This is a genomic window from Tunicatimonas pelagia (assembly GCF_030506325.1).
In the GTDB taxonomy this organism is placed as follows: domain Bacteria; phylum Bacteroidota; class Bacteroidia; order Cytophagales; family Cyclobacteriaceae; genus Tunicatimonas; species Tunicatimonas pelagia.
In genome coordinates, this window is sequence record NZ_CP120683.1 from 5,365,164 (window position 1) to 5,480,506 (window position 115,343).

Below are 115,343 nucleotides of genomic sequence, written 5' to 3' on the forward strand. Positions count from 1 at the left end.
CACTGAATTGACTGCTGCGGATCAGTCAATACTAATGCTTCGTAGGATTGATCCAGCAGGGAAGCCAAATCCACATTCCAGCGATACGTGCGTTGGAACTGACCTAGCATTTTCCAGTCAGCCGATGAGAATGGCTGAGAGGAGAGGTTTTGCTGCCAAAGGTATACGTCAGCACAATGGATGGGAAATTGTTTGGATAAAGGTGACTTATTCATAATAACATCTAAAGTAAGAAAATAAGCTCAGCCAAGTTAATGACTGAGCGTAATTATTAAACAGGTTCACTGATTGACTGACGTAGTTGCTGAGCAGCGGAGACCATTGCCTCTAGTGCATGCTTCGTCTCGTTCCACCCGCGGGTCTTCAGTCCGCAGTCAGGGTTCACCCATAACTGGCTAGCTGGCAGTACTGCTTGGGCCTTTTCCAACAACTGCACAATCTCCGTCTCGGAAGGTACCCGAGGTGAGTGGATGTCGTACACCCCGGGTCCAATATCATTGGGATACTGAAAATCAGCAAAAGTGTCGAGTAACTCCATCTGCGACCGTGAGCACTCAATGGTAATTACGTCGGCATCCAAAGCTGCAATGCTCTCAATAATATCATTGAACTCCGAATAGCACATATGGGTATGAATCTGAGTTTCATCGCTCACACTACTGGTAGCCAAGCGGAATGTCTGCACTGCCCAGCGTAAATACTCACCCCAATCTGCTTGATGCAGTGGTAAGCCTTCCCGTAAGGCAGGTTCATCAACCTGAATTACCCGAATGCCTGCTTGCTCCAAGTCCGTTACCTCATCTCGGATGGCGAGGGCAATCTGAGTGCAGGTAGTAGCGCGGGGCTGGTCATCCCGCACGAACGACCACTGTAAAATGGTGACTGGCCCAGTGAGCATTCCCTTTACCAAACGTGGGGTGAGCGACTGGGCGTAGGTTGTCCACTCCACAGTCATCGGGGTAGGGCGCAATACATCGCCGTAGATAATGGGTGGCTTTACACAGCGGGAGCCGTAGCTCTGCACCCAACCTAACTCGGTAAAAGCAAAGCCCTCGAGCTGTTCGCCGAAGTGCTCTACCATATCGTTACGCTCAAATTCACCGTGAACCAGCACGTCTAAGCCCACATCTTCTTGCCAGCGAATAGCTCGCTCGGTTTCCTGATGAAGAAAGCTGAGATACTGCTCTTCTGTAATCTCATTTTTCTTAAACTTCGCCCGTTGCTGTCGTACTTCCTTCGTTTGCGGAAATGAACCAATAGTCGTAGTTGGAAACTGCGGTAAGTTGAGGCTTTGCTGCTGTACCTTACGGTGGGCAAAGGGAGACTGACGTTGGGCATCGGCTTCAGTAACTGTTGCCATTCGTTGCTGCACCTCAGTTCGGTGAACGAGTGGTGAGTCCCGTCGGGTTTGGATTGCCCGCTGGTTCTCCTGATACGCTGGCTGTTGGGTGCGATCCTCAATTTGCGCTAATTGACTCAGCGTAACTACCTCAGTAAGTTTTTGCTTAGCAAAGGCCAGCCAGGGGCGAATAGAGCTAATTTTTGAGGTACCGCTTTCCGAATTTAGATCAGCCGGCGCGTGTAGCAGGGAGCAGGAGGGAGCAATCATCACCCGCTCAGTGCCGATACGATTGGTTGTCTGCCGGATTGGTTGCAACGATTGTTCGTAATCGTTCTTCCAGATGTTACGCCCATCCACTACACCTAACGATAGGGTGGTTTTCTCCGGTAATTTTCCTGAATCAAGAATATCGTCGAGCTGGGACGGACAGCGAACCAGATCGAGGTGCAGCGTATGAACGGGTAGCGAAAGGGCGGTAGAAAGATTATCGCCGTAGCAGTCAAAGTAATTAGCCAGAATAATCTTCAACTGCGGAAATTTTTGCTGAAAACTTTGGTAAGCAACCTGCAACGCTTGTCGTTCCCGCTCGGATAAATTGTTAGCCAAACAAGGCTCATCCAACTGAACGTAAACTGCGCCCGCTTCCACTAGCGATTTAAGAATTTGATGGTACACTGGCAATAGCCGATCGAGGAGTTCTACTCGGTGAAAATCACCTTCTTTTTCTTTACCTAACCATAGGTAGGTTACTGGCCCGATGATAACAGGCTTAGTAACGATTCCCATTGCTTGCGCTTCGTTAAACTCGTCCAGAATTTTGGTAGAAGTTAACTGGAACGTCTGGTCTCGCTGAAATTCTGGGACAATAAAGTGATAGTTGGTATCAAACCACTTGGTCATTTCCATCGCCGTAATATCGAGGTCATCCCGTTGGTAGCCTCGTGCCATAGCAAAGTACAAGTCCAGATCAGTTATTTCTTCTCTACCCTGAAGAGGAGCGTAACGTTCGGGAACAGCCCCCACTGCTAGCGTCATATCCAGTACTTGGTCGTAGAACGAAAAGTCGTTACTGGGAATCAGGTCAATACCGGCTTCTTGCTGGAGTTGCCAATGCTGGTGCCGCAGGGTGCGGGCGGTGCTCTGAAGTTCGTCATTCGTAATTCTGCCCGCCCAGTATCGCTCACAGGCGCGTTTGAGTTGGCGGTGACTGCCCATACGTGGGTAGCCCAAATTGTGCGTTTTCATGCTAAAGCTTTTAAGAAATAAAACATTCATTAAAAGCTCCTTAGCTCAACTTCACCGGACTTTAGAAATATCGTGGAGAACAGCACCAACAGTGAGAAAAGGGCATACCTTTTCTGATCGGCAACCCGCCGTAGGAGTGGTTAGCTGATCTGACGACGCTTCGTGAACGCGAAAGCACGGTCAAATTCCCTTCCGGCACCAAGCCGGGAATGGGAACGATAGCGGCAGGTCTCCTGGCTGTATCCGACCCTGCTTCGCCTTCTCATCCACCTCAGGTGGGCAATGGCATTATGAAGCTTGGCATAACTATCTGCTCGTAGTTGGGCAGATCGGACTCACAGTTGCGCGTCAGCTCGCGATTTACACGCGATTCCCTATTATCCTTGCCTTTCGTTGAGGACCATTATCGTTTTGATAAAGAAATTAAGTAAAGAACTTATTAATCGTGAAGGTACAGGATAAAGTGCATAATAGAAAATAGAGTATACCCTTCGTAGGATTAAGATATATAGTATTTACGTAACTGCTTGTATGGTGCGCCGTCAGGAGCATAGATATCATAACCTGTGTTGGCGGTAATATTCTTTCAATCTTTGGTGGGCTACTTTGATATGGAAAGGTTTCATTAATCCCTCTTTTCTTTTTGTCCAACTCCTAATCTGCTCTGTTATCTTCTCAGTATCTTCTATTTTTTCTTGTTGAAAGATAAAATCAACAGTTGCAAGCAATTCTAACCCGTAGGGAGATTCAAATCCTTCAATTAGGCTTTGAACTTCATCTAACCTATAACTCTGCTCTGTTGTTAAGTTTGACTCATTGTAAGCTATCACCTATTAACTTAACCGATTCTTTCATTCCAATTTCAATGAACTCGATCTTAGATCGTCCCCTCCAATGTTTTTTTTAGGAAAATTCACAATATACTTTGGGCTTAAACACCCCGTATTGGTTATCAGCAAGTCACCGATATCAAATTTATTATCTTCACAAAGTTTTTTGTATATCTTAAAGTTCTGTGGGAATGCCTTTTTGAATGACAAAGCAAGGCCTTTACCCATTACACCTACGGTATTTACGGTATTGACTAAAGCCTCAACATCAGCTTGGATTATATCCCCATTCGTATAACGGATCATATCAATAGTAGAAATTAGGTTTTACAATAACACTACAGGTAAAGTTATACTCTGCAAATTTAGTTAAAGCTGTACGTTTTGCTGCTTCACTGTGAACTATAACTCCTATCAAAGCAGATAAGGGCAACTCTTTGAAAACAAGAAATTCTGCCTGTTTCCTTTTGAATTGCGTATAGCATTGGTGACCTTGCTCCGAAATAGAATGACACATAATCTGTAAAATTCCCTTTTGGTTCGATATTAATTTTCTTTGAACTCCTGCTGCCAATTAGAGTTGTATCACCAATTCCTATATAATTTGGATCGCAATAAGTATGATTAGGGCAAGTCAATTTACCCGATTCCAGAATGAAATTTAGATTATCTATGTGAGGGATTCTGTATAAATATATTCTATCGGGTCTTGCCATTTTGCGCTGTAGCTATTTATTACTACTGTCAATGTTTAGATAAAATCTATATACACCTTGTATCTGTTACATTAAACTTTATTCTGATAATTATTTACCCCGAGGTTCGTGACACCACGAACCTTAGAAGTTTATCGGAATATCCTCTATTGTTGGCACTAGCTACACTTTATACTTCTTCACCAGCGTAGCGTCGGGATCCATGCCTAGTCCGGGTTCGCTGGGGGCAGCGATGTGTCCGTCTTTGATGGGAAACGCCGTAAGGGCTGGGTTGAAATCACGGGCTTTGGCGGGGTAGGTTTCTAGAATCAGCGCATTCGAGATAGAAGCTACTGCATGAACGTTCATATGGGCAAAGCCGTGCGGGGCTACCGGAATATGGTAGGCTGAGCAAAGAGCAGCAATCTTGTGCATTTCGGTGAGTCCGCCCCCCTTAATGGTATCGATGTTAATAATATCGCAGGAGTGGTTTTCCACCAAGTCACGGGCACCCCAGCGAGTATATTCGTTCTCACCGGCTACTACCGGAATATCCAATTCTTTCCGTACCTCAGCATTCCCTCGCCAGTCGTCGGGGGCTACCGGCTCTTCAAACCAGTACAAGTCTAAATCCTCTACCATGCGTCCGTAGCGAATCGCTTCGTAAGCGGAAGCATAGCCGTTATTGGCATCGACCATTACGCGCGCACTATCGCCTAGGGCATTCACCACCGCGCGGGTACGTTCGGCATCGGCTTTCGCATCTAAGTAGCCAATCTTCATTTTCACTACTTTATATCCCTCGGCTACGTAGCCCTCCATTTCTTTTACCAATTCGGGAATGCCTTTTCCTTCGGCGTAATAGCCTCCCGCAGCGTACACCGGAATTTGCTCCCGAAACGTGCCCAGTACTTTGTGTACGGGTAACCCGAGTGCTTTGCCCACAATATCCCACACACAAAGATCAACACTACCAATAGCATGGATCTCTTTACCTTTAGCCACTGGCTTACGGTTGTGGAAGAACATATGATGCCATACCTGCTCGGTATTCATCAGGTTTAGTCCCTTAATTTTTTTAATGAAACTAAGCACATCTTTATCTGAGCCTTTGGTAACCGCGTAACCGGTAATGCCTTCGTTGGTTGTAATTTTCAAGAAGGTGGTAGACGGATAGCTACCTCCAGATTCTTTAATGGCGTTCCAGGTGCGCGGGGTTTTCTTATCAAATTTCAGTTTGATGATTTCGGCATCTTCTATCGTAATAAACCGGAGGGCATCTTGCACTGATGATTGTTGATGTGGTGCAGTAGGTTGTAGCCATCGTTCTCCCGCTACTAGCGGGGCGGAGGTCAGAGCAGTTATTCCGGCAGTGGCCGTTTTAATAAAGTTTCGTCTTGCTTTCATAAGGGGAAATTTACGAATAATTCGATTCTAGAAAAAAACAACACCTAATGCTTGTAGCCTTCACCTTTGGCTCCTACCTTCGTCAGTAAGTTGAGAAGCTGGATACCCCATATTGCCTTAAGTCTGTGTGCTCTGATGAGCCTAAACGTTCTGGCTATTCCCTTAACATATTTAGATTTTAAGCTACGGCAGGATTACTACGCTAACGTACTGTGTCAAAATCAGGATCAGCCTATTGCGGTTTGCGGCGGGCGCTGTTTTGTTGACAAACAGGTAGCTATGATGCAGGCCGAGGCTCCATCTTCCTCGGATGCTAATCTACCCGCGCCTACTTTAGAAATTGATTTATCGGTGTACGTAGTAGTTCAACTACTGCATCTTTCATCGGATCAGTATCTGTCCGAGTCTTCCATCCACTTGGATAGGTTCGTTTTCTTTTCTTCCGGTTATCCGGTATCTATTTTTCATCCACCCCAAGGATAGCCGATTCTTTTCTATCTACTTTCTTAGTGAGTCAAAATGGGTAATCGACTAATAATTGTTCTTTAGTCCGTATTGCTACGGGTATTTTGCGACGATTAGCATCCGTATGCTGAAACAATGCGCTCGGTAATAATAACTACAAGAGCTTGTCGCCTTACCTAGCTTTCGCCAGGAAGTAGTCTTCTTCTATTATCTATAACTCTATTCTTTGGTGAGTAACAGTCAATGGCCTTACTGATCTGCGACACATTATTCGTCAATAATCATAATCATTACCATGAAACGATATTCATTTTCTATACTTTGCTTGTTAGCTATTACTCTATTTACAGCTTGTCAAGACGACGACAACGCTACGCCATCTCCCAATGCCACTGGGGCACTCGCTATTAAATTTGATAACTACGTAGGTACGCAGCCTATGCAAATTGATCCGGAAGGTTCTACCGATTATCGCTACACTACCGGAGCTGGGCAGGAGTTTAACCTATCAACCTTTCGTTACTACATCAGCAATATCAAACTGGAAGGCCTGGATGGTGCTACGTTTGAAGACGAAATGAACGCCGGGGCGAGTGCCGACGAAGTGCGGGGCTACTACGAGGTGTCGGAAAGTGATCCAGATACCCACGTACTCGCCTTGGAAAATGTTCCTGCGGGCGATTACAATCAGGTTACTTTTATGGTAGGGGTTCCCGAAGAAGGGGTGCAAGACGGAGCCGCCGGAGGAGTGTTGGATCAGACTCGAGGTACTTTTTGGACGTGGAACTCTGGTTACATCCACCTGACCATAGAAGGATCCGCCAGTGCGGTACCGGAAGAAGGTAATGCTTTTGCCTTGCACATAGGCGGTTGGAAAGAGGTGGAAGAAGGCGACAATTTTGTGGATAACACCCGTACCGTAACTCTGAATTTTGGCGACGTGGCTACTGTGCGGGAAGATAGAAAGCCTGAAGTGCATATATTTTTCGATATGCTAGAAATACTGAATGGTGCCGCGGTAGACTTTACCCAAACGCATCAAGTGCATTCTCCGGTGAAAGCGATACCAATGGCAGATGAGATTCCGGGAGCATTTACCGTAGATCATGTGCATTAGCCAACCAAGTGCGTCATCGCGAACCCGACGACTTCTAAAGTGGACTTCTAGTTTCCATGATGATCGTCGGGGGAAGCGATCTCACGCTTCACTGGATTACGTTTGGTCAAAATTTTTCCTAGTAGCCGGACTACTACTTGCTGCCTGCCAGGCGGAAGGAGAGGAGGGCGTGATTGATGCCACCTATCGGTTTAAGAAGCCCGCGAACTTTCCCGAACCGACCTACACCTTTAAGAATAATCCGGTTACGCCGGAGGGCTTTCAGTTGGGCAAACGATTATTTTTTGATCCCATCCTGTCGCGTGATGGCTCGGTTTCGTGCAATAATTGTCATCAGCAAGGGTTAGCTTTTGCCGACGGACCGCAGCATCCGTTTAGTATAGGCATTGACGATCGGCTTGGTATCCGTAACGCGCCGCCGCTGGCGAACCTAGCGTTTAAGGAGGGATTTTTCTGGGACGGCGGAGTGACCCACTTGGATTTTGTGGCTAGCAACGCCATTGCAAATGAGCTGGAGATGGATGAGAGTTTAGCAAACGTAATAGATAAACTCAACCAACATGCTGAGTATCCGGCCTTGTTTAAGCAAGCGTTTGGGATTGACACTATCACTTCTCCGTTCATGCTTCACGCCTTCTCCCAGTTTATGGTGATGATGGTTTCGGCCAATTCTAAGTATGATAAATACGTTCGGAACGAAGGAGAAACGCTAACGGATACAGAGTTACAAGGAATGCGTTTGTTTGAAGAGAAGTGTGGGGCTTGCCACAGTGGCGAGCTGTTCTCCGACTTCAGTTTCCGCAACAATGGTATCAGCACTACCTTTAGTGATGAAGGCCGAGCCCGAATTACCGAGCACCCCGATGATGTAGGGAAGTTTCGCGTGCCTAGCCTTAGAAATATAGGCCGAACGGCACCCTATATGCACAATGCTCGGTTTAAAACGCTGGAGGAAGTGCTGGCGCATTATGCCAGCGGAGTACAGGAATCCCCTACGCTAGATCCGCTACTCAACGGTGAAACCCAACGTGGCATCCCGATGACCGGGGCAGAACAAACTCAAATTATCGCTTTTCTAGAAACACTTACCGATTACGAATTCATTGCCGATGAACGCTTTCGGAATACCCAATAACCCAATGGAAACAACTATTTTATACCGAATAAGCAGAATAAGAACGTCATTGCGAACGAAGCAATCTTACGGAGCGAAAGATTGCCACGGGTTTGCTTTCGCTCAGGGCATTGCCCAAACCTTCGCAATGACGGCGTTGGGTGGTTGGTGTTTTATAAAGACTGTATCAAAGCAGGGGTTATCTCTGCAACAAACCGTTCGGATAATTACCGGATTAGCCCTCTCGCTCTCTCTAGTAATTGCTACGACTACTCCCGCTTCAGCCTGCGATGTGTGCGGTTGCTCCCTGGGAAGTAACTACTTCGGTATTTTGCCTCAGTTTGATAAGCACTTTGTCGGGGTTCGCTGGCACTACAGTTCGTTCTTTGCCCAAATGAACCACACTAGCGAATTGCTGGAGCGGGAATACTCCGATGATTCGTACCACCAGCTTGAACTGTGGGGAAGGTTCTACCTCACCCCGCGGGTTCAGTTATTTGCTTCCGTACCCTATTCTGTCAACTTTATGCGAGGCAGTCATCAGACAATGACGGCTTCGGGTATTGGCGATATTTCGGTGCTGGTTAACTACACGCTGGTAAATACCGGGGAAGATGTCGGGAATCCGTGGCGGCATACGCTGCTAGCGGGCGGTGGGGTTAAATTACCTACCGGGGATTTTCGGCAAGAGGACAATGGTACACTAGTTAACCCTAACTTTCAGCTAGGCACGGGTAGTACTGATTTTGTGCTAAATGCTCTTTACACCGTGCGCTACCAGAACTACGGAATCAATCTGGGTGCCGCCCAACAATTTAATACTGAAAATCCTGAAGCGTACCAATTTGGTAATCAGTGGAGTGCTTCGGCTCAACTTTTCTACTGGCGACAGATGAAAAGCTGGTCGTTACTACCGAACGTAGGCATGTACTACGAAGCCGCCGAAATGCATACCGATGAAGGGTTCAAGCAACTGAACACCGGGGGTGAAGCTTGGTTTGCTCAGGCGGGGCTAGATGTTTACTACCAAGATATAGCGGTTGGATTTACCCTAAAGAATCCGGTTGCCCAAACTATGAATAGCGATGCGATTGCTGACATTGAAGCCCGCGAACGCTGGATGGTGAGCCTTATTTATAATTTTTAACACACACTCTATGCAATCCTCTTAACTACGGGGAGCACTTATGAAAGACTACATAATTATGATAAAAGTATTACTTGGATTGGCTTTTGCACTAATCACAACCCTACCTAGCCTTGCCCAGACTATTAGCGGACGGGTGATTACCCCAACGGGTGAGGGGCTAGGTAATGTTACCGTTACACTATTAAATACCAGCGGGGGCACCGTGACCGGCGCCGATGGTAGCTTTTCGCTATCCACTTCAATAGGTTCTTATCAGGTATCCGCCCGGCGGGTAGGCTACGCGCAGCAGATTAAATCGGTGGTAGTAGCTGATGGAGTTACTACACTGAACTTTACTTTGGTTGAGAGCACCCGATCACTAGATGAGGTAGTGGTAACCGCCCAGCGGCGAGAGGAACGCCTGTTGGAAGCTCCGCTGTCCGTCACTTCGTTAGATGCTGCAACAATAGAAGATACCCGAACCTGGGAGTTAGCTGACCTGAACGGGTTGATTCCTAATTACTTTTACGGGGAAATTGGGGTAGGTTTTCAGCAGGTGCAGAGCATCCGGGGTATCTCGGTCTTTAGCGAAAACCCCGCTGTGGCCACCTACGTAGACGGGGTGAATCAGCTAGATATTTTGGCCAATGGGTTTCAACTGGTGGATGTGGAGAGCATTGAGGTATTAAGAGGGCCGCAAGGAACACTATTCGGAAGAAATGCGATGGGCGGAGTGATTAATATTACCACCCGACAGCCAACCAATCAGACCGAGATATTCGCCGAAACCAGTATCGGGCACTTCGGTGGTTTAGATGAATTTAGCCTGTCGGATATCCGGCAGCAGCGTCACGCCATCGGTTTCAAAGCTCCGTTGGTTGAGGATCGATTATTTCTGGGAGTCACCGCGCTGTTTGAGGATAATGTCGGGTTCTTAACTAACGATACGACGGGTGCTATTGCTCCGCAGGAAGAAGCGCAGGGAGCTAGTGTGGGCGATCAGCTTTCGGCCTACGGCAATATCTTTCTAAAGTGGCTGCCTACGAAGCAATGGGATCTCACGCTCAATGTGAAGGGGCAGTTGGATGATTCAGATGCCAGCGGGTTCTTCATCTACCAGCGCACTGATAGCTTGGCGCGAGCCAATCCGAATGCTATTAACTTGGGCCGGGTGGGTGAGCACCGCCGGGATATTATCAATACCGCACTATCGGCCAACTATTACCACCCGAGTTTTACGCTTACATCCACCACCACATTTCAGCAAATTGGGCTACGCTACAATAATATTTACGATGCAAACTTTGGTATTAACTACGGTTCCTACGCCGATGAGCAAATTGGGGTGCGTTCTGATCCGCAACAGGTATTTACTCAAGAGGTGAAAGTCACTTCTCGTTCATCAGATCGTAGGCTTAGTTACACGGGTGGATTGTTCTTTTTTAGTCAAAATGCCTTTGAGCCTACCACGAATATTGCTTTGTTTTTCTCAGATGATCAAGCTGATATCTTTAAAAATGAAGGGCAGAACTTAGGGTTTGCAGCTTACGGACAGGCTTCGTACCGCCTCACCGAAGAACTAGAGTTCACCGCAGGTTTGCGTTATGATTACGAAAGGCGTGAGAATACGTTGAGTAACGCATCGTTCAGCGAAGGGCAAGAAACAACCACAATTCCCGACTCGACGTATCAGGCTACTTCCAGTGCCCTTTCGCCCAAGATAGCTCTCACCTACTTCGTGAATCAGCGTAATGCAATGTACCTGAGTTATACCCGGGGGTTTAGGCCCGGTGGAGTCAACTTTCAGAATGTACCCGGAGTAGATCTCACGTTTGATCCGGAGTATTCGGACAACGTGGAGGTAGGCTTCAAATCTTCCTTATCAGAGAACCGAGTGTTTATAGCAGCCACGGCTTACTACATCGGGTGGACTGACCTTCAATTTTTCAATCAGGTAGGGGCCAATCAGTCTTTCTTGGATAATGTGGGCGACGCTACCTCTTACGGACTGGAATTTGAGACCTCGCTGGTACCCATCAAAAATCTCCAGCTAGAAAGGAAACCGCCTAGTCAATGCGCCCCAAATCACATTGTTTACCGCAGCGCAGTACGTTATTCCTATCGCTGAGCAAACGGCTCTCACTCTCCGGGGCGAATACCGTCGGTTCGGAGAGACCTTTTCTGATCGGGAAAACCAACTGCCTATTGGTAATTACGGGCTGGTCAACACCCGTGTTGGTCTTTCCTTTCCGGGTAATGTTGATCTGACGTTCTGGATGCGTAATCTTACCGACAAGCGTTATATTGCGTACGCATCGCCGAGTACTGCCGCCAGTGCCTTCAATCCGGCTGGCAACCGAAACGCTTTGATTTCTCCACCCCGCACGTACGGGCTTACTTTATCTGTTAAATTTTAAACGTATGATACGACTTTCTTTTCTTGCCTTATTACTTTGTTTCGCCTGCCAGAACTCCGCACCTACGGAAGAACCATCGGCTGACTCTCTGACCGAAGTTATTTCTGCCGAAGATTCACTGCTGATAGCGAGACTGACAAAAGATTTCACGCCCGAGAATCATTTTGATATGATGAACGAGGTCTTTGGGGCATCGGACTACCAGGTTCAAACCATCGGCATTTTGGTATACGACGGAGTGAATGATCTGGATGTGATAGGCTCGCGCTACGTACTCGGACAAACCATGGGTGCTGTCACACAGCTTATCGCTACGGAGCCAGGTAACGTCCGTACGGTGATGGGCGTTGAGATTGTACCGGATGCGGTGATCGATTCGGTTGACCAACTCGATATTCTAGTGATCCCCGGTGGCTTTCAAGGAACTATTGAAGCGGCATACGATGAGGCATTGCACGACTGGATTCGGCAGATAGACCAACAAACCACTTTCACTGCTGCGGTATGCACCGGCGGGTGGATTCTAGGGGCGACGGGCCTACTTGAGGGAAAAAGAGCGACCACCAACTGGTACCGGGCCGAAGAGATGCTGGAGAAGTTTGGTGCTACTTTTACCGACGAACGGTTTACCCGCGACGGCAAGTATTGGACTTCAGCGGGCGTAACCGCCGGAATGGATATGTCGTTGGCGATAATGGAAGAGCTGTGGGGCGAACGCTACGCGCAAGCTGTGATGCTAGACATGGAGTACGACCCAGCTCCGCCGATTGAGGGCGGGACTCCTGACAAAACTGGCGCAGTAGTCTACCAGATGATGAAGGGGATGTACGATATGGGCGTGCAGCCACTAATGGACAGCTTAGAAAATGTGCCGAATTCATAATAAAATCAACACATAGCTGCTAAAGGCCTAACAGTTTTGCCACTATTCGCAATAAACTAAACCCTGGTTGGTGCTAATACAAATCAGCGTAAAATCTTTTAAAATTCCTTTAAACTTCAATTACTATGATTCAATCCTTTTTGATTATCTTCAGTGCCGTACTTTTGCTCAGTAGTTGTCAGCCATCGGCCTCAAGCGAAACTCCGCCGAACCTTACAGAGGCTCAAGAAATCTACGCCAAAGCCATAGAAGTACACGACGAAGTGATGCCCCGTATGGATGAAATTATGCAGCTACGGCAGGCAGTAGAAGCCCGAATAGATTCACTCAATCAGGTAGATTCTGCGGCTTACGCCGACACGGTGCAGTATATGCAATTTGTAGTCCGTAATCTACAATATGCCGATCAGGGTATGATGCAGTGGATGCGTAATGTAAAGAAGGTTCCCGGTCTGGAGGAGGTACAATCTGCATACCAAGACGAAATGTCGCTGGAGGTAGTAGATACCACGAATATTGTCCAAATACAACAAAGCCAGAAGACGGCTATTGAGCAGGTAAAGCAGCAGATGGAAAGCAGCATTGAGGAGGCAAGGTCATTATTGAATGAATGATAAGATGGTAGGTACGGAGACCGGAGACCGGAGACCGGAGACCGGAGACCGGAATTTCAAGACTGAAAGTTAGAGATCAAAATTAGGGTAGAAGTATATTTGGGCTGTATTCTATCAACCGATACTCGAGTGGATACGAAAGGTTAATGAGAGCAGCACATTTACTGCTTTGGTTTGCACCGGAGGCTGGATATTGGGGACTACCAGGCTGCTGGAAGGAAAAAAAGCCAACCATCAATTGGAGGCGGAAGCCCTGAAAAACAGATAATGTAGTATACTGGAAAGTATGTATACGGTGGGGCTTACCCCACTACGCGATAGCCTAGAGAGCGTAAGAAGCAGCCGTTAAAGCGAGTGTGCACAAAGTGAGGTGTTTATGTTGCGAAAATATGCTATCGGATTAATGCCTCACTCAGCAGAGAATCCCTTATCGGGATTGCGACCAAACTCACAAAAAAAGAATAAATGGCCGAATTAAACTAAGTGAGAGTAGGATAGTTAAAGAAATAGCAAGACGATTGCTACCTTTAGCAATCTCATAGAAAACTACGCATGGAAGAACTAGGCACTTATATTCAACCTTTTTTGATTGGCCTCGGAGTAGGGCTAATTCTACTACTGATTGTTTACATTGGCGAACGCTCCAAGCGTAGCACCCTCAAGAGTGAGATAAAAACGCTGAAGAATCATTTGCAGAACAAAATGGAGATTGAGGCCGAGGCTACTGAAAATCGTCGGAAAGAGCTAGAACGGTTAAAAAAAGAAAACGAGAACCTGCGTATCACCAATCAATCATTAGCCCAGAAGCCAGGTAGACGAGAGGTGATGAACATGCACGTTTACCAGAAAGCCATTGGTATCATGACTGAAAGTGCCCAAGGTTTTGCCCCTATGTGGCAGCGGGCTTTGCGCGAAGCCGAAGCCGAAGTAGAAAAATCCGATCAGGGTTCATCGTCTTTTATCAAAAAAATTATTCCCACCCAAATCTTCGGCGGCTCATCCGAAGCGAAAAAGCTAGATTCTGGCGACGACTACGAAGGCGAGCGTTCTTAGAGGCGTTCGGAGTCCCTACTTTACTGAGCAAACAAAAGAGGTGTAAGGCTGCTTATTATACTATTTGAAACTAAAGTGTAACAGGCAGGTGCTACTCATCATCTATAGCAATAGTAGCGATATGTGTCTGGGCTATTTTTTCTTATGCCATGGATCAGGAAAAAACTTCAGTAGCGGATAACCAAACTAGCACGAAAACTTCCAACACTGATGCTGGCGAAGAGCAAGCCAGTCAGCAAGATCAGCCCAAAGAAGGCGATCAGATACTAAAAGAGCAAATACAGATGGCACTTACTGAGTACCGTCGCCACAACAAATCTTTGTTCTTTTCTTCTTTCTCCGGTGGCTTAGAGGTTGGTTTCAGCTTGTTGTTAATGGGGCTGCTGTACACCATGTTTCATGGTCAGATGACGAAGGCCGGACTAGATTTTGCGCTGGCTTTTGCCTATCCTATTGGGTTTATATTCGTTATTTTGGGGCGTTCTGAGTTATTTACGGAGCACACCACGCTAGCGGTGCTTCCGGTCTTGAACGGCTCGGCTCGGATGCTGCGGCTGTTAGAATTGTGGGGGGTTATTCTGGCCGGAAATCTGGTAGGAGGCTATGTATTCGCTTTGTTGACTACGAAAATGGCTCCTGAAATGGGTATTATTTCTGTAGAGGCCTTTGAGCACTTAGCCGAAAAAATGCTAAAGTTTAGCTGGTGGATTACCTTAGGAAGTGCCATTTTTGCGGGCTGGCTAATGGGGCTTCTATCTTGGCTCAATAGCTCTTCTCAGGAAACTATCAGTCGGATATTTATGATTGTGCTGATTACCGCTACCATTGGTTTGGCAGGGCTGCATCATTCCATTGTAGGTTCCATTGAAGTATTCGCTGGATTTTTGGTTTCACCCAAAATTACTTTTGGCGACTATTTGTTCTTTCAACTGTGGGCTACACTAGGTAATATTATTGGCGGAACCGTATTTGTGGCGGTGATTAAGTACAGCCACCTAGGAGGAAAAACGTCTATTCATAGTCAGTAATTTCACCCAAAGAACTGATTTGCCTGATTAGCTAAATTACCTTACACCCAAGTCGTCGGGTTGCACGTTTCGGGCTTGCTCAAAAATATAGGGTTGCATGGTACGAAGTAAAGAATTTTACAACGCCAGTGGGTACAGATTAATAGTTTTTACCTGATTTTGCCGACGAATAGTAACCTCCAACTGTGTTTGGCGATTAAGCAAAGCCTGCACTTCGTGGCTGCTGCGACCACTGGCCGAAATGTTATTGATCTCCACAATCTCATCATCGGGAGTAAATCCGGCCTTATCCGCCGGAGAATCTTCAAAAACGTGGCGAATCACTACTTTTTCTTGTTGATTATCGGATTTCACTACCAAGCCTGAGTACGCCAGCGAGAATTCGTTAGCGAAAGACTCGTTAGGGTGCCAGTACGATTGCTTATGATGATAATCCAAAACGATATTAAAGCGTTTAAGCAAGGCGTTACCAATGTGCCCGATCCCGTCTTTAAACGCTTTTTTGTAGTAGCGCGACTGGTTTAGTCGAATAGGAATGTCCGACAGGCTGAACCAACCGAATTCAAACTCCTGAAGCCGTCCTGAAAAGTTTCGGTCAATAACCCCTGAAAAATTCATGGTATAAATTTGGTGTGTCCGGCCAATTTTCCGCGTAAGCTGATGTTCGTCTACAAACGGAGAGTAAAGCGTAACGAAAGAACCGGAGCCATTGTCCAGCTGAAATTTACCCGAAAGGGTTTCGCCATTGCTAAGCTGGAACGATCCAGCAATGTAAGGTCGTCCCCCAATTAGATCAAAAGTTTGCTGATGATAGTTCGGTGGGGGAGTGTACGTATGCGGGTCGTGCAGAATGATGACCGATTGATCGTAGTCAATTTCTACTGTGTATTCTTTTAGAATATCCTGACCAATAATTCCGTATACTTCAGTATCTAAGGCTTTGTGCAAGTGCCGCAAAGGCAGGTGTACCATCTTCACTCGCGATAGTGTCACCTCACCTACGCGAAGCTTATTGTAGTTGGAGTAGTAGACAAACTTAGGTCCGCGCTGGCTACGAACAGTAGAAAACCCATCGTGGGTAATATCCAGATGATTCGCCTCTTTTTCACTGATTACGGTGGCTGATGCCCCGGTATCAAAAATAAATCGGAGCGGCTTAGAGTCGTTTACCTGAATATTAATGAAGATGTGGTTGTTATGCAGCGTGAAGGGGATATGGCTCAGCACAGAGGCTAATGCCTTTGCGCCAGTCATCCAAAGAAGTGTCACCAGAAGGAGAACCCGGAAAACCGAAGCCATGTTGATAAATTAATTGCGTATTGGCAAGCTATTGCTCGAGGATTAACGAAATATACATAACTTGGTTAAACAAAAAAAACTCCAAACTTATGCGGAATAAGATGGATGTGACTTTTTCAGCCTTTCTGGCTCGGTAATGTCAATCACTTACTTTTGCGAACCTCAATCCAGGTATTCTTAAGTATGCCTAGATTTCACTGTGGTGCATTAAGCTTAATAAAAGTTCTTAGCCCTAATTTCTAATTGCTTTGCATGTGATCTTGGGAAAAGAATTCGCCAGCTAGCAAAACAACGTCTCCCAGGTTTTTGTGGTATGATAAACGAAATCGGTGCTTCCTATTCTTGTTAAATAGCAATTCGTCTGCACAGGACTGGCAAAGAGGGTGAGAATTAGATAAGTAACCTATCGGCATTACATCGAAGCTTTCTTCATTGGTGCAAAGAAAGCATTCCCACATTTCATTCATATTGAAACAGCTAGTTTGAATAATTCTTCGCTCACATTTTTGAAGTGAAGGTCACTACTTTAAGAACCAAGATAACACGTGAAATTTATAGTAAAAGGCTTTTCATCGAGGGGTAGCTAAATGTAGTTTCCGTTACACTCTTTTAAAAGAAAAACCCAAGTTCTTTTTTTAAGGATCTGGGTTTTTGTGGCTACAGTGCGACAAGCTATTCCACCACAACTCCGGTGATTTTTAGCTGTTGCCACTCTTCGTTGGCGGTGGTTTTAACGGCTACAGTTTTACTAAACGCTCCTAGCTTTGCGGCGTTGTAGGTGGCTTTTATGGTTCCTTCTGCACCGGGGGCAATAGGCTGCTGAGTATAGCTGGCTACGGTGCAGCCACATGAGCCTTTAGCCTCAGTAATCACTACCGGTTCAGCTGAATTATTGGTAAAAGTAAAAGAAACCGTCTTAGGCTGCTGATGCTTAATATCCCCAAAATTGTGAGAAATAGCACTCCAGGTAAGCAAGTTGGCCTCGGGAACCGGATTGGCAGCCAATGATAGTGCCGACTGGGCCTGTACGCTAAAAGCGCAGCAAACGCTTAAGATAAAAACGATCAACAGATTTTTCATAGCAATAAATGTTTACGTGAGAAAATTGATACGATTCAAAGGTAGGGAAGCTGGTAGAAAGGGGCTGTTAACAAAACCCTAAGATTTGTTAACGAAATGTTAATGTCGTTTTCAAATGCCGAAAAGTGCTTATTTTCGTAGCTATGAAGAATATTGCCATCCGCTGGGTAGTTGCTTTTGGAATCATTACGGTGCTCGGAATTGTGGCCGCTCAGTCGTTTTGGGTCATCAAAATCTGGAACGCCGAAGAGCGTAAGCTAAATCAGCAGGTTTACGTGGCTCTGAAAGAAGTAGCGGTTCAACTGGCCGATCACTACCAAAGTATGACCACTTCGGGACATCCGGTGAAGCAGATGACCGAAGACTACTACGTGGTAGAAATCAACGATGTGGTAGATGCTCGGGTATTGGAGCACTACCTAAAAACGGCTCTGGTAAAAGCCAACGTAATGGCTGATTTTGAGTACGCTATTTACGATTGCCGTAAAAACCAGATGGTTTGCGGAAACCGAGTAAGCATACTGAATGCGAACGTCAGCGAGCGTAGTAACTGGGGGATGCCGCTCTACAAAAAATATACTTACTACTTCGGAGTGTATTTTCCTAATAAGTCCAGCTACGTGTTTTCGGAGATGGATACTTGGTTTATGCTGTCGGCCGTGCTGCTGTTGGTTATTCTATTCTTTGGCTACACGCTTATGGTCATTCTACGGCAAAAGCGGTGGTCAGAGCTTCAGAAGGATTTTATCAATAACATGACCCACGAGTTTAAAACGCCCATTGCTACCATTAATGTGTCAGCCGATGTGCTGCAAACGCCCCGCATTTTAGAGCAACCTCAACGATTGCAGAACTACGCCCAGATTATTAAAGAACAAAGTTTGCGCCTTAATGGCCAAGTAGAAAAGGTGTTACAGGTAGCAAAATTAGAGCAACGAGCTCTATGCTTACACACCGAAACCTTAGATTTGGTGGGGGAACTAGACAAAATCTGCGTTGGGTTCCGGACCCACTACGAAGGGCAGGCAATTTTGAAGACACATTTTGAAAATAAACCGCTGGGTATTATTGCTGACCCTATGCACTTTTGTAGTGTTGTTCAAAATTTACTAGACAATGCGGTGAAGTATAGCGACAGTCTGGCCGAAGTTTTATTGCGAGCCGAGCAACGGGACAACGCCGTTCACGTTATTATTGAAGACCAAGGTAGGGGAATTCCTGCCGAGTATATTTCTAAAGTGTTCCACAAATTCGTCAGGGTTCCCACTGGTAATCAGCATGATGTGAAGGGGTTTGGATTGGGACTATACTACGTGGAGCGTATCTGCAAACTACATCATTGGAAAATAGGGATTCAGAGTGAACTAGGAAAAGGTACCCGGTTTACGATTGGTATTCCTCTGATTAATTGAAAACTAATGTAGGTAGGTACTAATAATGGATATGAACGCAAAAGCAACACTGCTCTACGTAGAAGATGATGATAGTCTGCGCTACGTAACCCAAGATAACCTCTCACTGGCCAATTATCAGGTGGTAGCGTGCGCCGACGGACAGGCTGCGCTAGAAGCGTTTCGCGACCAACCCATCGATTTGTGCATTATTGATGTAATGCTCCCCAAGATAGATGGACTCGCCGTTGCTCGTAAAATTCGTCAACTCAATAATCAGATTCCGATCTTATTTCTTTCGGCCAAATGTTTGAAGGAAGATCGGATAGCGGGACTTAAGTTAGGAGCCGATGACTACGTGACTAAACCGTTCAGTATTGAGGAGCTGGTGCTTAAAGTAGACATTTTTCTCCGCCGTAGTAAATTATCCCAACCAACTGTAACTCCTGCCAACAATCTGGCCACTATTGGCAGCTACCGCTTCAATGAGGCGCAGCAACAGCTAATCTATCAAGACGAAACCCGCGATCTCACGCATCGGGAGTCCGCTTTGCTGGGGTACTTGAATGCTCACGTTAATCAGGTGGTGAAGCGGGAAGATATTTTAGCCGCCATTTGGGGCGAAGATGATTACTTTGCGGGCCGTAGCCTCGATGTTTTCATTTCCCGTCTACGAAAGTACTTACAAAAAGATTCTACCATCTTAATTGAAAATATTCACGGAGTAGGCTTCCGGCTATTGGTAGCGGAATGATGATTGGTGAGTAATGATTAATGACTGATTTCATCATCATTCATTAGTCATTACTAATCAATCATTAAAAACTTAGCGGAGTAGGTAAGCCATCTAAACTCTGATTATTCTTCTTTTGCTGATAGTCCTGAATGCCATCTGCTCCTTTAGTCTCGGCCCAGTCAGTCAGCGTATCGCGGTTATGTTTGAATTCCATTACCGGAACCCCAAAGCCGCAGGAGGTTTGCGTCTGAGTAATATGGTTCACAATAATCTGCCGTGCTCCGGGCAGTTCATCGAAGTGAGGCATGAGTTGCTGCCAACGTTCGGTGCGGGGTAGTACCACCTCACCTTTCCCATAAATTCGGAATATTTTAGGCTTTTCGCCGAACGAGCACCACATAAATGTGACTCGTCCATTTTCGTGAATGTGCGCCGAAGTCTCGTTGCCGCTTCCGGTAATATCCAGGTAGGCCACGGTTTTTTCATCCAGTACACGAAAACTATCTAGCCCTTTGGGAGAAAGGTTGATATGCCCGTCGGCTTGCAACGGAGCTGTAGCCACAAAATACATGGGCTGCTGCTCAATCCAGGTAATTTGGTTTTCAGAGAGGTGAGTGGTAAAACTGGCCATGAATTAGCGTATTTATTGAAATTGAATAGGGTAAGATTACACAAATTTAGCAGAATTGTTAATTTTGGTTTCATCCAAGTGATTATGAACATATATATCCGCTTTATTGTAGGCTGGTTGCTTTTGGGACAGCTTGCTCATACAACTTTTGCTCAAACAACAGCTTTAGTAGAACCACAAATTGACCAGGTTTTTCAGACTTTCGCCCAGCAAGATGATTTTCAGGGAGCAGTACTGGTAGGATACCAAAATGAAGTTTTGTACGAAAAGGCGTTTGGGCTAGCTAATCGAGAGTGGGATATTGCCAATACAGTAGAGACTAAGTTTAATTTGGCCTCAATCAGTAAGCAGTTTACCGCCGCTATTATTCTGCAACTGGTGGAGGAGGGAGAGCTAAAGCTCAACCAAACCATCGCTGATTATTATCCGCAGTACCGCAAGGATGTAGGAAAACAAGTAACGCTGCACCAACTGCTAACCCACCAGTCAGGTATTCCTAATTATACCAGTTTACCATCGGTTTGGTCAGATTCGCTGTACCGCAAGTACAGCCGGGAGGAACTAGTGAATAAGTTTGCGAGTGGAGATTTAGAGTTCAAACCCGGTTCTCAGTATCAGTACAACAACTCGGGCTACCTTATTCTGAGCCGTATTATTGAGCAAGTAACGGCCAAACCCTTTGATAAAGTGTTTGAAGAAAGAATCGCCCAGCCCCTTGGGCTTCAGTATACCGGAACCGATGATCGCCAGAAAATCATTCCTCAGCGCGCCTCAGGTTATGCAAAAACATCGGGTGGGTACGAAAACGTGTACAGTATGTACATGCAAAACCTACAAGGTGCGGGAAATCTTTACGGTACCGTAGGCGATTTATTTCAGTGGGGGCAGACTTTGTTCGGTGAGAAACTATTATCCGCCAAAGCAGTAGATCGGATGACTCGACCCTACACCGATGTGAATCAGCAATGGATTCCCCCGTACGAGAACCGCTACGGCTACGGGCTGGGCATAGCGAAGATTCCCCTGCCGGATCAGAAGCCTACGGCAATGGCTTTTCACAGCGGGCATATTCGGGGCTTTAGCGGATTCTTCGCGTACTATCCGGCAGAAGAGTATACGGTCATCATTCTCAGCAATACCGGCGAAGTGAGTACGGCTCGGATGAACCTGATTAACCTGGAGGTAGCCCAGGTACTGAATAAAGTTCTTGCTCCGAATAATTCTTCGAAGGCTTCCCCGAAAGCTTCTACCAAACGTAAGTCCAAGAAGAAGCGATCAGTTGCTGCTAAGGATTTAGACCAGGAGCGTGACTTAGAAAAAGCAATGACTTTAGCTTGGGAAGCGGGTGGAGCTGAAGCAGCCCGACAACAGTACCATACTTTGCTGGAGCGTTTTCCGTATGACTATCCTGATACCCAAGCAATACTGAGCCGATTCTCGCAATCGCTGCTAAAAGAGAAAGATACGGAAGGAGCACTGGCCATAGCTGAACTCAACAGTCGGAGTAATCCGCACTGGCAAACGTTTACTGAGTTAGCCATTTTACAACAGCAAGCCGGTCAGAAAGACGTAGCAGCCCAGTACTATCAGAAAGCCATTAGTGTTAACCCCAATCGTACCGAAGAAGAGCAGCGAGCATTTCAGGCGGCACAAAAGGCGTTAAAAATTCTCCTGTAGCGTGCTGACTAACTACATTGTTCTGGCGCTCTATCTGGGCATACTATTGCTCATTGGAGTAGTAGCGGCTCGGCAGGTAAAAGATATTAAAGATTACTACGTAGGCGGTAAGCGACTTAGCTACTGGGTAGTGGCGTTCTCATCGCGGGCTACCGGTTCTTCGGCTTGGGTGCTACTGGGGTTATCGGGCATGGGGGCTATTTGGGGCGTTTTTGCCTACTGGGTAGTAGTGGGCACGGTGTCCGGCGTAGCCATCTCCTGGTTTGTAATGGGCAAACCCTTCAAACACTTAACCGATCGCTTCGACTCGATTACCATTCCTGACTATCTGGAGAGCCGCTTTCAGGCTACCTCACCTCGGATTAGGTTAGTAGCTGCTTTAGCCCTGACCTTTTTCGTTACTATCTACGTCAGTGCCCAGATTGATGCTACGGGCACCGCTTTTGAATCATTTCTAGATTGGAATTACTACACCGGAGCCGTGGTCGGGTTCATTATTGTAGTGCTATACATGTCGTTCGGAGGATTTATTGCCGTGGCTTGGTCGGATGTATTTCAGGGAGGGATCATGTTACTGGGACTAGTTTTGCTGCCTCTAGTTATGCTCACCCAAATATCGGGTAGTCTATCCCAAGAAATTCGGGCGGTAGATGCTGATCTGCTAAGTTTCTTGGGACCGGGTGGGTTTTCTGCATTAAATCTGGCTAAGATTATTGGGTTCGTTATGATTGGATTAGGGTTTCTGGGTTCTCCTCAACTGTTTGTCCGGTATATGTCTATCCGGCAAGAATCTGAAATTGACCGGGGCAAATGGGTTTCGGTGCTATTAACTTTTACCATGAATTTCTCGGCGGTAAGCTTAGGTATCTTGGGGCGAACGCTCTTCACCTCCGCCGGTGATGATCCTACTCAAGTTTTGGGCAATGGTGGACAGGAAGTCTTGCTCTACGCTGCCGGGCAGCTATTACCCGCCGTACTAAGTAGTTTCTACATTGCCGCCGTGCTGTCAGCCATCATGTCTACCATTGACTCACTTTTAGTAGTGGCCTCTAGTGCCGTTAGCCGGGATTTATACCAAAAAGTATATCATCCATCGCTTAGCGATAAAGAATTATCTGCTTTTTCTACGCGGGTCACGCTATTGCTATCCATTGTTTCGCTGGTATTAGCACTGGCGGTAGCCTACTTTTCACCGACCCGTACTATCTTTTGGTTCGTCATCTTTGGCTGGTCGGGTATTGCGGCTACTTTTTGTCCCATGATAATTTTGTCTTTGTTCTGGGATAAATACACCGAACCGGGAGCTCTAGCCTCAATGGTAACTGGTTTCTTAAGCGTTCCCTTCTTCAAATTTATACTTCCTCAGTGGGAAGCTGCTGCACCCTATCTGATAAATATGGCCGAATTGTTTCCTTCTTTTATATTATCACTTCTGGCAGGTTACATAGTAAGTAGTAAGAGACACTCACTACAAAGCAGTTAATTTATTACATTGCCAAAAAAAAATTTATATCATCATCCGTTAACACCTTGATTTTACTATTTCGGGTAAAAACCGCTGTCTAGGCTAATAGAAGGATGTAAAATTGTATTATTTAGAAAATACTGATTGTTTTTAAATTAAAAATATGCAAAATTTTGGAAAAATAATACATAAGTACTATTTTGCATATAAATAGTTAAAAATACAGTTCGTTATGGATAACCTATACTCTTTTCATAAATTATCGCTTGAAGAAAGAACGCAGTACGTACTAGGTAATGGACAACTCCTGTGTAGTCGGTACTTTGCCGGAAGAAAGGTGTTTCTCTACTACACTGGTCGATTTTTCGCTGAAATTTGGTTTGACACTCGCAAAAGCAAGGTCTCTAACATTATTCCGTTCACTACAACTAAGTGCCTGAAGCCTTATCTGGATCTTATTAATATTAATGACGCATTTGTATGCTAGCTCACCGTAAGGCAACCCTGACCATCGTAAAAAATATCTCCCTGATCTAGCATCTCTTTTATTACACTAGCTAACGTAACCTCGTCAATTTGCCCTAATGCCATTATGAGTTTCTCAGGTGGCTGGGGCGATTGATTTAATTGCTGAATAACGATTCCTCTGGTTTTTTCCTGTTCAGCGCGGGGAAGTTGTGTGGATTTCCCTTTTCTTCTTTGTAAACAGTGGTCACAAACTCCGCAGTCTACCGGATAATTTTCTCCAAAATAATCTAATAGTAACTGAGTGCGACAGCGTATGGGGTGCGTTACGTAGTGCGTAACCGCTTTCACCTTCGAGGCATACAGTTCTTTTTTTTCTTGAAGCTTGGCGGCTGAAAGCGGAAGCTGCCGAGCATCGTGTCGGGGAGTCATAAAAACTAACTGGGGCCGATCTTTGCGGGGTAGGTAGTTGATGATTTCCCGCTCGTGCAAGTTTTTCAACTTTATCATCACATTGTTGACGGACGTTTGTAATAGTTGAGCAAGCTGAGATTCAGAAACAGCAATATAATTAGCGTACAATTCACCGCCGTAAATGCGTAGCAAAGCGTTAACAATGGGTTCTAAAGCAGCATTGGCAATCCTGAATTTGTACAGTTCCTGATAATCTACCCGAAAGTGTAGGGTAGACGACTGAAAAAAGCTGTCGTTGAGTTGGAGTAGGCCTTCCTCGGCCAGCCTTTTTATTGAGTGAAATACTTCAATAGGGTTGAGACCATACGTTTCAGCAAAGTGAGTGAGATCGAAATCATAGCTGGAGAGCTGACTACTTCCAACCGCAACTTTTAAATAGTTCGCTATATTTTGATAAACTGCGCGAATGAAATCTACCGATGGAAAGGACGTCTCAATGCGCTTAGTCAAATTATCCAGATCATTTTGATCGTATAAAACTACCGCGTACGCTTTTCTTTCGTCCCGGCCAGCGCGACCGGCTTCTTGGTAGTAAGCCTCCAGCGTGTCGGGTAAGTCTAGATGTACTACCAAACGAACATCCGGTTTATCAATTCCCATACCGAAGGCATTGGTAGCCACAATTACCCGGGTTTTGTTTTGAATCCAGGCGTCTTGCTTATCGGCTCGTTCTTCGGCAGTAAGTCCGGCGTGGTAGTAGTCAGCCGAAATATTTTTACTCTGTAGTTTCTTAGCAATAATGCGGGTTCGCTTTCGGCTGCGGGCGTACACCACAGCGGTACCCGGAACCCCGGCTAGCGTTTTTAGCAGTCGTCGGTCTTTATCCTCTTCGTAGAAAGAAGAATAGGAAAGATTAGCCCGAGCGAAGCTTTTCTGAAATACCTTTTCATTCTGAAACTGAAGCTTACCCTGAATATCCTGCTTTACCGAGTCCGTAGCGGTGGCGGTAAGTGCAATTACATTTACGTCAGGGATTTCCGCTCTGAAATCAGCGATCTTCAAATAAGGCGGACGAAAATCGTATCCCCACTGCGAAATACAGTGTGCTTCGTCTACAGCAAGTAGGCTAATTTGCATTCGGCGCGCTCGTTCCAGAAAAAGATCGGTTTTAAGCCGTTCGGGAGAAACGTACAGGAATTTGATGTTGCCGAATACACAATTGTCAAGATGAAAGTCAATCTCCCGAGCACTCATACCAGAGTAGATTGCTACTGCCGGAATGTTTCTTTTCTTTAGCTGTTCCACCTGATCTTTCATCAGGGCAATCAGCGGGGAGATAACAACGCACACCCCTTCTCGCATTAGCGCCGGAACCTGAAAGCAAATACTCTTGCCGCCTCCGGTAGGTAACAAAGCCAATGTGTCGTGGCCCGCTAGTACCGCATCAATAATATCTTCCTGTAGCGGGCGAAAGGCCGGATAGCCCCAGTATTGCTGAAGAATGGCGTGGGCGGACATTTTATTTTATTGCTGATTGGCTAAATTGTTCAATTACTGAATGGTTTGGTTACTAAGGAAGGAAGTAGAAGGTTTGGGTTGTTGATTCTTATCATTTTCCTTCGGCTATATTTCTATCGCTCCGTGCAGATATTTTATTGCTTTACCACTGATGTTTACTCTTTCCAGCTCCTGATCTAATTCACAAAATAATGTTCCTCCCCGTTCTGATATTTGTAACGCCCGAAATTTGGTTTTCTTCAATCTCTCCGACCAAAACGGGATTAATGTGCAATGAGCAGAACCCGTGACCGGGTCTTCGAATACACTGGCCTGGGGAGTGAATAGCCTGGATACAAAATCGACATCTCTCGAGTGTCCTTTTGCGGTTACAATTATTCCTCCGGGGTCTATATTGATTTGGTTGAGTATTGAAGTGTCTGGCTTAATATTCCTGATATCGTCTTCACTATCATAAAGAAGCAGATAGTCGCGCGCTTTCCATACTTCTTTGGGTTTAAGGTTTAAACCATCTTTTATAATTTGAGGTAGTGCCGACTTTTTCGGCGGTCTTGCGGGAAAGTTAAGCTCAAATAAATCGTTAACTTTTCTTACATTCAGCACCCCGCTTTGTGTCTCAAAGATAATTTCATTTTCAGAATACCCACATTCTTCAAAGAGAACAAAGGCGGTGGCTAAAGTGGCGTGACCACATAGGTCTATTTCAAATTCGGGGGTAAACCACCTTAAGTGAAAGGTATTATTAGGGTGCTTGACGAAGAAGGCGGTCTCAGCAAGATTGTTCTCGGCGGCTATCTGTTGCAAAACCGTATCTTCGAGCCATTCATCCAGGGGGCAAACGGCTGCTGGGTTTCCGCCAAACAACTTATCAGTAAACGTATCAATCTGATAGATTTCAATTTTCATCGCTGTAAATACATACCCCTCGACTCGGGTAACGTATCGTTAAAGCCAAATTTTTTGTACAGAAAAGAAGCGTCTCCGTCGGCAATTAGGCTAACATAACAGGATTTAGGCAAGTTGCTTTCTATAAACCTGATAATATTTTCCATAATTAACTTTCCCAGGCCTTTTCCCTGAAATTCAGGAAGAACACAGATGTCTACCACTTGGCAGAAACATCCTCCATCACCAATAATCCTTCCCATACCAATTATTTTGCTGTTGGATTCTAACATGATAGCGTACAGCGAATTAGTAAGACCTACCTCAGCAGCTTCTTTGGTTTTAGCAGATAGTCCTGCGGAAACTCTCAGGTATCGATAAACCTCAACGGGAATCTGTTTTTCAATAATATTAACTTCCAAAATTTTACAGTTCTTTATTGCCCAATTGCTCAACCGTGCCCACGGACAGGCGGGTTGCTGAAGATATTAGGCGATAGTCAACAGGTTAAAAGATTAAGGTGTTAAAGTGTTCATGGGTTATGGTGTTAGCGTAGTTTGATGTACAATGTTGGAAATTGGTCATTGGTCATTAGATTACGAGCTTGGGATAGTTGGTTGCGAGAGAAATAAATTTTTACTTCCGTTTTCCGTTCTCCATTACTCACTATCCACTATCAATTAATCATCAGTCACTATTCATCACTCATTAATCATCAATCATTATTCACCGCTAACTGTTCATTTCACCGTAGATCCTCCCGAAATGGCTGAAGAAACCTGAAAGAAACCCAGGGGCAGTTCCTGCGGATTGGTGAGGTTTCTGATGGTAGAAGTAGGGTTGCGAGGCGGGCCGCTAAACAAACCACCGTCGTTAAAGAGCAGTTCTTGTAGCTGAGTATAATAATCGTACTGACCTGGGTTGAGACTGAACATTTCAATGCGTACCGAGTCGCCGAGTTCAAAGGCGTAGTTGGCCAACTGAAGGGTATCAATTTGTTCGGTAAGAAATTCGTCGCTCTGAATCAATAAATCTTCGCGAGCGTTGTACAGCGAATCATCTTCGTAAACTAAGAAGCGGTAATAATTAGTCCCTCGCTCCTTAGGGGTGCGTCCGCTAAAAAAGAAGTAGTAGCCATCGTCTAGAAAAAACAAGTCTTCCAGAAAACGGTAACTGAACGAGTCTACTTCGGCCACCGGAAGCACCGTGCCCCGGCCTTCGTAAACCTGCTCTTGGTAATTTACCGTAAGGGTGTAGGTATTTCCCGAGTCTATCGGAATTTCATCCGTGAAATAGAATCCTGCCGAATCTTCCTGTTCAATCAGTACGTAATCTTGTTCATTGGCTTGATCCCGAATAATTACTTGGGCATCAGATACTGGCACTGAGGCATTGGCATCGTAGTAATTCCCGGTGGTAGTAAGCCGCACCCGAGCATGGTTTCTTTCGGGAGCAAATTCCCAGTAGGTAAGGTTACCTTCAATCACTAACTTGGGATTCTCATTAGGCAGATCAAGAGTAATTTCTTCCTGACAAGCAATAAGGGCCAAAAGCGAGATAGCGGAAAATAGTGTAAATAGTCGCATACCGGCTAGAATTTAAAGTTGTAGGTAATTGACGGGATAAATCGGAATAAATACGTTTTTATTGAGCCAGGTCGCTGAGTAGTAATGGGTTCATCGTCCGCTCCTGGGTCAAACGAAACATCATCGTTGTATACATCTTCAAAAGTAATGACGAACGGGTTTTTGCGACCGTACACATTGTATACCGAAAAGCTCCAGTTGCTCTTCCAACGCCGTTCTTCATTATTCTTATTCTCAAGTACTACCGAAACATCGAACCGATGGTAATCGGGCATCCGAAAGGCATTTCGCTCACCTTCACCGTAGTACGGAACCGATAAGCCATTTAGTTGGTAACGGCCAGATGGAAAGGAAACGGCTGTTCCAGTGCTATAGACCCAGTTGCCTGATAAGGTAAGCCGAGGGTTGAGCTGATGAGAAAGTACCAGCGCAATATCATGAGTTCGGTCGTAGCGGGCGTTGTAGGGCTGACCTAAGTTAATTCCGTCAATTTGCTGACGAACGCGGGAGAGGGTATAGGCAATCCAGCCGGTAGTGCGGCCTACATCTTTCCGAAGCAGAAACTCAGCTCCGTAGGCCCAGCCTCTACCAACCGAAATTTCTGTTTCCAGATTCTCATTGAGTAGAATATCGGTTCCGGTCAGAAAATCGATAATATCGTGCATCCATTTATAGTAAACCTCCACCGAGGCTTCTATGGTATTTTGCCGTAGGTTTTGAAAATATCCCAGTGCTAACTGATCGCCCACCATCGGTGGAACGTAGGTGTCTGCTGGAATCCATCGGTCAATGGGCAAACCAGCGGTGGCGTTGGAGGCAATCTGCACGTACTGTCGCATTCGGTTATAAGAAAACTTCAGTGATTTTTCACTATCGAGCAAGTACCGCATTCCGAAGCGGGGTTCGGCACCGTGGTAACTTTCTATATTTTCCAATCGGTCGTACTGGGTTTCACCGCTGATCGTTTCGTCCGATAAAGGCTGGCCTTCCTCGTATTGCAGTACCGTGCCCGGGCCAATGTGCTGGAAATAAGAATAGCGTAATCCGTACTCCATCGATATACGCGGGCTTAGCTGATGGTTGTTTCCAATGTAAACGGCGTGCTCCAGGGCATATTTATTGTCTAGTATGAGTGGCACGAAGTTAAGACCCTCACCCTGAGGAATGATTCGGGCTGGTTCAAAATCGAAATGGGAAATGTGGTAGCCAAAGTCAATGGCCAGATTAGGAGAAGCAAAGAAGTTGCCATCAAATTTGGCACTGTATTCCTTCAAGCGCGATGTCCAGGTAAACTCCGCCGTCTCAGCATCAATATCGAAGCCGTAGTCAAAATTGCTGTACACTAGCGTGGTGTTGAAAAATACTTTATCTGATAACAAGTGGTTCCAGCGTAGGGTAGCCGTAGCGTTTCCCCAGTCTAAGCCAAACTGATCGGCAATACCGAATTTATCCCGGCCGAAGTAGCCTGATAAAAATAGCCGATTACGATCGTTCAGCGTGTAGTTCGCTTTAGCATTAAAATCGTAGAAATACAGAATATTGTCTCGTATATCTTCGTCGGGAGATAATCGCAGGAACAAATCAGCGTAGGTACGTCTTCCCGACAGAATAAAGGAAGATTGATCTTTTTTAATTGGCCCTTCTACGGTTAGTCGGCTAGAGATTAGCCCAATCCCTCCCGATACTCTAAACTTCTTACTGTTTCCTTCCTTCATTTGGATGTCCAAAATAGAAGATAATCGGCTACCAAAGCGAGCGGGAATTCCTCCTTTGTAGATCTCGATATTCTTAATGGCATCAGGGTTAAAAACTGAAAAGAAACCCAGAAAGTGGGAAGGGTTGTATACGGTGGCTCCGTCGAGCAGCACCAGGTTCTGATCGGCAGACCCGCCCCGCACAAATAATCCGGTGGTGCCTTCACCGGCACTGATTACGCCTGGCAGTAACTGCACAGTTTTAATAATATCTACCTCACCGAAAAGTGCGGGCAACCGCTGTACTTTTTCTATTTGTAACTTCTCCCGACTCATGGCTACATCTTGCACGTTGGCATCGGGCCGATCCGCCGAAACAATTACCTCCTGCAATTCTACCTCCCCCGAGGTTAGCTCTACGGATAACGTTTGATTCGCCTTAAGAGAAATAGTTTTTTCTACTGCCTGGTAGCCCAAGTAGGAGAACGTAAACGTGTAGTCGCCGGGAGCTAGCGTGAGCGAGTAAAAACCGTAAACATTTGTGGTGGTGCCGGTGCCCGACCGTTCTTTAATGGTAACGGTCGCTCCAATGAGATCTTCTCCGCTCGAGGCATCTCGTACGTAGCCGTTTAAGGTGAATGATGATTGACTAAAAGCAAAAAGCGGGAGAAGGACACCGATAGTGAGGAATCCGAAAAACAAGCGGGGCATTACTTCTTTGTGGGTTTCCAGATTTTAACGGCCTGAAAAAATATAAGTTCTACAAATGCGTGAGGAAAATAAATTTACGCTACTCTCAGTGGAGACGGATACACTGGTTCGTCGAGTGCAAAGCTTCGGTTTAGCTCAGCAAAGGTTTCTTGTTTGGCTTGCTGAAAAGCAGCTTCCCATAATTCATCGCGGAGCTGACCCTCTTGCTTGTATAGTAAGTACAATCCTTCCAACCGGGCTAGGGTGCCGGTCATCTGATGGTTGAGGCGAGATACAATTTCGTTTAATGCTAATTCGGGGCTTTGTGGTGAAGGCATAGTGAAGCTGTTAATTTTTTAGGAAGATATAGCATCTATCATATAAAAGGCTAACTAATTCGGTGAGTGGGAATTATTGCTCGGCTGAACGGCTTCTCTTAGCGACGAAATTATTCACTTATTTTTTATTTAAATAACCAACGCATGACCGCAGCAAAAGCAGGCGACACTGTACAAGTACATTATACCGGAACGCTTACTGATGGCACTGAATTTGACTCTTCCCGCAAGCGCAATGAGCCTCTTCAGTTTACCTTAGGAAAAGGCCAAATGATTGCCGGGTTTGAAAAAGCAGTAGATGGTATGAACGTGGGGGAGAGCAAACAAGTAAATATTCCGAGCCAGGAAGCTTACGGAGAAGTAAAGAAAGAGATGATTATGGAAGTTTCTAAAGGCGACTTCCCGCCTGATATTACTCCGGCAGTAGGTCAGCAACTGGCCGTGAACGCCCAAGGGCAGCAAGTACCTGTCACCATCACTGAGATAAAGGATGATAAGGTAGTACTAGATGCAAACCACCCTTTGGCAGGGAAGGATTTGCTATTTGATATTGAATTGGTGAAAATCACGTAAAATTCTACTAAGAATCTAAACTAAGTTCGGAAAAACTTGTATCATAGTAGTAGATGCAAGTTTTTCTTTTATAAAGATATAATAGTATTAGAGCTTTTTATAATAGTAAACCTTTCATTACATCCTCCGTATATCATAAAGATTTCTGAAAATATCGGTTTATGGATACCCGACAGATTACCTCCCTGCTTCATAATTTCTCGGATTCACTCAAGCACGAACACTCCCTACCTGAACTCGAGGACATCGTGACCAATGTGTGTCCCGTGTGCCCTACATCGATCGATGATTTTATCAGCGATCTTTCGGAAGCGGGGGAGCGGATGCAACTTGTGTTTATCTCTAACAGTATTGCCCAAGACAAGTTTCAGGATTTTGTCAAGGATGCTGACTTTCCAATTTTACTGTTTCAGCGCGAGAAGGGTGATGAGTCTGATAATTTTGAGCCAGTGTTTGTACGGCTCAACGAAAAGCTGGAGCACGTAGCGGCCCGGGTGACTGATGATGGTTCCCTTGAGCCTGTAGTGGTAAGTAGTCTATCCAGTAATCTGTATCTTGACGAAAACGATGAAGTAGTGTTCGTCACGGCTTTTCCGTTTCATAGCACCGTTGGAAAAAAAGAAGATAAGGAGAACCCCACTCCGGTGCAGCGGTTCATTAGACTGCTGGCGCCCGAGCGAAAAGACATCTTTTACGTTTATGTTTACGCCATAGCAGTAGGTATCATTAGCCTTTCCCTGCCGCTGGGAACCCAAGCAATTGTTGGGTTTATTGCCGGAGGAATGTGGTTTAATTCGGTGGTACTGCTCATTGCATTGGTAATTGTGGGTATACTGGTATCAGGGGTATTGCAGATTATGCAGATTTCTATGGTGGAGATTTTGCAACGTCGAGTTTTTGCCAAAACAGCTTTTGAGTTTGCCTACCGCATTCCCAAAATCAATGCTGAGGCCCTGTTTAAGTACCATACCCCCGAGCTGATTAACCGCTTTTTTGATATTCTGACCGTACAAAAAGGCCTTCCTAAGATACTGATTGACCTTTCAACGGCACTGTTACAAATTCTTTTCGGGTTAATTCTGCTGTCTTTCTATCATCCGTTTTTCGTTTTCTTTGCCTTGTTATTGGTGGCAATACTGGTCGCTATATTCTACTTCACCGGAGCCAAAGGGCTAGATTCGTCTATTATTGAATCGAAGTACAAATACAAAGTGGCGTATTGGCTAGAGGAATTAGGGCGCGCTCTATCTTCCTTCAAGGTAGCGGGCACCACTCGCTTGCCAATAAAGAAGGCCGATTATAATGTTAACCAATATCTCTTACACCGCAAGGTACACTTCGGCGTGCTGATTCGTCAGTTCTCTTTTATTGTTATGTTCAAAGTGCTTATTACGGCGGGCGTTTTGGTATTGGGTACAATTTTGGTAATTGACCGACAGATTACATTGGGGCAGTTTGTAGCTTCTGAACTGATTATTGTGCAGGTAATTGGGGCCGTAGAAAAGATTATTATTAACCTGGACACGGTTTACGATGTACTTACTGCAGTAGACAAAATCGGTAAAGTAACTGATAAGCCCTTGGAGAACCAAATGGGAGTGCGTTTGCCCAAAACGTACTTTGATAAAGGAATTGAGGTTGACATACAAAACCTGAATTACAACTACCCTGGCTACGATAAAAAGGTACTTAAAGAAATAAACCTAACAATGAAGCCGGGTGAACGTATCTGTATTACTGGGCACTCTGGCAGTGGTAAATCTACGTTGGTCAATATTATTGATGGCATTTACCCTTCTTATAAAGGAGTGGTAACGTACAACAATGTATCGCTTAGTGATATTGACGTGAATTTTCTTAGAGATCATATTGCCAAAAATGTGTCGCAGGAGGATATCTTTGATGGTACGGTGTTAGAAAATATTTTGCTTGGTAAGTCCAACGCTACTTACCAAACGGCGATTGAAGCGATTGAAGCAGTTGGTGCTACCGACGAAATCAATCAATTACCTGAAGGACTGCATACTCCGTTGGTGAGTGGTGGAAAAACTCTCTCTACCGGACTGGCTCACAAAATCACTCTGGCTCGCTGTATTGCTAAGAAACCGAAAGTTATTATCCTGAACGATTTCTTTTTCTTCTTCGAGCAATCAGTAAAAGAGCGTTTGATTCGTTACTTAACTGATGCTAAGCACAGCTGGACATTGATTACAGTATCTACTGATCCGGTTATTTTAACTAATTGTACCCGGGTAATTGTATTGAAAGAGGGAGCGATAGTTACCCAGGGTACTTACGACGAAGTGAGCAAAGACCCTCATTTTCAAGAAATTATTGACCACGATATTAGACCAATTACTTCTTAATTGAAAAATAATGAGAAAAGCGATTTTTCCTCAACCTGACCACCTATCCCAGCTGGAGTCTATGAATGTGCTCCAGTCGCCTCGGGCGGGACGCGTGCTGGCTAAGTGGCTGGGTGGGGTTGGTATATTTTTGTTTCTGGTGCTGTTTCTGCCCTGGCAGCAGAACATTAACGCTACTGGCGAGGTCACTGCACTTTCGCCGGAGAACCGTCCTCAGACAATTCAGAGTGCTATTCCGGGGCAGATTACCAACTGGCTGGTAAACGAAGGTGAATACGTACAAGAAGGGGATACGATTCTTACAATCCGGGATGTGAAAGATAAGTTCTTTGATCCTCAGCTTCTTCCTCGTTTACAAGAACAAATTGAGGCAAAGGTAGCCAGTATTGACGCTAAAGAACAAAAAGCTGAGGCGCTGGAACGCCAGATTGCGGCTTTGCGCGACGCACTACGGTTAAAGCTTAAACAAGCCAGAAATAAAGTAAGGCAGAGCGAATTGAAAGTTGTGAGTGATAGTACTGATTTTATAGCTGAAGGGGTAAATGCCAATATTGCCGATAATCAGTTTGAGCGACAGCAAGTGCTGTACGATGAGGGGCTAAAATCACTGACGGAACTACAGCAGAAGGAACAGAAAGCCCAGCAGGCTCAAGCAAAGCTGATCTCTAGTGAGAATAAGTTTTATGCTACGCAGAATGAGCTGTATAACGCCCAAATTGAGCTGAACTCAATTGAAGCTGATTATCTAGAGAAAATTAGTAAGGCCGAGTCAGACTTAAGCCTCACTCGAGCTGAACTAGCCGAAGCAGCGGGTAGCCTGATTAAGCAACGGAATGAATACGCCAATGTGGAAGAGCGATTAGATCGCTACTCTATCATCGCTCCTCAGGATGGCTTTGTGGTGAAAGCGTTGAAAACAGGAATTGGTGAGACGATTAAAGAAGGGGAGGGAGTAGTAACGGTAATGCCCCGCAACCCCGATAAAGCGGTAGAACTATACGTAAGACCGATGGATGTGCCACTATTAGAAACAGGACGGCACGTTCGCTTAGAGTTTGATGGTTGGCCAGCCCTACAGTTCTCCGGTTGGCCTAGCGTAGCCGTAGGAACATTTGGTGGCATCGTTAAAGTAATAGATTTTGTGGAAACCGATGACAAAGCAGGGAAATACCGTATCTTAGTTACTCCTGACCCCTCTAATGACGGCGATTGGCCCGAACAACTACGGTTAGGTTCAGGAGTAAAGGGTTTTGCCATGCTGAACGATGTGCCACTATGGTACGAACTGTGGCGACTGTACAACGGGTTCCCGCCAAGTTTGGAGGCAGAACCAGATATGAAGAATGCAGATGTAAAAACCGCCTCCAAATAAACACGAAAGCACTATGCAACTTTTGGTTTAAAACATGATACTCTTGCAAAAGTATTTCTGCCTAAGAAAATTTGGAACAGCACTACTACTGGTCATCAGCCTGATGCAGGCTCTCTATGGCCAAATGGATTCAACTTTAGCCTCGCAAGACTCGCTGGTTGTGAAAGACCAGACATTTACCATAGATGACTTTTTCGGTCATATTCTTACCCATCACCCTTTGGTGAGAAGAGCGAACCTATTTGATGATCTGGCTTTCCAAGATCTGCGTATGGCGCGAGGAATGCTAGACCCGATAGCACAATCTGACTTTGCTATCAAAGACTACAAAGGCACTCGTTACTATCAGACGTGGGACAGCCGTTTGAAGATACCTATGTGGTTTCCAATTGACCTGGAAGTGGGTTACGAGCGAAATAATGGTAATTTTCTAAATCCTGAGCAACAGAATACTGAAGATGGATTAGTTTACGCTGGATTCTCGATACCCATAGGACGGGGGTTGTTTATCGATCAACGTCGGGCAGCGATCCGCCAGGCTCGGCTGATGCAAGATTTAGCCGAAGCTGATCAGGTAAAAGAAATTAATAAACTCCTATTTGACGCCGCTAAATCTTACTGGGATTGGTACTACGCTTATCAAGAATACGAGATTATTAGCGAGATAGAAGATGCCGCTCTTTTACGCTACAACGGTGTAGTACGGCAGGTAATTAATGGCGATGTTGCTCCATTTGACTCGTTAAAAGCATTTATCAACTATCAGGAGCGGGATAACCAACGGCTGCAGGCGCAACTCGACCTAGAAAATGCTCGGTTAGCTGTATCGGTATTCCTCTGGGCAGGTACAGAAGAAGAAGAGACTAACGTGCTACCGCTGGAGTTGGCCGAAAATACTTGGCCCGTGCTGGGCGAAAGTGAAGCAGTTAACATTGAGGTATTGGCTGCGCTACAAGAGCTGGCAATGGAAGCTCACCCTGAGCTGCAAAAGATCACGGCCAAATTCCAGCAAACAGAAATTGACCGACGTTTGGCTCTAGAGTTTCTTAAACCTCAAATTGATCTGAAATATAATTTTTTGAGTGAAACCGTATCCGAGCTTAGGCCTTCTAATGGTAACGGAAATGGAAACGGCAACGACCAACCCTTTTTCTTTAATGACTACACGGCTGGCGTACAGTTTTACTTTCCTCTCTTTTTACGAAAGGAGCGGGGAAAGCTGGCTCAGACGAATATCAAGCTAGAGCAGTTGTATTTTGAGCAATCGTACCAACGACAGCTCATTGCCAACGGAGTGTTGACTACGTACAACACCTTAGAAAATCTAGCCGAAATCATCGACCAGCAGACGCGGATGGTCGATTACTACAGTCAATTACTGAATGGCGAACTTCGTAAATTTGAGTTTGGGGAAAGCTCTATATTTTTGATCAATACTCGGGAAACTGAATTACTAGATGCTCGGATTAAACTACTGAAGCTGCAAACCCAGCGGGAAAAGACCAATGCTGAACTGTACTACGAAGCGGGAGTGCCTAACCTTAGTCTGACAGCAACCGATACCGATGGGATCGAGTAAAAGTTTGTAGTGTTATAGTCAGGCGACTTTTTGAGTTTTAAATCCCGAATAAGCCTCATTTCTCATGAGCTCAGAGTGCTACAATACTCTTGGTTTTATTAACGCTTTCGTTGCCAATCTCAATAATAAAAAAATTTGACTTGTAGTCCGATAGATCAAGCTCTTTGCGTAAAAATCCTCGAATTCGTACGGCATCTTCGTATAAGAGATTACCGATAACATCGTAGACGCGAATCTTTAGATCCGTGCGAGGGCTACCCGAAATATTAATTTCAAACTTACCATCAGAAATAGATTCCAGTTTAAAATCAAATGATTGATTTAGTATGTTTCGGGAGTAGTTTAGCCGGTTTTCAATAGGTGTGGCAGGAGAAGAGAACAAGGAAGTATCAATACTTGGAACCAAAGTGTCGCGATGGGGTGCTATTTCTTGCCCAACCACCTCCACACTAAGCAGCATGCTTGCAAGTATTGCTACCCGGCTAAGGTAGGAACGTACAGTACGGTGGCCGAATGTATTAAGTAGTGTCAGCAAAATAGGTCATTCTTGATTTTGGTCTACCATTGAATACGTGTACCAAAAACGTTCCGAATACCCGTGAAGATATTCTTTTTCTACCAAAATTTTACGAATATTTTTTTCTGCTGGCATCGGCAGCTGCCGGATAGTCCCTGAGTACAGGTGAATAAAATGGATATAATCACCAGAAAGAAAGTAAGCTTCATCGTTAAGAAACTGAATCGGATGGTCAGAAGATAAAGGTCGTTGAGATAGAAAGTTACCGAAAAGATCAAAAATCAATAGCTGCTCATCAGTTTGAATATAGATTCTGTTTTGGTATTCCCGCAGTAGGTGCACCTGGTTTTCGGATGAAAAATACCACTGTAAAGATGCAGATAGCGTGTTTTCGGCGAGCTGCGGATTATATTTATTCAGAATCAGATCAGCAGAAATATACCATACTTGCTGGTCGGCACTAAGTGTGGCGTTACCCAGTGTAATTTCAGGAAGCGAAATAGTAGAAACCTCGCTAAGGTTCTGATCTAGTACGGTAAGCATTTGTTGAAAAGGGAAATAGGCTTGTATTCGGAGCGTTTGCCAGGGTAGTAAAAACGGGACTTCTAAATTACTAGGTTGGTGAACACGAAGAGTGTCACCCTGCCGATTATACTGCATAATTACTCCTTGTGCATTGGCAACATAAAGCCGATTATGCGGGGAGCTAGCTACTGATTCGGGCAAAGCAAGAGCAAAGCTGTCTTCAAGTTGCCACGACTGCGCCGATAAAGAGTAGGGGAATAGCCATAAGCTAACCTTGAAAAGTACGTAGCTCAAACGTTTTACCATTTAAAACCCCATAATGCGGTTGAGTAATCCATTCTCCTAGGTTATAATAACGGCTCTCTGGGTTCAATGGTATATCGAGCGGTAGGTGGCGATGGCCAAACACGTAGTAATCGTGGTGCGTATTTGCTTCAATCTCTCGGCAGTAATGGTAAATCCATTCGTGCTCCTTGCCCCGAAATAATTCATCTTTTTTCTCATTGCTCTTACGGCTGCTTCTTGACCAAGAGTTAGCGAAAGCAATACCTAAGTCGGGATGAATAAGGCTAAAAAGGACTTGGCCAATTTTAGCTGTAAAGATTTTTTTTAGGAATTTATACGTTCTATCACCCGGCCCCAATCCATCACCGTGCCCAATATGAAGATGCGTATTATTAACCTGTATCGAGATCGGCTGACGAACTACGGGTACACCAAGTTCGTGCTCAAAGTAATCAAACATCCACAAGTCATGATTACCAGTAAAAAGAACAACAAAAATTCCTCGTTCTAGTAGCTGAATTAGCTTGCTTTGAAGGTGTAAAAAGCCTTTAGGAACTACGTGCCGATATTCAAACCAAAAATCAAAAATATCGCCTAATAGAAATAAACCATGAGCATCAGAACGAATTGTCTCCAACCAACGCACAATGGTTTGCTCCCGCTGCTTACTTTGGCGAAAATTGGGGGCACCTAAATGAAAATCAGAAGCAAAGTATAACTTTTTTTCAGCAGGAAGTTGAATAGGGCTTAATAAGTCCGTACTGGAAATCATACGAGCAAAAGTAAGGAGAGCTAGGGCAATAAAAAAGGGCTGATGAACAGCCCTTTTTTCTATGTACTACTATTTTAAGACTAAGGATTTCCTTTCGCTTCAGCCGCCGTAGTCTCTTCCGAAGAAGCGGCTGCTTTCTCCGAAGATGCTACGTCAGGTGATGTGGCGTGGCCATTGGAGGATTTTATGTCTTCGTTCTCCTTCGAGTCGTCTTTTTTCTCTTCCTCCTGCGTATATTCTTGATAGGAGGTAGGTCGGGCAAACGGACGCTTTCCAATAAGGTTCTCCAAGTCGTTCTGGAAAAGAATCTCCTTATCTAATAGCTGTTTGGCTAAAGCCTCCAGTTGATCGCGCTTATCGATTAGCAGTTTCTTGGTGCGCTCGTACGCTCGTTCAATAAGTTGGCGCACTTCTTCGTCGATAGTTTGAGCGGTAGCTTCCGAGTATGGCTTGGTAAAATTATAGTCCGGTTGGCGGGAATCGTAGAAAGATACATTTCCTAGCTTCTCATTCATACCGTAAACGGTAACCATGCTGTACGCCATTTTAGTGATTCGCTCCAGGTCATTCTGAGCACCAGTAGATATCTTGCCAAAAACCACCTCTTCTGCTGCTCGTCCTCCCAATGCCATACACATTTGGTCGAGCATTTGCTCGGTACGATACAAGAATTGCTCTTTAGGCAGATACTGAGCGTAACCTAAAGCAGCTACTCCCCGGGGAACAATACTTACTTTCACCAAAGGGTCAGCGTGTTCTAAGAACCATCCGGCTACAGCATGGCCGGCTTCATGATAAGCTACAATCTCCTTTTCTTCCGGTGAGATAATCTTGTTCTTTTTCTCTAACCCACCAATCACCCGGTCAATGGCATCATGGAAGTCCTGCGTCTCAATAACCTTTTTATCTCTTCGCGCAGCAATTAGCGCAGCCTCGTTACAAATATTAGCAATTTCGGCACCTGCAAAACCAGGAGTTTGCGCCGCTAGCTTTTTAGGGTTGATATCTTTGGAGGTCTTGAGCGGTTTTAGGTGTACCTTAAAGATTGCCTCTCGTCCTACAATATCCGGTTTGTCAATAGATATTTGTCGATCAAATCGTCCGGGGCGTAACAAAGCAGAATCCAGTACATCAGGGCGGTTGGTGGCTGCTAGAATAATCACGCCTGAGTCGGTAGAGAAACCATCCATTTCGGCCAGCAGCGAGTTAAGGGTGTTTTCTCGCTCATCGTTAGAGCCGGGCATGGCTCCCTTTCCTCGGGCACGGCCTACGGCATCAATTTCATCAATAAAAATAATACAGGGAGCTTTTTCTTTGGCTTGCTTAAATAAATCGCGCACCCGGGCGGCACCCACCCCCACAAACATTTCTACAAAGTCAGAACCAGATAGTGAGAAGAAGGGAACGCCCGCTTCACCCGCTACTGCCTTGGCCAATAGAGTTTTACCAGTACCAGGAGTACCGATAAGCAATGCCCCTTTCGGGATTTTACCACCCAAGTTGGTGTACTTGGAGGGATTTTTTAGAAAATCTACAATCTCCCGAACTTCCTCCTTCGCTTCATCCAGACCAGCCACATTATCAAACGTGACATTTACCTTATTTTCCGCATCGAACAGTGCTGCCCGAGATTTTCCAATGTTAAATATTTGCCCACCGGGGCCACCTCCTCCGGCCATTCGCCGCATTAAGAACCAGAAACCAAACAGTAGTAAGAACAAAAATCCCCACTGGAACAGCCAGCCCACCACATCGGAGCGCTTTTCTACTTTGTAGCCAATTTGCTCATTTCTTGGCAAGTCTTCTTGCGCTTCATTAAAATCTTCTACAAATACCTCAGTATTAGCTATTTGCAAGCGATAATGCGGGCCTGACGTTAGAGGGAACGGGTTGCGCTCTTCCTGCTCATTACGATACTCAGGTTTTTGCAATGCTTCCTGACTCAATGTAATCTCTACTACATTTTGCTGATCAATAAGCACTACTTCCTTTACATCACCTTCGCTCAACATTTTATCAAAGCGACGCTGGGTAATTTCTATAGTAGAGTTACTTTTATTGAAGTACGTAACCCCCAGAATTAACGCTAGTAATGTTACGATAATCCATATCGGATAATTGGGCCGTTGCGGGGGCTTCGGCATCATTTTTTTCTTCTTAGAATCTGCCATCTATTTGTTAATCTCCTTATTCTGAATGAAATGCAATTTAGTTAAACTTAACTACGAACGCATACTTTTACTGCAAAGTTTTAAGCGATATGTTGGAATCTACGTGGGTAATTACCGCATCGCCCCAAAGTTCTTCTAATGCAAAAAACTCCCGGCGGTCGTGCGTGAAAATGTGGGCTACTACATTTACGTAGTCGAGCAGCATCCATTCCCGGTTTTCTTTGCCTTCTCGGTGCCAGGGATTCTCTCCCGTTCTTTCCTTTATTTCTTTTTCTATGGAGTCGGTAATTGCGTCCAGTTGCGTGTCAGAATTACCGGAGCAAATGACAAAGAAATCGGCTACTGCATTTTTTACTTTTCTCAAATCCAGTTTTACAATATCTTCGGCTTTCTTTTCCTGCATTCCGAATACCATTATGTCACTAAGTTCCTTAGAATTCATGCACGTATTGTTCGTTTAAGTGTTAGACGGGTAAAGTACTAAAATATTTGACCTTGAAATCATTTTCTTTTACAACGTCCCAACTGGGCAAACAGTTATTTTATTACGAAAGCTGCGACTCTACCAATAAAGTGGCTACGCAACTGGTTCAGCAAAACAAAGCCGAACACGGGGCGGTGATCTTTTCGGAGTTTCAGACCCAAGGGCGGGGGCAACAGCAAAAGAGCTGGGAGTCAGCCCCCGGCGACAATTTGACTTTCTCGTTAGTATTATTTCCCAATCTGGCAGTGAAGCACTTTTTTCGGTTAAATATACTGGTTTCGTTGGCCGTAGCCGAAGCCTTGAATAATTGGGTAAAAGACAAAATGAGGATCAAGTGGCCAAATGATATTTTTTATCACGATCAAAAGCTGGGAGGGATACTAATCCAAAATAATTTGCAGGGAACGTACGTAAAATCATCGGTAATTGGGATCGGACTCAATGTAAACCAACTTCATTTTAATCATCCGCGAGCTATTTCTCTAGCTAATATCCGCAATCAAATTATTCATCGAGAGAAGTTATTAAACGAAATTCTGGTGCGCTTAGAAAACTTTTTAGGGGAATTATCGACAAGTGACTTGACTAAATTAGCAAGAAAATACGATGCTAGCCTCTACGGAAAAGGTGAGAAAAGGAGGTTTGAAGATAACAAAGATCAGTTTGAGGGAGTAATAACCGGAGTGGATGAGCGCGGACGGTTAGTGATTGAAGTAGAAAACGAACCTCGCTACTACAATTTTCACGAGGTTCGCTATCACTGGGACTAAAAAAGAATATTAAGACATACTTCAAGTTCTAGGCTGAAGTCACTAATGGTTCTGCTACATCAATAATACGGCGGGCTTGAGCGTCCCACTCTATGCGCTGCCCGGTTTTGTAGGATAGGGTCGCCATGTGCGCGGATATTGCCTCTTCAAATCCCTCCTTTATTCCGCAGCTAGGTTGACCGCCATTGCGGATACAGCTAAGCCACTCCCGAATATGCAGGTACGTTGAATCCACTCGTTTGCCATCTCGATAGGTATACAGTAATCCTTTATCGGCGAAATATTTAGCAGTGGCTGAGGTAACCCCATCAACTCCTTCTCGCCCGGGAGTGTAGGCGTACAGTGGAACGTTGGGGTCAATGGTATCGTCCGCTAGCATCTCCTGGTAGCGAGTTGAGCGAGGATCAGCGTAAATGGTTAAACTATTACCCAGTTCCATTGTAGCATCATGGCCCATTAGTAGGGTAGGGCGACTGTGCTGATTGCCCAAAGAAGCCGAGTACAGGAAGGTCATGCCCTTTTCTTTACCGGGATCCTGCGTAGAACCAGTAGAATAATCCGGGTATTCCATATTCACCTGAAACACATCGGGCACTTCGCGTCCGTCGCGGTGGGTATACACTCCGCCGGAGGCTGTGACGTACTTCGGTATGCCCATTTCTAAAAGGCAGTTGATCCGGTCGTAATCGTGCGTGAGCAAGTCGCCGGATAATCCGGTACCGTAGGCCCACCACTTTCTCCATCGGAAGAAATGCTCTTTATTAAACGGAATGCTGGGGGCAGGCCCTAAAAATTGCTTCCAGTCGATGGTGGATGGACTAGCTGCTTCGTGAATGTTGTACTGCCAAGCCCCGTTATCAGAATTCCGATTGGTACACGCCTGGATGAGCGAAACATGGCCTAGCACATTTTTCCGAATAGCATCTTGAGCCGTTAAGAAACTTTGGGTTTGCCGGTGCTGGTGCCCTACCTGAAAAACAATGTCTGACTGGGTTACTGCATCGTAAAGATCGTAGGTCTCCTGAATTTTATGCGTCATACACTTTTCAACGTACACGTGCTTACCCGCTTGAGCAGCAGCAATAGCCATGGGAGCGTGCCAGTGGTCAGGAGTGGCAATAATAACGGCATCGATATCAGGACTGGCCAACATTTCTTGGTAAGTACGGTAACGCTTAGGTGTATTCTGATCGGTTTTTACCGTTTCCATTGCTTCTTCGGCTCGCACATCAAACAAGTCGCAAACCCCAGTGTACTGAATGTTTAAGCTTTCCTGTTCCAGAAAATCTTGTAAGCGGGTATCGTTACTATTTTTTTGAGCGGCTTCTTTCATGTTAGTAAGCCATTCGGCGGTGGCAAACCCAGAAGCTTTAACCAGTTGCTTACCTCGAATGCCAAATCCAATAATACCAACACGAATGGGAGTACCAGCCATAGAGCCGGTGGGCGGAGGAAGCGATGCTTTAATATCCAGTTCGTTCAGTATTTCTTCTTTCACACTTCGGTCGTAGCTCTGTTTGGCAGCGGCACTGGCCCAGAAAGCCCCAAGCACAGGTACGGTGGCCATTCCCTTAATAATATCGCGACGGGTAATACCGCTAGATTGATTGTTTGAGTTATCAGGTGTCATAAGATGATGGATTTGTAGTGATGGTTGAGTTACTAAGCCGCGACTTCTTCAGGCGACGACTGTCTTCTTCGCTGAGTGTAGCTTCGCATGAGTCGATCCAGACCGATAATATGGCTGGTAGGAAAAACGTAGAGCACCGCCATCGCAAATAGCTCAATAAGGTTTTTATTTACCCACAGATAGCTGCCTTCGCTGGGAAGCGCATACTCAGCACCAATAAACGGGGGGTGTGATAAGTAGTACAAACCTAGCAAAACCATTCCGCCGATAAGGGCTGCTTGGGTAAGAAAACCCACGAGTAAGCTTAGCCCGACTGCTACTAGTCCCCAGGTGTTGAGGAAATCTACCGCTGCCATAAGACTGGGGTTGGCTGCAATGGTCTCGAACATAGGAGCAAACCAACCTTGCGAATCGTTTAAGTAGCCTGCAGCCGACCAACTGGGACTATACAATTTGACTACTCCTTCGTACAAGAAGTGCCAACCAATTAAAACCCGTAAAATAACCAGTACATTGAGTTGCGGGGGCGAAAGCGAAGAGATAGCCGTTTTCATGATGGTAGTGATTAGTAGTAAAGATTCCCAAAAGTTCCGTATTCTACTACCTAAAAAAAATGATTTGAATCAGGTTATTGGTTGATTTATTGCCGAGAGTAAGCAATATGGTTTCTTCTTTCCAAGTTAATGTGCTAATTTTGCCCGCAAATTTAAAACATACGAGAAGCATGGTTGAAGAACAAAGAATCCGTTACAAAGTAAAAGACATTTCTCTGGCTGCCTGGGGAAGAAAAGAAATTCGCTTGGCTGAAGCTGAGATGCCGGGCCTAATGTCTATTCGGGAAGAATATGGACCACAACAACCGCTAAAAGGGGCGCGAATTGCGGGCTGCTTACATATGACTATCCAGACGGCAGTGCTGATTGAAACTTTGGTAGAACTGGGGGCGGAAGTGACTTGGTCGTCGTGTAATATTTTCTCTACGCAGGATCACGCCGCTGCCGCTATTGCTGAAGCAGGTATACCGGTGTTTGCCTGGAAAGGTATGACCGAAGAAGAATTTGATTGGTGTATTGAGCAAACCTTATTTTTTGGTGAAGACCGCCAGCCACTAAACATGATTCTGGATGATGGTGGGGATTTAACCAATATGGTGCTGGATCGCTATCCGGAAATGGTAGAAGGTATTCGGGGAATCTCGGAAGAAACTACCACCGGGGTACACCGCTTGTACGAGCGCATGAAGAAAGGAACCTTGCCTTTACCCGCAATCAACATTAACGATTCGGTTACTAAATCTAAATTTGATAATAAGTACGGCTGTAAAGAATCGTTAGTAGATGCTATCCGCCGGGCTACCGACCTGATGCTAGCCGGAAAAGTAGCGGTAGTAGCGGGTTACGGCGATGTGGGAAAAGGTTCAGCCCAATCGCTTCGCGGAGCAGGAGTGCGAGTAATCGTGACCGAGATTGATCCAATTTGTGCGCTACAGGCGGCGATGGACGGTTTTGAAGTAAAGAAAATGGATAATGCGATTCCTCGCGCTGATATTATTGTGACCGCTACCGGAAATAAAGATATTGTAGCCGCCCGTCATTTCAAGCAGATGAAAGATAAAGCCATCGTTTGTAATATCGGTCACTTTGATAACGAGATTGACGTAGCTTGGTTAAAAGAAAATGCCGAACGCGATGAGATTAAGCCTCAGGTAGATTTGTACCGAATGGCCAATGGCAACGAGATTATTCTGCTGGCCGAAGGCCGATTAGTCAACTTAGGAGTAGCTACCGGGCACCCGTCATTTGTAATGTCTAACTCATTTACCAACCAAGTACTGGCGCAGATTGAGTTGTGGAAGCATACTGATAAGTACGAAAATGCGGTGTATATGCTGCCTAAGCACTTAGACGAAAAGGTAGCGGAGCTGCATTTGGAAAAAATCGGAGTAGAACTGGATACGCTATCGGAAGAGCAAGCCGAATATATTGGCGTAACGGTGAAAGGGCCATTTAAGCCTGATTATTACCGCTACTAGGGTGATGAGTAATGAATAATGATTAATGATTAATGAGTGGTAATCATTCATTAGTCATCAATCATTACTCATTAAAACGTGAGTGTGGGCAGTAAGCCTTTTTTCTTCTCTTCAATCTTTTCGTGTACTGATAGGATTTCAATCTCAGTACGACGATTAATCTCTCTACCACCAAATTCGTCATCGTTAGAAACTAGCGGGCGGGTCTCACCAAATCCCTTAGCAACTACTTGGGCTTCGGTGGTTCCGTACTGAAGTAGGTAGCTAGCCACTGCCTTAGCGCGTTGTTCGGAAAGCTTCTGGTTATAATCTGCCTCGCCTACATTGTCGGTATGGCCATTGATCTGAATTTTCAGATTTGGATTTGCCTTTAATAGTTCGTGAACTCGATCAAGCTCCGAAATAGACTCCTGCTTGATAGACGCTTTACCCGTATCGAAAAAGATGTTTTTCAGAATAGTTACTGATCCTACTACTGCTTTATCTAGTTGAATGGCTCGTTTAATCTCTTTTCTGCCCTTTAATTGATCCGCCCCAAAGTTGGTGGAATAGAATAGGTAACCCTCCGCTTCTACAATAAGTCCGAAATTCTCCCCTTCCGGAATAGAAATTTTGAACTCTCCCGTAGAAGGATCGGAATATTGGCGATCAATAATGATATTTTTACGGTTATCAGATAAAATGAGCTCGGCAGCAACCGGGTTACCAGAACCAGCATCAGTCACTTTTCCAATAAAGTACGTAGTGTTTTTAACTGGGGCAGCCGCTACTGGTTTAGGTGCTGCCTTCTTCGGCTTCATGTTAATTACGTACAGGTCGTTTCCTCCCATGCCATCTTCTCGGGCAGTAGCATAATAACCAAGGGCGTTATCAGCTGAGGTAACGAAGTAGATATCATCTTGAGCCGTGTTGATGGGGTAGCCCATATTAATGGGAGTACTCCACTTGCCTTGGTATTTTCGGCTTTGAAAGATATCGTAGCCCCCCATTCCCATATGCCCCTTCGAGCTAAAAAACAAAGATTTTCCGGAAGGATGAATAAAAGGAGCATCTTCATCGGCTTCGGTATTAATTTTTGGCCCTAGGTTTTCGGGTGGCCCCCATTCACCCCGCCGATCTTTGCGAGATACATATAGATCAAACCCACCAAACCCGCCTGGGCGGTTGCTTGAGAAGTATAGCTCATCGCCCGCTTGGTTTACCGAAACTGATAATTCCCGATAGGGCGAATTGACGTATTGGCTTACCGGAAGAGGTACAGACCATTCTTTATTCTGATAAGTAGAGAAGTAAATGTCACCGTCACCTTCGTCCACGTAAATAAACAGCGTTTTCCCGTCGGGCGAAATAGCGGCTCCACATTCGTGGTAGTGGGTGTTAATGTTAGTACTAATTTTCTCGGGAATCAGCCAGTCGCCCTTATTTCTTCTAACAATGTAGATATCTTCGTAGTAGTTATCGTCATAGGCTTTTTTACCCCCCGTAGAACCCTCGCGGCGAGAAGTAAAGATTAAAGATTTACCATCGGAAGTAATCAGCGGGGCGTAATCTTGGTTGTCGGAGTTCAACTTCTTGAGATTACGAATTTCTACATTTTTAGGATTGTTCACATATTCTATCCCGATATTACACTGCCGAATGTGTCGATCGACAGTATAGGTATTTTCAGCATTTTTACGGTAGTAATGAAAATACTCTAATGCTTTCTCAAACTGGTGATTGTACTGGTAGGCTAGCCCCAGATGAAAAACCAGGGTAGAGGTTGAATCTTGCGTGTTTTCGTAGACTTCTTCCAGAAAAGGCATAGCCCGGTGCTTGTACCTGCTCTTCAGATAAGCCAATCCAATTTTATAGGTAATAGAAAGATCATCGGGGGTAATATCAGCCGCTTTTTTGTAATTAATGGCCGCTTCGTAGTAAAAACCATGCTCATAATACTTGTCCGCAGTTTTGAGTAATCGCTTAACCGACTGGGCCTGTGCCACCCCGCTGAGCGATAAGCTGATAAGGAAAATAAGTATAAGCCTGGGCATTACAAATAGCACTTCATTTATATTATACAATAATAAATAAATATATTAATATATAATATTGTTTGATTTCATATACAGACATAAGTAATATATCGGAGGGAATAGCGTTTTTCTGCGAGGGTAGTATCAGGCGATTTTGGGCTGAAAGTTACGTGCAGATTACGTGTTGCTATAAATCTCAGTACTAATGCTAACTTTTCTTTGGAAGATATCTGGGGATAGGGCTATTGGATGTACAGTTTACTCAATCCTGCCAAGTCTATATGTAACCGGAGTTTCCTTCGCTCAACTATTTTAATTGATACTGTTTTGCCTGTAAATAGTTCCTTAGTGCTTGGTTAGTTTCTTTTTGCTTAGTGCCTCGGTGAGTTTTAATGAGGACGATGCAAATCTTATCTAAGACTTCTTGCGGAAGAGAGTAAAGAATGGCATACTCAGCTCCCTGGCAATATAGTTTCAGGAGATTGATATAGTTGATAGAATTTTTTTCTAAAAACTGCGGCAACGTTGTAGACTGTACTTGTATTTGCTGCCCATTTCCTGGCTGACTAAAAATTGAGGCCATTGTAGTGGAACCATCCAATTTGCTAGTATGAAGAGTAATAGGAATATTATTGTCGCTAATGGCTTGTGGTTCAATATGCCAATTAAATGTAGGATACGTTTCCTTATATTTTTCAAGCATTTGAAAATTGAAGGACATGGGTTCAAAGGCGTAGCTGATAGCTTCAGGAAACTTATAAAACATGAACAATGAAAAGTAACCTACATTTGCGCCAATATCTACTATTGTTGGATTCTTAAGCGTGAGTAGATGTTCAGGTATGTTCTTAAAATAAATCTGATCAAAAAAGCACTCACGAAATGCCGATAGCATTTGACGCGGTACTCGTACGCTAAACTGGCCTTTCAACTGAAAATCAAAGGATGCTTGGTAACCAAACATCTTAAACCACAAATACTGAGGCCAGTTTTCAAAATGTGCAAAGAGATTACGATAACGCCGAATTTTATTCTTAGACATCATAAAGATAAGTAGGTTAGTAAGTCCGGTTTAGTAGATTACCGACTGCGAAGAAAGGTAGAAAGCGTGCTTTCTCCAACTCATACTTTTCCAAACATAATCTGAGAGTGGTGTAGCGTTTCTCTTGGGTTGCTACTGAAGTGCCGTAGGTCTACTTGCCAAAAATCTGCTGCATTTAGTAGTGATATAGCCTACTTTGTTTAGTTCGGTAAAAATTATTTACGATAGCAAGAGACTGATCTAACATGATAGAGTAGTTTCTCCTACCTTCAGTAACGTACCGAGAACTATAGCCTCTAGATTCTCTGCAACATATTACCCCTCCTAACGCAGTAATATATGAGTGGGCTACTCTGCTAAGGTTGTCGAGGAACCAGATTTTTAACGGTGGTCATTTCGGGAAAAATAGCGTAATTGTAAAAAAATTAGCAATAAAAGATATATGAGAGCCAAGCTTAAGCAGATTGTGAGTGATCCACGGTATATCACTGGACTATATGTACTAGTTGCTATTTTGATTAGTGTACAAGCATTACTTTTAGGCGGGAAACGTTACGAAGAAGCTGGGAAAGAATACAACCGATACAACAATTACACTATTTTTGAGCGGTCGTTTTACCATCTAAAAAATAATCAAGACTTGTATGTTTACTATCCTGAAGAGCACTGGGATATCTATAAATATACTCCAACATTTTCGGTGTTTTTCGGCCTTTTTGCAGTTTTTCCCGATTGGCTTGGGTTACCTTTCTGGAACCTATTCAATGCTGTGCCTCTTTTGGTAGGGATATATTACCTACCCAAGCTTAATAATTTTGAAAAGGGTCTTGTTGCAATAATCATATTGCAAGAACTGATAACTTCTATACAAAATGAGCAAGCGAATGGATTGATAGCCGGACTATTGATATTAGCTTTTGCTCTAATGGAACGAAAGAAGTACGCTTGGGCTACCCTATGTATTGTATCTTCGGCCTTTATAAAGCTGTTTGGTATAGTGGGGGTAGCGTTGTATTTACTCTACCCTAACAAACGGCATACCTTGGTTTACACTATGTTGTGGGTGGCACTTATGGCCGTAGTGCCCTTGGTATTAATAAGCTATGAACAGTATGTTTACTTACTTGAAAACTATCTGGTATTGCTATCTGATGACCACTCTGCCTCCTACGGCTACTCGGTAATGGGGTGGCTATATACTTGGTTTATGATAGGTATCAACAAAATGGCTGTGGTGCTCATCGGTGCGGCAATTTTTATGGTGCCCTTTATGAAAATACAATGGTATACCTACTACGGATTTAGGTATCTGGTTATTGTGTCTATACTGATTTGGGTCGTTATCTTTAATCATAAGGCGGAGTCGCCCACATTTATCATTGCTATGGCGGGGGTTGCTATGTGGTTTGTTGTAAGCGAGAAGAATGCAATCAATATTGCCCTCTTCACTTTTGCTTTTGTGTTTACTACACTATCCCCTACTGATATTTTTCCTCAATTTTTGCGGGAGCAATTGGTAACCCCCTACGTCCTCAAAGGAGTTCCTTGCATTTTCGTTTGGATAAAAGTTATTTATGATATGCTTAGCAAGCATAAGGTAAGCTATCTAACCAATAGATATATCGCTTCTTTTGAATAGTACGAAGGGACGCATTGCTGCCTACCAATTAGCTTGCGGTAGGTGCTATGCTCTTATTTTGTCAGTACAAGCATACTTATCTTGACCGAAAAAGGTTCTTTATGAACTCGCTAAAATGGCTGCGCAGTCGCCAAAAATTAAGCCAAACGTTTTGCTTAACTAAGATAATCTTATCGGTGAAAGTGACGTTAATTTTTTGAGGAATTACCAATCATACTTAATTCTTTTAACAATATAGATATCCTCGTAGTAATTATCGTCATAGGCCTTTTTACCGCCTGTAGAGCCTTCTCGTCGCAAGGTAGAAATTAGCGAACGGCAATCGGAAGTGCCTAGCGGGGCATAGTCCTGATTGTCAGTATTTAGCTTTTTGAGATTATTCACATATTCTATCTTAATACTACATTGTCTGATATGTCGGCCTACGGTATAAGTGTTGTCAGTATTTTTCCGAAAGAGGTGGCAATATTTCAGAGCTTGCTCAAACTGATAATTATACTGGTAGGCTAGCCCCAGATGAAATGCTAACGTAGAAGTGGTAGCTTCTGTGTTTTTGTATGCGTCTTGCAAGTAAGGAAGTGTCCGGTGCTTATAACGGCTTTCTAAGTAGGCTAATCTGATCTTGTAGGTGATAACTATGTCGCCAGGGGTAATTTCTGCTACTTTTGTATAGTATGTAGGAGCCTCGTAGTAAAAACCATGCTCGTAGTACTTGTTGGTAAACTTTAGCAATTTTTTTTGCTGATTGCCCGCAGGACACACCCGACAGGGAGCACAGCTAACAAATTATAAGTACCCAGAACATGAGTAATACGTTGATTCATCAATGATTAGTTAAAAACACAATTGTTTAATCTGATTTGAGCTAGATTATCTCTCAGCACCTCCATAATGTAGGTTTTATGAAAAAAAATGTTTTTTCAGGTAATATGGAATTTAGGCGAATCAGTATAAACAAGTAAAGCCAACTTCTGCTGGCTTTACTTGTTATACACACTCTTAGTTCACTTTAGAAGTAAATGCGGTCATACCTATATGTTGCATTTCGATAGACGTAGGTATGAACGCTAGCATCATACCAGGGATGTGTAGAATCCCAAGTGATATCTGCAAGGTCAATGTAAAACTCAACATTATCTAAAACTGTGGTAGTAAAGTTAGTGCCTGCATAGCCCGTAGGTTCATTGCTGAAACTCACATCGTAAGTATAAGTAGGAAAGCCAAATGTAGTAGGGAATAGGGCATGAGAACCATCAGCGTCTATTGAAAAACGTAAACTCCCCTTCATCCTTGCATTAGAAGTCTTCCATTTTTTTGTTGGAAAACTTCTCGCTAAATGAGCAAACTCAATGAATAGACCTAAGTGTATACCTGTATAGTAACCGGAGTACGCGTAGGGCGTTATACCAAATCTATGCTTAATATCATCAATGTAGAATTCTTTCGAGGCACCTACGGGTAGATAATATACTTTTCCGAATAGCTTGTTCTTTTTAAGGTCGGGGCTTTTCAATTTTATAGTTCCGTATTCTAACACTTCATTATCAACACCAAGTCTAGCGTTGGTAGGTTCAATTTCATCTTGAAGAAATACTTCCTCAAATTTATTCACCATAATATTATCACTTTCTTCGATCTCGCCACCTGATAAGACTTTTTTCTTCAATTCTTGAAAAGCGTCTTCAGTGGTATTGAACAAAATGTACTCAGTATCTTGATTGAACCAGACGATATCGTTAGCTACTTGGAACTCTTTCCTACCATTGAGAATTGACGAGTGTATTTGTACAGCTAAATCATCTGTAAAGTTTTCTGGTGAATTTCTATAAGGTTCAAAAGAAACTTCTTTTACCCAGGAAGAGTACTGGTTTTCGTCTAAACTAGAAAGCGAGTCTAATAAAGATACTAAAGTTGCTTTATCATCAAATACGAGTCGGTCATTACTAACTTGGAAACCATCAAACTGAGTTTGAGTAGGTTCTAGTAGGTTTTTTTCTTGGATAACTTCATCTTGACATGAAAATATCAAAAGTGGAACACATATTAATACAAAAAACTTTTTCATCTTAAAAATTTTGGTTGAAGTGAATTAAAAATAAGGTCGACGTAAGCTTACTGTGTAAAGGTATTTGTATATAATATATGTGTTCCAAATCAGTACGTTTAATTTATTCTTTATGAGATTGCAAATTGAATTTATTTAACTCTTATTTAGAATAATATAAATATTTGATATATTCTTGCAACTTATTAGATAATTCATACATCAATGGATATTTATAAAAAACTGAGAAAGATAAGAGAGTACAGAGAATTCTCTCAAGAATATGTGGCATCGAGGCTTGGTATGACTCAGAATAGTTATAGTAAAGTGGAAAGAGGTATTGGTAAAATTACTGTGGATAGACTTGAAAAAATTTGCGAGGTTTTGCAAGTAGATTCTCAGGCTGTTTTGGTAGCTGATGAAAGAAGTTTGCTACAAATTATAAATGGGCGCAACGATCATAATGTGTATGTTTCTAGCGAAAATTCAGAAAAAATACGATCATCCCTATGTGATTTATACAAGCTTCGTATTCAGCACTTGAAAGAGGAAATTACCTTTTTAGAAAGTAGTTTAGAAAAAAGTGCTTCCACTTCTCAGACTAGGTAACCCCAAATTCTTTGTGCTTACTTTTAAGATAACCTGATACTTCTGAATGTGATTTTTCTTTCTCGAAGATGACGAACAAATGTGAATCAAGAAGGGTGTTTAGGCTAGTGGCAAGTTTGAACTGTTCTTTGTAGATAGAAGTCTTAGTTTGTAGATCATAATCTTTATTCTTTCGCATGTTCCTACGATAGTTGAGGTAAGTCGATAAATAGATAAATGGATAAAAGAATGGTAAAAGCAAAGTAGACGTTGGACGAGAGCGAGTAAAGACGATATCTACGATTTTAAATCCTGCCAAAGCAGCTAATGTTCTTAATTTCTGTATGCCGATCAGAAAAATATGGCCGAAATATATTTCGTTAGTGATGTGTTGCTGACTCATCCAAACGGAATCCATTTCATTAGGGGGCATAATTTTGTTGTACCTCTCACACTCAGAAAGAAAATAACTTAGTCGGGATCGGAGATTAGAGTAGTTAGGAGTGGTAATTATCATCCTTCCCCCAGTCTTCAGTACTCTACTAAATTCTCGCAGGGCATGGAACTGGTCAGTAAAATGCTCAATACCTTCTTGACAGATAATCCAGTCAGCAAAGCTATCACTTAGCTCAACTTTTTCATTAATATTCACTCGCTTACAGTTTAGTCCTTCAACATCAAAATACTCTGGAAACAAATCAAAAGGGTAGACTTGGGCACCAATAGATTGGGCAATACGGGAGGTTACGCCATTACCGGCCGGTAAATCCACTACAATTTTGTCCTTGAAGTCATTAGGGTGTTGCAGTAAATATTTCTTTACATAGTATTTGATACTCTTAGGGTTGTCTTCGTAGTTCATTGATCCAGGTGTGAATTATTCTTACTTTTTTTCTACTGAAATGCCAGCTAAATAGGTAGCTTCTTTGGCAAAGGATACCTCAATGTATTGGGCTATCTTTCTGATAGGCGTTCGACTTGGATAAGGCATTGGTCGCAACAATGTAACATTCACTTAAAACCATTTAGAACCTCATTTTAACTACCATTCCACACCTGAGCTACCTATCTAATTTCTGGGGACTATTATACCAGAAGGAGCTATGGGTTAGTGGCAAGTTTGAACCGTTCTTAATAAACAAACCTGTATCTAACATAGATCATCCTTTAATCCATAGAATATCCATCCCCCGTTCGGGATGAAGAAGATATTCATAAGAGGTATCAATCAATCGACCGCCTTTTCCGATAATTTTAGGGGTATAATTGCACTGATACAGGGTATCTAGAAAATCTGAAAAAGCTACACCACCTTTTTCCATATAGGAAGGGGAATATTCAGTATGTACAAAAGGAACATGCTGAAGTAGTTGCTGACTACCCTGTAATACAAAATACTCATACCCTTCCACATCAATCTTCACAAACTTTACCTGTGAATATTCAACTTTTTGCGCTTGTAGAAACGTATCCAAGGTAGTGGTAACTACTTCTATTTGCTGGCCATGATTGATAGGCAGTAACGAATGTCTTCCTCGGTTTTTTGAAGGATAGAGGTAAAGTGTCTCTATTCCTTCTTTGTTAGAAAGGGCTTCCGTTCGGCAAATAATCTGATTTGCATTATTTTGTTTTACATTCTTTACAAGAAGTTGATAATTAAGCGGATCAGGTTCAAAAGAGAAAATTTTGGTGTCTGCCGGTCCGTAACGGGAAAAAATCAATGAGAACCATCCAATATTTGCTCCAACATCAATAATTACATCATTTTTTCTGAAAGGAATATTCTGTAGAAAACATGCGGTATTATCAGGTTCACATATGCCAAATTTATAAATATGCCGACCTAAGACATCCTCGGTCTTGAACGTAATTGTAAGTTTATGCTCAGAAAGAGTTCGAGACATATACGGTACATGTAGTAACCATCTGGCTATAAAGTGGACAAAGCTGTTAATAAATGTTCTTATACTATTTATTTTCATTTCAATTTCCAATTAATAATTCTCCTGATAGCTTCCTCTACTGAAATATCCGATAAATCGGAAGCCTCTTTGGCAAAGGTTGCCTCAATGTATTCGGCTTTCTTTCCAATGGGACCCCAGCGTCCGGCGTGCATGGGGCGTTGGTCGGGATACAACCCCAAAGCATAAATACCACTGGTAGCAGCGATATGCAATGGTCCGGTACTACAAGCCACCAGCCCATCAGCGTGGCTAATAAAGTCAATAAATTCGGATAATGAAAAAGCCCCGGTGGTATCTTTTACGTGGGGTAGCGTAAAAAATTCAGGACACTCCGCCTTTATTTTCTCACCTTCTTGTGCGGTGCCTGTAATTAAAATCTGAAACTTCGCAGGGGACAATTGCTCAACCAACGCGAGATAATAGCGTAAGGGCCATTCTTTAGCACTTCCCTGTGATTTGGGGTGCAGAAGCAGGTTGAATTTGTCAGTAGCTAAATACTGACTAAAGTAGTCGCGCAGGTGCTGAGAAGGGTTCCATCTGTAGTAAGCCGACAATTGATCTAGAGAATAATCAACCTTTGGGGTGAGGGGGCGCAGTAGCTGTAGGTTTAACTGGGCTTCGTGCAGATCACTATTTTTCCGGCCAAGATTGACTAAGCGGTTGCAACTAAACCAATGAAAAACGCGGTGACTAGTACCAACTCGCTGGGGAATTTTTTGCTGCTTTGCCCATCGGCTAATAGCGGAGCGGGGCAACACATGAATAACTATATCGGCCGAAATTACCGGAGGGTTTTCTTCATTCCATTCGTAAAATTCATCCACAAAGGCGCAGCGTTCTATAATAGCCCGCGTATATGCTTTCCCTAAAAAGCTGACGTGGACTTCGGGAAATAGTGCTTTTAGAACCCCAGCCATGGGTAGGGTAAGTATCACATCCCCGATGCTATCAGTACGGCTCAGGAGTATTCTCATGCGGTGGATACGTTGTTCATCAGTTGGGTTAATCGGGCAAAGTGATCGGAGGCCTGGAACTGCTCTTTGGCTTTTTCGCGACCTGCTTGGGCTAAGCGCGTTCGCAAACTAGGGTCGTCAACTAGTTTTTGTAGACAGTCAGCTAGTTGTCGGCTATTTTCCCGCTCAAAGAGTAAACCATTTTCATCGTCGTCAATAATTTCAGGAATACCGCCGTAGTTAGTGCCCACTACTGCCACCTCGCCAAGCATAGCCTCAATCAGGGTTAGCCCAAATGTCTCGTTAAGGCTAGGCATGACAATAATATCCATTTGGGGCATGAGGCTGGTAGCGTTCGGGTGAAATCCCATAAAATGTATTTGAGATTCCAAACTATATTCCTGAATAGATTCTTTAAGTCGGGTAACGTAGGATTCGTCCATCGTATCTCCGTAGAAGTAGGTGCTGGGCGTAATACCCCGCTGCCTGAGGTGATGTAAGGCTTCAACGATAACGTGTTGTCCCTTCATGCGATCAATCCGGCTAAATACGCCAATTTGAGTTTGGGATGGTTTTGGGTCGTTCGTCGAGGGAGAAGATTGAGGCGGTGCTGATACGCCGTAGTACAAGCGTACTACCCGCCTGGGGTCAACGGCAATATTTTGCCTCAACTGTTGCTGAACCTGATTGGTAATAGCAATAAAAAGGTCAATAGAACTGTAGAGAAAACGGTGGTAAAGGTCTTTTTTGGTATGATGAAGCGTCATCTGTCGGGTATGCACAACCGAGAAAGAGTAGGAAGTTAGTCGCTTGCTCAGCGCTACTACCAATAAATCAGCTTTGTGGTGTACGTGCAGTATATCAATCTGCTGTTCCTTGATTATTGAAGCTAACGTAATAGCCCGGCCAATTACATTGTACCATCGCCCGGGGGGCAGGGTGGTATGCTGAATTCCATCTTGCTTCATTAGTGAGGCCAACCGGGTTTCGGGGGCTACCACCGCCAACGAAAGGTGACCAGATGAGGTAAAGTGTTGGCAGCAGCGGTGAAAATACAATTCTAGTCCGCCTAAACTGCTGGCTAGGCATAGCTCAAGGATGCGCATGATTTAGGTAAGTAGTGAGGATGCTTTTCGGCGTTTGCTGTAAATTTTACTGTACTTCAAAAAGTTAGAATAGCCGGATAAAACACATACCACAAACCCATAGTAACCGTCTAAAAATCCCAACTGGAAAAAGTATTTCTTTACAAAGGTAAATAGAGGGTTAAGAATTACATGAACCAAAATATTAACCCTACGGTCTTTCCGTATTGCCTCATCCGAAGCAATTTCGGAAAAGCGATTGGCAGTACGGGCGTGGTCTTCAACAGAAGGAAAAGAGTAGTGCAGCAAATCACCGTTTAGGTGGTGAGTGCTGCTACCTGCTATCATTTTCACCGAATCGTGGGGGTTCTCACCACCCCAACGCCCTTTCTGACGGTTCCAGAGCCGTAGTTTGGTATCTGGGTACCAACCGCAGTGTTTGATCCACTTTCCGCAGTAGCTGGTGAGACGGTTAAAGCGGTAGGCATCGTAATTACAGTGCTGTTTAACTTGCTGGATAGACCGGAACAACTCAGGAGTGAGGGCTTCATCAGCATCCAACGCCAAAATATATTCGTGTTCTGCTTGATCCAGAGCGTAATTTTTCTGCTGAATATGTCCTTCAAACGTATGTTCAATGAACCGTATCCCTAATCCCTGGCAAATCTCTTTGGTTTTATCGGTAGAATAAGAGTCAACCACGAGTACCTCATCCGCCAGCTCTTTCACTGAGTTAATGCAGCGTTCAATATTCTTTTCTTCGTTGTAGGTGATAATCGTTACCGATAGTTGCACAGCGGTCATAAATACGTATTACATTTGCAGTGGCAATTTACAAGGGGAAAAATGCCGAACAAATACTTAATTGCGCTATGAAGAGGGAGGATATTTCCCGGGTACTACTTATTCAGACTGCCTACATTGGTGATGTTATCTTGATGACCCCTCTGATAGAGAATCTGCGGAAGATAGTTCCAACTACTCAGATTGATGTGCTTATTAACCATGATACTGCTTCAGTATTAGCTGGGCATCCACATATTAATGAGTTATTGCTCTGGAACAAAAGAGAACGAAAAAAGCGTAACCTACTGAGGTTACTACAGAAAATTCGGGAGAATAACTATGATGCGGTACTCAACTGCCATCGATATTTTTCTACCAGGTTGCTTACTGCGTTGTCTGGAGCTAAGTGTAAAGTTGGGTTCAACCACGGCTCACTAGCTCGTTGGCTAGATATTCAAGTTTCCCACCAAATTCCGGGAGATCAGCATGAAGTAGACCGTAACTTGGGCTTATTAAGTGCACTCTTGCCTGATACAGAGAAATCTCAATTAGAACGCCAACCCAAACTGTACCTGTCAATCGGTGATCAGGAACAGGTGCTACCGTACCAAGCGGAGGCGTATCTCTGCATAGCCCCCACCTCCGTATGGTTTACTAAGCAATTTCCGGCTGAGAAGTGGATAGAACTTATTGATAATCTACCGTTTGAGGGAAAGATTTACCTGCTGGGGGCACCGACTGATTATGAATCTTGCGAAATCATCAGGCAGAAAAGTAAGCGTGACACTGTAGAAAACTTGGCCGGAAAGCTGTCGTTGCTCCAATCTGCGGCACTAATGGCGAAGGCAGTGCTTAATTATGTGAATGATTCGGCACCTTTGCACTTGGCTTCGGCTATGAATGCCCCGGTTTGTGCAATTTTCTGTTCTACTGTTCCTGAATTTGGGTTTACACCACTATCTGACTTTTCGGAGGTAGTAGATGTAAGTAGTTCATTGAGTTGCCGCCCGTGCGGAATACATGGTCACGGTGCTTGCCCCCAGAAGCATTTTCGGTGTGCGTATGATATTAGGGTACATCGACTTGTAGAAGTGTTCCAAAAAGCCCAAATCTCCCATTAAGGTTATTTATCTTGGGTTAGTTTCTGGAAAAAAAACTCATATTGGTTTAGCATACGATCAATAGAGAAATCATCAAGTGCAGTACGGCGACCTGCCTCACTGAATGATTGTTGCAGAGTAGTGTTGCTAAGTAGTTGATTAATATACTGGGCTAGCTGTTGCTCGTTTTCATTCTCAAATAAAAACCCATTAACCCCATGTTGAATCAGTTCTGGGTTTCCACCTATTTTTGTAGCAATAACTGGTACCCCCAGAGCCATTGCCTCGAGCAGTGACTGGGAGAGACCTTCTATCACCGAGGGAAGTACATTAACAGTAAACAACGGATAATGGTGTAGTACATCATTATTATTTATAGAACCCGCATAATGCACTCGGTGGTGGGTAGGTAACTGTTCGCGAACCGCCTTTAGTTCTGGGGCTTCTTCAATTCCGACAAATAACACATGCGTTGGCTGATTGACGAATTTAAGGGCAGTAAGTAGTTGCTTTTGCTCTTTGTAACGGGCTACACAGCCAATAACTAGCTCGTTTGGTTGGATTTGATAGTGGTTTCGCCAAGAGCTGATGATCTCAGGCTTAATGTTGGTATATTTTTCTTTTGGCGTGCCATTGTAAATAACCTGAATATGTTGCTCAGGAATGCCAATTGCTTGGATGGATTGCTTTACCCCTTCGCTAACGGCTACGATTGCATTGGTGCCTTTGGTGTAGAACGTGTTCTGACCCAGTGCGCCTATACTTTTTGCTATTTGTCTTCGGGTATGAATTAGCTTAACCGGAAGCTTATACCACCACTTGGCTAAAATGGTAGTGTATCGGTCTTTACTTGATTGGGCATTAATAAGCTCGATATTATACTCCCGGACTAACGATGCTAGCTGACGTATACTGGGTAGATGGAGCTTACTGGCAAAAGTGAAATGAACTGGCTCTACTTGGGTGTTTTCTACCAGCTTCCAGAGCAAGGTTCCCCGAGGGCAGGCAACCCATACTTTGTGGCCTCGGTGGGCTAGCCCTTTAGCTAAGTACGAAACCGAATAGGTTGACCCGGCGATGCCAGCTGCTTCAGAAGTAATTAGAATATTCATAAATAGAACGCCAGTGAGTAGGCAAGTTAGAAAAATGTAGTAATAGAATCAGCCTTGTAAGGCATCTCAATTGAACCGTGCTAATAATAAGCTATATTTTAGTTTTTGTAAAGATAGTAATCAGTAGTGAGCGACACGCGGTGTGCGACACTCGGTGTGCGACACGCGGTATCAACCAGTAATCGCGTATCTCTTTCTACCTCCCACTTACGTTTGGTGTAGATGGGTCGGTGTATTTCCAGCGACGGTGCGACCACAGCCAGTTAGCGGGTTGCTGACGAATTACTGTTTCAGCTAAGGCAACATAGTGTGATAGTATTTGGGTTTTCTCGTCGTAGGGTGGTTCGCTTATCTCTTGAAACTGCACTCGGTAGCATCCTCGTGAAATACGATACATAGCGGCAAACACTACCGGATACTTTGTGAGCCGGGGCAGCTGTTCTACTCCCTGATAAAATCCGGTTTTCTGGTGTAAAAACGTAATCCAATCTTTTGGGGTATGTATAGAGGGGGTTTGATCAGCTACTACAGCAATAGCGCGGGTCTCGTGCTTGCGTTTCAGAATAGCTCGGGCAGCATGATCTTTATTAATTGGCTTTCCTTCAAAGCGCGAGCGGATGGAGTACATAAAGTCATCCATGTTAGAATTAGCTAACTTCTTGTACATCGCATCTACCGGGTAGGGAAGACGAAGGCACCCAGCCAACAGAAGCCATTCCCAATTGCACTGATGGGTTGCCAGAATAATAATAGATTGCCTTTGCTGATAGTACTTCTCAATAATTTCCATCCCGTCAAACTCAACCCGCCGTTTCATTTCCTTGACAGAAATTGTGCGCCCGTACAGTGTTTCTACCGAGATGTCCGCTAGGTTGTGGTAAAAGTCTTGCCTGATCTGCCGAATCTCTTGACTGCTTTTCTCCGGGAATGATTTTCGGAGATTCTCTTCAATAGTTTTTCGACGATAGCGAACAATATAGGAAGAAACAAAAGCTGCAAAGTCAGCTAGTGCATACAGCCACGATAAAGGCCAATGGGATAAAAACCGTAGAATGAACATCGGCCACAAAAATAGAGGATAATCCGGGTGGATGCTAGTAAGTTGAGCGGTGTTATTTCGGAGATTGGTAATATGGTTGGGTTGTTATTCGCTCTTGGTCATTGGTCTACAGAGTTAGAAGGTTGCAGTGTTCAGGTTCAATTGTCCGATGGTTATTAGTCCACGGCCGATAGTCCACAGTCCACAGGTTAAGACGCATGAAGTGTTCAGGGGTGGGGAGTTAATCATTATTCATCAGTCATGACTCATTATTCATTAGCTGGTTGGTTCCATCAACGATCAATTTTGAATTCCGGTCTCCGGTCTCCTCTCATATCTCACATTTCTTTTTCTACCCCTATTCAATCACCAAAATCCAGGCTTTCTTAAACTGAGGTTCCCGACGTATTTTATCAATTCTCTTACGAATGGCATCAGTATTTTCCGAACTCATAACATGCGTGTAGTAGTATTTCTTCTCAGAGTTATACCCAACACTGGCTGAGTAGCCTTGCTGAATTAGTTGCTGGGCTAGCTTTTCAGCATTGGCTTTTTGCGAGAAGGTTCCGGTAATGAGATAAGAACCTTCGACCATCTCCAGAGGGTGAGTGCTTGTTTTGTCGCGTTTAACCCGAGCAAAACGGGGTTCGGTCGGTTGGTTATCTCCTAGCGTAATGGTGCCGTCTCCTGCCTGATCGATATCTTCAAAAGTGGCGTTTTCTATCTCGGATTTATCAGAAGTCGGCGAAGGTTGCTTGCGTTCCGGTACAGGTGCCACTTTCTTCCTCTCTGCCTTTTCTTGCTTCTTTTTTTCTTTCTTTTCCTCTTTCTGTTTTCGCTTTTTAGCTTCAATCACCGCTTCTGGTATAACATCAGAATCTGCCTGGGTTTTTAAGCGAGGTTTACGTCGCATGGCTGCCTTCTTTTTACCCAAAATCAGGCCCAGTTGCACTTCGTGGGTAGCTAAGCTTTGCGAAGACAATTCGTTACCCCCAATACCGAAGTGATAGCTAAACGAAAATGACTTGGACTTAAAACCGGCAATGGCAGCAATACCGGCCTGTTGCTGATACCCACCACCTACCCAGAAGCTATCCTTAAAGCGTAGTAACCCTAAGGCTTCTATCTGAGGAGCGTATTCAGTGGAATGATGATACAGCAAAGTTGGTTCAAAAGAAAGCTGACTGGCTGGATTAAGGTTGAAACGATAATTAACACTAGCAATAGCCCGATCAAATTGCCCTAGTCCTCCCGATGATTCAGCGGTGGAAAAAGAGGGGGGATCAAATAAATTCGGAACAGATACGCCCAAGTTAAATCCTGACAAGTGGTACTGCAAACCAAACCTGCCTTGAAGATAAATGCCAGCATCTTGCGCTGCCCGGAACAGAGCATCGTCACTGGTATTCAGTCCGGTTAGGTCGTAGCTATCCAGACCAAACCCAGCAGAAAGCCCAAGCCGAACGTAGTGCTCTTTCTCAGAAGATAATGGGATTAGGTACGCCGCCGTAGCCCGAAATGCCGAAGAGCTAAAAATACCTATTCGGTCGTGCGTAAGATCAGCCCCAACAGATAGGGGGTTGGCGTTTCCGGTAGGGGCATGAAAGCTAAGGTTCGTGCTCATTGGAGCACCCTCTACTCCTAGCCACTGCTGCCGATGAGTTAGGTACAGAATCGGGTGAGCATCGTACCCGGCAAAGGCTGGGTTATACAAGTACGGATTGGTAACATGATGGGTAAAAAACGGCATACGTTGCCCCATTCCGCTAAAACTGAGGATTAGTAAGAATAGCAAACTGGCAACTAACTTCATACTTTGCAGGCCGATTCATCGATTTATGGCAAAACAAAGCTATAAAAGTAGGAAGCAATAAAAAGGGAAGAAAAGCTAGTAACTTACCAATGAGGTAAAAGCGAGCATATTGTAACTTTTTTGAGGAATATTGATGGGAAACTGAGGTTTTGTACAACAAAACAAATAATATTGATTGGTTTCCTGGTTCCACAGAAGGGAATAGCGGTAAATCTGGGAAAATATCATTAGGATTACAGCTATCTCGTTGTAATACGTTACCTAAACTGCTAGTTTCGCTGCTTAACTAATTGAATAACAACTTTATGGAAGTAGCAACATCATCAGCATTGTTCACCAGCGATCCGGTGATTTTCGGTATTCTGATGGTGGTTTTGGCTTTTGTGTTTACTACCTCTGCTAGCGAACAACCTTTTTGGCAGAAGTTCTACACCTACGTACCTTCGGTGCTGCTTTGCTACTTTGTACCCGGAATCCTTAATTCCCTACATATCATTTCTAGTGAAGATTCTAACTTATACTTTGTGGCTTCCCGCTACCTGCTACCGGCAAGCTTAATCTTGTTTACCATTGGTATTGATCTTAAAGCCATTGCCCGTCTGGGTAGAAAGGCAGTGATTATGTTCCTAGCCGGAACGGTAGGTATTATTCTAGGTGGTCCATTGGCCATTCTAATTGTATCAGTATTTTCTCCTGAAACAGTAGGTGGGGCAGGGCCGGATGCCGTTTGGCGTGGACTGACCACCGTAGCCGGAAGCTGGATTGGCGGCGGGGCGAATCAGGCCGCTATGAAAGAAGTTTTTGAAGTGGGTGATAGTATTTTCCCGGCAGTGCTGGCGGTAGATATTATTATGGCTAATATTTGGCTAGCGTTTCTTTTGTACGGAAGCGGTCGCGCCGAGCGAATTGACCAATTTTTTCGCGCTGATGCATCGGCAATTAAAGAAGTACAGCAGCGCATTGAAGATTATGCTGCTAGTATCATGAAGATTCCCAAAGCAGCAGATTTAATGTTGATCTTAGGGTTGGCTTTTGGTATCACGGGTTTTTCGCACTGGTGTGCCAACGGAATTGCTCCCCATCTACAAGAGAATTATCCGGTTCTGGAGAAGTTCAGTCTAACTTCTACCTTTTTCTGGATTGTGGTGATTGCTACTGGTTTAGGCCTGGCACTGTCATTTACCAAAGCACGAAAACTGGAAGGAGTAGGGGCATCCCGAATGGCAACGGTGTTGCTGTACGTACTTATTGCTACCATCGGTATGGAAATGGACTTAACAGCGGTAGTCAAAAGCCCCGGATTATTTATGGTTGGAGCCATCTGGATTATGGTTCATGTATTGATCTTGTTCTTGGTTGCTAAACTGATTAAAGCTCCATTTTTCTTCGTAGCGGTAGGTAGTCAGGCTAATGTAGGTGGAGCCGCTTCGGCACCGGTAGTGGCCTCCGCTTTTTCACCTTCACTCGCGCCCGTTGGGGTGCTGCTGGCGGTACTCGGTTATTTTGTTGGAACCTACGGAGCCTGGCTCTGCGGTATTTTGATGCAGACAGTAGCGGAATGAGATATGAGAGGAGACCGGAGACCGGAATTCAAAATTGGTTGTTGATGGAACCAACCAGCTAATGAATAATGATTAACTCCCAACCCCTGAACACTTCAAGCTTCTTAACCTGTGGACTAATAACCATCGGGCAATTGAACCCAAATACTTCAACCAGACCAATGACTGTAAAACAATTTGTGATTTTTCAATTTTCTAATTTCCGATGACCCCTCAGCAAGTACTTAGTGATTTAAAGAAAAACCAGTACGCTCCTTTGTATTTTTTGCAGGGCGACGAGCCGTTTCACATTGACCAGATAGCTCAGTATATCGAAGAAAATGCACTGACAGAAGCTGAAAAAGGATTTAATCAAATCATCTTGTACGGAAAAGATACGGACATGCCTACGGTGCTTACCAATGCCAAACGGTTTCCGATGATGGCTGCTCGGCAGGTAGTTCTAGTGAAAGAAGCCCAAGAATTGGCCGATTTGCAGCAGAAAAACGGTCAGGAGATGCTGGCGCAGTACGCCCAACAGCCGTTGCCTTCTACGGTGCTAGTTTTTTGCTACAAGTATAAAGCACTCAATAAAAACCTGGGGCTTTCCAAAGCACTCAAGCAGTTTGCGGTGCTGGTTGAATCCAAAAAAATGTACGACAATCAGGTGCCGGACTGGATTCTTCAGTGGGTTAAGCAGCGAGGACTGCGTATTGAAGAGCAGGCGGTGCAGATGCTGATGGATCACATCGGTAATAATCTGGAACGCTTAGCCAATGAACTGGATAAAGTCGCCATTAATCTGGATAAAGAGTCGGCGGAAAGTATTACTGCAGAATTGGTACAAAAGTACGTGGGGATTAGCAAGGAGTACAATGCATTTGAGCTGCAAAAATCAGTAGCCCAGGGTAATTTTGCTAAAGCATTTCAGATAGTTTACTACTTTGCGGCTAATCCGAAGGCGAACCCTATCATCCCGACTATTGCGCTGCTGTTTACGTTTTTTAGTAAATTGCTACTGGTACATCAGTCTGCGGACAAAACGGAGCGGGGCTTGGCTTCGTTACTGAAGGTACACCCATTTTTTGTCAAGGAATATCGGACGGCTGCGGTCAACTATCCGTTGCCTCGCGTCATTCGAAACATCGGCCTGCTGCGTCGGGCGGATTTGCACGCCAAAGGGATTGAGAATATTAGTGGTACCGATGAGCAAATTCTAAAAACGTTGGTTTATCAATTGATGCACTGATCTTTTATACAATGTGTTCAGGTGTTTTGGTGTTATTGTACTAAAGCACTTGTGTGTTCAAGTATTTATACACATCTGAACGATCTAATACCGAGAACTATAACACATCGTATTGTAACACCATAACACTTCGCACCACAACACATGAAGCAAGCTATTTTTTTCGTATTGATGTCTTTGTCTATTCCTGGTTTTTCTCAAGAATACCTTGCCGAGGCCGTTCCTGGGCGTATGTATCAACAGGGAGTAGATTTGTTGGAGAAGAAGAAATTTAGTGCAGCTCGAGAAACATTTGAGCAGTATTTGGCCCAATCACCCGATGGTGCCCACGCTACCGAAGCACAGTACTACGCAGCGTATTCGGCGGTAAGACTATATAACCAAGATGGTGAAGCTCAACTGGCTGAATTTATGCGAGAGCACAGCAGCCACCCCAAAGCCTTGCGAGCTAATTATGAGCTGGGAAATTTTTATTTCAACGAGCAGCGATACGATAAGGTGATTGAGTATTTCGGGAAAACTGATACCCGTAATTTGTCGCTTACTGAAGAAGAAGTTAGAAACTTCAAGCTAGGGTACGCCTACTTTACCCAGCAAGAATTTGAAAAAGCTGAGCCACTGTTTGACCTGCTAAAAAATAGTGAAAACCCGTACCAAAGTGCGGCGCACTACTACGCCGGATACATCGCTCTGGAAAATGGTAATTACGAGGAAGCACTGAAAGACTTACGCCGGATTGAGCAGAATGAATCGTACGGGCGGGCGGTTCCATTTCTGATTGCCAATATTCTGAACCAGCAAGGCCGATACGACCAACTGAAGAGCTACGGTGAAAAAATCTTGCAGAGAGACCAAAAAGAAGTAACTAACTTTTCGGAAATTATGCTGCTGGTAGGGGAAGCTAACTATCGGCAAGAGCGTTACGCCGATGCTGAGCCATTTCTACGAAGCTACGCCGAATCCCGCAATCCGAGCCAGGACATCTTGTATCGGTTAGGGTACGCTCAGTATCAACTGGGGAAAACGGAAGAAGCGATTGAAAACCTGACTAAAGCGGCCGCCGCTCAGGATAGTATCGGGCAGTTTGCCTCCTTTTATCTGGGGGTACTGTACACTAATCAGAATAACTCGGAATATGCCGTCACTGCTTTTGAAACGGCTACTCAGCGAGGTGTCGCCCAAAAAAGTTTTGATGATGATATTCGTGAGCAGGCCCTATTCAATCTGGGGAAAACCCGGTTCGACCGGGAAGAATACGGACGGGCGATACAGTCGTTCAATCAGCTAAAAGAAGATTATCCGCAAACACAATTCGCTACTGAAGCTAATAACTTACTAAGCGAAGCGTATTTATATACCCAAAATTACGCAGAGGCGATACAGTTTATTGAAAGCCTACCCAACAAAACCTTACCCGTACGAACATCCTACCAACAGGTGAGCTACCGGGCCGGAACCCAAGCCTTCAACCAGCGGCAGTACCGGAAGGCAGTAGAACTATTTGATAAATCGCTGGAATATCCTATCGACCAGACGCTGGTAGCCGGAGCTAACTTTTGGAAGGGCGAAGCCTATTCTATTGGAAAATTTTGGGATAAAGCCATTAATGCCTACGAAGCAGCATTTCGCCGACTACAGGGCAATCGATTAGAGGGAGAAAAAGAGCTATACTATACCAAAGCTCAGTACGGAATTGGCTACGCTTACTTTAACACTAAGCAGTACAGTCAGGCTCTACGGCACTTCCAAAAGTATGTGCAGCAAAGTACATTACGGCAAAATCTCCGTAATCAGGATAAGTTTTATCTGTCAGATGCTCTACTGCGATTGGCTGACTCCTACTACGTGACCAAAAGCTATCAGCAAGCTCTGCAAACCTACGACAAGGCCATTCAAGAAGATACGCGGGAAGCCGGTTACGCCTATTACCAAAAAGGGGTGATATACGGCATTTTGGGAAACCAAGATCAGGGGATTCAGGTGCTAGATCAGGTGTTAGCTCGCTACCAAAATTCTCCTTACTACGATGATGCACTGTTTCAGAAGGCTCAGTTGCAGCTTCAGCAAGGTGACTATCAGCAGGCAACTCAAAGCTTCGGATCCCTGGTGGAAACCCAACCTCAGAGCAATCTAGTGCCCTACGCGCTGTTGCAGAGAGCACTAGCGTATTCTAATCAACAGCAGTATCGACAAGCGGAGCAAGATTACAAGAAAATATTAGATAACTACATGGCGCATTCTACCGCTAATTCGGCCATTTTGGGGTTGCAGGAGGTGACTGCCCAGAGTGGGTCAACTGATTTTCCTCGGTACTTGGCTCAGTACAAAGAAGCTAATCCTGAGGATGCCAACGTAGCCAGCATTGAGTACGAATCGGCTAAGAACCTCTATTTTTCTCAGAAGTACGACCAAGCAATTCAGCAGTTACAATCTTTTATAGAAACCTACCCGGATAACGCCAACGTACCCGAGGCGAACTACTACACCGGAGAATCATACTATCGTTTGGGGCGACTGGATGAAGCATTGGACATATACTACGCGCTGACGACGGTAGAAAATCATCCGCAAAACCAGCGAATCATGCAGCGTATTGCTGAACTGGAAAGTTCGCAGCAAAACTACGCCAATGCTGTTACCTACTTTCAGAAGTTGGCTCAAACCGCTCGTTCTAAAAAACAACAGTATAATGCTTGGCAGGGGCTGATGACTTCTTACTACCAGCTTGCTCAAGAAAACGCTAACTTACTAGACTCAGTTGATTATTACGCTCAGCAGATACTAGAGCGGGCCAACGTATCTACTAATGCCGCTAATCAGGCAAGTTTATACCGGGGACGAGCTGCTTACGAACAAGGAAATTTAGATCAGGCAGAGCCAATTCTAACCGAGTTAGCCAGTGTTACTCCCGACGAAAATGGAGCCGAAGCCCAATACTTAACCGCCCGAATCTACTACGAGCGTGGTAATTACCAGCAGTCCATTGATGCGCTTTACGAGCTAAATAAAAAGTTTGGAGCCTACGAAGATTGGCTAGGCCGGTCTTTTCTACTGATCGCTGAAAACTATCAGGCAATGGATGAAATTTTCCAGGCTAAAGCTACGCTAAATTCAATTATCGATAATTCACCTCAAGAAGACGTAGTAAGTATTGCCAAGGATCGCCTCGCGGAAATAGCGTTGGAAGAAGCTGAACAGCAGCAAAAACAGCAAGCCGCCGATAGTGCCCAGCAAGAATCGGAGAATGAGATTATTCTGGAGGAAGTCCCTCCTAAGCCTTAAATTACCCAACCTTTCGGCTTCCGGTCGGTTGTATAGCTTTAACTTTTTAACCGATTAGATATGCGTTATTTTTCATTTTTATTCTTATTTTTTGTGTTGGTAGGTTGTGCCGACAAAAAGCAGTCAGTAGAAGAGAAAGAAGAGCTGGAGGTTGAATCGGATGTAGTAGCTGGTATGGAGAAGAACGAAGTCCGGCTGGGTGAGGGAACCGTGTACGAGACGGTAGGTGATAATGAGACGCTTCATTTTTTAGAAAACGTGTTGCGTTCTACTGGTTTAGATTCCGTACTCTCCCTGGAAGGGCCTTACACGTTGTTTGCTCCTTCTGATAAAGCTTTTGAAGCGATGGTACCCGTGGGACAAAACAATTTGCCGGATGACATGGATCAGGAAGAGCTGAAAGCAATTTTAATGAACCATGTAGTGGCGGGGGAGTATCGAGCTACAGATTTGATAAATGAGGAGTCGTTATCAACCTTGGGGGGTGGTGAGCTGAAGATTACAAAAGTTGAGAACGAAATTACCATTGATAGTGCTAATGTGGTTTTTAACGATCGTATGGCTGATAATGGAGTTGTTCATATTATTGATCGGGTACTAGTACCCAACTAATATCCATCGTTGAAAATAGGCTTATTTTTCGGTTCGTTTAATCCTATTCATACGGGGCACCTAATTGTAGCCAACGTGGTTCGGCAACAGGCCAGCTTAGACCAAGTTTGGTTTGTGGTTTCACCACAGAACCCATTCAAGAAGCAGAAAGCCCTACTGAACGAAGTTGATCGGCTACGCATGGTAGAGCTGGCGGTAGAAGATAATTATGATCTTCGGCCCTGCAATGCTGAGTTTAGTATGCCTAAGCCTAGCTATACAGTTAACACCTTGGCCTATTTGAATGATCGCTACCCCCAGCATCAGTTTTACCTGATTGCGGGTAGCGATGTGCTAACGCATTTGCATCGTTGGAAGAACGCGAAAGAAATTCTTAGCTATACCCCAATTCTGATATATCCTCGCCCTAATGTGGCTGAAGAAAAAATAAAGGATGAGATCAGAAACCATCCGAATATCAAAAAAGTAGAGGCCCCGTTGTTAGATATTTCGGCTACCTTTATCCGCCGGAGCATCCGAGGTGGTTTATCGGTAAAATATCTGGTGCCCGATTTGGTAGAAGAATATATTCAAAGCCGCAAATTATATCTCTAATCAGAGAGAGAAAGATGGAGGATGGAGAACGGATGCAATCTGTATTAATTCTCCGTCTTCCTTTCTCCTTTTTTCCGTTTATACAGTCATAATCTCTTTTTCCTTGACGTGGAATACGTCGTCTATTTTTGTGGTGTATTGATTGGTAAGTTCCTGTACTTTGTCTTCGCCCCGCTTTACCTCATCTTCTGAGACACTTTCTTTCAGCAAGGCTTTGATACTGTCATTGGTATCCTTGCGAACGTTTCGTACACTAATTTTACCGTTTTCAGCTTCGGTCTTGGCTTGTTTTACCAGTTGCTGTCGCCGCTCTTCGGTAAGTGGGGGAATATTGAGTCGGATGAGTTCGCCGTCATTTTGCGGATTCAAACCCAAATCAGAGTTCATAATAGCTCGCTCGATATCTCCCAATAAGTTCTTTTCCCACGGCTTAACCATGATCGTTCGGGCATCGGGTGTAGTGATAGATGCCGTCTGATTAATGGGAGTAGGATTGCCGTAGTACTCTACCATCAGGCCATCTAGCATACCAGGGGTGGCTTTACCTGCCCTGATTTTCGCAAATGCTTGATGAACGTGGGTAAGCGACTGTTCCATCAGTTGCTGAGCTTCGTCCAAGTATAGTTCGATTTCTTCAACCATGCGTATAAAGAGTTAGGTTTCAGTATTGAAAACACATGTAAGGCAGCGAACTTACTAAAAAAAAATCTATCTTGGTACTTTGAAGATGCTCTCTATTGTGAAGATAGAAGAATACTTTGATCGTCTAAATGAATGTTGTAGCCACTATAACATCAACCAGTTATATCTGGTAGGTTCTTTCGCTTCTGGTAAAAATACTAGCAAGAGTGACATAGATTTTCTAATTAGTTTTAATGGTCTCATTAAACCTTATTCTGACAAACTTCTAAGGTTCGTGACGCCACGAACCTTAGAAGTTTGTCAGAATATCCTCTATTATAGACGATATTTCTGATCGTTACTTCGGCTTACTTGAGTTTCTTCAAAAAGAATTGCACAAAGAAGTCAATCTTATTGAAGAATCTGCTGTAAAGAACCATTTTTTACGAATCGATAGATAAGAACAAAAAGCTTCTCTATGACATTTCAAAGTGTATTGAAAACCTCTCTGTTTTTACAGAGGGGTTAGACTTCAACTGTCTTTCCGAGGTGCCCAATCCGCGTAGAAACACTTTGCTCAAGCAACACTTGCTCTCTGACACTCTCTTGCTAAGCTTGTTAGCTACCCTATCAGGCTGTGATTTAGATGAAGAGATAGAAGAATATGGTAAGAACCAAGACTGCCATGTCTGTAAACGCATCGACCTGCTGGAAGAAGTGCTGGCTTGGAAGAATATTCAGTCCATCATTATGGTACACGCCCTGCGAGAAACTGGTACCAAACAGCAAGAAGAGTACCGCTTTCATTTGAGCGATGTGGTTAAAAGACCGGCCTATTTTAACAAAAAAGTCAGGGAACACTGGGGCGTAGAGAACTCATGGCATGGCTGGGCAACTCCGTGGCACTTGGATGTCAGCTTTGATGAAGATCGTTATTACACCAACACCAAGAACGGGGCTCAGAGCCGAAATACGCTTAGAAAGCTTCAGGCAGATAGACGACAAGCACAGCATCATTGCTCGGTTAGTGCCTTTAACCTGGATCTTAACCGCTAAAATGCCCGTTGTTCTGAAATTGCGTATATTTTCTTCGCAAACCTATTATTCAGTATGAAAGAAGAGATACCTATCGCTCCCCCTAAACCCAAAAAGATGTGGCTAAAGCAGCTACCCATTAGTTTTGAGAAGAAGTTTTGGAATTCAGAAAAGATCATCAGTCTTTCAGCCTTCATTGTTAGTATTGCCACACTACTGGCTTTAATGTACCAGATACGCATATCTAGTGAGCAAAACGAACTGGTCAGGAAGCAGCAGTATGCTTCGGTATTACCTTACGTTGAAATATGGCCAGCAAATCGTAACTCTAGTCACTTTTCGCTTAGCCTAGTGAACAACGGGATAGGCCCAGCATTTATCAACGAGGTTAGAGTAGTATACGAAGGGCAGGTATATAAGAATGATCCAAGAACTTTCTACTATAGCAAAATTATTAAGACCGACACAATTCAATTTGGATACGCCGATATTATTAAGGGGCAGGTATTACCCCCCGGAGAAGCAAGAACAATGATTGAGACTAGCGTTTCGCAGATAAACTAAGGTACTGGTTCGGGCGACCTGCTGATGGTGAACGAGCTAGAGTAGAAATTATCTATTCCTCTGTTTATGGTGAACAGTGGATTACTGAAGGTATTTCAGGAATTCCTGAACCTTTATCCGTTGAAAGCCCGGAGTAATTTTCACTTAAAAAAATATAGTAATCCGAAGAAGCAACCTTAGCAGTTCTGGGTGCATCCAATATATAAACGTACTACTTTTATGAATTTACTTTTTCCGATACAACGCAGTAAATCTATATTTCTACTGATTTTTCTTTTCCCAACCTTAAGTCTTGCCCAGGGCGTGCGAGGAGATGGGAATGTGGTGACCGAAACCCGGCCAGTTTCTTCTTTTGATGCTATTGTAGTTACGGGTAGCGTCGATGTGTATCTGAGTCAGGAGGATGAAGTGTCGGTGACGGTAGAGGCTGATCAGAACTTGCAGGAGGTTATCCGAACCGAGGTGAAGGGCAGTACGCTGTATATCTCCGAGCGCAAGAATATTCGTAAGGCCGAATCGCGTAAGGTGTACGTTGGCTTTCAGGAAGTGACTAGTCTGATTGCCAAAGGAGCTACCGATATATACGGTCGTACTCCCATTCGGGGTCAGAGCCTGGAAGTAGGTATTAGCGGAGCTAGTGATGTTACCCTGGAAGTGTACGTAGATGAGCTGGTTTGTCGTGTTCAGGGAGCAGCCGATGGTTATCTGTCGGGGGAAGCTACGGCCATGATTGCTCGGGTATCCGGTTCCTCCGACCTGGAAGCGGGTGACTTAGTAAGCCAAAGCTGCCAAGTAGAAGCCTCCGGAGCATCTGATGCGTTTGTACACGCTACTGAGTCGCTGGATGCCAAAGCCAGTGGTAGCAGTGATATTGAGTATCGGGGTAATCCCCAAACCCTCCGCAAAGAAGAAAGCACCGCCGCGGATGTGAGTTCTCGGAATTGAAAGGGTGAAGGGTAGAAGGGGTGAGGGCGGAAAGATGAAGGGTGTGAGGCGGGAAGGTGAAGAGGGCTAAAACGCGTAATTTTGAGGTGTTATGAGTAAAAAGATTGAGGGGTTTGAGGATTTAGAAGTTTGGCAAAAGAGTACAGCATTAGCACTAACTTTATATCAGCAGCTAAAAAGAGTTTATTCAGTTTCTGTATATTGCCCGAGGTTCTTATGCCGAACTGTGAACTCAAATCTACATTGCTTCTCAGGTAGAAATACTGACTCCAGACACAGCGAAAGAACTTCATACCCAAACCCAACAAATTTCAGCCGTGCTGTACAACCTAATCCAGTACCGCCGAAAATTCACCTAACACTCCAACCTTCTACCCTTTCACTCTCCCACCCTCTACCTCGTACCCTTCAACCCTTCACTTAACATTATCACCCCACGTGAGTTGAAAAAATATGGCTGATTCTTTGAGTATATTGGTAGTAGGAGCTACCGGGCGCACCGGGGCAGAAATTGTAAGTAAGCTGCACAATGCTGGGCACACTGTGCATGCGCTGGTAAGAAATACCGCTAAAGCCCAACGACTACTCGCTTCTGACATTCACCTGATTGAACATGATCTGCAAGATTATTCGGGCTACGATACCATTGTCCAGGGGAAAGATATTATCGTATATGCTGCTGGCTCTACGTCCTTCAGGAGTTACTACTTTGGAAAGAATACGCCCAAGCATATTGATTACCAGAGTGTGCGACAGATGGCAATGGCGGCTGAGAACCACTCCGTAAAGCAGTTTATCCTGATATCATCTATGGGCGTAACCCATCCGTTTTTCTTTCTTAACATATTCGGGCGGGTGCTCACCTGGAAGCTACGAGGAGAAAATGCGCTCCGCAGTACCCACCTAAACTACGTTATTATTCGTCCGGGTAAGCTGATAGATGAAGGCTATACGCCGGAGCAGTGCGTCCTTTACCAGGACGATAAAATTCGTAACCAGGCTATTAGCCGAGAAGAAGTAGCCGAAATTACCAAGCAGTGCGTAGCCAATCCCGATTTGGTACGAGTGACGTTTGAGCTGATTAAAGACGAATCGCTAGCTGCTGAACCACTTTCTGCTAAGTTTGCCCGACTTATTCCCGACCAAAACCGCACCCCCTACACCCAAGTGAAAGTAACAGCTTGAAAGAAGGTGATTTGAGCGGAAAGCTTTTGATATGGAGCGGTGAGTAATATGGGGGTTGGAATGAAGTGCTTAGCGGACTTCGGTCTCCCGACTCCGGTTGCCGGCCTCTGTGATTATCGGAAGCGGAAGACCTCGGGTTTACGAACGTCAAAGTCTAGAAAGTCAGGAATGGGAATACTCCCAACCCGAAAGCCGAACCAGCTTTCACCTTCGGGAGTGCGAGGGTAAAAAGCAAATCGTACCTGAAACGTTTCAAACGCTAGGTTCTCGTTTCGTACCCGAAAGCCAAATCCAAGACCTTGGTAGGAGGGAGTTCGAAAAAGTCTTTCGTCAGTCTGGGCAATCAGTCCTGCATCGGCAAACACAAAGCAGGCCATCCGAAAGCTATAAAAATTTACCGGAGGGTAGGCTACCGTTTCTAAACTGATAGCTAGCCGTTCATTTCCTTCCAGCACCCAACCCTCTAATCCTCGAATACCTTCTTCATTGTTAAGCGTAACTAGGCCCAAACGAAAGTCAACATTTTGGGTTCTATTTACTCCCTGGGTATAGTCTGCCTTCAGAAACACGCGGTACCGGGTGCGTCGCCGATGAATTAAGTAACTAAAACTAGTAAGTTGCAACCGGAATACGCCATCTTCCAGCGAGTTGTTTCGCCAAAAACCTCCCCAGTTTGCACTGGCCGATACATAGCCTAAAGCCGGAATAAACCCACCACGGGAATACAGCACTCCGGTGTAATAGCGATTATAAAATTCACCGTACTCCGGCCCAGCAATAACTTCGGCCAGCTGGCCAATCGGGATGTCCTCGGTACGTCCGTAGGTATATACTAGTGTTTCGGTGGTGTAGTAGCGTCGAGAAAAACCAGCCCCAAAGAGTAGGAGGTCCCGATGATGGAAAGCAGGGTTAGTATTGGCTGCTACCTCAGGACGCTCAAAGAAATACTGACGGTTATAGCGGGCGGCAGCAATCAAACGGGTACGATCATCAAAATTTCTAACCCCAAAACTACGGCTTAGCCAGTAGTCTTGATTAAAAATTCCGTAGCGAATAAACGGTATATTCTCAGGCCGACTAAACGTATCCAGAATCGGATAAGAGTTTACCCAAGGATCAAGTGTTGTAAGCCGATTGTAGCTTACGTCGATACCCCCTGCGTAGCGGATATCAGGCACTACAAAACGCCGGCTTAGCGTAAAACTTCGTATGTGATCCCACATTGTATACCGATACCGCAGTTCTCCCTCAATGAAAGAACCCCGAACGTTCGGAATGCGGTACCGCCCTTCGTAACCCACTCGCGGAGATTCATCGGGCGCGACAATAATAGCATTGCTCAACTCATGACCGGTTCCCAGCACATTGACGTTAGTAGCCTCTACACTACCTTCAATGAAGCCTTCCGGTGCAGCATCGAAGGTGTAGGGGATTACATCTTCCGTAATAAGTAGTAAGTCTACGGTATCAGCATTATTAGCCCGGGGCTGTACAATCAGGCGAGCATCCCGAATGAATCGTAGCGATCGGATAACCCGCTCGTTGTCAGCCAGTCGCTCTGGAGTTAGAGCGTCTCCCTTTTCCAGTAATAGGTTGTTTTTTAGTACCTGATCTTGGGTATTAATATGAATCTGATTGTAAAACTGCGATAGTTTGGAGGCGGCTTGTCGGGCGGTGTCGGTTACACTGGGCCCGAATATATCAATCTTCTTTAGGTAAATATTTCCTACATACTTTCCGTTGTAGTCAGCCGACTCAGGAGGGGAAGACGATTTCTTCTTTGACACATTGGCGGACGATGAACTACTATTTAGGTCAAATAACCAATCAAATAGCTGTTCGCCTACTTTACGTTTTTCTAGTGTCTTCTTTAACCTTTTGTAAAATGCTTGTTGCTCTTCCCCTTTGTTCTGCTTCACAACTTCTTCCACTCGGGTGCGAATGGTATCGGTAACGTAGATGACGGTATCAGTTTTAGTAAAAAATGCGCTATCTTTGGTAAATACAAAGCTATTTCCTTGCACGTAAATAGTATCAATTACTACTTTTTGGATAGTATCTTGCGGGGTTTCTGTCTTTTGAGCGTAAGCCGATTGAAACTGAAACAGAAGAATACAAAAAATAAGATAAACGAAACGAGCAGAATATTTCATAGCATAGTTGCTAAATAAACTACGCTCAGGTGAAAAAGTATAGTACGTGAGCAATTAGAAAAGTAATAAAAAAAATCTAATTAATTTAACTGAATCCAATTGCCGCACGAATTTGTTTTTTTGCGGCAATTGCTCATTTTTTAGTTGCGGTACAAGTAGTACGGGGGCTAATACTTTGTTAAGCCTAAAATTGAGGCGGCCGCCGCGTGAATAACCTACTCCCGCAATGTTCTCTGACAGAGCATTGGATTCGAAAATGAAGAACCATATTGTGGTATGCACAAACTAAAGATTGCTAGTAAATAGAATTAGTCAGGTTTTAAACTCGTGTCTTTATAATTATACAAGTTGCAGTTCGTTAGTAGTGCGAATAACGAGTTCATGAGGGAAATGATTGTTTATGGTGAGATTTAGTAGGAACATCATTAGTGATATTCCTACAGCTTGACCAGTTTTCTAATGTCATTTTTCTGTAGTTATGAATTTTTCCGACAAAGACCTATATTCGTGAGCAGAAAAAGGGTGTATTTTTTTTTACAGAAGAAACCATACAGGGATTTGATTAAGAATACAGCAAATATATTCTACAATCATTAACACTCTTTCAATATTAGCTCGTCCAGAAGTGTGCTCAGTTTCAAAGTAGGTAGCGCTATCCGAATAACAGGTTTTTTCTATTAGTAACCTATTGATTTCGGCTAAGAGAAGCGTGTTGCTAAAAACAGCACTGGCAAAATTCGCTGAAATTTTTTTACTTATCTTTGTATCTATCACTACACACTGCATCGATCTATGAATACCGAACCAACCTACGTAGAGAATACCATTAACTTTACACTGCTATTTAGCCAGATTAGGAAGAAGTGGTATCTATTTCTGATCTGCTTCCTAATTATTATTCCGGTAGCGCTACTGTTTGTTAAGTTTGGAGAAAAGAAATATGATGCCTACGGTAGTGTTCTAATCAGTAAACAAGAGTTTGGTTCAGTAGGTACCGATCAGGTTTTAGTAGATGACAATCGGATTATTGAGCGAAGTATTATTCTACAAGATGAGATTAAGCGGTTAAACTCGTTCGACCTAATTCATGAAGCGTTGAATACGCTAGATTTTGGGATCACCTACTATACGGTAGAAAGTTTTTGGCCTGATTTTTTGAAGGAGAGTTGGTTAAATGAAACCTATCATGCATTGCCCATTGATGTGGTGCTCGATTCCAGCCAAGTGCAGTTAGTGGGAGCGTTAGTGCATCTGAGTATTGATGAGTCAAATAATGTTACCGTTCGGGTTGATGCTGAGAAATCTTCGATTCATAATTTAGCTACCAATCAGAAAGTAGCTGAGGTAGAAGCCGTAAGCTTTGAGGAGACTACCAAAATTGGCGAACCTTTTAGTAACGAATACCTCGCCATGCAGATAGTGCCAACCTCGGAGGTGCAGCCGGTAGGTGATTATTATTTCAAAATCAGTACATCTACCTCATTAGCCAATAAGTACCAAGATTTGCTAGTAGCCCAGCCGGCCAGTACGGCCGCAAAAGCTGCTCCAGTAGAGTCTCGGGTGGTAAACCTTAGCATAGAAACACCCATCCCCGAAAAAGGAGTGACCTTTCTGAATGCGCTAATCAACACCTACATCAGCAAAGACGTACAAAATAAAAACCAGAAGGGGGTAACCACTGTGGCTTTTCTGGAGAAAGAAATTGCTATCATTGGCGATTCTTTGAAGAAAGCCAGAAGTTCTTTCGGAGAATTTCGGAACAAAAATAATATTGTAGATTTAGCGCAAGGAAAGCTGCTTGGCCTGAACAAGCAGAATGAACTAGAGGTTGAACAGAGTGAGCTAGAGAATCGGTTAGCGTACTACAAAAGAACATCCCGATCACTACGCAACGAAGGCAGTCTGGTAACTCCCTCAGCGGCAGGTATTTCTGATCGTGCCTTTGAAGAGTTGGTGATGGAACATATTGCGTTGAATGCCCGGGCAAAGCGGGCACTGAACTATAATAACGCAGATAATCCGCTCGTCAATCAAATTGAGCAGCAGTTAACCATTCTCAAAGGTGCCATATCCGATAATCTTGACAATGCAATTACTACCACCCAAACCAACCTACGAAGCGTGAACCGCCGATTAGGTCAAATCAATTCTCAGGTAAAGGCTCTGCCTGATAATGAGCAAGAATTTGATAAACTAGATCGGGACGTAGCGTATTATCAAGAAAAATACGACTATCTGATACGCAAAAAGGCTGATTCTGAACTGGCACTGGCCACTAACTTGCCAGATGTGGAAATAGTTGATAGCGTGAAGATTTCTCCGGAACCGGTAGCTCCCAACGGCAAACTCATTTTAATGTCGGCACTGTTTTTATCATTGGTTCTTCCGTTTGGGTTCATTGTGCCGTCCATGTTCTTCGGAGATAATCTGGTAAATAAGTCAGATATTGAGGATCATGCCGAAATCCCGATGTTGGGCGTAGTTTCTAACGGGCCAAAGGCCGGAGGGCTGGTGGCGAAAAGTATGCCGAATACTTCAGTGGCTGAGTCTTTTGAATACATTCGTATCAATCTTCAGTACTACTTCCGGGAGCGAAACAATCAGGTAATTGGCATTACCTCCTCTGTTGAAGGAGAGGGTAAAACATTTTGTGCTACCAATCTGGCCTGGACATTTGCCGAGGCTGGACAAAAAACGTTACTCATTGGCTGCGATTTTCGTCGTCCTAAGGTAGATAAATACTTTAAAAACGATACGCTCTACGGACTGGCCAACTACCTGGAAAAAGGGTTTGAAATAGAAAAGCTGTTTCGCCCGTCTTCTTCGCCCAACCTAGACATCATTTTCTCCGGTTTCTCTAATGAAAGTCCTATTAAGCTGCTGGAAAAGCCATCGCTGCGAGAGCTAATTGAGCGGGTTAAGTCAGAATACGATCAAATCATTGTGGATACTCCACCCGTAGGGCTGGTAGCCGATTACCTAATTTTAGAGCAGTTTTTTGATCTAACCTTGTTTGTGGTTCGCAATAACTATACTGATAGGGCAACTATTAAAGGCATCAATGAAATTCAAAGGAAGAACCAAATCAAAAATTTGAACTTGGTACTTAACGGAGCTTCTTCTTCGGGCTACGGTTACGTGCAGTCTAAGAGCAGTTACTACCGGGAGTCGGCCTCGCTGAAGTCGCGCTTTAAGCTATCCTAATCTTCGTGCTTCATTTCTCAGGTATGGTTTCCCGGCTAGCCTTACTCTATGCTCTCCTGTTGGCTAATACGATCTACGGCAGTTGTAGCACGGTGCCGCCCCACCCCCGGATTTTTGTGCAACCAGCGGATGTAGCCTTACTTAAAGAAAAGCGTAACGTGCCTCCCTTTAACCGACTATGGCAGGAAGTGAAGCAAGATGATGGGGCACTGAGCCTGGCGGTTCAGTATCTTCTGGAACAAGATGAGGCGGTAGGGCGAACCGCCATCGATGCGGGCTTGGCTTTATTAAAAGCAGGAAAAGATGCCCGTTCCTTGTACAACCCGCTGCTAATTGGAGCTTGTGTGTACGACTGGTGCTATCCGCTGCTATCGCAATCGCAGAAGCAGCAATTTATCAAGGAGTTTATCAGAATTGCAAAGTTACACGAACCTGGCTTTCCTGCCGATATTACTACCTCGGCCGTGGTAGGGCATAATTCAGAAGGGTGGTTGTTGAGTGGGCAATTACCGGCAGGGCTGGCTATTTATGATGAAGAGCCACAAATGTTTCGCGCGGCTGAGACCCTTCTCCGGCAGCGATTTGTACCCGCGCGGGATTTTCATTACCAAGCCCATATGCATCATCAGGGCGACTCCTACATTGGCACTCGCTTTCAGCATGATATTATGGCTGCTTGGCTATTTCGTCGAGCCGGACTTAAACCGGTTTTTAGCGAAAACCAGCAATTTGTGCCTTATCAATTGCTCTACCATTTGCGCCCCGATGGCCAGCAAATGCGAAGTGGAGATACTTTTGATGATCGGGGGCGGGACCGCCGAAAACGCCGAATAGCGTTATTTACCGGAAGCTACTACAATGATCCTTATCTGCTGACATTGGCCGACATGAATCTGTTTTTTGATAAAACCATCGAAGATAAAATCTTCGAATTGCTATTGCGCCCAATTGATGCTAAAAGAAAACCATTGTCTGATCTTCCCCGGGCAAAGTATTTTCCAGAACCTATGGGTGAGATGGTAGTACGAACGGGGTGGAATATGGGGATTGGCAGCAATGATGCGGTAGTGCATATGCGGATTGGCAACTACTTTTTTGGCAACCACCAGCGCAAAGATTTTGGTACCTTCCAGATTTACTATAAAGGTGCTTTAGCTGTCACCAGTGGAGTTTACGGCAGTAAAGATGAACAGTCGCACTACGGTAAGCCTTACTGGATGAACTACTACCACCAAACTAGTTCTCAGAACGGCCTACTGATTTATAACAACCAGCTAAAAGAATTTGAAGCCAAGCGGTCTTCTATAAATGATGGCGGGCAGTATTGGCCCAATCAGGGGCAAGATCACCCGAACGATCTTGAGATGCTGTTAAACCCTGAACATGGTTATGAAATGGGCCAGGTGATCGATTACGGATTTTTCCCAGATAGTATTAACCCTACGTACAGCTACATTACGGGCGACATTACGGCAGCGTACTTACCTGAAACTATAGAGAAGGTGAGTCGCACAATGGCTACCATTACCACCGGGAATAGGGATATTCCTCTGGTATTTGTTGTGTATGACCGAGTAATTGCACGAGAATCAGCGTTTGAGAAAAAGTGGCTAATGCACAGCGAAACTATGCCTACCGTAGAAGGAAGCACGATCACTATTAAAAACAATAAACCTCATTATCAGCATAAACAGCGATATTTTGGGAAACTGGTAATGCAAAGTTTGCTACCGCTAAACCAGAAAATTCAAGCAGCGCAAAATATTCAGAATGTTTTTGCTAGCTCGGCAGAAACCCGGGGCGTGGTGGTGGAGAAAAAGCGAAAAGGGGTAGAGTCGGCTCCGTGGACAACTACGGTATCGCCAACTGATGAGGCTAACTGCCACGAATTTTTACACGTAGGGTGGGTTACGTCTATTTCCGGTGAAAAGTCAGTGGAGATTGATTTTACAGATGATACCAAAGAATTAGCTATTCAATTAGGTGATAGTGCCTTTTTATTAAAGGTCGAACAGGGAAAATTAAACTGGTTAAACTAAAAGCTCGTGAGTACTAAATTTAATATTGTAGTTTATGGTAACCTATCAGCTTCGGGGAAATCAGGCTTATCGTTTTTTAATTATCAGGTAGCTAAGTATTTGTATGATAAGAATATGCTGCACCAAGTGTACTGCCTTAGAATTGCAAACCAAAAACACGAGATAGAGATTCCGGCTGACAAAATACAAACTGCACATAGTCACCTTCCTACGAAAATAAAGCTTGCGCTGCTAAGAAGACTTAAGAAGCACACCAAATACAACGAGCGGCATTTGAGCGAAAAAATATTTGATCGATTTGTGAGTACGATCATTGATGTAGAAGGAGTTCAAGTACTGTTTAATCTCAAGCCGGCCGTTCCACTAACCACAGTAAAAGCCCGTTCACGTCAACTCTTTACAGTTACGTTGGCCACAATAGCTCACCCCCAATTTAACTTTAAGCAGATTAAAAAGATTGAAGAGCTGTACGCTATCAAAGACAAATCATCGTACTCGAATGTATCGCGTATGAAGAAGGTCTGCGATACGCTCAACAGCAGTGATTTAGTAATTCCAAAAATTGGATCGAGCTTTATCAGCAATACGTACACTAGTCACGGCGTGCCGCAAGTGCATCGGCTAACGAAAATAGCAGGGATAGACACCACTACCTATCTGCCCCGAAGCAATCAGCCGGAATCTCGTTTACCCGTTAAGTTCGTTACGGTAGCTCAATTTAATTTAATTAAAGGCGTACCCTTGCTGCTAGATGCCTGGAAAAAATATTGGGCAACCCTGCCCGGTTCTGCTGAACTGCACTTTATTGGCAGGGTTGATCCGACTGCTCAGCAGTTGATTGAGAAGTGTTTTTCGGCATTGCCATCGGTACATTACCACCCCTTTTCGAAGCAAATCCACCAGGACCTTCTCCAGTACGATGTCTTTATTGCATCTTCGGTATCAGATCTGCTCCCGCGCACGGTACTGGAAGCAATGGCTTGCGGGCTTCCGGTTATTGCATCGTCTCACTGCGGTGCTGCCGATTTAATAGAGCCATCAGTTAGTGGGTTCATCTACGATCCTTTTGATACCGAAGAATTAGCTTCGCTCATGAGGTGGTTTACCGAACACCATAACCAGATAATGGCTATGGGAAAGCAGGGCCGGGAGAAGGTAGAAAAGTTGGGGTTTGATAATTTCTTGGATGAAGTATGCCAAGTGATAGAAGAAAAACGTCGTGTAGTACGTGATGGTGTGGTTTAGACTCGCTCGTTTTAACCTGCAAAAAAAATACAATGGAAAAGGTTGATAGTATTTATGTGTTTTATCATTTGTTCTTAGTAGATCGATGGAGGCATATTTGGAACTATCATGTACAAACCGTGATAGAATCAGAGCTTTACGATAGTTGCAAGGAAGTAAAGGTCGGAGTGATCTACAAAAATGCGGAAGAGCTGAAAGAGTTTGAGGATATTATCAAGAAGTATCCCAAGGTGTCAATCTTGTATTCTAGGAGTTACAGTAGCCTCCCGGTTACCATCTGGAACGAGCCTAAGAAAACAATTACCGCCCAATTAGGCGAGGGCGAGTCTATTTTAAAAATGATAGAGTACGCTAAAAAGATTGAAGGCAATCAGTTTTCTTGCTTATTTTTTCACTCTAAAGGGGTAACCCGGCCCAACAACGAGAAGAGGTCGCAGATTAGTCATTTTTACGCTAGAGGGTTAGCGGAAAGTGCCGATGCTGGGGAAACTCAACGCTTTATACTGCAAGATATGACCGAAGAAACAGTAGCTAAGTGGAGGGAGAAATTAGCCCTTCTTAAGCGCCACTCATTCTACTACTACATTTGGAATTTCTTTTGGATCAGCGGAAAAATGCTCCAGGCTTTTGATTTTAAAGCGTTTAACAAGCGCGGAGAGTTTCCGACGAAGTATAAGTTCAAAGATCGCCACCACACGGCCATATTTCCCATCAACTTGTACCAAGTACAACACAAAAAGAAGCTGGGGGATATAAGAAAGCTGATTGGGTTTTACGAGTAGTACAAATCAAGCACTACAGCACGTAGCCCGCGGGTTTCTGCAACTTTTTGGGCAGCAGGGTTAGTAAACGTTCTTTATCTTCGGCAGAAAACACAGAATTAAACTTCATCAGCAGTAGGTACAGGCCGAGGCCCACCGCAATTTTGAGAAAGAGTAGCCAAGTGTAAGTCGGAGTGTACTGATCTATCAAATACAAAATACCGATAGTCACTACACAGTTTACCACAGATTTAAGTGTGGCTATTCCTTGCAATTTCAAATCTATGTGTTTTTTGAGAAGGAAATAAATGATAACTTTTTGAAGAAACTGGCTCAGGGTGGTAGCGAGAGCCATACCTACTGCCCCAAACTGGTAAGCCATCGGAATACCGACGCCTAAGTTAACTACAGTAGACAGTCGGGCAATCAGCAATATTTTGGGTTTCTTAATTGTCTTTGCTACCATCCCCAGCGGAATACTATTAAAGATCAGAAAAACTAAGAATATACAAATAGGAAGGTAGGCTTGCTGGGTATATTCTTGCTTGAGCGCGAAATCTAGCATTTCCCTACCCAGAGGAACAAATATGGCTATTGCCAGAAAGCTCACAATATTATTTGCATTGTATATGATTGAGAAACTACGGTTAATGTCTGAATCTCGCTGAGAAGCATCAAATTTGGTGTACAGAGCTACCTCAAAAATATGCTTGAACATAAGATGCGGGTAGAACTTAAGGAATTTGGTAAGAATCCGCGTGGAGATAGCGTAGATCGCCACTTGTACATTGTTAGAGAAGTAAGCCAGTATGTACCGATCAATGTCAGTACCTAAAAAAGAGCCGCCTAGCTTATCAATGTAACTCGCCTTTCGGTACGCTTTTTCGTCGGGGGTTTCTTCCCTTTTGCGAATAATGCGCTTCAGGCCGGGAAACCCATAATTACGTACAAAGAAAAAAGAGGATAGCACCGTGAAAAGAGTTTCACACGCAGCAAATCCAATAATAAAGAATAGAAATTCTTCCTGCTGGTTGATTCCCACCACCACCACGGCAACTCGCGATAACTCATAAACCACATTGGTGCCAAATACAATATCTTGGGAAAGCCGTATTAAGAAAGCTTGTTTAAGAATTGTGTTGCCGATGGATAGAACAACGATGATCTGAAATATGGCAAAGTGAAGGAAAAAACCATTCAGGCCAATACTGTCATCAAAGTAGTTAAAAGTCAGGATTAACAATAGTGTGATGGCGGTAGCAATTACTACCCGGCGGCCTACTATGTGCCACACCACATATCCTACTTGTTTATTGTCTTCTAAGGAGGGAATGTAGCGGAACAAGTACTGGTCGTAACCAAATGAGATAAATAGGTTGAGCATGGGCACCATCCCATTCAGTATTGCGTAGGCACCGTATTCTATCGGAGGCAGGTAGCGTACCAGTAATATCATGCCGAACAAGGCAACTAGCACGTTGAGAACGGATATTGCCACTGAGTACGGAATAGCGGATTTGGTTCGGGTTTTTATTGACATGAGCTATAGAAACAAGGCACTGAATTAGTGAGTAACTTGGTGAAGTCGCAAGTAGTAAGATATGCCACTTCTGATTCCCTTTTCCCTAATATGGAACCGGAATGCGTTATAACCACTGATTAGTGCCAATAAATTTTTATTAATAGAAGATAAGGCGCGGTGCTGCTCGGCATAGTCAAGAGAGTACCCACTTTTAGTAGCCGACGGAAACGTTATTTCCTCAATGCGCTTGATGACTGCTTGAGATAGTTCTGCCTGATACTTCTTTTTATTACTACCCACAATCTGCTTAGCATTTTTAGCATCACCGTGGTTCTCCGCCGATTTGTTTAGCGTCATCATGGCTGCCTGATAACTTATTCCTACAAATTGGCAAATCTGCCGAAGTATCTTCTCCGGCTGATCCAGTAGTGCTTCGTACTGAATCTCGAGATAGCTATCGGCAAATAGGGCAGCATCAGTGCGGGCTTGCTTTACAGATTGATGCCAAACATCAGCAAATAAAAGTGGATTTTTTCCCCATAATTTTTTAGCGGACAAACAGCAATCGCGCGGATCGCGAATGATATGAATAAATTTTGCGTGAGGAAAAATTTCTTGTTTAAGAATTCTCATCTTGGTAACGTAGCTGGGGGTTTTATCACCAAAAACAGTATTCATTGAGGGTTTAGAGCCGTAAAATCTCAGTAAAAACTCAAAAAGATCGGCCCAGCCAGAAAATTCGGAAGCCGCTGCTAACCAAGTAGCTTTATCTAAGAATTTTCCCCTCCGTTTTGTGTCTCTAAAAAATGGAGTTTTAGCTAGTTCGTCATAGAAAGCTTTCATTCCTTGCGGGTATTCTGGGCACTGGTGATCGAACTTTTCGTATAAATAAGGGATAAAGTGCGTTTCTACGCTAGAAATACTGATTTTTGAGTGTTGGTTTAGTAGTGTTCTTAATAACTTTGTGCCACTTCTGGGCATACCTACAATGAAAATAGGTCCTTTAAAGGTATTCATTTTAAGTAGGTTGGTGTTATTGGTGAAAAGTCAGTCGCTGCCCTCGCTTTGTTAATTGCTGCATTATTATTTTTCAAGTACTCATCGAGTAATTTGGTTAGGTAAGAGTAAGGAATACTGCCTACCAGAATAGTAAACATATTCGGGAGTTGTATAGTGAAATCATGAGGAGTTCTAAGAAAAGCTATAAAGTAGAAAATAGTCTTTTAACGCATTAAAATTAAAAATTTGCTCATATTTTAGCGCGACTACTACCAACCCTTAGATGGACTAAACTTACTTGAGGCCAAGCGGCTTTTGCGGAATAAATACAAAGAGACTAAATTATCTCAATCTTCACCATTGCTAAACGACCGAAACAACAGGCGTCATTTTTAAATTTTATCATGCTTCCGCTAAGAAGACTGCAAACATACGCAAAATGAAACTTTTGTTTACAGATTTTGATATTCCTTATTTACTGAACGACACTGAATATGCGGTAGGTGGGGCTTGTGTACGACAGTATACCTTCGGAAAGGCGTTATATGCTTTGGGGCATACGGTGGGTTTTCTGACTTGGAAGGGGGCTAATCGGTACGTTGACCAGGCTGATCATCCATTTGATTTAGTAGAAACGTATCGTAAAGAGGGCGGTATTAGTGGGCTGCGGTATTTCTACGAACGCTTACCCAGCGTGATCCGAGCTATCCGAGCGTATCAGCCCGATTTCGTTTTTCATATCACATCATCCTTTAATGTTGGAACCTGGGCTTTGCTTTGCAAGGTATTAGGTATTCCGTTTGTGTACCTAGTGGCCAATGATATTGATTGCGACGATAGAATTAAAAAAAGACTTAGTACCCGAGAGTGGGTATTTTTTAGATTAGGCCTAAAGCACGCTAGGTTAATCGTCTGTCAGAATAATTACCAACTTTCCCAGTTACAGCACCGCTACCCGGGTAAAGAGTGTATTGTTCTTCATAACCCGTATCATCAGTTAGATGAATCTATTGGTAAAGTTCCTGGTAAAGACCGAGAGTATATTGCCTGGGTAGGAAGGTTCTGTCGCCAGAAAAATATGAACGCTCTGTACGAAGTTGCGCGTAGTTTGCCTCATCAAACATTTAAAATAGCAGGAAAAAACGATCATCCTGATGCAGAGACTCAGGCGGTCTTAGACAAGTTGAAATCGTGCAAAAATGTGGTCTTTGTGGGTTATCTAAAGCGACAAGAAATAGCCTACTTCCTCTCAAAAGCCTACGCTGTTCTTAACACTTCGTTGTACGAGGGGTTTTCTAATGTTTTTTTGGAAGCCTTATCCGTCGGAACTCCTATTGTTACCCGGCAAGTAACTGACCCAGATGGCATTATAGCCCACCATAATTTGGGGCGAGCAGTAGAAGAATATCAAGAACTATCGGGTGCGGTGAGTGAGGTGGTTAACCACTCTGCGTATGATGTATTATCGAAGCGATGTATCGCTTACGTAGCGAAGTACCACAATGCCCAATACTTGGCCAATAAGATGAGCAGTAAGCTGGCTGAGATACTAGATCGGGAAAAGGTTATTTGAGTAGCTCCAGGTTAGCCAACTTCCGGCGAATGGCTGAGTAAATTAACTCAGCGTAGAAAATCAGGAACATTACCAGAAATCCAATCTGGCCAATATCTCCTTTGTAATGCATAAAATGGGTATAGCGCCGATTGAAGTTGGCCAAAAACATAAGCACAATAGCCGTCATTAAGATAATGCAATAATGATACAATCCACCTTTTTTTATTTTAGATAGTGCACTATATCGGCGGTAGATAAAGAAATATAAAAATACAGTATACAGCAAACCAATGATACCTTGTTGGTGGAGGAACCCATTCCAGAAGCCCTCCGACCAGTTGTACTCCCAGTTCTGAAAAAACATACGAGGTACAATAGTAAAGTTGCCAACGGCTTGGTCAATGGCCAAATCAGATACTTTCCGATTAAGCTCCTGAAAATCTTCTACGTTTCTGACTTCTAGCATCGATTGGATACGTTGCAAGATAAAGTCCGGCTGAAATAGTACCACGAGCAGTACAATAACAGACAAGTAGCCTACAAAACGAAAATCTTTTTGTAGCCAGGAAACTACCAAAAATACGAGTACGCACCAGACGTAGGCTTGGCGCGAGAGAGAGATAGCAATAGCGGGCAGAACCACCCCCAATGTTAAGTAGTAAAGTACTTTATATTCCTTAACGTAAATGTTTCTTACAATCACCAGCAAAAAGATAAATACCAAGATCATGCTCCAGTCATTCTTATGGCCAAACATAGGGTTGAGCCACAAAATGTTTCGGTTAAGATCACTGGCTGCCGAGCCAAATACTTGGTCGGCATTCTGCACCGCTACGAAAAGTAGGCTGGCCGCTTCTAAAATAGCCAACAGAATGACAAAATTTACCAAGTGATTGAGTTTGGCGAAGGGCAGGCGGGTGTACGCGAAATACAAGAATAGAACAATGACTACATTGTCGTATATAATTGCCAATACATTGATATAGCCTGCGGCTGAACCATCACCAGAAATGGGCATATTTTTGAATAGAATCTGGTAACTAGAAGATAGCTGTAGCGTGACCAAGGCAATCATTGCCAGCACAAGCAACTTAGAATCTATCTGGAGCTCTCTGAGCTTTTTTTTGTTCAGGCTTAAAATAAAAAATAGTGCAAACAGCAAGCGAGTAATGGTAACTCCGCTGATCGCATTATCAAAAAATATATTGAAAAAAGGGATGAAGATCGCCATTAGCATAATAATGCTGGCGTAGTAGTACGAGGAGAGTTGAATAAAAACAAGAAGAAGAGTCACCCCAAACCGAACGGGGAGCGGGGTCTCGAAGTAAACAGTAGCCCAGCAAATAAGGTAGAGTATACTCAGCTTGATAGCCTCATGCCTAAAAAGGTTGCGATCAGTTGAAGTATCAACTAATTCTGGCGGGGCTTGCGCTATTTGGCGCACACTCATAACGCTTTATTCGGACTAAGCGACCGGAATGATTCCAGGTCATGATAAATGTCAAGTGCTTTCTGCTGATGAGGTAGGTCTAGTAGCTTAATAAAGCTGTTGTTGGTTTTCTGATTGTGATAGTTACTTTTCTGAATAGTATTAGCCATGGGTAGGCCACAAAACTGGGAGAGTGCTTCAAGAATACTACCGTCATTCATAAAATCTTGGTAGTTAAAAACGAAAGTATCCTGATCGGTAGTATTCAGAATATTTAGTAGTAGGTTGTTATACGATTTCCACCCCTTCACCGACTTGTAGGTTCGTACTAGTTTATCATCCAACCGTTTGTTGCGGAGGTAATGGTGCATTACCTGATAGGGATGTCGGTAGACAACAATAAGTTTATGGTCTTCGGGTAAATACTGCTTCCAGACAGGGTAGGTAATGCACGTTCTGGGGTCTTTGAAGCCCCACTGATCGTAAGAATTATTACACTGTTGAATAACCTGCTGTATTTGCTTTTCTTGCTGGGCACTAATCTCGGATACTTGTAAATCTTCTAAGGTATCCAGACTCTCTAAGTCGGTGCAACCCAAAATATCTTTATTGATCTCTTTGCAGGAAAGGCGTTCGTACTTATTACCAGTTTGGTAGTCTTGATCTTGGTCGGCCTCTTCTACCATATCAATCCCAGACTTATGCAGTGTCTCCGCTACGAGTGTAGTCCCCGACTTGTGCATTCCCAATATCACGTATACCATATAATTAAGTGTAAATGATTTCAAATATAGAATATAATAGGATAATTTGCAGCTTGCAATAGTAAAAGGTCATGCTAAAAACTGATAAGGTTTCTAACTATTGCTACCCGAAACTAGTGTATCATTTTGTATGAGCTCAAAGCCAACAGTTACCAAGATTATTATTATTGTAGATACTATGGTGGCGGGCGGAAAAGAACGCCGACTGTTGGAGTTACTGAAGGGATTAGAGAACAACGAAACAATATCGGTTTGTCTTGTCATCTTATCTAATTTAGTAGAATACGAAGAGGTACACCATTTAGCTATTCAAACTGTCTTTCTTCCTCGGAGAGGAAAAAAAGATTTTACGATATTTTACAAGCTTTATCGGGTCATCAAAAAATTTAACCCTGATATTATTCAGAGTTGGTCTTCGGTTGCCTCGGTGTTCCTATTACCTACCGTATTATCGAGTAAGGCTCAGTTTATTAATGCTATTATTGCGGATGCTCCTTGGGCAGTTAAACCATTTAGCAGTCGGTGGTGGCACCTAAAGCTTTCTTTTCCACTCTCTGATGCTATCATCAGCAATTCGGAAGCAGGTATAAAAGCATACAATGCCCCGTCTCAGAAAAGCTACTGTATTCCCAACGGTATTGACCTAGCCCGCTTCGATCATTTACCCGATGCTTCTGAGGTACGTCGCCGGTTTGGTATAACTACCACCTACGTAGTGGGCATGGTGGCCAGCTTCCGGGGAGCTAAAGATTATAGCACCTACCTAAAAGCTGCTCAGTATGTGCTGGAGCATCGATACGATGTTACTTTTATGGCAATAGGAGATGGAAAAGACTTGGCGGGACTATCTAAAATGTATGAAAATGAAGAAAAAATTATTTTTACCGGAAGAATCGCGGATATTGAAGCAGTAGTTAATATATTTAATGTTGGGGTGCTAATTACTGACCACCGAATGCACGGAGAAGGAATTCCCAATTCGGTTATGGAATACATGGCACTAAGCAAACCGGTAATCGCGACCGATGCTGGAGGTACTACTGAACTAGTATTGGACCAGATAACCGGATTGATTTGCCAGCAGCGCGATCCCCACGATCTAAAAGAAAAAATAGTGTATTTACTTGATCATTCACCAATAGCACTGGCTATGGGAAAAGCAGGAAGAGAAAGAATAGAGGCAAGCTTTACGCTTGACACAATGACCCAAGCTTACCTTCAATTGTACAATTAACCTCTTGTGGAAAACTAATAACCGTGGGGTTATCATAAATACTGACTGAATGAGTGTTCAGAAAATTTTATTTATTCATGCAGGTAGCTTTTCTATGGTAAATGCTGTGTTGAAGGATAAATTACAAGATTCTTTTCCTGACTATCCGGTGCATGATCTGGAGATGTATGACGTATTGCGGAAAAACAAAGTTATATTATTCTTAAATATTTTTCACTTCGTAAAGGAATACGGAGCTGACTTTATTTTAGGACGAAGGAAAATTAGAGAAGCAAGACGTTTTTTTGTAAGCACACTCTATATTTTTGACTTTTTTAAGAATCATCTAGAAAAAAATATAGATATAAGTCAGTACGTATTTTCTCTGCAAACCCAGTCAATCTATGATTTTGAGTTGCACGGGTTGCCACATTTTATTTATACTGACCATACTAACTTATGTAATTTCTTTTATCCTACGCTGAGCTTAGCACCGAGCCGTTTGGTTAAGTCTGACATGTACCACGCTCGGGAAACGGAGTTGTACCAGAATACTCGCAAAATATTCGTAATGGGAAATCATACCAAACAGTCGCTGGTGCATCAGTATGGTATAGATGAAAGAAACGTTGTAGAAGTAGGGTGCGGTGGCAATATTTCGGTTCCAGCTACCATCAATACCTCAAAATATTGGGCCAAAAACATCCTTTTTGTCGGCGATCGCTGGGAGCTAAAGGGAGGATGGGTACTTATTGAAGCTTTTAAAATTGCCCGAAAGCATTATCCGGAGGCCACCCTCAATATTGTTGGCTCCAAACCTCCCGTGGCCGACGTGGAAGGTTGTTATGCCGTAGAGCGAGTACCGCTAGATGTATTAAAGAGCTATTATGAGCAGGCTAGCATTTTTTGTATGCCTTCTATTGTAGAAACGTTTGGTATTGTGTTCGTAGAAGCGATGTACTACCGGCTTCCTATCGTAACTAGTAATATTGGGTCTAATAGCTTTACCATACAAGACGGAGTATCAGGTATTATCACCGACGGAAGTGTTTATCAGATTAGCCGAGCCTTAATCTCGCTGCTTGGCAACGAAGAGAAGTGCCAGACATACGGAGAAGCTGGCTACAAATTAGCCTGTGAAAAGTATACCTGGAATGTTATACTAGATCAAATGAGTTCGGAAATATCGAGTGAGGTAAGGAGCCTTCGAGGAGATCGATACCAAGCTGTTAGAAACGGTAGCTAATCTTACTTCTGATTTTGATAGTTAATTATCAATTACCTCTTGATACACGCTCAGGATACGCTGCTTAACGTGCTGACTAGAAAAATTATTTATTGCCTTTAGGTGGTTAGCCTGAGCAATTCGTTTGTAAAGCTCCGGTGAGGTGATAATCTTATGAAGGAAAGCGGCAAATACGGAGGGATCTTTACTCTCAGAAAGGAAGCCATTTATTTCGTGTTCAACTACATCGGGTATGCCCGCATTACTGCGCGATACAATCGGTAATCCGTACATCATCCCCTCCATGATAGACGTAGGTAGTCCTTCGGGATAGAAGGTAGGGAACAGCATAATATCGGAGGACATGAAAAGACGGTCTTTTTCTTGGCTGAGCACATATCCGTGAAAGTGAATGTTTTGATAGTCTAGTCCTCTCACGTAATCCTTAACACTAGCCAGCTCATTACCTTCTCCTGCAATATGCAAATGGAGGTTGCAATCAGGTACTTTCTTTTTCACTTGCTCAAAAGCATCTACAGCAATATACATTCCTTTTCCCTTTACAATTCGGGCGATAAAGAGCAGGTGTATTTCGTCTGGCTGGTACACATCTAGTTTTTTAGAAAGGCTAAGTGTTTGTGGTGGGGTGGCGGCGGTAGTATTAATCCAAAACCGAGAAGATGGCACAACTCCTAGGCTAGCTAACTTATCCTTAAAAATGGAGCTTAGTACCACGTAATTAGCTGCCTTCATGAATGTATGCCGAAATAGAAATCGATATACTTTATTGGTTCGCACCCTTTTTTCAAAATCATCTTCCCAACCGTGAAATAGTACCACAATTTTCTTCCTAAAGAGTAGGCAAATCCCGCAAAAAACAGTGTCTCGCAGAAACGAGCGCTTATTAAACGATGGGTTGATATGCACCAGCTCGTAGGAGTTGGTAAGAATCTTAATAGTAAATTGAAGGTAGTTGAAAGCCATTCTGAACAGTTTGGCTACCTTTCCTTCTTTATGTGCCTTATTAATCTCGAAGTATTCTACCTTGAAGGGGCCATGATGTAAACTTAGCGTATTGAAGTAGCCAGCAACTCCACAGATATTATTTAAATCGGGGGTAAGGATTAAAATAACACGTTCTTTCTCCATGTCTAATGCACGAAGAGTAGACGTAATTGTGGTTGGAGAGGAAATAGTGCTCATAAATTAGGGTTAGTGCAAGGTTAATTAATTTCACTGCTTAGTTCATGCAGAATAGCTAGGCTAGTCACTTCTACTAAAGTAGGGTCTTTTCTCTTGTCCGATTATCCACCATCATGAAAATTGATTGTAAGTATCATAGAGTAGTATAGTTATTTATGAGGAGTATATACCATGAGGTTTTTCATTTTGAAATCTAGATGCTGTTTTGAAGAGTCTTCGGAGCTAGAATCAGACAGCCAGTGAAAGTATATAAAATGATCGTCAGCCAGTTGCTGTAATTTATTGACGTGGGTTGTCCACCGGGGCAGCGGTAGTGTACAATAGATATGACTCACCCTTCTCGCTAAAAATTTTTGGTAAAGCTCCAGTAGATCGTCTGGTTTCGCGTGCTCTACGCTTACTACGTCTACGTATCCTACAAACTTCGCTTCGCTCTGTAATAAATAGTTATGTAGCAGCTTACTAATGGTGGCGTCTTTATCGCCAATTATAACAAAGCGTAGAGTATTGTGGGTAATAGTACGCGCATAATAATGTAACTTATGTAAGACAGTGAAAATAGCGACACGAGATACGAAAAACAGTAAAATAAGGTATATCAGTGGCGAAATGTAGCTCACCTTTTGATTAACCACACAGATGATTATCATAAAAGAAATATGACCAGCGCCTACCATAGTAGTGCTGCCAACAATTCTAGGAAATTTCATATCATCGGGCTGACACTGGTGGGTGAGCAGTAGTAGTATCCACCAGCTTAGTATTGCAACAACTAGCAAATAGTGAGGAGCAGTGGTAGCATACAAGAAAAAACTTCCAGCCAGTAGTGTGGCATCTATTCCCATGATGAGTAACAGGAAAGTACGCGAATGTTGAGAGTTAAAAAATAGCAAACTATGCATGCGGCTATGGCTAAGTTTTTGGTAGTTTGAAGGGTACTAATTATCATTTTTCCCTCAACCTAATACTCACCTCAGCAAAGTACAACACATGGTCTAAACTCAGGTAATTTCGTCTACTATATATTATTCATAAAATAGCTTTAACTACGCCACGCAGAGTATCAGAGCGCGTAACGAGGTGGTCTATTCTTCTCAAAATTACAAAAAAGTAACAGCAGCGACGGAGACAATAAATACAATCTGCGACTTCTATTCCTCCCTCTCAAATATAGCAAACAAATTGTACTATCATAAATAAATCACCTGTAATCAATTTACCTAATTCTACCTCCACCAACAAATGACTATTAGTACCAGTAATTTTACATGAAGCACTCAGGCAAAAAGTTGAGGACTTTTGACGAAAGAGGAGGGGGCATAGCCTAGCCTATTGTTGGGCTCAGTAACCTATCGTCTAGTTAGTACTAAAAAAGTCTATTCTTACTTATGTAAGGTAATGAGAGGCTACGTTTTCCCTTGCTAGTAAATCATCGTTAAATTCACAAGATTATGTTCTTTTAACCAGAAGGTCATGTTAAACTTGAGCGATTTCGATGATCTGTCGTTTTATGATAAAGCCCAGTACTTATGGGACTACGGAACTTATGTGGCAGATCGTACCTACAGTCAGTTCCGTATTACCTTATACCATATTGATGATTTTTTTGTGGAAGTGATGTACAACCGGATTGGTAACAAAGTTATTAGTATTGCCAGCTACGAACATCGGAGCATTCTTAACAAATACGTAGAAGAAATATCACTATCTGATCTGTTTTAATAGCAACTGTAAATAGATGGAAGGTAGAACTCATACGTGCGCTTTATGTAAATATTTAATAGCTAAAGAAACTTACACCAACCATAAAGGCGAATTTCATCTTGCGGATAACGAAAAATATTAATTTATAGCAAAATATGCATATAGTATATGTTTATAATCTGGTTTTTCTTTCGCTCAATGAGTAATTTTCTCGAAAAATATAGATGGATTTACGTAAATGGTGTAAAGTATTACATCTAATCCTCAATCTAGAGAAGCATTTTATTTTTAAAAGGAAACTATATCAACTAATTTTAATCTTTAGTTGTTGCTACTGTCTTAATTATCTGTATATGGTTCGAGTCTTACTTATTGATGATGATGAAATCAATAACTTTACCGTAGAAGCAGTACTGGGTAAAGTAGATTTTATTAAAAGTTACGAAATTAAAGAAAGCGGCTGGGAAGCACTGGATTATTTACGAAAGTGCGAAGAAGAGAATCACTTTCCCGATTTAATCTTTGTAGATATTAACATGCCCGAAATGGATGGGCACGAATTTATAGAACGCTACGAAGAGGCCTTCTGGAATAAACACCCGACTACAAAAATTAGTATGCTCAGTAGCTCAATAAGTGAGTCTGATCGAAAAAAATCTATGGCATATTCGTCGGTATCTGAGTACGCTTTCAAGCCACTCACTAAAGAGAAGCTGACGACTATTGCATCATAAAAAAAGCCCTGGTAGTTGTAGTGGCAACTCCAAGGCAATCTATTTATGATGTTACTGTGCTCAGTAACACGCCTACCTACCGCAGGCTGGTTATGTGTTTTCTTAATAAATTATTATCCAAAAGAGTGCCAACTTATTTAATAATGACAAAAGTATTTTACTATATGTCATTTTGTCATTATAAAGCTACAAGTTAACTTCGCTGGCTTACTGCGCCTGATTATTTAAAATCTGACGACATTGCTGTCTTATTTCCCTGATTTTATCTACCGTCCAGTTTCGGTGTAATTTTTCTAAAATTAGCCAGTGCTTAATAAAGTGGTGGCGATAGCGTCGGGTAAAACTACCAATCTGCATTGGAGTAATTTCAATATCAGACTGAATAGCGGAAGATTCTATCTGCATATCACCCAGTGGTGAATAAAACGCATCGTGGTATTTAAGAAAACAAGCTGTTGAGGGTAATGCTGGTAATTGGTGCTTCTTCAATAAGTGCTGAATTTGAGTATTGTCTTCATAACTTTCAGTAAAAGTACAAAGCGATAATTTTATATCTGGGTAAAAATTTTCTTTGGCCAAAGCAACTAGTAAAGCAGTTTTTGAACATCGGCTTCCTCCTTCCTTCGCTACCTGTAGCAAATCATTAGATGCACATTCTTGGGTAGCTGGCAACTGTTGCAAATAATGTATAGCAGAGTGAAAATCGGTAACTTCTTTACTATTTAAAAAGCGAGAAATAGCCGATTGAGCAGTAAGCGTGAAGTTAGGAAGTTGGTTCATTATGCAATAAGCCTGAGTTTGATTATCCGTTAGATGCATGTTTATACACAATGGTTGCATTACTATACGCAAAGTACTAACTAATGTTAGGTACAATGTAATACAAAGTAGCTGGTTATAGTAAAAATAATCAAGTTTTTTTAGGTTTTTTGCAGCGATCAATAGCTATAGTTGAATATTTATAACTATTTAAATATAAAGTAAAATAATATTAATTGTATTGTGGTAAGTTATATTAAACAAGAAGTGGAAAGACGAAAGATGTAAGGTCTGGTATGATTTTTTCTTATTACCTGTTAAATAATTAACTCCTAGTAAAAAAGAGTGCAAAAATTGGAGCGTTGAGACCTTGTTACTACTAGCTACTTATAATAAAACCTATTGCATAGGAGCAAAATGTGTCTCTAACTACTAAATGCTAAACACTATGAAAGCTATTAAAATATCAGATTATGGTTCTCAGTTAAAATCGGCGGTCAGTGCTAGTTACCAAGAAGGATGGGTAAAATCACTAGAAAATTTTGAGAAACGCTTACAAGACCCAAATTTTAAAAGAAGGCGTCCGCAATTATCCAGTCACTAGCCTTTATTTAAAATTACTTTTTTCAGTGTCTGGTAGAGCTGATGAACTGGTAGGCCTACCACGTTGAAGTAAGAGCCCTCAATACCGCTAATGCCAATCATGCCAATCCACTCTTGAATAGCATATCCTCCGGCCTTATCCAGAGGTTGATATTTTTCTACGTAAAACGATATTTCTTCGGCAGTGAGCGAAGCAAAATGAACCATAGTTTGCTCGGAAAAGCTACGTTGCCACTGCTGGGTGGTTAGACATACTCCGGATATTACGTGGTGCGAGCACCCGGAGAGCTTTCTAAGCATTGTGCGCGCTTCTTCCGCTGATAGAGGTTTGTTAAGTACCTCTTGCCCAACTACGACGGTAGTATCGGCTGTAATCACCAGCTCGTCAGCAGCAATGGAATCAAGGTGAGCTTTGCCCTTTTCTATCGCTAAATACTCAGCTACTTGTTCCACCGCCAAATCCTCTGGAAAATCTTCGTCAATACTGATAACCCGGGTAGTGAAAATAAAGCCTAACTCCTGCATGAGTTGTTGTCGCCGGGGCGATTGTGATCCTAAAATAAGTTTATAGTTCATCATCGTGAATAGAGCCAAAAACAAAGCCGCCAATGGCTTTTGGGTAAAAATAAGTCGATTTCTGGGGCATAACATTACCGCTGTAGCATACCTTTTTAACTTCTTCAATACTGACCCCATTGGTGATTAAGGCCATTTGAACTTCCTGGCGATCTGCTTTGGCAAAGCAACTGGCAAAACTACGGTCGTAGTGAATGTGCGGTGAGCGAGACTGCTCCTTTTGAGGAATTCCTAAAACTTTATCGATAAAAAAGTGATGTAGCACTACTGTTTCTAATGCTTTTACATCAGGGTGTAAATTCCAGTCTAGCGTGGAAAATGCCTCGGGTTTTAGTCGGATTTTGTAGCATTCCGAGCCAATTAATAGTCCGAAGGTCCACGGCTTTCCGGCAATAATCTCGGGAATATCCGAGCCATTCTCAACTGGTATGATAGTAAAATAATCCGCTATTTTCTGTAACACTGCTTCAGTAGTGATATTTGGTAAATCACTAATAAGTCGGTGGGTGGGCAAAATTACCAGATCCTCCGATTCGGTATTAGTCAGGTACATCATATGGTAGTTGTACCCTTCTTTCCCCGTATGGCTTAGATTATTCTTCATACTTGCCCGACGATGAATGAGTGAGCCTTCGTAGCGGTGGTGCCCATCAGCCAGGATAATAGGCTTATCGCGTAGCGTACTGACAAACTGCTGAATCACTTGGGAGTCAGTAATCATTCCAAACATATCTCGAACTCCCTGATAGTCTTCGGCTTCGTAAATAACCTGAGTCATACTTTGGTCTATCAGAGGTTCTAAGCGATGTTCGGCATCAGTGTATAAACCGTGGGTAGGGCTGGCGTGCAGCTGTGTAGCCGCCAGTAAGTCAGCCCGGTCATTTACGGAGCTGGGAATAGTGTCTTCGTGCCGGAGAACAATATTTTCTTCCCAGAAAGTCGCTTCAATCATGGCAATAAATCCTTTTCGGCAAAAGAATTTGGGTAGCCCCGGTAGTTGAAAGCATTGATAATAAGTATAGAGTGCCGCCAATGTGTCTTGTCGTAGTACGCCTTCTGTCTTCCATTGGCTGAGCAGTTGAGCCGTATTTTGAGCTGAGTCGCCCGGTTTGGGTACCGATAAGTGAATGCTATTGTAGGGTTCTTGATACAGTGCCACTCGCTGCTTGAAAGACACTACATCAAATGGAGGGGAGATTAATCTACTTATTTGATTTGTTAACTTGGGGGCGTAGCGCCATCCCCGGAAGGGCTTTATAACGGCCATTATTTTCTATTGGACGATGATGTGAGAGTAGAACTATTCAAACCTTCTGCTTTTCCAAAAACGATTAACAGATGAAGAAAAGGTAGGTTCTAGCGGTTTACTACGTTGCTGTTGTTCTAGCAGAAGTTTTCCGGCCAATGCCACAGCCAATGTTTGTTCATCGGATGTTAACTCTTCGGTTAGATTTTCCGGTTGGTAGTATTCATCGACAAACTTGGTGGTAAATCGGCCGGAGATAAACTCGGGATGCTGAAGTACAAAGCGGCAGAAGGGAAGGGTAGTGGCTACTCCGCTAATTTGGTACTCGCCGATAGCACGTAGCATTCGGGCAATAGCCTCTTCCCGATCTTGCCCGTAGGTAACTAGTTTGGCAATCATGGGGTCGTAGTACACCGAAATATCCATTCCTTGCTCAATACCATCGTCTACTCGAACGCCCGGACCTTGAGGGCAACGGTAGGTTTGTAGGGTTCCGGTATCTGGTAAGAAATTATTGGTAGGGTCTTCGGCGTATACCCGCACTTCCAGGGCATGTCCCCGAATAGTGAGATCATCTTGAGAAAAAGAGAGTGGATGCCCTTCAGCAATATGAATTTGCTCCTTCACCAAATCTACGCCCGTAATTAGTTCGGTAACTGGATGCTCTACTTGCAAACGGGTGTTCATTTCTAAAAAATAAAACTTCAAGTCGTCGCCTACCACAAATTCTACGGTGCCGGCTCCTTCGTACTGGCAGGCTCGAGCCACTTCAATGGCGGCTTGTCCCATCGCCTCCCGCATCTTATCCGAAACTATGGCTGAAGGTGCTTCTTCAATTACCTTTTGGTAACGACGCTGAATAGAGCACTCTCGCTCAAACAGGTAAGCATAATTGCCGTGCTGGTCGCCTACAATCTGAATTTCGATGTGTTTGGGGGCAGTGATGAATTTTTCAATAAATACTGATCCATCGCCAAAGGCAGAGGTAGCTTCGCTTACGGCCCGCTCCATTTGCTCGGCTAACTGGTCTTCACTGTGTACAATCCGCATTCCTTTACCGCCGCCACCCGCACTGGCTTTAATCAGTACCGGGTACCCGATCTTTCGGGCTATCTGTTTTGCTTCGGTTTCATTTTCAATGGGTTTATCGGTGCCTGGTACTAGCGGAACATCAAATGCCGATACGGCTGCTTTAGCCGCTAATTTACTTCCCATCGTACTAATGGCTGAAGGGCTGGGGCCAACGAAAATAATTCCTGCTTCCTCTACTCGTCGGGCGAATTCGGCATTTTCTGACAGAAAACCGTAGCCAGGGTGAATAGCATCAGCCTCCGTTTGCTGACAGGCTTTTAGGATGTTTGGAATGTTTAGATACGACTGAGCCGAAAGAGCCGGGCCGATATTTACCGCAAAATCAGCTAATTGCACGTGGGGTGCTAGGCGATCAGCATCACTGTATACGGCCACAGTTTCAATGCCTAGCTCTCGGGCTGAACGTATAATACGAACGGCAATTTCTCCTCGGTTGGCTATCAAGATACGGCGAATAGATTTCATAACGAATAGGTAGATTATTCAATAAAAAATAATATATTACTAAACTTTTATATGAATATTATAAGTTGTAATGCGAAATATGTGAGCAGCTACATTGGATGAGAGGTAATTAATGGTAAATTTGCCCGATCATATGTTTTCGTAAAAATACAATTAGTAAGCTAAAATTAAATACGAGTGGATTTATTTGAAAAATTTACGGTAGATATGGGGCCGCTTGGCAAGCACGCCGGGATTGAAGAAGGGTACTTCATGTTCCCTAAGCTAGAAGGTGAGATTGCGCCCCGTATGAAGTTTAGAGGGAAAGAAGTGCTTACTTGGAGTTTAAATAACTACTTAGGGTTAGCCAATCATCCTGAAGTGCGAGAGGCTGACCGTAAATCGGCAGAGAAGTGGGGACTAGCCTACCCGATGGGTGCCCGCATGATGTCGGGCAATAGTGATTTGCACGATGAGTTAGAACGGCAACTGGCTACTTTTGTGAAGAAAGAAGATGCTATGCTACTAAACTACGGCTACCAAGGCATTCTTTCGGTGATTGATGCAATGGTAGATCGCAAAGATATTATTGTGTACGATGCCGAGTCGCACGCTTGCATTGTAGATGGAGTACGGCTCCACTTGGGTAAGCGATTCGTGTTTCCGCACAACGATGTCGAGAATTTAGAAAAGCAGCTAGTTCGAGCTACCCGATTGGCTAATGAAACCGGAGGCGGTATTTTGGTAATTACCGAAGGCGTGTTCGGTATGTCGGGAAATATGGGTGCTTTACAAGAGATTGTGGCGCTTAAAGAAAAATACCAGTTCCGGCTATTAGTAGATGATGCCCACGGGTTTGGTACGATGGGGGCAACCGGAGCCGGAGCGGGCGAAGCGCAGGGTGTGCAAGATGGCATTGATGTCTACTTTTCTACCTTTGCTAAATCAATGGCTAGCATAGGGGCATTTGTAGCCGGAGACACATCAGTGATTCGGTACTTACGCTACAATACTCGTTCTCAGATTTTTGCTAAGTCATTACCGATGCCGTTTGTGGAAGGCGGGCTTAAGCGATTGGAGTTGCTGAAGAAAACCCCTGAGCTACGGGAAAAGCTCTGGACGGTAGTGAAAGCGTTACAATCGGGCTTCCGAGAGCGAGGGTTCAATATTGGTACTACCCAATCTCCAGTGACTCCGGTTATTTTAAAAGGTGAGATAGTGGATGCTGCCGGACTGGCGTACGACCTTCGTGAGAACTTCAATATCTTCTGCTCGGTGGTTATCTACCCTGTAGTGCCTAAAGATATAATCATGCTTAGAATTATTCCTACTGCCATGCACACCCTGGCTGATGTGGAAGAAACAATAACCGCTTTTGAAAATGTTAAACATAAACTAGAGACCGGTGTTTACCATACAAGCGAGCTTGCTGCAGCATTTGAATAGTAACAAATCTCGCAGTTTTTATTGTTTTTAAGCCATATTGGCTATATTGGCACATAATTGTTAAATTTTTTTGTCCACAACTGAACTAACTATGAAACGATTTGATGAATTAAGAGATTTAGTAATGTCTTTAGAAGGTGACTTCGAGAAATTCTACGATAAAGAGAATCAGGCAGCCGGTACTCGAGTACGAAAAGGTATGCAAGATTTGAAGAACCTAGCCCAGGAGATTCGAGTAGAGGTTCAAGATATTAAGAACAAAGCTTCCTAAAGGCCAATACTAATCTGATTAGAAAGTAAAAGCAACTCTTCAACGAGTTGCTTTTTTTATGAAGCTTCGGCTTCCTTTTCCCCTGAAATTGATACAATACGAACGTAGCGCATAATTAGCTCGCACAGGTCGTAAAGTGTTTCGGCGCGAAACATAAGCTCATAGTAGGGGTGATGTTCAGGAATATCGCAGCCAATCCGGCATTTAGCCTGACTCAGTGTTAAAATCTTATCAAGTACTTGGTTGGACTCAGTATCGAGATGAATCAAATAATCGAAGCGACTGTTGACAAAATCGATAAGGTGTTCGGCTTTAAACTTACCAAAAGCTGATATATCTCGGTCGCTAAACTGAAGATAGCCAAATATCTTATTCCTGGCTCGGCGCTTGTCGTAGCAAAGCACCTGCACCTCCTTATGGTCAGCCGAAAGATGAGCAATAAAATCATCTACTGTATTCTGCTTCTCATGATCAGCCAGCGTAATTAATACTCCAATACGTTCTGCTTTCTCGTAATTTACCGTTTGGCGTTTCACTGTACTTTGCTTAAGCAATTTAGGCAGTTGGAAGCCAATAATTTTCTTGGTAAAGAACCACATTAGATAATCATTTAAATTAATCAAGCATCGCTAGAAATTCTTCTTCCGAGATAATCTGCACTTCTAATGATTCTGCTTTCTTCCGTTTAGCCGGACCCATATTCGTACCAGCTAACAAAAAATCTAGTTTGGCAGAAACCGATGAAAGTACTTTTCCCCCGTGCAACTTAATCTTTTCTTTAATTTCTTCTCGGCTAAGTTGCTCAAATACCCCAGAAACCACAAATGTCTTGCCGGATAATACCTGATTTTCAGGAGTTTGGTCGCTTATTTGTAAGCTGAACTGCAAGCCTGCCTGTTTTAGTTCATTCACCAACTGCTGATTTTCGGTATCGCGAAAATATTCTAGTACACTTTGAGCAATACGCTCGCCAATTTCCGGCACTTCAATCAGTTGTTCGTGAGAAGCAATCGCTAAGGAATCAACTGACCCGAAGTGTTCGGCTAACTTTTCTGCCACAGTGCGTCCCACGTAGCGAATTCCTAACGCAAAGAGCACGCGAGGAAAAGAAATTTGCTTCGAGGCTTCAATTCCGCTTAAAATATTCTGGGTAGCCTGTTCCTTGAACCCTTCCAAAGCAAAAATGTCATCAAACGATAGAGCGTACAAATTGGCTACGTTTTTTACTAATCCCTGTTCGTAAAATAGAGCCACCGTTTCTTTACCCATGCTATCGATATTCATCGCATTACGCTGGATAAAATGTTCAATACGTCCCTTTATTTGAGGTGGACAGCCCGCTTGGTTGGGGCAAAAGTGTACAGCTTCGCCCTCTTGTCGTACTAGTAAGGTATTGCATTCCGGGCAATGGGTTACGTATTGAATGGGCTGACTTTGAGCGGAACGTTGGCTGATGTCTACCCCGGTAATCTTCGGAATAATTTCTCCGCCTTTTTCCACCGAAACCGTATCGCCGTAGCGAACGCCCAGCCGCTCAATCTCATTAGCGTTGTGCAGTGAAGCTCGCTTAACGATGGTTCCCGCTAGAGCTACCGGCTCTAGGTTAGCTACGGGAGTAATGGCACCAGTACGGCCCACTTGGTACGTAATATCGCGCAAAATAGTAACCGCACTCTGGGTTTTATATTTGTAGGCAATAGCCCAGCGAGGACTTTTAGCCGTACTGCCCAGCAGTTTTTGCTGCTGGGTGCTATTCACCTTAATCACAATACCGTCGGTATCTAGGGGCAACTCGCTGCGTTTCTCTTCCCAACCATTAATGTACGCAGAAACCTCTTCAACCGACTGGCACTTACGGTAAGTAGGCGACACCTGAAATCCCCATTTTTCTAGCAAAGCGATAGCTTCTTGATGAGTTTCAATATGAATACCGTCCGTAGCGAGCGAATACAGATAGCAGTCTAGTTTGCGTTGGGCTACCAGCGAAGAATCTTGCATTTTCAGCGTTCCTGAAGTAGTGTTTCGGGGGTTAGCCAGTAGAGCTTCGCCGGATGCTTCCCGTTCTTGGTTAAGCTGGTCAAAAACTGAGCGGGGCATAAATACTTCACCCCGTACTTCAAACGTGGGGGGCAAGTTCTCAGCTTGTACTCGTAAGGGAAGGGAGCGAATTGTTTTGGCGTTGGCCGTAATATCATCGCCCCGCACTCCATCGCCTCGAGTAGCAGCCAGCGTGAGTAGGCCATTTTCGTAGCGAAGACTAATAGCTACTCCGTCAAACTTTAACTCACAAAAATATTCATACGCTTGCTCGGGCAGAGCTTTGGCTACCCGTTGGTCAAATTCCGCTAGCTCTTCTTCAGAATACGTATTGCTCAGCGAGAGCATCGGATAAGTATGGAAAACCGTCTCAAAATCTTTGGTAATGGTACCACCCACGCGTTGGCTCGGAGAATCGGGGTAGCGATACTGCGGATACTGTTCTTCTAGCTGAATGAGTTGCTCTAACAACTGATCGAACGCATAATCCGAAATTTCTGAAATACTATTCTGGTAGTACTGATGATTGTAATGGCGGATTTTAGCACTGAGTTGCTCTATAGCACTTTTGGCTTCTTCGGCGGTCATAAATCCCAAGTTTAGCTGATTACTCAATTGTTCGATTGCTTAATTATTATATGATTCAATTGCTGATTGCTGATTGCTGATTGCTGATTGCTGAATGGTTATTAGTCCACAGTTAGTAGTCTACAGCCCACAGTTTTAGAAGCTTGAAGTGTTCTGGTGTTGGGAATTAATCATCGTCATTACTCATTACACACTGTTCATTGCTCAATGATCATTAGTTATTCCCTCTTCTCCCTTTTCCACTATCCACTATCCACTATCAATTATCCATTATTCAGGTGTAATAGTCTCGAAAAGCCTGAAGGTTCTGTTCGGTTCCCACAATAATCATGGTATCGCCTACTTCAAATTTTAGGTCACCATGCGGATTAAATGTGAATCGCTTAGACTGGTGACGAAATCCGATAACAGTAGCTCCGGTGTGCTGACGAATATTTAGTTCCCGCAAGGTTTTATTCTGATACAGCTTCTGAAGTTCATCGTACATAATATCCTCTAGCTTCAAACTATTAGATCCTGTTCCTGATAAAATATTTAGAAACTCAATAACGGAGGGCTGCGTAATAAGACGAGCCATATGCACTCCCCCAATGGCATCGGGCATTACTACTTGGTCAGCTCCGGCTCGGTGAAGTTTTTTCTCGGCTCTCTCATCGGTAGCCCGGGCAATAATTTTAATATTCGGATTCAACTCCCGCGCGGTTAGGGTAATAAAAACATTATCGGCATCACGCGGGAGCGTAGTAATGATCGCCTCCGCTCGTTCAACTCCCGCCGCCTGTAACACCTCATCAGTGGTGGCATCGCCAATAACGTACTGAATTTCATCAGTAACTGCATACTGCTCAACAATTTCGGGTTTGAGTTCAATGACTACAAATGGATGCTGGCTATTTTGTAACTCCTCGCAGGTGCGAGAGCCATTCCGGCCCAGTCCGCATACAATAACATGATCTTGTAATCTTTCCACTTTACGACCAATGGTATAACGCCGGTACAATTCGGCAAACTCACCTTCTACAAAATAAGAGGTGATGGTACCAACAGCGTAGGCAAATATTCCTAAATTAAATATAATATAAAAGCTAGTGAAGATGCGACCAGCATCCGAAAGTTCGCGTACTTCGGTAAAACCAACCGTAGACAGTGTAATTACGGTCATGTAAAAGGCGTCAATGGTGGAATACTCCTCAATAAGTGTATACCCAATTTGCCCAATAATTAAGCTCGCCGTTAGCAACAATAAGCCAAAACTAAGGCGATTGAAAATGAGTTCTTTGCTCCAACCTAGGTACTTTTTCCAAGCTCTATAAACCATTCTAAAAAAAACGACGGGAAAAATCCGCTGCTAAAGTAAGTACATCCGCTTATTTTACGAGTAGCCGAAGGTGAAAAAAATGTTAAACACTGTATTCTTTGCTCAAGGGCTGGATCAAAGGCCACTAAAAAATCAAACATGCAGGAAAATACTCATAGAATAGCTACATTAGTAGCCTAGCAAATTATCCTATAATTGCTACTGATGTTTTAAAAATAAGCGTAATATAGCTACAGTTTTAATCAGAAAAGCAAGAGTCCGTATCCACCTAATGCTGGGAAGTAAGATTTACTATAATTGGCGAGGGTTGGCACAGTTTTGGCAAACGATAGGGAAAGTCGCAAGATTCTATGATTTATTTGTGCAGAAAAGCATGTTTGTGGGCATTACTTAGTTTACTAGCCGGAAGTGTGCAACCGCTTCAGGCGCAGGCTGACGTAATCAACAATGTACGCGACGCTTTGAAGTCGGGAAGCTCGCGAGAGCTAAGCAAGTACTTGAACAATACCATTGAGATTAGTATTAACGGGGAACAGACCAGCTACAGTCGCAACCAGGCCGAATTTGTTCTGAAAGATTTTTTTGCCAAATATCCGCCCAAAGACTTTCGCTATGTGCACCAAGGTTCTTCTAAAGAAGGAGTAAAGTATACCATCGGAACACTGATCCACGAGCGGGGTGAGTTCCGAGTGGTAATGCTAATCAAACAGTTCGGTGGTAGCTATCTGGTTGATAAGATTGACTTTAATCGGGAATAAAGAATTGTGAGAAACAGACATGGCTACATTTGTAAATGTTTGCCAGTAAACAAGCTATTGCTATATAATTAGCTCATCAGGTTGAATATGTTTTTTTAGCTCACTTTTCACCTGATCAACTGCGTTAGTTTTCTTAAAGCAAACGAATAAATGACCATCTACCAGAAGTTTAATATTCACTCCTAACTTGAATATTTCTCCGTATACTTTGGCCTTAATTTTCCGATCAATTCCATTCTTCTTTCTGAGATTTTTACGATAGTTAATTAGGTTAGATAGGTAGATCAAGGGATAAAAGAGAGGTAACAACAAAGTAGAAGTGGGACGAGCGCGGGTAAACTGTATATCAATAATCTCAAAACCTGCTAACCGAGCAATGACTCGTAACTTTTGTATCCCCATAAGGAATATATGTCCCAGGTAAAAATCCGAACTGTTATCATCTCCTGAAAACCATATAGAGTCTAATTCATTGGGGGGCATTAGTGTATTATACCTTTCGGACTCTCCTAAGAAGTAACTTAAACGACTGCGCAAACTACCATAATTAGGAGTTGTTATAATTAGCTCTCCACCTGGTTTTAGTACCCGGTTAAATTCACGAAATGCTTGAATTTGATCAGAGAAGTGCTCAATACCTTCCTGGCATATAAGGTAATCTGCCACATGGTTGTTAATAGGAATACCCTCTTGGATATCTGCTTTCTGACATGTAAGACCCTCTACTTCAAAAAACTCAGGAAAAATATCGAAGGGCATTGGGTGAGCTCCCACAGATTTAAGTATTCGCGAAGTAACTCCACTACCTGTTGGAAAGTCTATCACGACCTTTCTGGCAAACTTAGAACTGTTCTTTAAGAGATACTGCTTTACGTAATACTTTACGCTCTTTGGGTTGTCTTCATATTCCATATTGGTGATTGTGTTTGTATAGACAAAGATACAAGACAGGTTTACATAATATACAATGGTACACCTTACTCTGCTATTCTTATTGCCTGCCTAAACCATGTCCATATTACTGAGCTTATTTCATTATCCCAACTATGGTTTATCTAGATTGACTTAACATACTACACCCATAGCAAAGTCAATTGGAAGGTAATAAGGTAGCTATACTAAGTGCCTAAAGTATTCTTAATAAGAACGTCGGCCTCTTCTAACACTTTTTCTAATCCAGTTACATCTTTTCCTCCGGCCGTAGCAAAAAAGGGCTGCCCACCGCCGCCTCCTTTTATGTGTTTAGCCAGTTGCTTCACCAGTTGTCCGGCATGTAAGTCGTGGGTTTTGGTAAGCTTCTCATCAATCACTACCGAAATCTGCGGTTTTCCCTGGATATTAGCCGCGATAACCATCACTAGGTTATCAACTTGATTTTTCAGATTAAATGAAAGCTGCTTGAGCATATCGGCCTGTGGTAAGGCCACTTTCTCAATAATCACGGAAGTATCGTTAATTGTCTGGGTTTTACTGGCTAGCTCCTGTTGTATTCCACTAGCTTTTTCCTGCTGAAGCGCATCAATTTGCCTTTGTAGCTGATTTTTTTCTTCTACCAATGCCTGTACCGCCTTTTGAAGATCGCGGGGACTTTTTAGCGTTTCTTTAATGGTAGAAAGAAGTTCATCCTGTTCTCGTACGTAGGTTTCTGCTGCTCGTCCGGTAATAGCCTCAATTCGGCGAATACCCGCGGCTACCGAGCCTTCGGAAGTAATTTTGAAGAAACCCAGATGACCAGTTGCCGGAACGTGAGTGCCGCCGCACAATTCAACCGAATAATCTTGGTCAAATACAATTACCCGTACCTCATCGCCGTATTTTTCGCCAAACAAAGCCATTGCTCCCATTGCTTTGGCTTCATCAATCGGGATTTTTCGTAGCTCTTCCAAGTGTATATTTTCCCGGACACGCTCGTTAACCAGATGCTCTACCTGCTGAATTTCTTCATCGGTCATCTTCGCGAAGTGCGAAAAGTCAAAGCGAAGTAGCTGGTCGTTGACCAATGAACCACGTTGTTGCACGTGGTTGCCCAGTACCTGCCGTAGCGCAGCATGGAGCAGATGAGTGGCACTGTGGTTGTTTTCGGTAGACTTTCGCTTATCGGAATTTACCTGACAAGTAAAAGTAGTTTCTACATTCGTGGGTAGTTTTTTGGTAAAGTGGACTATCAGATTATTCTCCTTCTTAGTATCAAAGATGAAAATCTGCTCGTTGGCTGATTCTAACGCTCCGGTGTCACCCACCTGACCACCACCTTCGGCATAAAACGGAGTTTTATCCAATACTAATTGGTAGTAAGAAGATTTTTTCTCCTGAACCTGCCGATATTTCACAATTTTAGCTTCGGAAGTTAAGGTATCATAGCCTACAAAGGTAGTCTCTACCTCTTCTAGCAAAACTGTCCAATCACCCGTATCAGTAGAAGTAGCCGCTTTGGATCGGCTTTTTTGCTCTTCCATCTCCTGTTTAAACCCGCTTTCATCTACCGAATAGCCACTTTCCCGGGCAATCAGAGCTGTCAGATCAAACGGAAAGCCGAAGGTATCGTATAGCTCAAAGGCAACCGCCCCCGGAATTTCCTTTTCGTCTTGGTATTCTTCTTTTATTTGATCGAGCTTTCGCAATCCAACTTCTAACGTTCGCAAAAATGAACTTTCCTCTTCTTGAACTACCTTCCCAACAAAATCTTGTTGTCGCTGAAGCTCGGGAAAAATATCGGCAAACTGCTGGCTAAGCGTAGGTACTAATTGGTAGAGAAAAGGCTCTTTTAATCCCAAAAAAGTGTAGCCGTAGCGCACCGCCCGACGGAGAATTCTACGGATAACGTATCCCGCTTTGTTATTAGAAGGTAGTTGACCATCAGCAATGGTAAACGCAATAGCCCGAATATGGTCGACAATTACGCGGATGGCAATATCAGTTTCTTCCTGATCGCCGTAGCGAACGTTAGCTCGTTGGCTTACTTGCTCAATGAGCGGGGCAAAAACGTCGGTATCATAATTGGATTCTTTGTTCTGAATAGCCATCGCCAGCCGCTCGAAGCCCATTCCGGTATCAATATGCTGAGCCGACAGTGGGTGCAGCTCACCCGATGCTTGTCGGTTAAATTGCATAAAAACTAAGTTCCAGATTTCAACTACCAGCGGATGATCCTGATTGACTAGTTCTTTTCCCGGTTTTTTGTCAATCTCTTGCTGGGGGCGTAAGTCAATGTGAATTTCCGAACAGGGGCCGCAGGGACCAGTATCGCCCATTTCCCAAAAATTATCCTTTTTTGAACCTAGCAGAATCCGGTCTTCATCAATAATTTCTTTCCAGTAATCGTAAGCTTCCTGGTCTAAACCCAGACCGTCTTGTTCATCGCCACCAAAAACAGAGGCGTACAAGCGGTCTTTTGGCAATTTGTATACTTCGGTAAGTAGCTCCCAGGCCCAGGCAATGGCTTCTGGCTTAAAATAATCGCCAAACGACCAGTTGCCCAGCATTTCAAACATAGTATGATGATAGGTATCCAACCCTACCTCTTCTAAATCGTTGTGTTTACCAGAGACTCGCAGACATTTCTGGCTGTTGGCTACCCGAGAGTAAGGTGCTGGTTTATTTCCCAAGAAATAGTCTTTAAACTGGTTCATTCCCGCATTAATGAACATAAGGGTGGGATCATCTTTGTTCACAATAGGGGCGGAAGGCACGAATTGGTGCTGTTTTTGTTCAAAAAATTGAATAAAAGCCGAGCGTATTTCCTGAGAAGTCATGAAAAGGCAGTTTTTGCGATAAATACATCACAATTTATTGGTATAATACAAAAAATTATGATTTGCGTAAATTTTCTTGCTAAAGGATATGTTTAGTATAAAGCAAGGTGCAAAAGTATAACGAAAAGCGATTCATAAGAACTTCTTATGTCAAAAATTAAATATTACTACGATACAGAAACTTGTAAGTACGAGCGGGTACGCGTAAGCCGCTGGGATGTTTTACTAAATATCTCGGGCTTTATTGTACTTGTGCTGGTAGCGGGTGTCAGTTTGGTGATTATTTTCGATACATACTTCGAGTCGCCTAAAGCAGCTCGTTTGAAGAAAGAAAACGATGAACTGACGTTTTACTACGATATGCTCAGCAAAGATATGGATCGGGCGAATAAGATGCTGGAATCATTGCAAGAGCGAGATAATAATGTTTACCGAACCATTTTTGAAGCTGAACCTATTCCGCTTTCGGTACGCAGTGCGGGAGTAGGCGGAGTAAATCGCTACCAAGATTTGTTAGAAAACGGACTAGAGCGGGAGGAGGTTATTGTAAATACTTTTCAACGGATTGATCAGCTAAAACGACAGTTATACATTCAGACCAGATCGTACGATAACCTTCTGGAGATGGCTGAGAATAAATCAGAGATTTTGGCTACTATTCCGGCCATACAGCCAGTTTCTAATAAGGAGCTACGCCGATTAGCTTCTGGTTTCGGAATGCGGGTTCACCCCATTTACAAAGTAAAAATGATGCACCCCGGCGTAGATTTCTCGGCTCCGAAGGGTACTCCGGTATACGCTACCGGTGGTGGAAAAGTGAAGCAAGTGAAAAGCTCATTTACTGGCTATGGTAAGCAGATAATTATTGATCATGGCTACGGTTATCAAACTCGTTACGCTCATCTGCAAGACTTTAACGTAAAAGTAGGGCAGGAAGTAGAGCGCGGGCAGTGCATTGGCTACGTAGGAAATACCGGAACCTCTACCGCTCCCCATCTACACTACGAGGTATTTAAAGATGACGAGCGGGTAAACCCTATTTATTACTTCTATCAGGATATTACGGCTGATGAGTACGAGATTTTAGTGCAATTAGCTTCCATTGAGAATCAATCTTTATAATGAGTAGTGAATAATGATGAATGATTAGTGGCTGATGGATCTATCAATCATCAGTCACTGTGCATTAACTCTTCTTTTTTCTTCCACCACCTCTGCCTTTTTTCTCGGGAGCTTTTTCGGCTAGTTCCAGACACTCTTCCAAGGTAAGTTCTTCCGGTTCTTTATCCTTCGGAATCTTCACATTCTTCTTGCCCACTTTTATGTAGGGACCGTATCTTCCGTTCAGCACTTGCACTTCGGGGTCAGAATCAAATACTTTGATATACTTGTTTTTATCGGCCTCACGCTTAGCTTCAATAATTTCAATAGCGCGGTCTTCTTCTACCGTCAGAGGATCGTCCTCTTTGGTCAAAGAGTAGAATTTGCCATTGTGCCGAATGTACGGGCCGAATCGGCCAATAGCCGCTGTCATCACTTCACTTTCGTATTCACCTACATCGCGCGGGAGTTTGAATAGCTCTAGAGCTTCTTCTAGGGTAATAGTTTCAATAAATTGACCAGTACGCAGACTAGCATATTTAGGCTTTTCTTCTCCTTCACTTTCCCCAATCTGAGCGATAGGACCAAACTTACCCAAGCGCACAATGACCGGAAGGCCAGTTTTAGGATCTTCACCTAGCGGGCGATCAGTCTTTATCGTCGAGCGGTCAATCTCTTCCGAAGTCTTTATTTTAGGATGAAATTGCTGGTAGAATTCGTCAATCATCTTATCCCAAGCTTTCTTGCCCTGGGCAATCTCATCAAATTCTTTTTCTACTTCAGCGGTGAAAGAATAATCAATCACGGTATCAAAATGCTCAGCCAAGAAGTCATTCACAACCATGGCCACATCGGTAGGGAAGAGTTTGCGTTTTTCGGTACCCGTTCGTTCGGTCAGTACTTTTTCATCTACTTTATTTTGCGGGATGCCGCCCACCTTCTTTACCAAGGTCATTTCCCGGTATTCTCGATCGTAGCCATCGCGGTCTTCTTTCAAAATATAGCCTCGCTTCTGAATGGTAGAAATTGTGGGAGCGTAGGTAGATGGACGACCAATGCCCATTTCCTCCAGTTTTTTCACCAAACTTGCTTCAGTATAGCGAGGGGGGTGCCGAGTAAAGGTTTGGCGGGCTTTCATCTCGTCTAAATCTAGTTTTTGCCCTTCGGTAAGCGGCGGAAGCATTCCTTTTTTCTCATCTTCATCTTCATCGTCGGAAGACTCGATGTATACTTTCAGAAACCCCTCAAATTTAATAACCTCGCCAGTAGCTACCAGATTAAGGTTGCTGGTGGAAATGTCGATGGTGGCGGTGGTTCGTTCTATCTGAGCATCAGCCATTTGCGAAGCAATTGCTCGTTTCCAGATGAGTTCGTAGAGGCGTTGCTGGTTACGGTCGCTGCTGACTTCTTTTTCGGAGAAATTAGTAGGCCGGATAGCTTCGTGAGCCTCCTGAGCTGAATCAGATTTGGTTTTATACTTACGCTTCTGCAAATACTGATCGCCGTAGGCACTTAAAATTTCTCCCGAAGCACTCTCTACTGCTTCTTCCGACAGGTTGGTAGAATCGGTTCGCATGTAGCTGATCTTTCCTGCTTCATACAAGCGCTGAGCCAATGTCATGGTTTGCGATACCGAGAAGCTTAGTTTCCGCGAAGCTTCTTGTTGCAAAGTAGAAGTCGTGAAGGGCGGGGCGGGCGATCGCTTGATGGGTTTTTTCTCCAGCTTAGCAATCGTAAACTCAGCACTGAGGCAGGTATTAAGAAAATCGCGGGCTTCTTCTTCGGTAGCAAACTTCTTGGGCAAGTCTGCTTTTAGTACGCTGCCATTATCCAATAAGAAGTTAGCAGTAACTTTGTACGACGACTTAGATTGGAATTCGGTTATTTCTCGTTCGCGTTCTACCACCAATCGCACGGCGACCGATTGCACCCGACCGGCTGAAAGTCCGCGCTTAATTTTTTTCCACAGCACCGGAGAAAGCTCGTAACCCACCAAGCGGTCGAGAATACGACGGGCCTGCTGAGCGTTTACCAAATCGGTATCAATACCCCGGGGAGATTGAATAGCTTTCTGGATCGCTTTTTTAGTAATCTCCCGAAATACAATCCGTCGGGTTTGATCGTCCTTCAGATTTAGTACTTCTTTTAAATGCCAGGAGATTGCCTCTCCTTCGCGGTCATCATCACTCGCTAGGAAGATCGTATCAGCATCTTTTACTAGCTTTTTAAGTTGAGATATTACGTCCTTCTTATCAGGAGAAACTTGGTACGTAGGCTGGTAGCCGTTGTCTACATCTACTCCAGTATCATCTTTGGGGAGATCACGAACGTGACCGTAGCTAGAGGTAACAATGTAATCTCCTCCTAAATACCCTTCTATTGTTTTGGCTTTCGCCGGAGACTCAACAATCACTATATTTTTTGCCATAAATACTATTACTTTCGTGGTCTGTGAGGATTTAATGATTCAAAGGAACACTTTTTTATCACAAATCGTAGAATAAAACTGT

The 115,343-nt window shown here is 43.6% G+C and carries 99 protein-coding genes, 1 pseudogene and 1 riboswitch (1 of these 101 only partly in view); of the genes and pseudogenes, 47 read left to right on the forward strand and 53 right to left on the reverse strand.

Annotated features, from left to right (window positions below; genetic code table 11):
• The 7 genes and pseudogenes from P0M28_RS22920 to P0M28_RS22940 form a co-directional block, all read right to left on the reverse strand.
• Positions 1-215, reverse strand: the 5' portion of a protein-coding gene (locus tag P0M28_RS22920) for a PAS domain-containing protein (RefSeq protein WP_302205433.1). It extends 268 nt beyond the left edge of the window; only the first 215 of its 483 coding nucleotides appear in the window; the start codon lies at positions 213-215; the stop codon falls past the left edge of the window.
• A gap of 56 nt (positions 216-271) precedes the next feature.
• Complete coding sequence (gene metE, locus P0M28_RS22925) at positions 272-2,587, reverse strand: 5-methyltetrahydropteroyltriglutamate--homocysteine S-methyltransferase (protein ID WP_302205435.1); 2,316 nt, start codon at positions 2,585-2,587, stop codon at positions 272-274.
• A 206-nt stretch (positions 2,588-2,793) separates the two neighbouring features.
• A riboswitch (cobalamin riboswitch) is annotated at positions 2,794-3,007 on the reverse strand.
• A gap of 137 nt (positions 3,008-3,144) precedes the next feature.
• A complete protein-coding gene (locus P0M28_RS22930; RefSeq protein ID WP_302205437.1) occupies positions 3,145-3,417 on the reverse strand; it encodes a hypothetical protein in 273 nt (90 codons plus the stop codon).
• A 21-nt stretch (positions 3,418-3,438) separates the two neighbouring features.
• Positions 3,439-3,723, reverse strand: a complete 285-nt coding sequence (locus P0M28_RS22935) for a macro domain-containing protein (RefSeq protein WP_302205438.1) — start codon at positions 3,721-3,723, stop codon at positions 3,439-3,441.
• Between the two features lies 1 nt (position 3,724).
• Entirely contained in the window at positions 3,725-3,934 is a 210-nt protein-coding gene (locus P0M28_RS31160; RefSeq protein ID WP_367281881.1) for a DarT ssDNA thymidine ADP-ribosyltransferase family protein, read from the reverse strand.
• Positions 3,882-4,133: pseudogene (locus tag P0M28_RS31165) on the reverse strand (DarT ssDNA thymidine ADP-ribosyltransferase family protein); the annotation flags it as partial. The gene P0M28_RS31160 and the pseudogene P0M28_RS31165, both read right to left, overlap by 53 nt.
• A gap of 162 nt (positions 4,134-4,295) precedes the next feature.
• Positions 4,296-5,519 carry a mandelate racemase/muconate lactonizing enzyme family protein gene (locus P0M28_RS22940; protein WP_302205439.1) on the reverse strand — a complete coding sequence of 408 codons (1,224 nt, stop codon included), beginning with the start codon at positions 5,517-5,519 and terminating at the stop codon, positions 4,296-4,298.
• 135 nt (positions 5,520-5,654) lie between these two features.
• Here P0M28_RS22940 and P0M28_RS22945 point away from each other — a divergent pair, with 135 nt between their 5' ends.
• The 10 genes from P0M28_RS22945 (at position 5,655) to P0M28_RS22990 (ending at position 15,339) form a co-directional block, all read left to right on the forward strand.
• Complete coding sequence (locus tag P0M28_RS22945) at positions 5,655-6,002, forward strand: hypothetical protein (protein WP_302205440.1); 348 nt, start codon at positions 5,655-5,657, stop codon at positions 6,000-6,002.
• Positions 6,003-6,279: 277 nt separating this feature from the next.
• A complete protein-coding gene (locus P0M28_RS22950) occupies positions 6,280-7,101 on the forward strand; it encodes an MbnP family protein (protein WP_302205442.1) in 822 nt (273 codons plus the stop codon).
• Positions 7,091-8,236 carry a cytochrome-c peroxidase gene (locus P0M28_RS22955; protein ID WP_302205444.1) on the forward strand — a complete coding sequence of 382 codons (1,146 nt, stop codon included), beginning with the start codon at positions 7,091-7,093 and terminating at the stop codon, positions 8,234-8,236. Before P0M28_RS22950 ends, P0M28_RS22955 begins: the two co-directional genes overlap by 11 nt.
• A gap of 4 nt (positions 8,237-8,240) precedes the next feature.
• A complete protein-coding gene (locus P0M28_RS22960; protein WP_302205445.1) occupies positions 8,241-9,362 on the forward strand; it encodes a hypothetical protein in 1,122 nt (373 codons plus the stop codon).
• Positions 9,363-9,402: 40 nt separating this feature from the next.
• Complete coding sequence (locus P0M28_RS22965; protein WP_302205446.1) at positions 9,403-11,472, forward strand: TonB-dependent receptor; 2,070 nt, start codon at positions 9,403-9,405, stop codon at positions 11,470-11,472.
• On the forward strand, positions 11,435-11,761 hold the full coding sequence (locus P0M28_RS22970; protein WP_302205447.1) for a TonB-dependent receptor: 327 nt from the start codon (positions 11,435-11,437) through the stop codon (positions 11,759-11,761). The genes P0M28_RS22965 and P0M28_RS22970 overlap by 38 nt, the downstream gene beginning before the upstream one ends.
• Before the next feature lie 4 nt (positions 11,762-11,765).
• A complete protein-coding gene (locus tag P0M28_RS22975) occupies positions 11,766-12,644 on the forward strand; it encodes a DJ-1/PfpI family protein (RefSeq protein WP_302205449.1) in 879 nt (292 codons plus the stop codon).
• A 125-nt stretch (positions 12,645-12,769) separates the two neighbouring features.
• Positions 12,770-13,258, forward strand: a complete 489-nt coding sequence (locus P0M28_RS22980; protein WP_302205451.1) for a hypothetical protein — start codon at positions 12,770-12,772, stop codon at positions 13,256-13,258.
• Between the two features lie 552 nt (positions 13,259-13,810).
• On the forward strand, positions 13,811-14,311 hold the full coding sequence (locus P0M28_RS22985) for a hypothetical protein (RefSeq protein WP_302205452.1): 501 nt from the start codon (positions 13,811-13,813) through the stop codon (positions 14,309-14,311).
• Positions 14,312-14,460: 149 nt separating this feature from the next.
• Positions 14,461-15,339: a formate/nitrite transporter family protein gene (locus P0M28_RS22990; RefSeq protein WP_302205453.1), complete on the forward strand. Its 879-nt coding sequence runs from the start codon at positions 14,461-14,463 to the stop codon at positions 15,337-15,339.
• Between the two features lie 117 nt (positions 15,340-15,456).
• Here P0M28_RS22990 and P0M28_RS22995 read toward each other — a convergent pair whose 3' ends face one another.
• Positions 15,457-16,638, reverse strand: a complete 1,182-nt coding sequence (locus P0M28_RS22995) for a retropepsin-like aspartic protease family protein (RefSeq protein ID WP_302205454.1) — start codon at positions 16,636-16,638, stop codon at positions 15,457-15,459.
• A gap of 672 nt (positions 16,639-17,310) precedes the next feature.
• Positions 17,311-17,718 (reverse strand): DUF1573 domain-containing protein, encoded by a 408-nt coding sequence (locus P0M28_RS23000; RefSeq protein WP_302205455.1) that lies wholly within the window; start codon positions 17,716-17,718, stop codon positions 17,311-17,313.
• Positions 17,719-17,861: 143 nt separating this feature from the next.
• Between P0M28_RS23000 and P0M28_RS23005 the strand changes: the two genes are divergently transcribed.
• Both P0M28_RS23005 and P0M28_RS23010 read left to right on the forward strand, forming a co-directional pair.
• Positions 17,862-19,130, forward strand: coding sequence for a sensor histidine kinase (locus P0M28_RS23005; RefSeq protein WP_302205456.1), 1,269 nt, complete (start codon positions 17,862-17,864; stop codon positions 19,128-19,130).
• 31 nt (positions 19,131-19,161) lie between these two features.
• Positions 19,162-19,863 carry a response regulator transcription factor gene (locus P0M28_RS23010; protein WP_302205457.1) on the forward strand — a complete coding sequence of 234 codons (702 nt, stop codon included), beginning with the start codon at positions 19,162-19,164 and terminating at the stop codon, positions 19,861-19,863.
• 64 nt (positions 19,864-19,927) lie between these two features.
• Here the strand turns inward: P0M28_RS23010 and P0M28_RS23015 are convergent, their stop codons facing one another.
• Positions 19,928-20,476 carry a pyridoxamine 5'-phosphate oxidase family protein gene (locus P0M28_RS23015; RefSeq protein WP_302205459.1) on the reverse strand — a complete coding sequence of 183 codons (549 nt, stop codon included), beginning with the start codon at positions 20,474-20,476 and terminating at the stop codon, positions 19,928-19,930.
• 84 nt (positions 20,477-20,560) lie between these two features.
• On the opposite strand from P0M28_RS23015, the gene P0M28_RS23020 reads away from it, so the two are divergent.
• The 3 genes from P0M28_RS23020 to P0M28_RS23030 all read left to right on the forward strand — a co-directional run bounded on the left by P0M28_RS23020 (position 20,561) and on the right by P0M28_RS23030 (position 24,105).
• Positions 20,561-22,153, forward strand: a complete 1,593-nt coding sequence (locus tag P0M28_RS23020; RefSeq protein WP_302205460.1) for a serine hydrolase domain-containing protein — start codon at positions 20,561-20,563, stop codon at positions 22,151-22,153.
• 1 nt (position 22,154) lies between these two features.
• Complete coding sequence (locus P0M28_RS23025; RefSeq protein ID WP_302205461.1) at positions 22,155-23,636, forward strand: sodium/proline symporter; 1,482 nt, start codon at positions 22,155-22,157, stop codon at positions 23,634-23,636.
• 214 nt (positions 23,637-23,850) lie between these two features.
• Positions 23,851-24,105: a hypothetical protein gene (locus P0M28_RS23030; RefSeq protein WP_302205463.1), complete on the forward strand. Its 255-nt coding sequence runs from the start codon at positions 23,851-23,853 to the stop codon at positions 24,103-24,105.
• On the opposite strand, the gene P0M28_RS23035 is transcribed toward P0M28_RS23030, so the two are convergent.
• The 6 genes from P0M28_RS23035 to P0M28_RS23060 form a co-directional block, all read right to left on the reverse strand.
• Positions 24,102-26,015, reverse strand: coding sequence for a RecQ family ATP-dependent DNA helicase (locus P0M28_RS23035; RefSeq protein WP_302205464.1), 1,914 nt, complete (start codon positions 26,013-26,015; stop codon positions 24,102-24,104). The genes P0M28_RS23030 and P0M28_RS23035 overlap by 4 nt on opposite strands.
• Before the next feature lie 105 nt (positions 26,016-26,120).
• Complete coding sequence (locus P0M28_RS23040) at positions 26,121-26,921, reverse strand: PhzF family phenazine biosynthesis protein (RefSeq protein ID WP_302205465.1); 801 nt, start codon at positions 26,919-26,921, stop codon at positions 26,121-26,123.
• Positions 26,918-27,322: a GNAT family N-acetyltransferase gene (locus P0M28_RS23045; RefSeq protein WP_302205467.1), complete on the reverse strand. Its 405-nt coding sequence runs from the start codon at positions 27,320-27,322 to the stop codon at positions 26,918-26,920. The genes P0M28_RS23040 and P0M28_RS23045 overlap by 4 nt, the downstream gene beginning before the upstream one ends.
• Positions 27,323-27,640: 318 nt before the next feature.
• A complete protein-coding gene (locus P0M28_RS23050) occupies positions 27,641-28,486 on the reverse strand; it encodes a DUF4249 family protein (RefSeq protein ID WP_302205468.1) in 846 nt (281 codons plus the stop codon).
• 5 nt (positions 28,487-28,491) lie between these two features.
• A complete protein-coding gene (locus P0M28_RS23055; RefSeq protein ID WP_302205470.1) occupies positions 28,492-30,891 on the reverse strand; it encodes a TonB-dependent receptor in 2,400 nt (799 codons plus the stop codon).
• Positions 30,892-30,965: 74 nt separating this feature from the next.
• On the reverse strand, positions 30,966-31,208 hold the full coding sequence (locus P0M28_RS23060) for a hypothetical protein (RefSeq protein ID WP_302205471.1): 243 nt from the start codon (positions 31,206-31,208) through the stop codon (positions 30,966-30,968).
• Positions 31,209-31,352: 144 nt separating this feature from the next.
• Here P0M28_RS23060 and P0M28_RS23065 point away from each other — a divergent pair, with 144 nt between their 5' ends.
• The 4 genes from P0M28_RS23065 (at position 31,353) to P0M28_RS23080 (ending at position 37,098) form a co-directional block, all read left to right on the forward strand.
• A complete protein-coding gene (locus P0M28_RS23065; protein WP_302205473.1) occupies positions 31,353-31,781 on the forward strand; it encodes an FKBP-type peptidyl-prolyl cis-trans isomerase in 429 nt (142 codons plus the stop codon).
• 161 nt (positions 31,782-31,942) lie between these two features.
• Positions 31,943-34,147: a peptidase domain-containing ABC transporter gene (locus P0M28_RS23070; protein ID WP_302205474.1), complete on the forward strand. Its 2,205-nt coding sequence runs from the start codon at positions 31,943-31,945 to the stop codon at positions 34,145-34,147.
• 10 nt (positions 34,148-34,157) lie between these two features.
• Positions 34,158-35,519, forward strand: coding sequence for an HlyD family secretion protein (locus P0M28_RS23075; RefSeq protein WP_302205476.1), 1,362 nt, complete (start codon positions 34,158-34,160; stop codon positions 35,517-35,519).
• A 34-nt stretch (positions 35,520-35,553) separates the two neighbouring features.
• Complete coding sequence (locus tag P0M28_RS23080; protein ID WP_302205478.1) at positions 35,554-37,098, forward strand: TolC family protein; 1,545 nt, start codon at positions 35,554-35,556, stop codon at positions 37,096-37,098.
• A gap of 70 nt (positions 37,099-37,168) precedes the next feature.
• Here P0M28_RS23080 and P0M28_RS23085 read toward each other — a convergent pair whose 3' ends face one another.
• The 5 genes from P0M28_RS23085 to rsfS all read right to left on the reverse strand — a co-directional run bounded on the left by P0M28_RS23085 (position 37,169) and on the right by rsfS (position 41,810).
• A complete protein-coding gene (locus P0M28_RS23085) occupies positions 37,169-37,558 on the reverse strand; it encodes a T9SS type A sorting domain-containing protein (RefSeq protein WP_302205480.1) in 390 nt (129 codons plus the stop codon).
• Between the two features lie 81 nt (positions 37,559-37,639).
• The gene (locus P0M28_RS23090) at positions 37,640-38,434 is read right to left on the reverse strand and encodes a hypothetical protein (RefSeq protein ID WP_302205482.1); all 795 of its coding nucleotides are present in this window, start codon (positions 38,432-38,434) and stop codon (positions 37,640-37,642) included.
• The gene (locus P0M28_RS23095; RefSeq protein WP_302205484.1) at positions 38,409-39,197 is read right to left on the reverse strand and encodes a UDP-2,3-diacylglucosamine diphosphatase; all 789 of its coding nucleotides are present in this window, start codon (positions 39,195-39,197) and stop codon (positions 38,409-38,411) included. Before P0M28_RS23095 ends, P0M28_RS23090 begins: the two co-directional genes overlap by 26 nt.
• A gap of 80 nt (positions 39,198-39,277) precedes the next feature.
• Positions 39,278-41,368 carry an ATP-dependent zinc metalloprotease FtsH gene (gene ftsH, locus P0M28_RS23100; RefSeq protein WP_302205485.1) on the reverse strand — a complete coding sequence of 697 codons (2,091 nt, stop codon included), beginning with the start codon at positions 41,366-41,368 and terminating at the stop codon, positions 39,278-39,280.
• A 67-nt stretch (positions 41,369-41,435) separates the two neighbouring features.
• Complete coding sequence (gene rsfS / locus P0M28_RS23105; protein WP_302205486.1) at positions 41,436-41,810, reverse strand: ribosome silencing factor; 375 nt, start codon at positions 41,808-41,810, stop codon at positions 41,436-41,438.
• Positions 41,811-41,863: 53 nt separating this feature from the next.
• Here rsfS and P0M28_RS23110 point away from each other — a divergent pair, with 53 nt between their 5' ends.
• On the forward strand, positions 41,864-42,622 hold the full coding sequence (locus P0M28_RS23110) for a biotin--[acetyl-CoA-carboxylase] ligase (RefSeq protein WP_302205487.1): 759 nt from the start codon (positions 41,864-41,866) through the stop codon (positions 42,620-42,622).
• 28 nt (positions 42,623-42,650) lie between these two features.
• Here the strand turns inward: P0M28_RS23110 and P0M28_RS23115 are convergent, their stop codons facing one another.
• Both P0M28_RS23115 and P0M28_RS23120 read right to left on the reverse strand, forming a co-directional pair.
• The gene (locus P0M28_RS23115) at positions 42,651-44,252 is read right to left on the reverse strand and encodes a Gfo/Idh/MocA family protein (RefSeq protein WP_302205488.1); all 1,602 of its coding nucleotides are present in this window, start codon (positions 44,250-44,252) and stop codon (positions 42,651-42,653) included.
• A gap of 32 nt (positions 44,253-44,284) precedes the next feature.
• Entirely contained in the window at positions 44,285-44,806 is a 522-nt protein-coding gene (locus P0M28_RS23120; RefSeq protein WP_302205490.1) for a DoxX family membrane protein, read from the reverse strand.
• Positions 44,807-44,976: 170 nt separating this feature from the next.
• Here P0M28_RS23120 and ahcY point away from each other — a divergent pair, with 170 nt between their 5' ends.
• Positions 44,977-46,284 (forward strand): adenosylhomocysteinase, encoded by a 1,308-nt coding sequence (gene ahcY, locus P0M28_RS23125; RefSeq protein WP_302205492.1) that lies wholly within the window; start codon positions 44,977-44,979, stop codon positions 46,282-46,284.
• Between the two features lie 71 nt (positions 46,285-46,355).
• On the opposite strand, the gene P0M28_RS23130 is transcribed toward ahcY, so the two are convergent.
• Together P0M28_RS23130 and P0M28_RS23135 are read right to left on the reverse strand one after the other, a co-directional pair.
• The gene (locus P0M28_RS23130; protein WP_302205493.1) at positions 46,356-48,317 is read right to left on the reverse strand and encodes an OmpA family protein; all 1,962 of its coding nucleotides are present in this window, start codon (positions 48,315-48,317) and stop codon (positions 46,356-46,358) included.
• A gap of 289 nt (positions 48,318-48,606) precedes the next feature.
• Entirely contained in the window at positions 48,607-49,344 is a 738-nt protein-coding gene (locus P0M28_RS23135; protein ID WP_302205494.1) for an FkbM family methyltransferase, read from the reverse strand.
• 439 nt (positions 49,345-49,783) lie between these two features.
• On the opposite strand from P0M28_RS23135, the gene P0M28_RS23140 reads away from it, so the two are divergent.
• Positions 49,784-50,980, forward strand: a complete 1,197-nt coding sequence (locus tag P0M28_RS23140) for a glycosyltransferase 87 family protein (protein WP_302205496.1) — start codon at positions 49,784-49,786, stop codon at positions 50,978-50,980.
• Between the two features lie 204 nt (positions 50,981-51,184).
• On the opposite strand, the gene P0M28_RS23145 is transcribed toward P0M28_RS23140, so the two are convergent.
• Both P0M28_RS23145 and P0M28_RS23150 read right to left on the reverse strand, forming a co-directional pair.
• Entirely contained in the window at positions 51,185-51,712 is a 528-nt protein-coding gene (locus P0M28_RS23145; RefSeq protein ID WP_302205497.1) for a hypothetical protein, read from the reverse strand.
• Between the two features lie 277 nt (positions 51,713-51,989).
• Complete coding sequence (locus tag P0M28_RS23150) at positions 51,990-53,045, reverse strand: hypothetical protein (RefSeq protein ID WP_302205499.1); 1,056 nt, start codon at positions 53,043-53,045, stop codon at positions 51,990-51,992.
• A 204-nt stretch (positions 53,046-53,249) separates the two neighbouring features.
• Here P0M28_RS23150 and P0M28_RS23155 point away from each other — a divergent pair, with 204 nt between their 5' ends.
• Positions 53,250-53,633 carry a helix-turn-helix domain-containing protein gene (locus P0M28_RS23155; protein WP_302205501.1) on the forward strand — a complete coding sequence of 128 codons (384 nt, stop codon included), beginning with the start codon at positions 53,250-53,252 and terminating at the stop codon, positions 53,631-53,633.
• Here P0M28_RS23155 and P0M28_RS23160 read toward each other — a convergent pair.
• From P0M28_RS23160 to P0M28_RS23180, 5 genes are all read right to left on the reverse strand, one after another.
• Positions 53,626-54,474, reverse strand: a complete 849-nt coding sequence (locus tag P0M28_RS23160; RefSeq protein WP_302205502.1) for a class I SAM-dependent methyltransferase — start codon at positions 54,472-54,474, stop codon at positions 53,626-53,628. The genes P0M28_RS23155 and P0M28_RS23160 overlap by 8 nt on opposite strands.
• A 298-nt stretch (positions 54,475-54,772) precedes the next feature.
• On the reverse strand, positions 54,773-55,516 hold the full coding sequence (locus P0M28_RS23165; protein ID WP_302205503.1) for an FkbM family methyltransferase: 744 nt from the start codon (positions 55,514-55,516) through the stop codon (positions 54,773-54,775).
• A 74-nt stretch (positions 55,517-55,590) separates the two neighbouring features.
• Complete coding sequence (locus P0M28_RS23170) at positions 55,591-56,550, reverse strand: glycosyltransferase family 9 protein (RefSeq protein WP_302205504.1); 960 nt, start codon at positions 56,548-56,550, stop codon at positions 55,591-55,593.
• The gene (locus P0M28_RS23175) at positions 56,547-57,635 is read right to left on the reverse strand and encodes a glycosyltransferase family 4 protein (protein ID WP_302205506.1); all 1,089 of its coding nucleotides are present in this window, start codon (positions 57,633-57,635) and stop codon (positions 56,547-56,549) included. Before P0M28_RS23175 ends, P0M28_RS23170 begins: the two co-directional genes overlap by 4 nt.
• 3 nt (positions 57,636-57,638) lie before the next feature.
• The gene (locus tag P0M28_RS23180; RefSeq protein WP_302205508.1) at positions 57,639-58,418 is read right to left on the reverse strand and encodes a glycosyltransferase family 2 protein; all 780 of its coding nucleotides are present in this window, start codon (positions 58,416-58,418) and stop codon (positions 57,639-57,641) included.
• A gap of 68 nt (positions 58,419-58,486) precedes the next feature.
• Between P0M28_RS23180 and P0M28_RS23185 the strand changes: the two genes are divergently transcribed.
• Positions 58,487-59,521, forward strand: coding sequence for a glycosyltransferase family 9 protein (locus P0M28_RS23185; RefSeq protein WP_302205509.1), 1,035 nt, complete (start codon positions 58,487-58,489; stop codon positions 59,519-59,521).
• Between the two features lie 2 nt (positions 59,522-59,523).
• Here P0M28_RS23185 and P0M28_RS23190 read toward each other — a convergent pair whose 3' ends face one another.
• The 3 genes from P0M28_RS23190 to P0M28_RS23200 form a co-directional block, all read right to left on the reverse strand.
• Positions 59,524-60,612 carry a glycosyltransferase family 4 protein gene (locus P0M28_RS23190; RefSeq protein WP_302205511.1) on the reverse strand — a complete coding sequence of 363 codons (1,089 nt, stop codon included), beginning with the start codon at positions 60,610-60,612 and terminating at the stop codon, positions 59,524-59,526.
• A gap of 196 nt (positions 60,613-60,808) precedes the next feature.
• A complete protein-coding gene (locus tag P0M28_RS23195) occupies positions 60,809-61,744 on the reverse strand; it encodes a lysophospholipid acyltransferase family protein (protein WP_367281922.1) in 936 nt (311 codons plus the stop codon).
• A gap of 265 nt (positions 61,745-62,009) precedes the next feature.
• Positions 62,010-63,464, reverse strand: a complete 1,455-nt coding sequence (locus P0M28_RS23200; RefSeq protein ID WP_302205513.1) for a PorP/SprF family type IX secretion system membrane protein — start codon at positions 63,462-63,464, stop codon at positions 62,010-62,012.
• Between the two features lie 305 nt (positions 63,465-63,769).
• Here P0M28_RS23200 and P0M28_RS23205 point away from each other — a divergent pair, with 305 nt between their 5' ends.
• The 5 genes from P0M28_RS23205 (at position 63,770) to nadD (ending at position 70,742) form a co-directional block, all read left to right on the forward strand.
• Positions 63,770-65,026, forward strand: a complete 1,257-nt coding sequence (locus tag P0M28_RS23205) for a DUF819 family protein (protein WP_302205514.1) — start codon at positions 63,770-63,772, stop codon at positions 65,024-65,026.
• Between the two features lie 205 nt (positions 65,027-65,231).
• On the forward strand, positions 65,232-66,254 hold the full coding sequence (holA, locus tag P0M28_RS23210; RefSeq protein ID WP_302205516.1) for a DNA polymerase III subunit delta: 1,023 nt from the start codon (positions 65,232-65,234) through the stop codon (positions 66,252-66,254).
• Between the two features lie 144 nt (positions 66,255-66,398).
• A complete protein-coding gene (locus tag P0M28_RS23215) occupies positions 66,399-69,536 on the forward strand; it encodes a tetratricopeptide repeat protein (RefSeq protein ID WP_302205518.1) in 3,138 nt (1,045 codons plus the stop codon).
• 60 nt (positions 69,537-69,596) lie between these two features.
• Complete coding sequence (locus tag P0M28_RS23220; RefSeq protein WP_302205519.1) at positions 69,597-70,148, forward strand: fasciclin domain-containing protein; 552 nt, start codon at positions 69,597-69,599, stop codon at positions 70,146-70,148.
• Positions 70,149-70,157: 9 nt separating this feature from the next.
• Positions 70,158-70,742: a nicotinate (nicotinamide) nucleotide adenylyltransferase gene (gene nadD, locus P0M28_RS23225; RefSeq protein ID WP_302205520.1), complete on the forward strand. Its 585-nt coding sequence runs from the start codon at positions 70,158-70,160 to the stop codon at positions 70,740-70,742.
• Between the two features lie 78 nt (positions 70,743-70,820).
• On the opposite strand, the gene frr is transcribed toward nadD, so the two are convergent.
• Complete coding sequence (frr, locus tag P0M28_RS23230) at positions 70,821-71,384, reverse strand: ribosome recycling factor (protein WP_302205522.1); 564 nt, start codon at positions 71,382-71,384, stop codon at positions 70,821-70,823.
• Between the two features lie 85 nt (positions 71,385-71,469).
• Between frr and P0M28_RS31170 the strand changes: the two genes are divergently transcribed.
• From P0M28_RS31170 to P0M28_RS23250, 5 genes are all read left to right on the forward strand, one after another.
• A complete protein-coding gene (locus tag P0M28_RS31170) occupies positions 71,470-71,718 on the forward strand; it encodes a nucleotidyltransferase domain-containing protein (protein WP_367281882.1) in 249 nt (82 codons plus the stop codon).
• Positions 71,719-71,912: 194 nt separating this feature from the next.
• Positions 71,913-72,419 carry an ISAs1 family transposase gene (locus tag P0M28_RS23235; RefSeq protein WP_302205523.1) on the forward strand — a complete coding sequence of 169 codons (507 nt, stop codon included), beginning with the start codon at positions 71,913-71,915 and terminating at the stop codon, positions 72,417-72,419.
• A gap of 54 nt (positions 72,420-72,473) precedes the next feature.
• Complete coding sequence (locus tag P0M28_RS23240; RefSeq protein ID WP_302205525.1) at positions 72,474-72,962, forward strand: hypothetical protein; 489 nt, start codon at positions 72,474-72,476, stop codon at positions 72,960-72,962.
• A 219-nt stretch (positions 72,963-73,181) separates the two neighbouring features.
• Positions 73,182-73,907 carry a head GIN domain-containing protein gene (locus P0M28_RS23245; protein ID WP_302205526.1) on the forward strand — a complete coding sequence of 242 codons (726 nt, stop codon included), beginning with the start codon at positions 73,182-73,184 and terminating at the stop codon, positions 73,905-73,907.
• Between the two features lie 453 nt (positions 73,908-74,360).
• The gene (locus P0M28_RS23250; protein ID WP_302205528.1) at positions 74,361-75,092 is read left to right on the forward strand and encodes an SDR family oxidoreductase; all 732 of its coding nucleotides are present in this window, start codon (positions 74,361-74,363) and stop codon (positions 75,090-75,092) included.
• A gap of 113 nt (positions 75,093-75,205) precedes the next feature.
• Here P0M28_RS23250 and P0M28_RS23255 read toward each other — a convergent pair whose 3' ends face one another.
• Entirely contained in the window at positions 75,206-77,245 is a 2,040-nt protein-coding gene (locus P0M28_RS23255; RefSeq protein WP_302205530.1) for a BamA/TamA family outer membrane protein, read from the reverse strand.
• A gap of 792 nt (positions 77,246-78,037) precedes the next feature.
• Here P0M28_RS23255 and P0M28_RS23260 point away from each other — a divergent pair.
• The 4 genes from P0M28_RS23260 to P0M28_RS23275 are packed head-to-tail and all read left to right on the forward strand — an operon-like array spanning position 78,038 to position 84,515.
• Positions 78,038-80,449 (forward strand): GumC family protein, encoded by a 2,412-nt coding sequence (locus P0M28_RS23260; protein WP_302205531.1) that lies wholly within the window; start codon positions 78,038-78,040, stop codon positions 80,447-80,449.
• 23 nt (positions 80,450-80,472) lie between these two features.
• Complete coding sequence (locus P0M28_RS23265; RefSeq protein WP_302205533.1) at positions 80,473-82,488, forward strand: hypothetical protein; 2,016 nt, start codon at positions 80,473-80,475, stop codon at positions 82,486-82,488.
• Positions 82,489-82,494: 6 nt separating this feature from the next.
• Positions 82,495-83,733 carry a glycosyltransferase family 4 protein gene (locus P0M28_RS23270; RefSeq protein ID WP_302205534.1) on the forward strand — a complete coding sequence of 413 codons (1,239 nt, stop codon included), beginning with the start codon at positions 82,495-82,497 and terminating at the stop codon, positions 83,731-83,733.
• Between the two features lie 32 nt (positions 83,734-83,765).
• Entirely contained in the window at positions 83,766-84,515 is a 750-nt protein-coding gene (locus P0M28_RS23275) for a protein-tyrosine phosphatase family protein (protein WP_302205536.1), read from the forward strand.
• 13 nt (positions 84,516-84,528) lie between these two features.
• Here P0M28_RS23275 and P0M28_RS23280 read toward each other — a convergent pair whose 3' ends face one another.
• Both P0M28_RS23280 and P0M28_RS23285 read right to left on the reverse strand, forming a co-directional pair.
• Positions 84,529-86,034 (reverse strand): oligosaccharide flippase family protein, encoded by a 1,506-nt coding sequence (locus tag P0M28_RS23280; protein WP_302205538.1) that lies wholly within the window; start codon positions 86,032-86,034, stop codon positions 84,529-84,531.
• A 24-nt stretch (positions 86,035-86,058) separates the two neighbouring features.
• Positions 86,059-87,033, reverse strand: coding sequence for a sulfotransferase family protein (locus P0M28_RS23285; protein WP_302205539.1), 975 nt, complete (start codon positions 87,031-87,033; stop codon positions 86,059-86,061).
• Positions 87,034-87,454: 421 nt separating this feature from the next.
• On the opposite strand from P0M28_RS23285, the gene P0M28_RS23290 reads away from it, so the two are divergent.
• On the forward strand, positions 87,455-88,588 hold the full coding sequence (locus P0M28_RS23290; RefSeq protein ID WP_302205541.1) for a glycosyltransferase family 4 protein: 1,134 nt from the start codon (positions 87,455-87,457) through the stop codon (positions 88,586-88,588).
• Here the strand turns inward: P0M28_RS23290 and P0M28_RS23295 are convergent.
• Positions 88,581-90,020 (reverse strand): O-antigen ligase family protein, encoded by a 1,440-nt coding sequence (locus tag P0M28_RS23295; protein ID WP_302205543.1) that lies wholly within the window; start codon positions 90,018-90,020, stop codon positions 88,581-88,583. The genes P0M28_RS23290 and P0M28_RS23295 overlap by 8 nt on opposite strands.
• Complete coding sequence (locus tag P0M28_RS23300; RefSeq protein ID WP_302205544.1) at positions 90,017-90,763, reverse strand: sulfotransferase; 747 nt, start codon at positions 90,761-90,763, stop codon at positions 90,017-90,019. The genes P0M28_RS23295 and P0M28_RS23300 overlap by 4 nt, the downstream gene beginning before the upstream one ends.
• A 130-nt stretch (positions 90,764-90,893) precedes the next feature.
• On the opposite strand from P0M28_RS23300, the gene P0M28_RS23305 reads away from it, so the two are divergent.
• Together P0M28_RS23305 and P0M28_RS23310 are read left to right on the forward strand one after the other, a co-directional pair.
• On the forward strand, positions 90,894-91,997 hold the full coding sequence (locus tag P0M28_RS23305) for a glycosyltransferase (RefSeq protein WP_302205545.1): 1,104 nt from the start codon (positions 90,894-90,896) through the stop codon (positions 91,995-91,997).
• Positions 91,998-92,046: 49 nt separating this feature from the next.
• Complete coding sequence (locus P0M28_RS23310; protein WP_302205547.1) at positions 92,047-93,222, forward strand: glycosyltransferase family 4 protein; 1,176 nt, start codon at positions 92,047-92,049, stop codon at positions 93,220-93,222.
• Between the two features lie 21 nt (positions 93,223-93,243).
• Here P0M28_RS23310 and P0M28_RS23315 read toward each other — a convergent pair whose 3' ends face one another.
• Together P0M28_RS23315 and P0M28_RS23320 are read right to left on the reverse strand one after the other, a co-directional pair.
• A complete protein-coding gene (locus P0M28_RS23315) occupies positions 93,244-94,404 on the reverse strand; it encodes a glycosyltransferase family 4 protein (RefSeq protein ID WP_302205549.1) in 1,161 nt (386 codons plus the stop codon).
• Between the two features lie 149 nt (positions 94,405-94,553).
• Positions 94,554-95,306 (reverse strand): hypothetical protein, encoded by a 753-nt coding sequence (locus tag P0M28_RS23320; RefSeq protein WP_302205551.1) that lies wholly within the window; start codon positions 95,304-95,306, stop codon positions 94,554-94,556.
• Positions 95,307-95,877: 571 nt separating this feature from the next.
• Between P0M28_RS23320 and P0M28_RS23325 the strand changes: the two genes are divergently transcribed.
• Both P0M28_RS23325 and P0M28_RS23330 read left to right on the forward strand, forming a co-directional pair.
• The gene (locus P0M28_RS23325) at positions 95,878-96,126 is read left to right on the forward strand and encodes a hypothetical protein (protein ID WP_302205553.1); all 249 of its coding nucleotides are present in this window, start codon (positions 95,878-95,880) and stop codon (positions 96,124-96,126) included.
• Positions 96,127-96,461: 335 nt separating this feature from the next.
• Positions 96,462-96,842 carry a response regulator gene (locus P0M28_RS23330; protein ID WP_302205555.1) on the forward strand — a complete coding sequence of 127 codons (381 nt, stop codon included), beginning with the start codon at positions 96,462-96,464 and terminating at the stop codon, positions 96,840-96,842.
• 207 nt (positions 96,843-97,049) lie between these two features.
• Here the strand turns inward: P0M28_RS23330 and P0M28_RS23335 are convergent, their stop codons facing one another.
• The 4 genes from P0M28_RS23335 to accC all read right to left on the reverse strand — a co-directional run bounded on the left by P0M28_RS23335 (position 97,050) and on the right by accC (position 101,583).
• Positions 97,050-97,622, reverse strand: a complete 573-nt coding sequence (locus tag P0M28_RS23335) for a hypothetical protein (protein WP_302205557.1) — start codon at positions 97,620-97,622, stop codon at positions 97,050-97,052.
• 579 nt (positions 97,623-98,201) lie between these two features.
• Entirely contained in the window at positions 98,202-98,783 is a 582-nt protein-coding gene (locus P0M28_RS23340) for a Maf family nucleotide pyrophosphatase (RefSeq protein ID WP_302205559.1), read from the reverse strand.
• On the reverse strand, positions 98,770-100,047 hold the full coding sequence (locus P0M28_RS23345) for a DUF1015 domain-containing protein (protein WP_302205561.1): 1,278 nt from the start codon (positions 100,045-100,047) through the stop codon (positions 98,770-98,772). Before P0M28_RS23345 ends, P0M28_RS23340 begins: the two co-directional genes overlap by 14 nt.
• Before the next feature lie 33 nt (positions 100,048-100,080).
• A complete protein-coding gene (accC, locus tag P0M28_RS23350; protein WP_302205564.1) occupies positions 100,081-101,583 on the reverse strand; it encodes an acetyl-CoA carboxylase biotin carboxylase subunit in 1,503 nt (500 codons plus the stop codon).
• 177 nt (positions 101,584-101,760) lie between these two features.
• Here accC and P0M28_RS23355 point away from each other — a divergent pair, with 177 nt between their 5' ends.
• Together P0M28_RS23355 and P0M28_RS23360 are read left to right on the forward strand one after the other, a co-directional pair.
• The gene (locus P0M28_RS23355; RefSeq protein WP_302205565.1) at positions 101,761-103,008 is read left to right on the forward strand and encodes an aminotransferase class I/II-fold pyridoxal phosphate-dependent enzyme; all 1,248 of its coding nucleotides are present in this window, start codon (positions 101,761-101,763) and stop codon (positions 103,006-103,008) included.
• A 91-nt stretch (positions 103,009-103,099) separates the two neighbouring features.
• Positions 103,100-103,279, forward strand: coding sequence for a BF3379 family histone-like protein (locus tag P0M28_RS23360; protein WP_302205567.1), 180 nt, complete (start codon positions 103,100-103,102; stop codon positions 103,277-103,279).
• Positions 103,280-103,335: 56 nt separating this feature from the next.
• On the opposite strand, the gene P0M28_RS23365 is transcribed toward P0M28_RS23360, so the two are convergent.
• The 3 genes from P0M28_RS23365 to P0M28_RS23375 form a co-directional block, all read right to left on the reverse strand.
• Positions 103,336-103,878 carry a DUF6913 domain-containing protein gene (locus P0M28_RS23365; protein ID WP_302205569.1) on the reverse strand — a complete coding sequence of 181 codons (543 nt, stop codon included), beginning with the start codon at positions 103,876-103,878 and terminating at the stop codon, positions 103,336-103,338.
• 16 nt (positions 103,879-103,894) lie between these two features.
• Positions 103,895-105,904 carry an NAD-dependent DNA ligase LigA gene (gene ligA, locus P0M28_RS23370; protein ID WP_302205570.1) on the reverse strand — a complete coding sequence of 670 codons (2,010 nt, stop codon included), beginning with the start codon at positions 105,902-105,904 and terminating at the stop codon, positions 103,895-103,897.
• Positions 105,905-106,178: 274 nt separating this feature from the next.
• A complete protein-coding gene (locus P0M28_RS23375; RefSeq protein ID WP_302205571.1) occupies positions 106,179-107,222 on the reverse strand; it encodes a potassium channel family protein in 1,044 nt (347 codons plus the stop codon).
• 350 nt (positions 107,223-107,572) lie between these two features.
• Here P0M28_RS23375 and P0M28_RS23380 point away from each other — a divergent pair, with 350 nt between their 5' ends.
• Positions 107,573-107,980, forward strand: a complete 408-nt coding sequence (locus P0M28_RS23380) for a DUF4783 domain-containing protein (protein ID WP_302205573.1) — start codon at positions 107,573-107,575, stop codon at positions 107,978-107,980.
• A 60-nt stretch (positions 107,981-108,040) separates the two neighbouring features.
• Here the strand turns inward: P0M28_RS23380 and P0M28_RS23385 are convergent, their stop codons facing one another.
• The gene (locus tag P0M28_RS23385; protein ID WP_302205575.1) at positions 108,041-108,892 is read right to left on the reverse strand and encodes a class I SAM-dependent methyltransferase; all 852 of its coding nucleotides are present in this window, start codon (positions 108,890-108,892) and stop codon (positions 108,041-108,043) included.
• Positions 108,893-109,098: 206 nt separating this feature from the next.
• On the reverse strand, positions 109,099-111,732 hold the full coding sequence (alaS, locus tag P0M28_RS23390) for an alanine--tRNA ligase (RefSeq protein ID WP_302205577.1): 2,634 nt from the start codon (positions 111,730-111,732) through the stop codon (positions 109,099-109,101).
• Positions 111,733-111,879: 147 nt separating this feature from the next.
• Here alaS and P0M28_RS23395 point away from each other — a divergent pair, with 147 nt between their 5' ends.
• The gene (locus P0M28_RS23395; RefSeq protein WP_302205579.1) at positions 111,880-112,854 is read left to right on the forward strand and encodes a M23 family metallopeptidase; all 975 of its coding nucleotides are present in this window, start codon (positions 111,880-111,882) and stop codon (positions 112,852-112,854) included.
• 64 nt (positions 112,855-112,918) lie between these two features.
• Here the strand turns inward: P0M28_RS23395 and topA are convergent, their stop codons facing one another.
• Positions 112,919-115,261 (reverse strand): type I DNA topoisomerase, encoded by a 2,343-nt coding sequence (gene topA / locus P0M28_RS23400; RefSeq protein WP_302205580.1) that lies wholly within the window; start codon positions 115,259-115,261, stop codon positions 112,919-112,921.
• Positions 115,262-115,343: the final 82 nt, after the last annotated feature.

Excerpts from the sequence above, each read along its gene's own strand:
- metE (WP_302205435.1), bottom strand. The coding sequence starts at position 2,587 with ATGAAAACGCACAATTTGGGCTACCCACGTATGGGCAGTCACCGCCAA.
- P0M28_RS22935 (WP_302205438.1), bottom strand. The coding sequence starts at position 3,723 with ATGATCCGTTATACGAATGGGGATATAATCCAAGCTGATGTTGAGGCT.
- P0M28_RS31160 (WP_367281881.1), bottom strand. The coding sequence starts at position 3,934 with ATGTGTCATTCTATTTCGGAGCAAGGTCACCAATGCTATACGCAATTC.
- P0M28_RS22940 (WP_302205439.1), bottom strand. The coding sequence starts at position 5,519 with ATGAAAGCAAGACGAAACTTTATTAAAACGGCCACTGCCGGAATAACT.
- P0M28_RS22945 (WP_302205440.1), top strand. The coding sequence starts at position 5,655 with ATGAGCCTAAACGTTCTGGCTATTCCCTTAACATATTTAGATTTTAAG.
- P0M28_RS22950 (WP_302205442.1), top strand. The coding sequence starts at position 6,280 with ATGAAACGATATTCATTTTCTATACTTTGCTTGTTAGCTATTACTCTA.
- P0M28_RS22955 (WP_302205444.1), top strand. The coding sequence starts at position 7,091 with ATGTGCATTAGCCAACCAAGTGCGTCATCGCGAACCCGACGACTTCTA.
- P0M28_RS22960 (WP_302205445.1), top strand. The coding sequence starts at position 8,241 with ATGGAAACAACTATTTTATACCGAATAAGCAGAATAAGAACGTCATTG.
- P0M28_RS22965 (WP_302205446.1), top strand. The coding sequence starts at position 9,403 with ATGAAAGACTACATAATTATGATAAAAGTATTACTTGGATTGGCTTTT.
- P0M28_RS22975 (WP_302205449.1), top strand. The coding sequence starts at position 11,766 with ATGATACGACTTTCTTTTCTTGCCTTATTACTTTGTTTCGCCTGCCAG.
- P0M28_RS22980 (WP_302205451.1), top strand. The coding sequence starts at position 12,770 with ATGATTCAATCCTTTTTGATTATCTTCAGTGCCGTACTTTTGCTCAGT.
- P0M28_RS22985 (WP_302205452.1), top strand. The coding sequence starts at position 13,811 with ATGGAAGAACTAGGCACTTATATTCAACCTTTTTTGATTGGCCTCGGA.
- P0M28_RS22990 (WP_302205453.1), top strand. The coding sequence starts at position 14,461 with ATGGATCAGGAAAAAACTTCAGTAGCGGATAACCAAACTAGCACGAAA.
- P0M28_RS22995 (WP_302205454.1), bottom strand. The coding sequence starts at position 16,638 with ATGGCTTCGGTTTTCCGGGTTCTCCTTCTGGTGACACTTCTTTGGATG.
- P0M28_RS23000 (WP_302205455.1), bottom strand. The coding sequence starts at position 17,718 with ATGAAAAATCTGTTGATCGTTTTTATCTTAAGCGTTTGCTGCGCTTTT.
- P0M28_RS23005 (WP_302205456.1), top strand. The coding sequence starts at position 17,862 with ATGAAGAATATTGCCATCCGCTGGGTAGTTGCTTTTGGAATCATTACG.
- P0M28_RS23010 (WP_302205457.1), top strand. The coding sequence starts at position 19,162 with ATGAACGCAAAAGCAACACTGCTCTACGTAGAAGATGATGATAGTCTG.
- P0M28_RS23015 (WP_302205459.1), bottom strand. The coding sequence starts at position 20,476 with ATGGCCAGTTTTACCACTCACCTCTCTGAAAACCAAATTACCTGGATT.
- P0M28_RS23020 (WP_302205460.1), top strand. The coding sequence starts at position 20,561 with ATGAACATATATATCCGCTTTATTGTAGGCTGGTTGCTTTTGGGACAG.
- P0M28_RS23030 (WP_302205463.1), top strand. The coding sequence starts at position 23,851 with ATGGATAACCTATACTCTTTTCATAAATTATCGCTTGAAGAAAGAACG.
- P0M28_RS23035 (WP_302205464.1), bottom strand. The coding sequence starts at position 26,015 with ATGTCCGCCCACGCCATTCTTCAGCAATACTGGGGCTATCCGGCCTTT.
- P0M28_RS23040 (WP_302205465.1), bottom strand. The coding sequence starts at position 26,921 with ATGAAAATTGAAATCTATCAGATTGATACGTTTACTGATAAGTTGTTT.
- P0M28_RS23050 (WP_302205468.1), bottom strand. The coding sequence starts at position 28,486 with ATGCGACTATTTACACTATTTTCCGCTATCTCGCTTTTGGCCCTTATT.
- P0M28_RS23055 (WP_302205470.1), bottom strand. The coding sequence starts at position 30,891 with ATGCCCCGCTTGTTTTTCGGATTCCTCACTATCGGTGTCCTTCTCCCG.
- P0M28_RS23060 (WP_302205471.1), bottom strand. The coding sequence starts at position 31,208 with ATGCCTTCACCACAAAGCCCCGAATTAGCATTAAACGAAATTGTATCT.
- P0M28_RS23065 (WP_302205473.1), top strand. The coding sequence starts at position 31,353 with ATGACCGCAGCAAAAGCAGGCGACACTGTACAAGTACATTATACCGGA.
- P0M28_RS23070 (WP_302205474.1), top strand. The coding sequence starts at position 31,943 with ATGGATACCCGACAGATTACCTCCCTGCTTCATAATTTCTCGGATTCA.
- P0M28_RS23075 (WP_302205476.1), top strand. The coding sequence starts at position 34,158 with ATGAGAAAAGCGATTTTTCCTCAACCTGACCACCTATCCCAGCTGGAG.
- P0M28_RS23080 (WP_302205478.1), top strand. The coding sequence starts at position 35,554 with ATGATACTCTTGCAAAAGTATTTCTGCCTAAGAAAATTTGGAACAGCA.
- P0M28_RS23085 (WP_302205480.1), bottom strand. The coding sequence starts at position 37,558 with ATGCTGCTTAGTGTGGAGGTGGTTGGGCAAGAAATAGCACCCCATCGC.
- P0M28_RS23095 (WP_302205484.1), bottom strand. The coding sequence starts at position 39,197 with ATGATTTCCAGTACGGACTTATTAAGCCCTATTCAACTTCCTGCTGAA.
- ftsH (WP_302205485.1), bottom strand. The coding sequence starts at position 41,368 with ATGGCAGATTCTAAGAAGAAAAAAATGATGCCGAAGCCCCCGCAACGG.
- rsfS (WP_302205486.1), bottom strand. The coding sequence starts at position 41,810 with ATGAATTCTAAGGAACTTAGTGACATAATGGTATTCGGAATGCAGGAA.
- P0M28_RS23115 (WP_302205488.1), bottom strand. The coding sequence starts at position 44,252 with ATGACACCTGATAACTCAAACAATCAATCTAGCGGTATTACCCGTCGC.
- P0M28_RS23120 (WP_302205490.1), bottom strand. The coding sequence starts at position 44,806 with ATGAAAACGGCTATCTCTTCGCTTTCGCCCCCGCAACTCAATGTACTG.
- ahcY (WP_302205492.1), top strand. The coding sequence starts at position 44,977 with ATGGTTGAAGAACAAAGAATCCGTTACAAAGTAAAAGACATTTCTCTG.
- P0M28_RS23130 (WP_302205493.1), bottom strand. The coding sequence starts at position 48,317 with ATGCCCAGGCTTATACTTATTTTCCTTATCAGCTTATCGCTCAGCGGG.
- P0M28_RS23135 (WP_302205494.1), bottom strand. The coding sequence starts at position 49,344 with ATGATGTCTAAGAATAAAATTCGGCGTTATCGTAATCTCTTTGCACAT.
- P0M28_RS23140 (WP_302205496.1), top strand. The coding sequence starts at position 49,784 with ATGAGAGCCAAGCTTAAGCAGATTGTGAGTGATCCACGGTATATCACT.
- P0M28_RS23150 (WP_302205499.1), bottom strand. The coding sequence starts at position 53,045 with ATGAAAAAGTTTTTTGTATTAATATGTGTTCCACTTTTGATATTTTCA.
- P0M28_RS23155 (WP_302205501.1), top strand. The coding sequence starts at position 53,250 with ATGGATATTTATAAAAAACTGAGAAAGATAAGAGAGTACAGAGAATTC.
- P0M28_RS23160 (WP_302205502.1), bottom strand. The coding sequence starts at position 54,474 with ATGAACTACGAAGACAACCCTAAGAGTATCAAATACTATGTAAAGAAA.
- P0M28_RS23165 (WP_302205503.1), bottom strand. The coding sequence starts at position 55,516 with ATGTCTCGAACTCTTTCTGAGCATAAACTTACAATTACGTTCAAGACC.
- P0M28_RS23170 (WP_302205504.1), bottom strand. The coding sequence starts at position 56,550 with ATGAGAATACTCCTGAGCCGTACTGATAGCATCGGGGATGTGATACTT.
- P0M28_RS23175 (WP_302205506.1), bottom strand. The coding sequence starts at position 57,635 with ATGCGCATCCTTGAGCTATGCCTAGCCAGCAGTTTAGGCGGACTAGAA.
- P0M28_RS23180 (WP_302205508.1), bottom strand. The coding sequence starts at position 58,418 with ATGACCGCTGTGCAACTATCGGTAACGATTATCACCTACAACGAAGAA.
- P0M28_RS23185 (WP_302205509.1), top strand. The coding sequence starts at position 58,487 with ATGAAGAGGGAGGATATTTCCCGGGTACTACTTATTCAGACTGCCTAC.
- P0M28_RS23190 (WP_302205511.1), bottom strand. The coding sequence starts at position 60,612 with ATGAATATTCTAATTACTTCTGAAGCAGCTGGCATCGCCGGGTCAACC.
- P0M28_RS23200 (WP_302205513.1), bottom strand. The coding sequence starts at position 63,464 with ATGAAGTTAGTTGCCAGTTTGCTATTCTTACTAATCCTCAGTTTTAGC.
- P0M28_RS23205 (WP_302205514.1), top strand. The coding sequence starts at position 63,770 with ATGGAAGTAGCAACATCATCAGCATTGTTCACCAGCGATCCGGTGATT.
- holA (WP_302205516.1), top strand. The coding sequence starts at position 65,232 with ATGACCCCTCAGCAAGTACTTAGTGATTTAAAGAAAAACCAGTACGCT.
- P0M28_RS23215 (WP_302205518.1), top strand. The coding sequence starts at position 66,399 with ATGAAGCAAGCTATTTTTTTCGTATTGATGTCTTTGTCTATTCCTGGT.
- P0M28_RS23220 (WP_302205519.1), top strand. The coding sequence starts at position 69,597 with ATGCGTTATTTTTCATTTTTATTCTTATTTTTTGTGTTGGTAGGTTGT.
- frr (WP_302205522.1), bottom strand. The coding sequence starts at position 71,384 with ATGGTTGAAGAAATCGAACTATACTTGGACGAAGCTCAGCAACTGATG.
- P0M28_RS31170 (WP_367281882.1), top strand. The coding sequence starts at position 71,470 with ATGCTCTCTATTGTGAAGATAGAAGAATACTTTGATCGTCTAAATGAA.
- P0M28_RS23240 (WP_302205525.1), top strand. The coding sequence starts at position 72,474 with ATGAAAGAAGAGATACCTATCGCTCCCCCTAAACCCAAAAAGATGTGG.
- P0M28_RS23245 (WP_302205526.1), top strand. The coding sequence starts at position 73,182 with ATGAATTTACTTTTTCCGATACAACGCAGTAAATCTATATTTCTACTG.
- P0M28_RS23250 (WP_302205528.1), top strand. The coding sequence starts at position 74,361 with ATGGCTGATTCTTTGAGTATATTGGTAGTAGGAGCTACCGGGCGCACC.
- P0M28_RS23255 (WP_302205530.1), bottom strand. The coding sequence starts at position 77,245 with ATGAAATATTCTGCTCGTTTCGTTTATCTTATTTTTTGTATTCTTCTG.
- P0M28_RS23260 (WP_302205531.1), top strand. The coding sequence starts at position 78,038 with ATGAATACCGAACCAACCTACGTAGAGAATACCATTAACTTTACACTG.
- P0M28_RS23265 (WP_302205533.1), top strand. The coding sequence starts at position 80,473 with ATGGTTTCCCGGCTAGCCTTACTCTATGCTCTCCTGTTGGCTAATACG.
- P0M28_RS23275 (WP_302205536.1), top strand. The coding sequence starts at position 83,766 with ATGGAAAAGGTTGATAGTATTTATGTGTTTTATCATTTGTTCTTAGTA.
- P0M28_RS23280 (WP_302205538.1), bottom strand. The coding sequence starts at position 86,034 with ATGTCAATAAAAACCCGAACCAAATCCGCTATTCCGTACTCAGTGGCA.
- P0M28_RS23285 (WP_302205539.1), bottom strand. The coding sequence starts at position 87,033 with ATGAATACCTTTAAAGGACCTATTTTCATTGTAGGTATGCCCAGAAGT.
- P0M28_RS23290 (WP_302205541.1), top strand. The coding sequence starts at position 87,455 with ATGAAACTTTTGTTTACAGATTTTGATATTCCTTATTTACTGAACGAC.
- P0M28_RS23295 (WP_302205543.1), bottom strand. The coding sequence starts at position 90,020 with ATGAGTGTGCGCCAAATAGCGCAAGCCCCGCCAGAATTAGTTGATACT.
- P0M28_RS23300 (WP_302205544.1), bottom strand. The coding sequence starts at position 90,763 with ATGGTATACGTGATATTGGGAATGCACAAGTCGGGGACTACACTCGTA.
- P0M28_RS23305 (WP_302205545.1), top strand. The coding sequence starts at position 90,894 with ATGAGCTCAAAGCCAACAGTTACCAAGATTATTATTATTGTAGATACT.
- P0M28_RS23310 (WP_302205547.1), top strand. The coding sequence starts at position 92,047 with ATGAGTGTTCAGAAAATTTTATTTATTCATGCAGGTAGCTTTTCTATG.
- P0M28_RS23315 (WP_302205549.1), bottom strand. The coding sequence starts at position 94,404 with ATGAGCACTATTTCCTCTCCAACCACAATTACGTCTACTCTTCGTGCA.
- P0M28_RS23320 (WP_302205551.1), bottom strand. The coding sequence starts at position 95,306 with ATGCATAGTTTGCTATTTTTTAACTCTCAACATTCGCGTACTTTCCTG.
- P0M28_RS23325 (WP_302205553.1), top strand. The coding sequence starts at position 95,878 with ATGTTAAACTTGAGCGATTTCGATGATCTGTCGTTTTATGATAAAGCC.
- P0M28_RS23330 (WP_302205555.1), top strand. The coding sequence starts at position 96,462 with ATGGTTCGAGTCTTACTTATTGATGATGATGAAATCAATAACTTTACC.
- P0M28_RS23335 (WP_302205557.1), bottom strand. The coding sequence starts at position 97,622 with ATGAACCAACTTCCTAACTTCACGCTTACTGCTCAATCGGCTATTTCT.
- P0M28_RS23340 (WP_302205559.1), bottom strand. The coding sequence starts at position 98,783 with ATGATGAACTATAAACTTATTTTAGGATCACAATCGCCCCGGCGACAA.
- P0M28_RS23345 (WP_302205561.1), bottom strand. The coding sequence starts at position 100,047 with ATGGCCGTTATAAAGCCCTTCCGGGGATGGCGCTACGCCCCCAAGTTA.
- accC (WP_302205564.1), bottom strand. The coding sequence starts at position 101,583 with ATGAAATCTATTCGCCGTATCTTGATAGCCAACCGAGGAGAAATTGCC.
- P0M28_RS23360 (WP_302205567.1), top strand. The coding sequence starts at position 103,100 with ATGAAACGATTTGATGAATTAAGAGATTTAGTAATGTCTTTAGAAGGT.
- P0M28_RS23365 (WP_302205569.1), bottom strand. The coding sequence starts at position 103,878 with ATGTGGTTCTTTACCAAGAAAATTATTGGCTTCCAACTGCCTAAATTG.
- ligA (WP_302205570.1), bottom strand. The coding sequence starts at position 105,904 with ATGACCGCCGAAGAAGCCAAAAGTGCTATAGAGCAACTCAGTGCTAAA.
- P0M28_RS23375 (WP_302205571.1), bottom strand. The coding sequence starts at position 107,222 with ATGGTTTATAGAGCTTGGAAAAAGTACCTAGGTTGGAGCAAAGAACTC.
- P0M28_RS23380 (WP_302205573.1), top strand. The coding sequence starts at position 107,573 with ATGATTTATTTGTGCAGAAAAGCATGTTTGTGGGCATTACTTAGTTTA.
- P0M28_RS23385 (WP_302205575.1), bottom strand. The coding sequence starts at position 108,892 with ATGGAATATGAAGACAACCCAAAGAGCGTAAAGTATTACGTAAAGCAG.
- alaS (WP_302205577.1), bottom strand. The coding sequence starts at position 111,732 with ATGACTTCTCAGGAAATACGCTCGGCTTTTATTCAATTTTTTGAACAA.
- P0M28_RS23395 (WP_302205579.1), top strand. The coding sequence starts at position 111,880 with ATGTCAAAAATTAAATATTACTACGATACAGAAACTTGTAAGTACGAG.
- topA (WP_302205580.1), bottom strand. The coding sequence starts at position 115,261 with ATGGCAAAAAATATAGTGATTGTTGAGTCTCCGGCGAAAGCCAAAACA.